This is a genomic window from Alkalibacillus flavidus (assembly GCF_040545925.1).
GTDB lineage: Bacteria > Bacillota > Bacilli > Bacillales > Alkalibacillaceae > Alkalibacillus > Alkalibacillus flavidus.
The window spans coordinates 1-115,343 of record NZ_JBEPMX010000005.1; the positions used below are offsets into that span (position 1 = coordinate 1).

Consider the following 115,343-nt stretch of genomic DNA (forward strand, 5'->3'; position numbering starts at 1 on the left):
GCTGCCCTATTCGAACAGCACGTGTTCTTCCCTAACAACAGAGTTTTACGATCCGAAGACCTTCATCACTCACGCGGCGTTGCACCGTCAGACTTGCGTCCATTGCGGATGATTCCCTACTGCTGCCTCCCGTAGGAGTCTGGGCCGTGTCTCAGTCCCAGTGTGGCCGATCACCCTCTCAGGTCGGCTACGCATCGTCGCCTTGGTGAGCCGTTACCTCACCAACTAACTAATGCGCCGCGGGCCCATCTGTTAGTGATAGCTAGAAGCCATCTTTCATCATTGAACCATGCGGTTCAATGCATCATCCGGTATTAGCCCCGGTTTCCCGGAGTTATCCCCGTCTAACAGGTAGGTTGCCCACGTGTTACTCACCCGTCCGCCGCTCGTTCCACTGACGTCACTCCCGAAGGAGATCTGTCAGCTTCCCGCGCTCGACTTGCATGTATTAGGCACGCCGCCAGCGTTCGTCCTGAGCCAGGATCAAACTCTCCATAAAGTGTTTGATTTGGCTTATTGTTTCTTTTCGTCTCCGCTTTCTCCTCATTTCATAAAATAAGAAGAAAACCGAATTGACGACAGGCTATTTTGTTTAGTTTTCAAGGTTCGATAGAGTGCCGCGTTCGAAAGCGACAATAATTAATATACCAAGTTGAAAATGATAAGTCAATAACTTTTTTTAATTTATTTTCAACATTCGTTTCGCTTTCCAAAAAGCGACTTTATCAATATAACAAATGATTAACTCAAAAGTCAATACTTTTTTTATACCGATATAATGTTTAGTAACTTTTCGTCTGAAAGCGACTTAATAAATGTATCAACTATACAAGCAAACGTCAATACATTTTTTTAATCGAATTAACAACGGCTCACTCCCTTTATCGTTCATCGTGAACGCGTTCCGTTAATGCAACGTTTATAAATATAGCACGGTCATTTTTCACCGTCAATAACTTTATAGCACACCAATAATTATTTTTGTTTTCGCACATTTCATTGATCTTATTATATCTATGATGATGCTACTTGATAACAACGATGATACACATGCTTCCCTTTCGTTTCGATCAACTTCGTCTCAACAATGCCTCGTTCAACGAGATATTCTAACAAAATCGCTAAATCCAATGAATAGTGACTAACGTCAGGCTGTAGTTTTAAATCACCAAACGTCCACGGTTCATCTCGCTCATTCATAATATCGAGTAAATGTTCAACACTTTGTTCTGCACGTGAATGGATGGAGAAATCGCTAGCTAAGATCATAAGCTGAATCCGCTTTTCCACCGGTTCGTCCCCGTCGACAAGTTCGCGGTACAGTTTGTGTACTTCGGGGTCAATGCGTTGGACTTGGTTCCAAACCATAATTTCTGGGTGCAACCCTTTTTCAATGACGGTTAGTCGTGCTAGATAATGTAGTGAACGAATCATTAAACTGTTCGCATCAAGGTAATGTTTCGTTTCAAACAACTCCTTGCATTCCCGGTAAGAACGAACGAGCTTAGCAAATTCGATCACTTTACGCAGTTTCCGACTAGGCACAGGGAAATCGCGTAATCTCATTTTCAAATTCGAAACATATTCATTCCGATCAAAAATGATAGATCCTTTTGTTAGCCATTCGACAACTTTGCGATTGCCGCTTGTATCAATCCATTGATTGAGTTGCGATTCAGACACAATATGCATCGCGGCTTTTTGTTCATCATTAAATTCATAATGTTTCACATACCACGGGTCATCCGCTTCTTTAACAATGACGAGTAATATACAATCAAACTGATCCGTAACAGATAAATGACTATCGTTTTTTTGAAGCATTAATATACCTAATGTGTTGTTATGACTAGCACGTTCTTGATAAATCGGTCGTAGTACGTTTTCCATCATATGTTCCTCCTATACTCTGCCTGTACTTATATTTCGACAAAAGTTTCGAAATTCCTTGTTCATTCACATTTGTGTCAAAAAAATTAGGCTATACTTCTAATCGACAAGGGCTTACAATATGAATTGGACTATTTAATGTTTTATACTAGAATCAACAGTTAGATGTTATAAAGGAGTGAAAAACGTGGCTCTCAAATATAGTAATAAGATTAATAAAATTCGCTCGGTCGCTTTAGGACTCGTTTTCGCGGGCATGATCATTATGTATATCGGATTATTTTTCCGAGGGACAGAATGGGTTATGTTGAGCTTTATGATTTTAGGCGTTATTGCGATTGGGTTGAGTACGGTCATTTATTTATGGATTGGGATGTTATCAACGAAGGCCGTCCCAGTGGAATGTCCGGAGTGTGGCAAACAGACGAAAATGTTAGGACGTGTTGACGCCTGTATGTTTTGTCGTCAACCATTAACGTTAGATGCCAATCTTGAAGGCGAAGAATTCGATGAGAAATACAATTCAAAACAGTATCAAAAAGAACAAGAGAGCTAACTTGGGCGTTGGCTCTCTTTTTTTGATCACAAAAAAAGCCGGCCACCGATGACCAGCTTAAAACGTCTATTAATGACTTTCTTCCTTTTGGCAATCCTCACATGTCCCGTACACTTCCATGCGGTGATCGGTCACATTAAAGCCTGTCACTTGTTCGGCTAATTGCTCGACTTCGTCTAAGGCCGGATAATGAAAGTCTTCAATTTTCCCGCATGAGTTGCAAATAATATGATAATGATCAGACATATTACAATCAAATCGGCTTGAGGAGTCACCGTACGGTAGCTCGCGTACTAAACCGATATCTAAAAAGACGCGTAAATTATTATACACCGTCGCAACACTCATATTAGGAAATTTACTCTCGAGTGCTTTATAAATCTCATCCGCGGTTGGATGCTCCATAGAATGCATGAGATATTCCAGCACTGCATGACGTTGCGGTGTAATTCGAACACCTGACGATTTCAATGTCGTTAACGCTTCCTGCATTCTTTCTTCAGACACCGTCATGCACCTCTCTTTCAACTAAATAATATTATTACATTAGAATTCTTATAATTAGTTTAAAACGCGACGAAACCGTTTGTCAATTTTACCGTCTTACCAATCGTTTACACATCGGTCTTTAATGGCAATTCTTCCCCACCTAATTTTTGATTGACATAACGGGCAGCCACAAATAAGAAATCGGATAATCGGTTTAAATATTGGACAGCGAGTTGATTGTCTAATTCATCTTCCAATGAAACCGCCACTCGCTCGGCGCGTCTGGCAATCGTTCGTGCCGTATGAAGCGTCGCTGCGCTCGGATGTCCTGACGGTAAGATAAAGTTATTGAGTGGTTCAAGCGCCTGATCCCACTCGTCAATTTGTTGTTCAAGCGTATCAATATGTTCCTGCTTCAATTGCCACATGACATCCTTACCTTTTGGCGTTGCTAACTCTGCTCCGACATGGAATAAAATCGTTTGAACTTGATGTAGCGCATCAATCACACCGTCTCGCCCTTCAAATGATTCATCCGTTAAGTGACTTCGCGCCATACCAATCATCGAATTCACTTCATCGCATGTTCCGTATGCTTCAACACGCAAATCGTACTTTTTCACGCGCTTACCGTAAATTAATGACGTTTCACCTTTATCGCCTGATCGTGTATAAATACGCATATTAATACCCCCTGTTTGGATCAATCACATTTTCAATAAGCTCGCCGTTTTTTAAATACGGTCGTAAGTTTGTTTCGAAAATATCAAATGCTCGTGGTTGATAATGTCTTGATATGCCAGACAAATGTGGTGTCACGGTGCAATTATCTATATCCCAAAGCGACGAATCACTCGATAACGGCTCTTCTTCAAAAACATCTAACACCGCATGATCAATCATACCATCCTGTAACGCATCAATGATATCCGCTTCATTCACCGTTTGACCACGACCGATATTGACGAAAATCGCACTGTCTTTCATCGCTCGGAAAGCCTTACCGTCAAAATAATGATGCGTCTCATCCGTTGCTGGTAAAATCCCAACGACATAATCCGCTTCGCCTAACACATCATACAACGATTCATTCGGATAACACTCATCAAAATGGTCTTTAGCACTTCCACTTTGCGATACCCCAATCGTTTTCATTTGAAACGCTTTGGCTAAGCGTGCGACTTCTTGTCCGATCGCTCCAGTTCCAACGATTAACATGACACCGCCTGTAATCTCCGTCATTTTCACAGAACGATCCCAATCATGGCTTCGCTCTTTTTCAATTAACGTTTTCGCCTGCCGACTCACTTGCAGAATCATCGCAATCACATATTCCGCCATCGGAATCGCATGAATCCCTCGGGCGTTCGTCACGGTAATGTTTTGCTTTTCAATTTGGTCGAACGGCATTTTATCAAGACCTGCTGAAATGACCATAATCCATGATAACCGCTTCGCCTTCTCGATATCATCAGCCGCTAAATCTTCACCGTATGTGATCAGAACATCTGCCTCATGTAAATACGGCGTCGCCTCACCAATCGACTCTTGCCAGTTAAAATGCACATCCGGAAATTGCGTTTCAAAATGCTCTTTTATACTCGATTTTACTTTGCATGTCGTTAGTACGTTCACTGTCGTCGCTCCTTATGTAGAAGAGAAGGAACAACTCCATGAAGCTGTCCCTTCTTCTCGTCAGTTAAGTTAAATTGTTTTCAATATAGTCTAAAACTTCGTCTACGTGGTTTTTCACCCGTACTTTGTGCCATTCTTCAGCGATCTGGCCTTCCGGGTTAATTAAAAATGTAGAACGTTCAATGCCGTAGTATTCTTTACCAAAGTTTTTCTTCAATTTATAGACATCAAATTGTTTCGCCACGCCATGATTTTCGTCTGATAGTAAAATAAACGGTAAATCATGTTTGTCGATGAATTTTTCATGTCGGTTAAGTGGGTCAGGACTCACACCTAAAATGACTGTATTTAATTCCTGAAAGCGCTCATAACGATCACGGAAATCGCACGCTTCTGTCGTGCACCCCGGCGTCATGTCTTTCGGATAAAAATACAAGACAACATTCTTCCCTTTAAAATCTGATAATGAAATACGTGTGCCATCGCTGGCGGGTAAGGTGAAATCAGGTGCTGACTGACCAACCTCTGGTGACATCTGTTCATTCCTCCTAATAAATCTTTTACTTTTAGATTACCGAAGATTTGCGCTCATGACAAATCAAAACCACGATTTTCTCGCAATTTCTCAAAAAACACACCACTTACCGAAATAATTTGTACAAAAACGCTGCCGGAAGCAAAAAACCAATAAATGCTTCAACTAAAGCGATCGCACGCCCAATACCCACTGGCGTAATATCACCATACCCAATCGTCATTAACGTCACCCCGCTAAAATAAATCGCATGATAAAACCGTTCAAGCGCATTCCCGATTTGCAACAATTCCCCTTGCAAAAGCCCATAACCCATTTCCGCTAAAATAAAATAAACCAACGCAAAGCCGAGCATCAAAATGACATATAACGCCACAAACGCCGTAAATAACTCGCGCGAAAATGACCCGCGCATATCATGATAATAGCGTGTAAACGTATATAAACTCGTCGACACGACACCCATCACTACCACTAACGTGACTAGAGGCATAAGCGACCCCTCTCTTTACGAATCCTCTATTTATTCATATGATACTAATGGAAGTGCCATAACCGGTTTATGAGTTATGGTAAAATGAACAGAAAACCAATAAACATGGAGGCTAAACGATGAACCGATCCACATCAGAACAACTTTATCAAGAAGCTGAAGATTTAATTGTTGGCGGGGTTAATTCACCTTCACGTGCATTTAAAGGTGTCGGCGGAGGAACGCCTGTCTTTATGGAAAAAGGCGAAGGCGCACATTTCACAGACGTCGACGGCAACACTTACATCGATTATTTAGGAGCATACGGACCGATTATTACAGGCCACGCCCACCCACATATTACAAAAGCGATTAAACACGCAGCCGAAACAGGTGTGTTATACGGGACACCGACGAAACTCGAAAATCAATTCGCTCGCATGTTAACAGATGCCATTCCGTCACTCGACAAGGTCCGTTTCGTGAATTCAGGTACAGAAGCGGTCATGACGACGATTCGGGTGGCACGTGCTTACACGAACCGCCGGAAAATCATTAAATTCTCCGGTTGTTACCACGGCCACTCAGACCTTGTGCTCGTCGCAGCAGGCTCAGGCCCTTCTACATTAGGCAGCCCTGATTCAGCTGGCGTGACACGAAACATTGCTGAAGAAGTGATCACAGTACCATTTAACGAAACAGAGTCGTTAAAACAAGCGCTCGAAACGTATGGTTATGACGTCGCCGCTGTTCTAGTCGAGCCAATCGTCGGTAACTTCGGCTTAGTCGAACCGAAGCCAGGCTTTTTAGAGTCGGTTAAATCTCTAACGCATGATAATGGTAGTTTACTTATTTTTGATGAAGTCATCAGCGCTTTCCGTTTCCATTACGGTAGTGCCCAAGAGATTACAGGTGTCGAAGCTGACATGACAGCGATGGGCAAAATTATCGGCGGTGGTTTACCGATCGGCGCATACGGCGGTCGCGTCGATATTATGGAACAAGTCGCCCCGCTCGGCCCAGCGTATCAAGCAGGGACGATGTCAGGTAACCCGGCATCGATGGCGGCCGGAATTGCGTGTTTAGAAGTACTCAAACAAGATGGCGTGTATGACGAAATGGATCGCCTCGGTCAAAGGTTAGAAGAAGGTATCCTTCATTACGCCAATCAATACCAACTGCCTGTTAAAATTAACCGACTAAAAGGCATGCTGACCGTTTATTTTTCTGAGCATGACGTGACGAATTACGATGAGGCAGACCGTACAGATGGTGATCGTTTCGCCGAGTTTTTCCACCTTATGCTTGATGAAGGGATTAACCTTGCCCCGTCTAAATTCGAAGCGTGGTTTTTAACGATCGCACACACTGATGATGATATAGATCAAACCCTTCAAGCTGTCGATCGCGTCTTTCAAAAAATGAGCGAATAATCGCTGGTTTACTCGGAGTCTCCAACATGAGGCTCCGAGTTTTTTCAGAGCGAATATTTTTCAAAAAATATTCAAAAAAACGGTTGTCATTCATTTATAATGTGCTAAAATATAGATAATTCAGAATTTTTGGATTACCCCTTATCGTAGGAACATGATGTTATGAAACTCCCTTCCTTTCTGGTTTTACCAGAACTTGGCTCCCGACGAATATCGCGGGAGCTCTTTTTTTGTTATGATAGATTTATCTTCATTATAAATTCGCTATATTTTACGATTTCACACAAAACGATCAAGCATTTATGTAGAAAGGAAGATGCAGTTATGCGCGTAGGTGCAAGGGCGTTTAAAACCGGTGTCGCAACAGCGGTCGCCTTTTACGTCTCATTAGCTTTCGGGTTAGAAGAAGGTTTATTCGCTGCGGCCATTGCAGCCGTTTCATCGATCCAACCGTCCATTTACCGGTCCGTCCAAACCATCGTTGAGCAAATCCAAGCCAATATCATTGGTGTCGCATTAGGTATTATTCTCGTCTTAACAGTTGGTAATGAACCGTTTATTATTGGTTTTGCGATCGTCACTGTCATCGCGATTTGTATTCAACTGCGAATGAAAGAAGATACGACGTTTATCGCGATTATCGCTGTTATTGCGATTATGGACACAACGCAGATGCCGTTCTTTGAATTCGCCGGCATCCGTTTCAGTTCGATCTCGGTCGGGATTGTTTCAGCATTCTTAGTCAATTTAGCATTTTTACCACCGAAATACGAAACGAAACTGTTTGAAGACATAAATCATACGACATCCGATATTTTGCAGTGGATTCGTGTAACGACACGACACTTATCAGATCAACCTTCGCTCAAAAAGGAAATCGACCGGTTAGGTAGCGATTTGTCACATGTTGAACAAACGTACAATTTATTTTCTGAGGAACGAACGTATTCGCGTAAGCGTGGCTACGAACGCGCACGAAAGCTTGTTTTGTTTAGACAGTTAATTCATACATCAAACAAGTCATTTCAAGTGTTAACGACATTACACAAAATGGACGACGATATCGAAAACATTCCGCAGGAAATGAACAAACAGATCATTGCAGAAGTCGATAAAACGTTACACACACATGAAAAATTGATTTTAATGTACCTCGGACGTATTCGCAAAAAAGAAACCGATCCATTGGAGAAAATTTCCGAACCAGACATTCCTATTTTAGTCGACCAGCTCTTGCATGCTTATGAAGAAGACAATGATGACCGTTTAAAATTACTTCCTCTCGCATCAACCTTAATGGATTATCACCATGAATTGTTAAGACTAAAACGTTTGCTTCGGAGTTATCAAAATAGTTCGCATAACTAAAGCCACCCCTCAAAAAGGGATGGCTTTTCTTATGTCTCATACTTCTCTTTCAAACGCGTCTTGACATGTTCTAACGTGTTAAAGTAATGATTGACATTACCTTTTATGTCGGATTGATCATAGTATCTGACTTGTTCGTAAACTGCCAGTGTTTCGCTATCAACTTCTTGATCGACACCTAATCGATGTAACCAATCCAAAATCGTCTCATATTGATAACGGCCGAGTTCGTGTGCAGCAGCCCATCTCTCCAATTCAAAGTAAGCTTTGCGCACTTCATGAGTTGGTGGCGTTACTTTTTCACGACGTTTAAACCATTTACGGTCGCGTAGTTTTTCTTTTTGCACGTTATCATCCATTTGCTCCCGCACTTCGTCGCGTTGGGCGAACAGTTTTCGGCGGTAAATGGTATAACCAATAATCGCTACAACAACAACAGCGGCGAGACCTGTATAGATGATGATGTCGATAATATTGTCGACAATCGGACTCCCTGTATTGCCTTCCATGTCTTCAAACTGATTCGGTGGCTCACCTGATCCATCGTTTTCTACTTCAGGTGGGTCGACTTGAATGGCGCCTAACAAATCAAAAATTGGACTAACAAGCCACGCAAATGCATATAAAGCCCAGTATAATACCGTGTTTATAGCGAATTTTACATATGGGAATAGAACGTAAACAAGCCACGTGAGAACGCCTAATACGCCAACACTTGTTAAAATCGTGAACACTTTTTTCTGAGACGTATCGCGCCACGTTTGATCGTCACGCAAATAGAAATAAATAAGTCGTCCCGCTAACCAAACGAACACTTGGACGACAAACAACCCAAGATAATAAGCCGCAAAACCATCCGTACTCGCAGCCTGAACGATGTAGGCCATAATTGCCAGTAAGAAAGTAATCATGAGTAACGCTGATTCATTGTCTTGATCTGGTTTGATATAACGGTTTTCCATACGAATCGTTATAAATGTCGCTAAAACAGCTGCTGGGGCAACATTAAAACCGACTAATAAACTAGCTCCTAATATTATTGGCAGTGCGACATAAACCGCACGATGCCCGCCTAATTTATTGAGTACAACCCCAGTCAGAGGGCCTAAAACAAGCGCTATGAGTAAGAATTCCATCAATGGTGGCCAAATTTGTTGGGCGACATAAGCGTATGATAGCACTAACCAAAGTGGGAATATCTCTAGAACATACTGATACCAGCGTAAATATCTAACCGAGTAATCAACCATGCTGAGCCACCTCCTTAGGTGCTGAGTGACTCAATCCGTTTTCATTTAAGAAACAAATCGCTGAGCCTTTTCGTTCAAGTCGTTTTAAATAAGCTAGTTGTGAGGCACTCACATCGCCAACTTGAATAATGTAGGCAGGTGGTGATTCATGTTTTTGCACAAAGTACAGTAAACGTTCATATTTCATCGTAAAGGTCAATAATTTTAACCGGGCTAAGATTTCTAACGACCGCTTATAATGACTGTTACCCTCACCTTCCAGCAAGTGCATGAATGGGATTTGGTCGACCGACGAAACGTTTATAAAGAAACGGTACGGAATTTGATGCTTCGTCGCGTAATGCATCATATAGGCTGTTTTTTCTAATAACAATTCCATATTCTCGTTAACGCCTCTTCCGTATTCATCATGAATATTGATTAAAAAGCACCACGAAATTTGACTCGCCTTCTCGAACACCTTCGTCTGCAGTTCGCCTTCTTTTGCTGATGCTTTCCAATGAATACGATTGAACGCGTCGCCTGGACTATACTGACGTGTTCCAACAGGTAATGTGTGATCTTCGAATAACGAATGCGTCGCACGATGATACCCCATACGCTTCGGCGATAGTAAATCAATATTGGGTACAGACGATTTCTTCGGATAAACGATCACTTCTTGTTTGAATCTTGTTTGGCTACGCAAAAATATCGAACCAAATCCAAACATATTCGGTACGACAACTTCAACGTTATGCACTCTTGCGACCCCGCGCTTAGCTGTTTCGTAAGGTATCGCTATCGTCCGCTTCTCCCAAAACATTAAATTAATCGATTGAGTGTATGACGTCATATAACGCCGTGGAATATGACGTCCGTCTTTAAATTGAACAACATTATCCATTTCGACGATGACTTTGGCATTGAGTAATGGCAATATACCGTTTTGTGCAATCGTCATGTATAACACACCGTCATCACCTTGGTAATGTTTAATGATTGGTTCGGGAAACGTTATATTTAAATAATCATCAACGTGTTTTTCATAAAACACACTCATGCCGTACAGTAATGTCACGAGTACTGAAATAAGCACGAGCATGTACATTTGGTCGAAACCGATAAAAAACGCAGCGAACAAAATAAAGGTACCGATCACAACGAACGTCGGAAACGCTCTGCTGTTTTGACTGTACTTTTGGAACGTCATGATGGGTGAACTCCATATTCAGCTGGTACTTCTACCGCTTCTAACGCTTCTTGCAACACATCATCTTGAGATTTAAGTGTCGCACCATCAAGGCTTAAAACAAGGCGGTGCGGTAACACATACGGCGCCATCGTTTTCACATCTTCTGGCGTCACGTAATCGCGCCCTTGAATCGCCGCTCGCCCTTGAGCTGCGCGCATAAATGCCAACGTCCCACGCGGGCTCACACCGACATCGACATCTTGATGCTGTCGCGTTTGTTGCACAATCGATAAAATATACGTCTCAATGACATCCGATACATAGACCGATTGAACGTCTTCTTGGAATTGCTTTAATTGATCCTTCGTTAACATCGCTTGTAACGTATCGAGTGGATTTGTTTCTCGGTGCTCACGCATCATGCGTTGTTCATCCGCAAACGACGGATAGCCTAAATCCAATTTCATGAAAAAACGATCCATTTGCGCTTCTGGCAAATCAAACGTCCCTTGCTGTGATTCAACAGGGTTTTGCGTGGCGATCACGATAAATGGTTGTGGAATACCGACCGTCTCCCCGTCTATCGTTACTTGCTTCTCTTCCATCACTTCAAGAAGTGCTGACTGCGTTCTCGGTGTCGCACGGTTAATTTCATCCGCTAACAGCACATTCGTTAACACCGGACCGACACGCATTTCGAACTCTTGATCTTTCGGGTTGAAATATTGAATCCCTGACACATCAGACGGCAAAACGTCCGGTGTGAACTGAATCCGTTGAAAATCACCTTCAACCGACTTCGCAACCGCTTTCGCTAACATCGTCTTCCCTGTCCCAGGCACACTTTCAAGTAACACATGTCCTTGATTAATAAACGCATTCATTAATAACTCGACCGTGTCATCTTTCCCCATGATAACTTGACTTATTTGCTCTTTCATTTTATGTATTTGCTCATCAATTGCCACACAAAGTCCCCCTCGACTGATTTTACATTTTAAATAGAATGAATATTATGACATCCTACTCTGATAAAATAACATAAATCATCATATGAGAATAGTTTTGACTATTGTTTCTGGAATGATTTTTGGAAGAATGTTAGTGATTGACTCAAATTATGGGAATCTTGATTCAACTTGAAAATGGCTTGAATCAAAATCTTATCGCCTTGCTTCACTTATCAAACCGCTTGATTCAACTTCGCGCTACCTTGATTCAAACTCAATTAATCTTGAACCAAAAAAAGCTGGTGACAACATATCGTTATCACTAGCCCATCTTAAACACGCTCTTTTTGGTCATCAAGTTCTTGTACGTTAAATAAGTCATAATAATGACCTCGTCGATTCATCAATTCTTGGTGCGTACCTTGTTCTTTAATTTCGCCGTTATTCATAAGGATAATCCGATCGGCGTGCGTAATCGTCGATAAACGGTGCGCGACGATGAATGTCGTGCGGTTATCGGACAGTTTCGCCATCGCTTCTTGGATTAAATGTTCGCTTTCAAGGTCTAGCGCTGACGTTGCTTCATCTAAAATGAGAAGCGGAGGATTTTTCAAGAAAACACGCGCGATTGCGACGCGCTGTTTTTGCCCGCCTGATAATTTCACGCCGCGCTCGCCGACTAACGTGTCATAACCATTTGGAAAGTCCATAATGAAATCATGCGCATTGGCTGCTTTAGCCGCTTTAATTACCTCTTCATTTGTCGCATTTGGATTACCCATCCGAATATTCATTTCGATCGAATCGCTGAACAAAATGCTGTCTTGTAACACCATTCCGATTTGACTGCGTAGTGAACGTGCTTGCACGTCGCGGACATCATGGCCGTCGATTTTAACAGCACCACTATCAACATCGTAAAACCGTGGAATGAGACTGACAAGCGTTGATTTACCACCACCACTCATACCAACAAGGGCAACAGTTTCACCTTTCGTCACTGATAAATCCACATTGTTCAAGACCATTTCGTCTTCTTCATCATATTTAAACGAGACATTGTTGAACGAGACATCGCCATCCACTGTATCCAACTGTTTTGCATTTGGTTTATCGACAATATCGTATTGTTCATCCATGAATTCAAACACACGGTCCATCGACGCATGCGCTTGTGTTAACTGCGTCATGCTGTTTACTAAACGGCGAAGCGGATTGTACACACGCTGCATGTACTGAACGAAGGCTACCATCACACCAAGTGTCACCGCACCTTCTAATACGAAATAACCACCTAATGCTAACACAACAAGTGGTGCTAAATCGGTGATCGTGTGCGTCACCGCGTACGATTTCGCGTTCCAGTTCGTAAATCGAAGCGCGCGGTCCAAGTATTTACCGTTATGCTCATCGAATTCATTTTGTGCATGATCTTCTAACGCGAACCCGCGAATCACTGGCATTCCTTGTACACGTTCATGCAAATGCCCTTGCACCTCGGCTAAAGCTTGCGACCGGTCTCGCGTTAACTCGCGCAATCTAGAATAAAAATATTTCACAGAAAAACCATAAACTGGGAATAACACAATCGCCGTTAACGTCAATAACGGATCGAGCGAGAACATGATACCGAGCGCAATTAAAATCGTCGCCATATCAAGCCAAATATTCATTAGACCTGTTACAACGAATGTTTTCGTCTGCTCAACATCATGGATCACGCGTGAAATGATTTCACCCGTTTTTGTTTTTGAGTAAAACTTTAAACTTAAGCGCTGAATATGATCGAATAAATGATCGCGAATATCGTATAAAATTTTACTACTCACATACTGTGCTAAGTATTGGCGGAAATATTCAATCGGTGGACGTAAGACTAAGAAAACGAAGAATGCAAGTCCCATAATCCAAATTAATTTATCTAATTGTTCCGCTGTTGTTAAATCCTCAGCTCGCAAAATGTCATCAATCACATACATCGTGATCAGCGGCATAATAAGTGGAATCCCGAATTTAAGAATCCCGACTAAAATCGTCAGTGCAATTTTCCATTTATACGGCTTAACAAATTGCAAATACCGTTTAATACTATCCAATGCTCTCTCACCTACTTCCGTTACCAAATAAAAGACACTTGCCAAGCGACAAGCGTTTTGACTTCGTTATGACTATCATGTCCATATATTAACTTACTGATAATGTTTCCGGTAATAATCGTACCAGCTTTTCACAAATGAAGCATCGAACGGACCTCGCCGCTCTTTCACCCATTGTTCTAAAATCCGCAATTGCTTGTACAAAATTTGCTGCAACACATCAGGATAGTTCATCTTCTTGCGATGAATATCAAACTCATCTTCATCCAAAATCTTATACGACCCGTCCGCAAACACTTTAATATCTAAGTCATAATCGATATATTTCAATGCTTCGTGATCGACCACATACGGTGAACTAATATTACAATAATAATAAATCCCATCTTGGCGCATCATCGAAATAATATTAAACCAATACTCTGTCGTAAAATACGTGATCGCTGGTTCGCGTGTGCGCCATGTTCGACCATCACTTTCGGTTACTCTGACTCGATTATTCCCGCCGATCAACGTCGTATTATCACTATGTAAAACAACCGTTTTTTCCCAAACACGATGTAGTGATCCGTTATGTTTATAGCTGCGTATTTCGATTTCATCTCCGTCTTTAGGAATAATCATCGCTAACCCTTCTTTCTCTATCCGACTTAATCTGACAACACGTCTTCAATATCGACATTGTATCATATCACTTGCGCGAATTCGATTATGTTGCTAATTTCAACGAAAAAGAAGCACCCCTTGCTCAAACGGAGTGCTTCTTTCCGAGACATGTCAGCTGTTCATGTCCTTATTGATTGTTTTGTTGGTTCTGTTGCTGTTTCTTTTGCTGAGACTGTTGGTTTTGTTTCTTCACTTCTTGTGCGTTCGTCTCAGCCGCAAATTCTTGCTGGTACTGACCTTGCTGTGATTGTTGGTTTTGCTTCTTCACTTCTTGCGCGTTAGTTTGCGCAGCTTGCTGGTTTGGTTGTTGCTGCGCTTGACGTTGGTTCTTCTTAGCCATTGATATCACCTCCGCATTGATTAATCTAACCATAATCGCGGTGTGTTATCCAAAAAATCATTAACAAAAATATCTAATTAACCGAAAGCTTCTCAAGCACCTTTTGTTGCACATTCGGCAAAGGATATGTCGACAACGTGTTTAAATCAATCCATTCACCTTCATAATCGAGGGGTTTCGCTTCATTTAATTCAGCCACAATAATATCAACATGCCAAATGACGTGCGAATAGACATGTTTCACACGCCCAGGACGTGATGTTATCGTAATGGATGCGCCGTATTGTGTTTCAAAGTGATTGATCAAACTTGTTTCATCGAATTCCGACTGCGAAAATAACGGGAATTGCCATAAATTAGCTAATAATCCGTTGTCAGGGCGTTTTTCAATTAAATATCGACCATCTGCGCCACGCAATACTAAAGCAACATACGTTTCTTCCTTTTGCTTTTTCGCTTTTGATTTGACTGGTAAATCTGTTTGAACACCTTGAGCATAAGCCTCACAATGGGTTTGTACAGGGCATTCATCGCACTTCGGATTTTTCGGCTGACAAATTAACGCACCTAGTTCCATCAATCCTTGATTGTATGATGACGGATTGTCTTGGGACATGATGTCGCGAATAACGTCCTCAAAAACCGTTTTCGTTTTCGGCTTGGCAATATCTTCGTCAATCATTAGTACGCGAGACATCACGCGCATGACATTCCCGTCGACAGCCGGCTCTGCTTGGTCAAAGGCAATGCTTAAAATCGCACCTTGTGTATACGAGCCGACGCCCTTTAATTTTTTCAGTTCTTTTTTGTCACCTGGAACTTCGCCGCCATACGTTGCGACAACTTCTTTTACGGCTTCGTGCAAGTTTCGTGCGCGGGAATAGTAACCAAGTCCTTCCCACGCTTTTAACACGTCTTGCTCATCGGCTTGTGCCAAGTCGTAAACGGTCGGATAGCGATTCATGAAATGTTTAAAATAAGGAATAACCGTATCGACTTGCGTTTGTTGTAGCATAATCTCTGACACCCAAATGCGATATGGATCTTGGTTGTCTCGCCACGGTAAATTACGCTTTTGCTTTTCATACCATACGATTAAATCGCGAGAGAATGCTTGATGATCGAATAAAACGGGTATTGATATAGAAGATGTTTTTGACACATTTATCACCTAACTTAACTCGAGGAGGTATAAACCATTGGATACGGCAACCCACATTACTATGGGCATCGCGATAGGCGGACTAGCAACCATTGATCCTGCCGTTGAACAAAACCCTGACCTGTTTCAAGCCGTGTTTATCGGGGCTGTCGTTGGTTCACACGCTCCTGATTTTGATACATTTTTTAAATTCAAAGATAACGCGACATACATTCGGCATCATCGTGGATCGTCACACTCTCCATTAGCCGTATTGCTATGGAGTATCCTTATTACGCTTTCATTGGCTATCTTTTTTCCGGACGTTGCTCTCATGCACTTATGGGCGTGGACTTTATTATCCGTGATGTTGCACGTGTTTGTCGACATTTTTAACGCCTATGGGACACAAGCGTTAAGACCGTTTGTGAATCAATGGATTGCGCTCGGTTGGATTAATACGTTTGATCCGTACATGTTTGGCCTGTATTTAGCGGGGGCGTTTGCTTGGTTGCTTGGCGCTGACCCAGTCATTACGTACGGTACGATTTTCTTTGTCATATTCCTTTATTATATTAAACGATTTTTCGACAAAAAAGAAATCATCGATATTTTGAACAAACATTTTCCGAGCGCGACGAAGATTATTACACAGCCTACCATAAAACACAATACGTGGCGTGTAGTGATTGAAACGCCAAAATACTATTTCGTCGCTGATTGTGATCACGGCCATATTGATATTAAAGATACGTTTAAAAAGCGTGATTTTCCTGATTCAGCTGAAATGAACGCGGCATTTCAAGATGAAAATGTAAAATCGTTTCGCAATTTCTCGCCGGCGTATCGCTATGAAATCGAACGTCACGACGATTATATCGAAATTCGGTTCATTGACTTGCGTTACCGTACAGATGGACATTACCCATTCGTTGCAGTCGTGACGATGGATAAATTCTACAACATTTTAACCTCATACACCGGCTGGATCTATTCCGAAGAAAAATTACAAAAGAAACTCGAGTCCTTGTCGTGAATCTTTGCGTTCAATCGAATCGGTCGCTAATCATCAATCAATGGATATAAAAAACCGATGACCTGCAACAGGCCATCAGTTTGGTTATCCGTCTAATCGTTCAATTAAAAGTGCAATCGGCAAGGCTTCTTCTGCATTCACGATCTCATCTTGTTTCGTTTTGCGCGTGCCCCAAGCGAACACGCCGTTCATGTAATCAATTTCGAATTTTTCAGTAGGCGATCCATCAATCTCATACACATGACCACGACGGTATTCGCGCGGATTCATCATATAAGATTTTGCCATCACAATTTTGCGCTGGTGAACCGCATATTCGTTCACCATACCTAATTGCTCTGCTTTTTGCGCTTTCTCTGTAAGGTCGGCAATTTCTTCTCGTAATTGCTCGACCGTATATTGGCTATATCGACGTTGCATGACCATTCTCCTTTCGAGTCCATTTACATCTTATCAAATTCAAGGCATAATAAAAATACTTATGTCATGAAGGAGACAAAAACATGAAAAAAGCTTTAATTACAGGTGGTGGCTCTGGTCTTGGCCAAGCTTTAGCGTTACGTTACGCTAACTTAGGCTACAGCATTTACTTAGTCGGCCGCCACGAAGATAAATTATTAGATACAAAGCAACAGATCGAAAAACAAGGCGGACAAGCAGAATCGATCACAACGGATATTACGGACTGGGATTCGGTGCAATCATTAGCCAAACAAGTTGGCCCAATTGACTTACTCATTAATAATGCTGGTGTCGGTTTCTTCAATACGATCGACAAGCTCGAGAAAAACGAAATCGACACGATGGTCAACGTTAACGTCAACGGTTTAATTTACACGACAAAACATTTATTAGACCATGTATTACAAGCAAATGGTCGTATTTTAAACATCATTTCAACGGCTGGCCTTTACGGCAAAGTGCAGGAATCTGCTTATTGTGCGAGTAAATTTGCTCAGCGCGGCTTTACCGAAAGTCTCCAAAAAGAACTCGCCGACGAAAACATCGCGATTTCTGCTGTGTACATGGGTGGCATGAACACGCCATTCTGGGATGGTAGCGACTATATCGATGATCCGTCTGCGTTACCGTCACCTGATGATTACGCGAAACAAATCGTCGAAAAAGACGACGGGAGAGCCGAGATTCACGTCGACTAATCATAAAGCTGGAAGCGAGGTTACGTCTCACCTTCCAGCTTTTTTTCATCGATAAATTGTTGGACTAATTCTCCGGAAAACCCTTTTTGAAACAAGGCTGCTTTCACCTTTTGCTCGAGTTGGAATCCGTCGTGCTTGCGTGCGTGTTTTCGCCACGCTTTCTCGCCTTGATACTGAACCGCTTCTCGCTCTGCTTCTTCGTCGACTGTCGTATCAATCGATTGCATCGCCACATCAATGGCATCACGATTAAAGCCCTTTTGCATCATCGACTGTTTGATTTGGTTTACTTGTTCTTGAAATGATTTCTTTTGACTCGAGCGCATTTTTTTCTCGATAAGGCTGACTAATTTGTCGACTTCTGCTTCATGTGTATATTGTGATAACCCGTGCGCAATTTGGTCTTCGCTTAATTTCTTTTGATACAATTCTTGCTTCAATTTATTTGGACCGTTCGATGACGTGTTCATTTTCGATCGGACGAATGCTTCAGCAAACGCATGATCATCCAATAATCCTTCTCGTTCGAGCCTTTCCACAACGTAGTCAATATCTTGCTGGCTCGCTTCTTTTTTCGTCAAATAATCGATAATTTCTGATTTTGCCCGCATTCGGTAGCTTAAATAATTAATAGAAAGGGTATAGTACCTATACATGGCATCTTGCTTTTGGATATCGTTCATGTCGTCATCAGTTAGTTCCATCCCTTTTCGTAAGGCATAGCGCACTAATAGATCTTCATGAACACCAAACGCAAAGGATTCTTCTCCTTGTCGTTCAATAAAAATATTGAATCGATCTTGATGCTTTTTTTGTTTCGTAATTTTACTAATCGTAACCATCAAGACACTCCTAAAATAGTAATCCTTATTATTATAATACATGTTCTAAAGGAGGTACATCCGTTTGAAAATTGTCATAGCAGGTGGAACAGGTTTTGTCGGCCAGCATCTCGTCGACTATTTCAGTTCAAAAGACGATGAAATCATGATTTTAACGCGAAACCCGCACAAATATCAATCTGATCAAAACATCCATTACATCGAATGGCTAACCCCAGAAGGCCAACCAGAATTAGAAATCGGGTCTGCTGATGTGTTTATTAATTTAGCAGGTGAATCGCTAAATAGCGGCCGGTGGACAGAGGAACGAAAAAAACGCATTATCGAAAGTCGCATGACGACAACGCGAGAAATGATTCGGATTATGGGTTCGATGCAGCACCCACCTCACACCTTTATTAACGCATCAGCAGTCGGGTTTTACGGTACGTCGAAAACCGATATGTTCACCGAAGAAACGAAACAGCCAGGTAACGATTTCTTAGCTGATGTATGTGATATGTGGGAAAAAGAAGCTGACGAAGCACGAACATTAGGGATCCGGACTGTCAAAACACGTTTTGGCATCATTTTAGACGGGCACGACGGTGCATTACCGAAGATGGCTCTTCCTTACCAACTCTTTGCTGGTGGACCCCTAGGTGATGGTGAACAATGGATGTCTTGGATTCATATTTATGACATCGTCAAAGGCTACGACTGGATTATGGAGCATAGTGCTATCGAAGGACCAGTTAATTTCACTGCCCCTAACCCGAAACGCAACAAAGAGTTCGGCAAAGTACTGGGTAAAACACTTAGCCGACCACACTGGATACCCGCTCCATCATTTGCGATTCGAACAGCGTTAGGCGACATGAGCACCTTATTATTAGACGGACAATATGTGTACCCAAGTGTCTTAATCGACTCAGGATACACGTTCCAATTCCCGACGTTACGTGAGGCACTTGACGATATTTATAAATCGGAATAGAATAGCTTAATTTTTTTATAAAAAATGATCAAAACCTATATGCAAATGCAGTAGAATAGTGTAAACTTTGCTTAGTCAAAGTAAAGGGAAGGCAAATGGTGCGCCACTGCTCGACTATGGGCAGTTCTAGTGGGTTCGATTCCCACCCCGGATTTTTGTTTATGTGCATTGAATGCAACTCTTTTTAAGATGTGCAATTAATAAAAATTCGAGGGTGATCGTGCCCACTGCCTACGCCTGCCGTAAGCATCACCCTCGTAAACTATGTTGTTTAGGGGGTATTTTTTATGCTTAAAAAACGTGATTTACATGATGTACCGACACTTTTTCCGCTATTAGATGATGCTGCTGTAAAGCCATTTGTGCGGGAAGTTGCGAACTCCGCCGAAGAGTATTATTTCTTCATCAACCAGATGAACCAACGCGAAGAAAACGGCGAACTGATTTCGCGAACGATTGTCGATGAGTTCGAATCCCCTGTCGGTGCGATTACCCTTTATGATATCGATGATCACAAAGGGTTTTTAGCAACATGGTTGGGCAAACCGTATTTCGGGCTTGGCTACAATCAATATGCAAAAGAATTATTTTTATCCGAATTATTTTCACAACACGACATTGAAGTCGTTTTCTTAAAAGTGAATCGAGTGAATAAACGTTCGCTTAGAGCCGTCCACAAATTAGGGTACGCTGTTGAAGCGAACGACACGTATCCGCATATTTTTGAACAAATTAATGCCGGTGTGAAAGATTACGATTTATTCGCCATATACAAAGACGCGTTCATGTTCTCGATGTACGATCAAGAGCAGGCTGACGTCGATGAATTAGAAGCCTAAAATTGTCTCCTAGCGTTATCGTTAGGAGATTTTTTGTTTCATTGCAAAAATAATTGAAAATAGTCCGGCAATTTCGGTTATACTAAGTATAAAAGGGGAGATGAATATGGAAGGCATGATATGGCAACTCATTGTACCACTTGTTGTCTTACAGCTAATTTTAATTATCGTGGCACTAATTGATCTGCGACGAGTTGACGCCACAAACGGCCCGAAATGGCTGTGGGTACTCATTATTATTTTCGGCAATCTCGCAGGACCGATTCTGTATTTTATCGTGGGAAGGAAGGTGTAACATATGAGTCTTATGTCTGTTGAACAATTAACGAAACGCTATCAATCAGCAACGGTCGTTGATCATATTTCATTTCAGCTTGAACCAGGCAAATGTGTCGCCCTATTAGGACCGAATGGCGCGGGAAAAACGACGACACTCCGAATGTTGGCAGGCTTTATATCGCCGACTGAGGGTGAGATTCATTTTAATGAAGATCAATTCACGTACGATAACCGCCATCACGTTGGTTACTTACCACAATACCCTGTGTTCCACAATTGGATGACTGGGGAAGAATTTTTAATGTACGTCGGGCAACTAGCTTATTTATCGAAAGATGAGGCGAAATCGAAAGCACACGAACTGCTCGACCTCGTTCGTTTAAGCGATGATAAACAGAAACGTATCGGCAAGTTTTCGGGCGGCATGAAACAACGACTCGGAATCGCTCAAGCGCTCATGCACGACCCGAAGCTCGTCATTTTAGATGAACCCGTTTCATCTCTTGACCCGATTGGGCGTCGTGAAGTGTTGAACTTAATTCGCGAACTGAAAAAAGACGCGACGATTTTATTTTCGACGCATATTTTAAACGATGCTGAAGAAGTGAGTGATGATATTTTATTGCTCAATCAAGGTAAATTATTGAAACAAGGATCGATCGAGGACATACATAATCAACAAGACACAAAAACGATCTATCTTGCGTTTCAAGACGAGCCGAAGTTCATCGAAGAACGGTTAAAAGAAATCGACACCGTCTTTAACGTGACGCGTGAACATCGCGATTTTGTCGTCGCCGTTCATGACGTAAATGACGCAAGAGCACAATTGTTAACGATGATACAATCAGAAGGTTGGGCGTTAACGAAGTTCGAAATCGCTAAGTCGTCTCTCGAAGATATTTTCATAAAGGCGGTGAGTGAATAATGCAATGGCAAACGATTTTCAAAAAAGAAGTCCTCGAACATTGGCGCCATTTCAAGTGGATTTGGGTTCCGATTGTTTTTATTTTATTTGCCGTCATGGATCCGTTGACGTCTTATTTCATGCCGATTATTTTAGAATCAGTCGGTAACGTACCTGAAGGCGCGACGATCGATATTCCAACACCGTCTGCAGAACAAGCGATGATGATGAGTTTTAACCAAATGAATGTACTCGGCGTTTTAATCGCGGTCGTTATTTCGATGGGGCTCATTTCGCGTGAAGTGAGTAGTGGTGTGTACGAACTCGTTTTATCGAAACCAGTCCGATTCAGCTCTTATATTACAGCGAAGTTTACAGCTATGATGGTACTGATCAGTATTTCTATTGTTGTTGGCCTTGTGACTGGCTGGTATTATGTCACTGTTTTATTCGGTGATATCGCCTTCACCCAAATATTAGCAAGTGCTCTATTCTATTTACTGTACTTTATGCTAATTTTGAGTATTGTGATGTTGTTTAATAGTTTCTTAACATCACCCGGACTCGTCGCATTTTTATCAATTATTACGGTAATAGTGCTTAACGCAGTGACGACGATTTTCGACCACGTCTTAACGTGGAGCCCTGCGCTCATTTCGAATTATATTTCGGTCTATTTCTACTCAGGACGAATCGAAACCGAACTCTGGTTCAGCTCCCTAACAGCAGTTATGTTGAGTATCATTTGCCTCATCGCATCCGTTTTCTTGCTCAAACGCCAAGAAATGCACTAGTTTTTAAATAACTAAGCCTACTTATGAGATAAGTCGCTCGAGTTATGAAATAAGTAGTCGCAGTTATGAGATAAATCCGCGGATTTATTTCATAACTTTAGGTATCACACGACAAAAAGAAGGTTTTCGCCAAAACCACGGGCGAAAACCTTCTTTTTAATTATTCATCGGATACGCAAAAACAGACATCGTCAACTGGAATGTCACACTTGCCTCAGATTGTTGAAACTGCAGACCACTAATCTCAGCGAGTCGCGGATCCCGTTCGATTCGGTCGATAAATTGTTCAAACAATCGATACGATCCAGACTCACCGCTCAATTCCATCGTTAAGACATGTAAATTTTCATCAGAATCCATCGACGCAAAATGCTCGCTTGCGGGCATCGTCGCTTCTTCTGTGAAATTAATCGTCTGTACCGTTGTGCTCGTCGTATTACTCGCATCATTCAACAATTGAACGACATCATCTTCTGCTAGCGTTTCAGGTAACGCGTCACGCAACTGCTCAACGTCGGTTACATCTTGTTGTTCCTCGTTCTCAATCGAATCACGGAAAGCCGCTTCACGTCGCTCTTCAAATGCTAGATCGTCTTCCAACGTTTGATTCGACTGTTGCAAATCAAATATCACAAAATAATAAAACGCACCAACAGCCAATAACAAGACCAACAGCCATAACACTACTAAACGCTTACTCTGCTTCGTCATCGTTACCCTCCTCTTCAGCCTGGAGGTTCACGGTTATAGTCGTTAAATAATGCTCCTCCGATTCAATATAATCAATCGTGCGAATCATGACGCGTGGAAAACGTTCGACCTCTTCTAAGTCTTGATAAAAAGCGACCGCATCTGTATTCGAACTCGTCTCCACTGTTATTTCAATGACATCCTCTTGTTCCGCCAATGCGATCAACTGTCCATCAGCCGGGACGTTCCCCGCAATGTTTTGCATAATCGGTTGCATTTCGATGATCGCTTCTCGCACACGCGTTACGACTTGTTCTAACTGTTCTGCCTCTTGCTCCGTCGCGTCGCCTTCTATCTCAGACTGGAGCGCCGCATTTTGTTGACGTTGCTGCTGCATGTCTTGTTCTAAAGACGCTTCTTCACCTTGTAACAACCACATCCAGTAACCCAGTCCACCCGCAACCAACAGGGTTATGACAGTCATGATTATCGTCGTGTACAAGCCAGAACGATTTTTCTTCTCTTTTTTCGGGAGTAAATTAATATCAGCTAACATTATTGACCACCCTTTAACGCCAAGCCATACACATTATGAAAGCGCGACTCTACCGTCATGCCTTTAGGCCCTTGAATGAGCCCTTCTTTAATCGAATAAACAGGTGTTTCATAACGTTCTTCAAGCGTCGTCACAATCTCGGATAAATACGGGTGATCACCAGTGACGGCGATTTTCGTAAACTGTTGCTCATAGTTATTAATCATATATTGATAGAAACGCTCGACACGTTCGACCTCAATATTCAAATCTTCCAGCTCATCCATCACCGTCTCTTCATTGAAATCTTCTTTAGATAACGTTGGGCCGAGCTGATCGATAATCTCTTCACTCGATTCTAAATCAAACTCCTGCAAAAAGATCGGCGTATGAAAACGAAATGCACTGAACGTCACTTGATCCACGTCATAACCGATTAACAACAAATGGTCCTCGATTGTGACAATATCATGAGTATATAACGCACGGTAAAAACTTAACGGCGAAATATCAATCGCTTCGACACGCATCCCGAGGTCTTGAATAATATTGACATACTGATTGGCAATCCCTCGGTCCGTCGAGATCAAACTAATTTCATGCCCATCTTCAAGTTCTTGAATATAAACCGTTTCAAACACCGTCTGTTCAAACGGTAAATGAATTGTTTCCCCTAGGTGAAACTGAATATGTTGCCTGATTTCGTTTTTCGCGACATCATGTGGCAACACTTCACGACGAATAAACACGAGCGAATCCGGCATAAGCAAACGAACCATTTTACGCTTTAAACGCCATTTCTTCACACACGATTTCAAAATCCGCTCAAATTGTTCGCGGTCTTCAATGACACCACCTCGAACAATACCCGGAGGCAAAAAGTGCTCACCCATACGTTCAATTTGTGCCTTTCCTCGTCTGCTTTCTGTATATCGAATCACATAATCTTTTATTTCGAGATTCACGATCTGTTTTTTCTTCATAACTTCATCCACCTAAGCGATTAATGATAAATACCACGTGATTAAAGCGTCACCGTAAAAATACGCCACAAGCGCGCCAAACGCAATGAACGGACCAAACGGAATCGGCACACCTCGTTTTACACGTCCTACGACCATGAAACTAACACCAATGAATGCTCCAACAATCGACGCCACCATTAACGTCACGAGTATTTTTTCGACACCTAAAAACAAGCCGAGTACGGCAAACAACTTAATATCGCCACCACCCATGCCACCACGACTTACCATCGCGATAACGAGTAGTAGCATAAAACCGACGATCGCACCGAGAAAACTATCATACCAGGGATCCGTCGGTAGCCATATACGGAGTGCGATGGCTATAACCGCAAACACGATTAAAACACGATCAGGGATAATTTGATAATGCCAATCGCTAATCGTAATGATCACGAGTAAACTAACAAACACCCACGCGACAAACAATTCTAGTTGAAAGCCGATTTGTGTGAACGCGAACACGAAAAGCGTTGCTGTTAACGCTTCAAACAATGGATACGCAGTCGATATTGTCGTTTGGCATTGTCGACATCGCCCACGTTGCATGATATAGGAGAACACCGGAATCAATTCATACCATTTCAAGCGGCGATCACACGTCGGACAATGCGACGGCGGCTTCACAATCGATTCCCCATTCGGCACACGCAAACCGACAACATTATAAAACGAGCCTAATACAAGGCCTAACACAATTATGTAAAGATAGATTAATAACACCGATTATCAGTCCTGTTTTACTTTTGTTTCTGTTAAAGTCCGTTGTTGAAATTGTGATCCGCTAACGGTGGACGCTTTCCGCGGGCACGGCTCGAGCCTCCTCGGCCGAAAAGCGTGGCCTGCGGGGTCTCGAGACTCGTGCTGTTCCCGCAGGAGTCGCCACCTTCGCTCCTCACAAGTTCAACAACTAAGTGCTTAGCCAATGTGAAAAGCAACTATACCTTTAACAGAACCTTACTAAAAAATAGATTGTGGTAAAAAAGCGCGGGTAGCCCGCGCTTTGAGTGAGATCATAAATATTTATCCTTGATCACCGTCATTTTATCCTTCAGAAATAGTTGCTGGATCTTTTTCTTGTCCTCTTAAATCAGAGCCACTAGCACTATTAATTGTTTCAACAGAAGCATTTGTAAAATTAATAGATACATTTCCATCACTTAATGTACCACTTATTGTATATGGTGTTCCAGAAACATTTACAGATATATCATCATCATCATCATCATCCCCTTCAGAATATCCTGACATATCAATATAACCATTACTCTCTAATGTACTTAAGTCTACAGAGTCAGTCTCATCATTCGTAGTCGCATACAACTCAGCCGCTTCAATGACGTTAATCGCTGTTGACTTCACGGAGTCGTAACGTGAGTCTTCGATGACGCCCGCAATTGTTGGCACGGCAATTAACGCGATAATACCTAAAATAACAACAACAGCTAGTAATTCAATTAGTGTAATACCCCTCTGATTTTTTAAGATGTGTTTGAACATCGGTGAATCTCTCCTTTTTTCTTAATTAATTTGGTTAAATAAATCGAACATTGGAATGATAATCGCGAGGACGATCGTTCCAACGATTAGTGACAACGAAACGATGAGTAACGGTTCAAGTAATGATTTGAACTGTTCGGTTGCTGTATCGACATCTTCTTCGTAAAAATCGGCAACTTGTTCTAGCATTTCGGGTAGTGCGTTTGTTTGTTCCCCAACTTCTATCATTTGTGTCACTAAGTAAGGATACGCCCAATGATCACGCATGGGCTTGACCATTGACTGTCCTTTTTTCAAGGCCACTTGCGCCTCGTCAAGCGTTTCGCTAATAATCCGGTTGTTAATCGTTTGACCGGTTAACTTTAACGCTTCAATGACTGGAACATTATTATAAAGTAATGAACTAAGTGTCCGTGACAATTGTGCCATATTTGACTTCAAAACTAAAGTCCCAAAACCGGGCGTTTTCAACAAATAATAATCAATCCTATATCGACTACTTTCCCTTTTAAACGCCATAATAAACATTAAAACGACTAAAATCGAAATAAATAGTAATAGGAGCCAGTAACTAGTGAAAAGGTCACTTAAGCCTAACACAAATTGCGTGATAACCGGCAACTCCGCATCAAACTGTGCAAACATACTCACAAACTCAGGAACAACATACATCATGAGAAAGATCACAACGCCAATCGCGACCACTGATACCGTCGCAGGGTAAGCGAAGGTTGATTGAATCTTTTGTTTCGTCTTATATTGTTTTTGATAATAGTCTGCTAGTTTATCGAGCGTCTCTTGTAAAGCGCCGCTACTTTCACCGCTGTGCACCATATTGATAAAAATATTCGAGAAGATATGCGGTTGTTTTTTGAGCGCATTGGTTAACGAACTCCCTTGCCGCATATCAATCTCAATATAATAGAGCGCTTCTTTTAAATATTTTTGCTTCGTTTGTTCGCGTAAAATGCTGAGTGATTGTACGATCGTAAGACCCGCTTTTAAAAGAGCGGCGAATTGTTGTAAAAAGACGACGAAATCGCGATTTTTCACAGGACTGCCGAAGTAGATCTCTTTATTCCAAATCGTTTGGGGCACTTCTTCGATCGTTTCAACACGCAACCCTTCATCACGTAGACGCGCTTTCGCTAAGTCGAGGTTATACGCATCGAATTTGCCTTTTTGATAGTTGCCGTTGTAGTCTACTGCTTCGTATTTAAAAGAAGTCATGGCGATACCTCCACTTGCTAGTTATTCCGATGCGACGCGGTAAACTTCTTCTAGCGTCGTCTCTCCGCGCTCAACTTTACGCAACCCATCTTCAAACAGTCGCGTAAACCCTTGTTCCTTTGCGACCCGTTCGATTTCGACTTTGTTTTTGCCGTCTAAAATCGCTTCACGAACACGTTCATCGATTAGCAACACTTCATGGATCGCGGTACGCCCGCGGTAGCCTGTGTTATTACATGTTGCACAGCCGCTACCTTTTTTCACGTGATCAAGGTCCATGCCATATCGTTTGAACACGTCTCGTTCTAATTCGGTCACTTGCCGGGATGTCATACAGTCACGACAAATCGTTCGCACGAGTCGTTGTGCAACGATTCCATTCACCGACGTCCCGACTAAAAACATTTCAACGTCCATATTCACAAGACGATTAATCGCACCAGTCGAATCGTTCGTGTGGAGCGTACTTAAGACGAGGTGACCGGTGATCGACGCACGCACCGCCATATTCGCCGTCTCACCGTCACGAATTTCCCCGACCATGATAATATCTGGGTCCTGACGCAAAATCGACCGCAAACCGGATGCAAACGTCAAACCGACATTTGGATTCACTTGAATTTGGTTAACCCCTTCTAATTCGTACTCGACTGGGTCTTCCACCGTAATGAGATTCGATTGTTCTTCGTTCAAATGCGTCAACGCGGCGTACATCGTCGACGTCTTACCTGAACCAGTCGGCCCGGTTAAGAGCACAATGCCGTACGGTTTTTCGATCATCTCACGGAATTTATTTAAGTTTTCAGGTTCAAACCCAATCTGATCAAGACGATTCGACACCGACATCGTATCGAGCACACGAATGACGATTTTTTCGCCAAAAATCGTCGGCAATGTACTAACACGTAAATCAATGTCACGCCCTTCCACGAGACGTTTGATCCGCCCGTCTTGTGGCACTTTTTGTTGCGTAATATCTAAATTTGCCATGATTTTAATACGCGTTGTAAGTGACGATTGCACGTTTTTCGCTAAAATTTGTTCATGGCGCAGTGCTCCGTCGACACGAAGCCTGACAAGAACTTGTTCTTCTTGCGGGTCGACGTGGATATCACTCGCCCCTTCAACGACCGCTTGTTGAATGAGTTGGTTCATCAATTTAACGACTGGCGATGACTCTTCTTCTAACGATAGATCTTGGCGTTGCTCTGTCGGGTTTTCTTGTTCGAACTCATCGGCAAAATCTTCACGCTCGTACATTTTCATAATGCTTTGGCGAATCTCATCTTTAAGCGCGATCACTGGTTCAACTTTGAAACCCGTTTGTAGACGCAAGTTGTTGATGACGAAATAATCAAGTGGGTCTGCCGTTGCGACATAAAGGCGGTTGCCATCACGTTTCAGCGGGATGACATTGTTATCAATCGCAAACTGCTTTGGCACTAGATTCAAAATCGACCGGTCAAACGGATAATCATTTAACCGCTCATGTGTAATCCCGAGCTGCTGTTGTAGCACTTCGATTAATTGAAGCTCTGTAATATAGCCTTCTTGTATTAACTTGTCCCCGAGCTTTTGGTCAGGTGACTTTTCTTCTAACGCTTGGCTTAGCTGCTCGTCATTAATAAACCCTTCTTGCTTTAACAACTCACCAATCCGTAATCGTATTCTACGTGGCACAGACAACGTCCTTTCTATCGATCTAGGAAGTTCGTAATATATCAAAATGATTGTCATTTTACATTAAAATCGTTTATCATTCTAATTATATTATTAATCACGACAAAAATCGAGGAATGACGTCACATGATTCAAAAAATAATTAAAAATGAAGAGGGTGTTTCCTTAGTTGAGGTATTAGGAGCGCTCGTCATTCTATCCATCATTTTAATTGGTTTCTTCACGATGTTCACCCAAACATCCTCCATGCAAAATGTCACAGAAGATGATATTAAAGCAACCAATTTAATGAATATTGTCATAAATGACGTGAAAGACCTTTCGCTATCAACAGACGATATCGGTAACTACAATTCGTTTGATAACTTACCATCAGTACAATCAGATGGCACATTAACGAGTAATGACCAGTTTTACGTCGAAATTATGATTACTGAAGAACCCCAATCTACCAACTTGTTAAAAGCGACTATTAAACTGTTTAACGAAAATGACCAACAATTAACAAAAACCTATGCCTATGTTGAGGTGGACAACAATGACTAATCAACGTGGCTTTACTTTAATCGAACTTCTAGCCGTTTTTGTCCTTACGTTTGTTGTCGGTAGCTTAGTTTTTTCTATTTTAACACAATCTCTAAATAACTATGAGCAATCCGAGCTACGATCACAAGCGCAAACTGATGTAAATCGACTCATTTTTCAAATTAGAAACGTCCATCAATCTGGATCACCATACACAATCGATCAATTAAACCCATCAACTATTGCAATCACACCAGAGGACGACAGTGTATCGCCGGTCCAATTTAACGGTGAACCATTTCAATATGATATGGCAGTAAACGGTAGCAATATTAATGGATCAAAAACTATGAACCCACAAGACGTGTCAGCTTATTCAATAACCGTCACGGTGCGTCAACCGAGTAACGACCGATTCAATCCTATCGAACTAGAATCATCCATATCACGACTCCAACCGTCTGGAGGTGACGACTCTCAATGAGATATATCCAAGAAGAGCGCGGCGCTATTTTAGTCGTCGTCCTTTTGACTATCGTCTTTATGATGTTTTTCGCGACCGTCATGATGAACAGCGTCTTAACGACAGCAAAACAAAATAATGTCATTGAAGAAAACTACCGCGCGACCCATGTTGCTGAAATGGGTGCGATATTCGTAGAAGATCAAATCCAACAATACGTTGAACAAAATGATTTATCGACAGATTCAAGTTCATTAAATGATTTAGAAACTTATCTCAATCAACAAATTGCGAACGTCACCATCGATGAAGATCAACCTGAAGTTGAATACTTCATTGAAGAAGGCTTTACTGTAACATCTGATGGCGATAGTCAGATGTTATCTTTAAAGGTGAATGGACAGGATGAAAACGCGAATCAAATTATAACACTAACCTTTGCTTTATCTAGCGGTAGTGGAGCAGATAGTCTTGAAAGTTGGAATGAAGAAAGTAACACGGTACCCAATAGACCTGAAAACCCAGACGAAACCTACCCCAGACCAGTCGACTTAAAGAAAAAAAACTGTATTCAAAACAGTCAAACTGTTGTGTTAGAAAGCGGTGGCAACATTAAATGTAGCCCTAGCTTCAACGAACTTTATGTGAACGATGATTTATCGTTTGGAAACAACGATACATTAACAGTGGAACAGAATGCCAAGTTCGAATCATTAGATATGACTGGGTTATCGAAAGTACTTATTAAAGGTCACGCCCATTTTGAAGGTGAATTAACTAGTGGTAACAATCCGAATAGTAATTTTATAGCTTGCGGCAACGTCCGGTTAAAGGGCGGTGCTGACTACCAAGGTGGGTACCAAGTTAACCATTACACAGTAGCGGATGAGCTATTTTATAACAAACAGGGGCCGGTCATTTTCGGCGATGACACGTTGCTCAAAAGTGGTCTTAGTTTAGACAACACGTCAGCTACAGCCAACGGAGATTTAACAATTCAGCATGACGGAACTCAAAGCGCGAGCACTTATTTAAACACTATTGGTGGTAACATCAAAATGGCAGGTGGCACGTTGACCATCGAAAATGCCAATGGCGACCAAGTCACTCAACCTAATAGCAATAATGTTAATTATGACGTCCAACCAGCATCGATCCCTGATTGTGAAGGAGTTGAACCGCCAACGTCAGGTGGTGGACAAGGCGATTCAAACACATCAGTCTCTTTAGATGATATTGACTATTAACAATAAAACGAGGTTGGGACAGAAGGGTATTAAATTGTGCAAAAGGCGAATGTTTGGATATTATAACAGGTAAGCAATGATGAAGCGGAATCAAAACACGTAGACGCCTGCGGGAACAGCACGCGTCTCGAGACACCGCAAGCCCCGCTTTTGGGCTGAGGGATGCACCTGCGTCTTCTAGCAGCGCTTCGAAGCTTGCTTTCTCGGTGCAAGTTGCAAGGAAGCATTTTCGATGAGGTTGCCTGGCTCGAGCCGTGCCCCGGTAAAGGAAACACGGCGATTGCGCCAGCAGAGCCGGTGTTGAGCTTATGTCACGTAGAACCAAGCGAAGTGTTTTGATGGAGCGTCATTCAAGCAGAAAACCCGGACGATCTATTTTTTATAATTAAATCGTCCGGGTTTTACTTTACTGAATTAGGTTTTGTCCCAGGCTCGTTTTGTTATTATTACTCAATACTCCGCCAAAGCGTCAGGGTAGCATAACTACGATACGGGGACCATTCTTTTGCAGCTTCTTCAATTTCATCTTTTTTCGGTTTTTCTTCGCGTTTCCATGCGTGTTTCAGCGCATTCTGAATGCCGACATCGGCTGCTGGGAATAAATCTTCACGACCGAGTGCGAATAATAGCCAGTTTTGTACAGTCCACGGCCCAATGCCTCGTACTTTGCCTAATGATTTCATGACTTCTTGATTCGTCTTTTTCGCCATTGATTTCAGATCAAGGTCACCATTTACGATCGCACGTGACGTGTCGATGACATATTCCGCTTTACGTTGACTGAACTGTAAATCTTTCAAATCTTGATAATCGAGTTCAGCAACTTTCTCCGGCGTCGGGTAAAACCACGCGCCATCAATTTGTTCACCGAACGTATGAACAAAACGAGTTGAGAGCGTGAAAGCGAATGACATATTCAACTGCTGATGGATAATCACTTTCATAAGTGAATCGTATAAGTTAAAATCGCGCACAATTGGCGTCCCTGGATAAATTAAAAATAAACGAGCTAATCTCGTCTTGCCGAAGAAATCGACGACATCTTGAAGATCGCGGTCCCATTGGAATAAGTTGCGAATATGTTCAAAAATAACGTCTTGTTCTTCGTCTAAGTCGGACATAACAGAAAATACCGGTTTTTCTGTTGTACCTTCCCCTTTAACACGTACAACACATTGTTTACCACTTTCTAAACGGAGTGGCACGTCAACCCAACGCTCACGCAAATTCACATTAATGAGTGGGTCCATATCTAAACGTTCGAGTGAATAATCAAAATCATATAATCCTGCTGCATGGTAATACTCTTTCCACATCATGACCTCTCCCTTAGTTATGTCTCTAGTTCAATACTTACAGTTTACAACTTTCCATCCCGATTTCGCAAAAAATTGTGTTCACCCAAATGGAATATGTTTATTCCACACGAGTTGTTCGAGTGACTTGAATTCGTAGCCTTGATCACGCAATTCGTCAATAAGGTGACTCAGTGCTTCAGCATTATCTTCCGTCACGGTATGCATGAGCACGACAGCGCCAGGGTGCATTTGCTCGATTAGATCATCTACCGCCTGCTGCCAGCTCGTTTGTTGACTTTCTTCCCAATCGACGAGCGCAACACTCCAAAAGACATTCGTATAGCCTAATTCGTCCGTTAATTTTAACGTGCGTTCGCTAAAAATTCCTTTCGCTGGACGGAAAAATTCAACGACGTCTTGATCGGTCGTTTGTTTGATCTTATCATCGAGCCGTTTTAAGTCGCGTTTAATCTCATCGTCACTAGCCTTCGTGTAATCGAGATGATCGTCGGAATGGTTCCCGATGATGTGACCGTCATCGACCATTCGCTTCACGAGTTTCGGCTGATCGTCAATATAATGACCTGACAAAAAGAATGTCGCAGGCACTTGTTTGTCTTCTAATACATCAAGCATCTGCGTCATATAGCCTTGTTCATAACCGCTGTCAAAGGTGAGATAGACGTTTTTATTTGATTGATCACCGATATAGATGCCGTTGTATTGTTCAATTAACGGCGCGTAAAACCCTAAATCTGGCGGCTGTTCGTTGTATTGTTTTTTATAACCATAGCCGTACGATTCATTCGACACATCATCAGCATGTATCGTAAGCGGAATCAGTAGCACACTGAGTAACATGAGTATTATTTTTTTCATCAAAAGCCTCCCAATCGTCCTGTTATATACTTAATTTGCCATGATTTGACGCAAATTATGATTGGAAGGTTTCCCCGTTTTTATAAGGCGCACTCGAGTTATTCGATAATTCCTCTTACTTATTTCAAAACTTCGCGAAGTTTTGAAATAAGTACAGGCAGTTATTCGATAAATCCATGGATTTATCGAATAACTAAAAAACCTCTCCTTTGATCAAAAGGAGAGGTTGAACCATTTATAACAAGACGGCACCGATTAGACCGAAAATGAAAATCGGAATGTTAAAGTGCAAGAAGGTTGGCACACACGTATCCCAAATGTGGTCGTGCTTACCGTCCATATTCAGTCCTGCTGTTGGACCGAGTGTACTATCTGAAGCTGGACTACCTGCGTCACCTAACGCACCAGCCGTACCGATCAACACAGCAATCGCAAGTGGTGAAAAGCCGGCTGCTGTTGCGATTGGGACATATAAAACGGCTAAAATTGGAATCGTACCGAATGACGTCCCAATCCCCATCGTAATGAATAAACCGACGACTAATAAGATAGTCGCAATCATCCACGGATTACCTTCTAACATGCCAGATGACGCGTCTACTAACGCTTCAACTGATCCTGTCTCTTCTAACACGCCTGCAAAACCAGACGCTGCAAGCATAATAAAAGCAATCATGCCCATCATGCTAATACCGCGACTCATGACATCTTCAATTTGACGATACGGCACTGCAACAAGTAAGAACATGAGCACTAAACCGGTTAAGGCACCTAATACCATTTCTTCTGTGATAACCTGTACAGTTAATGCCGCTAAAATCGCGACAATCGTCATCGCGTGTTTGAGTTCAAACTTAAACGGCGAATCATCTTCCGTGATGTCACTCGGTTGCCCTTTTGGCTCAATTTGACTGTAGTCACGTTTCTTCCGGTACGTAAGACCAAGCGCAATCACTAAACCGATTAGCATACCTGCACCTGGTACAATCATCGCTTGCGTCACACTACCGAACGCAATGTCGACACCATTTTCAACCATATTATCGTGAACAATCCCTTGGAAAATAAGTCCAAATCCAACAGGTAACGTAATATACGGTGCTTTCAACCCGAACGTTAACGCTGTCGCCACACCACGACGGTCGATTTGCATACGATCAAATAATCCGAGCAATGGTGGAATTAAAATAGGAATAAAGGCAATATGCACAGGGACGGCGTTTTGTGATAACGATGCGATTAAAGCAATCAACACCATTAACGCAACGCGCTGACCAGACATCACGCTCCGAACCCCTTGGACGAGTCCTTTCGTAATCCCTGTCAATGAAATGGCAACCGCAAATCCACCTAGTAACACGTAACTTAATGCCGTATTCGCGCTACCACCCATGTTCGATGTAAAAATCGACACAATTTCTGTGAATGGTAATCCAGCAATCAGTCCGGCTGACATGGCAGAAATAACAATCGCCAACAACACATTTACTTTTAATAAACTTAATGTCGTCATTAAAATAACAGATATAATAACTGCAATAGCCATTGTTTCGTTCTCCCTTTCTTTCATCTCATTATCGCATTAACACTTTACCAGAATAAAATACACAATTAAAAAAATCAACCCCCTCACCAAAAAAATTTCTGAGGGAGTTGAAGGCTTATTGATTTAACTTTTCTTCCATCTCATTTAACAAATTCAAATAACGATCAACATCAGCCACCGTTAGTTGTTCTGGGTCAGCTGTTTCAATTTGATCGAGTAATTGTTGCAACCGGGCTTTCACCGATTCTAAATGGTTCTCATCTGTCATGTTACGACTCCTTTTCAATCGCTTCAACTGTCTCTGTTACATCGATTGTCGGAACAACAGATTGTACCATCGAGCAGTTTTTCGACGCTGTTTCTAAACTTTTTTGTAACTTCGCTTCGTTCAAATCACGACCCGAGACTTTGAAGTGTAGGTGGACTTTTTCGATTTTATTAACCGCGTCTTCACTACGTTGAACGTCCGCTTCAATCGTCATCTCATCGTAATCGACTTTCTGTTTGCCTAAAATCCGTTTATACACGAGTGCACTGCAACCAGCTAGTGATGAAACCATTAATTGAAATGGGCGGAAACCTTCATCTTCATCACCTGAAATCGTAAGTTGATCGTACGCTAAATCGGATGTAATATGTTGGTCTGTCACGTTAAATTTCATGTTTTCGCACTCCTTTTCCTTCAATATCTGCTTTTATTTTAACACGACTTTGCGGTACAATAACACCATCTTGACTCAAGTAAGGAGACCCTAGTATGTCAACACGTCAGCGATTTGCCGTTTTGGTCGCGTTAGTCGGGATTTCCGGCTTTTCACAAGGGATGCTACTGCCTCTTATTTCCGTTTTATTAGAGAGCGAAGGTGTATCATCGACGATTAATGGCTTGCACGCAACAGCTTTATATATCGGTATTTTAATTATTTCACCATTTCTCGAACCGCCTTTACGACGGTATGGGTATAAACCGATGATCCTAGTCGGCGGAGCGCTCGTCTTTTCGTCTATTTTCTTGTTCACCATTTGGGAATCAATTTGGTTTTGGTTCGTCTTACGTTTGCTCGTTGGGGTTGGCGATAATATTTTACACTTCGGCACACAAACGTGGATTACGACGACGACGCCTGAGTTCAAACGCGGGCGCTCGATTGCGATATATGGCTTGTCCTTTGGTTTCGGCTTTACGATTGGACCACTGATGACACCACTCGTTGAGATTAACCCAGCTTTACCATTTATCGCTAGTTCACTATTATGTATCATCGTGTGGTCACTTATGTATTGGGTGAAGAATGAATGGCCTGAGACAGACCCTGACGTTCAACTCACAACGACGAAAACAACGAAACGATTCCAAGGGGCGATGAAATACGCTTGGATTGCGTTACTAGCCCCGTTTACGTACGGTTTTTTAGAAACGACGTTACATAGTAATTTTCCCGTATACGCTCTAAGGCTTGGACACGACGTCACAACAATTTCGTATATCATCCCGTTTTTCGCAGCTGGGAGCCTCATATCACAAATTCCACTCGGGATGTTAAGCGACCGAATTGGCCGACCAATTGTCCTTAAAATCGTCCTAGTTGGTGGCAGTATCTCATTTTTCGCAGCAACGTTTTTCGAACAATCCGTGCTCGGCCTTATCCTATGCTTTGCAGTCGCAGGCATGCTCGTCGGTTCACTTTATTCGTTAGGCGTCTCTTATATGACCGACTTATTACCGAATGCGTTACTTCCGGCGGGTAATATTTTGTGCGGTGTGATGTTTAGTTTCGGTAGTATTGCTGGCCCACTACTCGGCGGTAGTTATATCGACCTTTTCCCTGAGCTAAGCTTTTTCTATATTATCGTTGCCTTCATCGGCTTAATCTTTATTTTAATGCTGACACATAGCTTATTGCGACGTGAAGCGACATCATAAAAATAATGCCCGGTCAGAACCTCTCACGTTCTAACCGGGCATTGTCACGTTCGAAATAATATTCGTTTTTGATGCTTATGCAATATCGCGTTGATCTCGCCACCGATTAAAATCATCATCCCTGATAAAAATAACCAAATCATAAGTACGATAACACCTGCTAAACTACCATACGTCGCTGAATAAGCGCCAAAATTAGTGACGTAAAATGAGAATCCGAGTGATACAAGCTGCCAGCCCACCGTCGCAACGACTGCTCCAGGGATTGCATGACGCAACCGCACGCGTAAATTCGGCGCCAGCATATAAAGTAACGATAATACAAAAATCATCATCAACGCTGACACAGCAAACCGCAATGCTTCCCACGTGGCTAAAAAGGCATCAGACACACCGAAAAATGAAAAGATATACTCCCCGATGACGCGACCAAATATCGGTAACGCTAAAGCAACGGCGATCGCCAATACGAGCAAAACCGTCAACAAGACCGACAATCCTCTCGCTACAATAAACGACCGCTCTTCATCAATTTCATACGCTTGGTTAAACGCACGCATTAATCCGTTCACACCAATTGAAGCTGACCAGACCGTCCCGATTAAACCAATCGATAACAAACTGCCATTTTGATCTTCCATTAATCGATCAATGTTATTGTAAACGAGCGATAAAGAATCCGGCGGTAAATAAGCATCAACAATCCGGAAGATTTGCTCCTCATTAACTGGCATAAAACCGATTAACGTTAATAAGAAAATTAAAAACGGTAATAAAGATAATAAGAAAAAGTAAGCCAAACTCGCTGCTAACGTCGGCACTTCATCATCCATAAAACGTTGAAACAATTCTTTCCAAAACGTTTTTTGAAAGATCAATTACTTCACCTACTGACTGTTTTTGTCATCCGTTTTTTGGTCAAGCTTCTGTTGCACCTGATCGAGTTGTTGTACGAATTGATCGACATTTGTCATAACGTCATTTAATTTTAGACGCAACTGTCTAACCGATTCAGAAGGATTTTGGTAAATATGTTTCACTTGTCCTGCTGCTCGTTTCGACTGACCCAATACGTGTTGACGCTCATCTCGTTGAATTAAACTTAATACAAATCCTGATAATGCTCCAATCACAAGTCCTTTTTGCCATAATCGCATGTTAATGCCCTCCTCTAATTTGATACATCATGTTCTGTCAGTATATCATCTAATAAATGCTTACAAGCTCGTTTCACCAAATCATACGTATAATCAAACCCACCTTCAAAGTACGGGTCCGGGACATCGGATACGTCCTCTTCCGGTAAATAATCGAGCAATTTCTTAATCACTGGTTGGTGGTCCCCGGTTTGCCGACTAATCACGTCTCGCAAATTCTTCTCATCCATGACCATGATATAATCAAAATACTTGTAATCATCCGACTTGATTTGTCGACCAACCATGCCATTTGAATTAATATGATGCTGCTTTAATTGGGTAATCGTTCCTTCGTGGGGCGACTCACCAATATGGTAATCACTCGTACCAGCTGAATCAACGACAAATTGATCATCAAGCCCTTTACGACTAACCATATCAGCAAAGACCGCTTCAGCCATCGGCGACCGACAAATATTACCGAGGCAGACAAATAACACTTTTATCACGCTTCATCACCTACACTTATGATTCATTTCATATTTTTATACAATTACCGATTTGCCACTAAATTAAACTTATCCTATGGCCTCTACCTTTCATTTTACCGAAAAAATGACCAAATGAGTAGTTTTATGCGTTAATATATTAAGTGAACCTTATAATCTATGATAAAATAATGACAAACGATGCTAAGAGGTGACGATATGAACCGCGAATTTTTAGAACAACACAATTTAATGATTTTTGATCTCGACGGTACTTTATATGAAGGGCGAGAGCATTTCCGTCTACATACAAACAACTTAAAAGCTAACCTCGATGAGTCAGAGCAAGAACAATTTGAAAATCTTTATACAGACGTCTTAAACGGCAACCATCCACTGCAAATCGGTAAAGTCTATGACGGCAAACGTGACTTAATTTGGACGTGGGATCCGTTTACTGCTCAACTAACAGAAGCACATGATTGGAATGGCGAGAAAATCAACGTCACGGATGCACCGAACGCTATACCCGCAAGCGACTTTGATTTCATGAACTGGGTTCCAATTGGCGACGGTTGGTGGACGCCTTATGCGATTGCTAGACATTTCGGCATTTCACCTGAGGTCATTCAAGCGTCCTATGTTCAAACAAAAGATCAAATGTCGAACGAAAAAGGATTTTTACAACGCACGCCTGGCTTAAAAGAGTATTTAGAATCGATCGTGAATGATTATACGCTGATCGTTTGCACAAATAGTGACGAAGTTGATGCGCAACGTTTATTAGACTTTTTAGGTTTGGAACAATATTTCACCGAACTCATTCCGAGTGCGCAAAAACCGGTTTATACGAAGACGATCTTCGAAGACGTCTTACATCGCTTCCAAGTCAAGCCAGAAAATGCTGTTTCAATCGGCGATAATTTCATGAACGAAATCGCACCTGCTTTGCAACTCGGCATGTCCGCTATGTGGTTAACGGATGCGCAAATAAAACCAGTCGATGATGACCGTCTCGTCTTAGTCGACACACTAGCCCAATCTTAATTTTAACGCTCATCCATCCAACGTTTTAAAAAGACAGGTAATAGGTTATATTCAAATAGATCGTCAGGATAATCTATAACATCGTCGTTCGCCGTAGCGACTTCTTGCGCGATCTCATTTAAATTACCCATATAATCTTGATATAAAAATTCAAAACTAACGGTCTCCTCAGGTACCAACTGATTCTCGCAAAGTTTAGGATCCATGTAATTCACATATGTTCGGCACGGAAGCGGTCGCGATTCGTACGCCATACACGTATTCGTTTCCGTGTCTAACAATGGACACGGAAGCCATTCTTTGCGGTAATCATATTTCATTGACTCATCATCAAAATCAAGCGACTCCACTTTTTCCAACTTATCTTGATAATCATGAAAATACTGTTTCAAATGCTGCTTAATTCGGTCACGTCTTTCTTCATCCATTCGGTTAATCGCCGTGATAAGAATATCTGCTTCAAGCTTCATAACGATAATCGGGAAGTAACAACAAAACGCACAGCCCATAAAACACGTCGGCGTCATACCCATATGCTCATCCATCTGGTTCATTTGTTCTGACACTTCACCTAACAATTTGTGATAACCTGCAATTAACTGATCTTCTGGTTCACTCTTATCTAAAGCTTCATCCCGTCTTTCCTCAAATTCACTTTCATCTAATTCAAATGTTTGTAATGTTTCAAGCCGTTTTTGCACGTCTTCAAGTGTACGATGTGACATAATCTAAAACCTTTCGTATTTTTTTATTTTCAACTCGGGCGAATCATGTTATAGTTTAATTTGGTGTTTGATTCTTTCATTATAACGAATCAGACGACACAATTTCTAATAAATTCTACGGTTTAGTCTTTTGTCTGTAAAGATTTGATGGTAGAATAATTTCAGCATACTTTTAACGTGAAAAAAGGAGGGCTTGATCATGTACGTAGGCACAAAAGGTTGGTACGTATCTGAGCTTAAGAAATTAGGCATTAGCAATTATGAAGGTCGTAAAATAGAGAAATATAACGCATCTACACTTGCGAACGTATTACAAAGCAAACAAAAATAACAATGTTACAGAGGTTAGAGCCTCTGTAATTTTTTTGTCAAAATTTCTTAAACGCACAGGCTCATAAATCATGATACACTTACGAAATGTATAGAGAGAACATAAATAGAGAGATGGAGGCATCATCATGTTTGCTAACGCAGAAATAGGCATCGATTTAGGGACTGCTAACCTATTAATATATAGTAAAAGTAAAGGCGTCGTCTTCAACGAACCATCTGTCGTCGCCGTTGATTCGAAATCCGGAAACGTCCTCGCTGTCGGACACGAAGCGAAAGATATGATCGGTAAAACACCGGCGAATATCACATCCATCCGCCCGCTTCAAGACGGTGTGATTGCTGATTATGAAGTGACAGCTCAAATGTTAAGTGAAATGCTCAAAAAAGTAAGTAAAAAGCTCGGCATGTCCATGCGCAAACCTAACGTCATTGTTTGTGCCCCAACAGGCTCAACATCTGTCGAGCGTCGAGCGATTGAAAACGCGATTAAAGAATATGGCGCAAAAAACGTCCATATTATTGAAGAACCACTCGCTGCCGCAATCGGCGCTGGCCTCCCTGTAGACGAGCCATTATCAAGTGTCGTTGTTGATATTGGTGGAGGTACGAGCGAAGTGGCGATCATTTCATTCGGTGGCGTCGTATCCGCACAATCAATCCGTACAGGTGGCGATGATATCGATTCAGCTATCATTCAATATGTCCGCAAACAATACAATGTATTAATCGGTGAACGGACTGCCGAAACCATAAAAATGGAGATCGGCTACGCGCTAGTCGACCATGAGCCGATCATTATTGAAGTTCGGGGCCGTGACCTTGTAGCAGGACTACCGAAGACGATCACGCTCGATTCGAAAGAAATTCAATCAGCGATCCGCGAACCACTTGAACACATTTTAGAAGCGATTAAAACAACATTAGAGAACTGCCCGCCAGAATTAAGTGGTGACATTGTCGACCAAGGTATTACGGTTACAGGTGGTGGCGCACTACTTAACGGCATGTCTGAATGGCTAACAGGCGAAGTCGATGTTCCCGTTCATATCGCCGAAAATCCATTAGAATGCGTCGCAATCGGGACAGGTAAGTCGCTACAAATGATCGACAAATTACAAAAAGCGAGTAAATAGTGGCATTTACCGTCGTTTTTGCACCAAACTACAGTCTGCTTAAATCAACTAATTAACGTTTTGAACCAAACTAAGTATCGCTTGACTCACATGACATTTTTCTTAAATCAAACTAACATGCCCGCAATCTTCCTTTGAGGATTGCGGGCATGTTTTATCATCAATCTCAAATCACCTGTTTAAAATGCTTTTATGATAAAATAATAAGTAATATAAGAGACAGGGGGTAGGCGATGTTTTTTTATTCTTTTGGAAATGACGGCGTTATATTTCTCGCCGCATTTTTACTGCTTAGTGGCATAGTTGCAGCTAAATTTTCTAGTCGTTTAGGCCTGCCATCACTCGTTCTTTTCATTGCAGTCGGTATGATGATCGGCAGGGACGGTTTAGGACTTATTTATTTCGATAACGTTGAATTAGCTCAGCTCATTGGTATCTTTGCACTTATTATTATCCTTTTCGAAGGTGGTCTTCAAACGAAATGGGAGACCGTTCGATCTGTTGCTTTCCCTTCCATATCGCTTGCAACATTAGGGGTTTTAACAACTGCCTTATTAACGGGCGTTTCCGTTTATCTTGTTCTTGATGTTAGTTGGCTTGAAGCATTTCTATTTGGCGCAATCGTCGGTTCTACAGATGCCGCAGCCGTTTTCGCGACACTTAAAGAACGGAATATTAAAGCGAAAATGGGCGCCACTCTTGAAGCTGAATCGGGTACGAACGATCCGATGGCTATTTTTCTAACCCTCATGTTTATCGAATTGATCGCGAATGAATCCGTCAGTATTTGGCTCATGATCCCTTCTTTTTTCTGGCAAATGGGTCTCGGCTTAGCGCTCGGACTCATGTTAGGCAAAATCGCCTTGTTTGCTATTAACCGGATTAATTTAGAGTCAGGCGGTCTCTATCCTGTCTTAGCAATAGCCTTCGCGCTTATTACGTACAGCACCGCTTCAGCCATTGATGCTAGTGGTTTTCTCGCTGTGTATGTGGCTGCACTCGTTATCGGAAATTCTGAGCTCACCTATCGTTATTCCATTTTCCAATTTAATGAAGGAATCGCTTGGACAGCACAAATTATGATGTTCATCATTCTTGGATTATTGTCATTTCCTGAACAAGTATTCCAACCGTCGAATATTTTTGCCGGATTGGTCATTTCATTTGTCTTAATTTTTCTCGCACGACCGTTTGCCGTGTTCGTTTCCACCGTATGGCTTAAGTATTCATTTAAAGAACGATTATTTTTATCATGGGCAGGTTTACGCGGGGCTGTTCCGATTGTTTTAGCGACCTTCCCGATCGTCGCAGGGATAGAAGGTGCTGAAGAATTTTTCAATATCGTTTTCTTCGTCGTCTTAACATCCGCTCTTGTACAAGGGTCAACGATTTCAAATGTGGCACAAAAGCTAGGGCTTATGGGACCTAAAAAAGACACACCACACCATTCCATCGAGCTCGTGTCAATTGCTAAAGCAAACGCCGAAATGGTCCAATTCCAAACGAACCGTCACAACGCTATCGTTGGCTATAAATTACACGAAATTGATTTTCCACAAAAAGCTTCCATAGCCGCGATCGTTCGAGGCGACGATCTCGTCACACCTTATGGCGATACAGAGATTAAAGCGGGGGATTTCCTCTATATTCTCGTCTCCAAACGAAAGCACGATGAGCTCATGAAATTATTAAACGAAAAGAATAAAACCAAAAACAAAAAATAAGCAAGTGACCGTCACAATTGGTCACTTGCTTATTTTATCTTATAGGGAGATAGTTACGAACTCTATAACTAATATAACACGTTCCATAAGCTGCTGTGGTTACACACCCATTAATTGTTTATGACAAATGTTACAATTTACACAATAATCAAAATGGTTATGATGAATGCCGCTACTATAATAAATAAGCCGATGTAAATTTTAATCAAGTTCGGAATATTACGTGCTAGCGATTCAGATTCATAGTCGTGTGAGCGTTGTATTTCATCTTCCGCCGTCACACCACGTTGTTCACGTGCTACAATTTCGTCGTTCTGTTCTTTCCCAATACGTAATGTCATGACGAGCGCCACTACGAATACGACAGCTAACATAACTAATGATATCGATAACAATGTATTAACTCCCTTCAGCTACTCAAACAAAAAAAGACGGTATCAAACGCTATGCTTTACGTGATCACAGTAAATTGATACGTGTCTTTTCCTAATGCTTTCGCATCGTATAAAGCATTATCAGCTAATTTAATTAACTCTTCATCTGTAACGGTTTCATCATCTGGAAGAACGATCCCTACGCTCGTCGTCAAACTAATGTGCCGATCAGCGATTTCCCACTCTTTTTCGAGTACTTTTTGAATCCGTTGAACCACTTCTAACGCGTCTTTTTCTGTTTGAATCCCTGTTAATAACGCAATAAACTCATCGCCACCCATACGAGCGACTAAATCGTGGTCTCTTAAACTTGATTCAATTCGTCTACCGAACTCTTTAATCACTTCATCGCCGATGTCATGTCCGTACGTATCATTGACAGCTTTAAAATCGTCAATATCAAACATTAAAACGGCGTACTGGCCAACGTCTTCACTTTTATTGACATGATCAAGTAATTTTTGTTTAAACTTGCGACGGTTCGGTAAGCCTGTTAATGGATCGTGAAAGGCAAACGATTTCAATTCATTTTCATAAGCTTTTCGATCTGAAATATTACGTGTTACGACGACCATTTGGTGGAACTCATGATTTTCATCATAAATTGGTTTCGCTTGCAACTCAAACCATAACCAGTCACCATTTTGATGCCGTTGACGAAATTCAATCGCAACCGGTTCACCAGTTCGTTTCGCATGTTCAAAGGCACTTAAAATATCAGCACCGTCTTCTTCGTGTAATTTATGCAACAACGATTCACCAATAAATTGTTCTGGGGCAAAACCTAGAATCGTCTTATATGATGGTGAAGCATACTGAATAATCCCATTGTCATCCACTAACGTAATCAGATCGTGCGAGCTTTCAGCAATCATACGGAACCGTTCTTGGTTTTTCATTAACGTCCGTTCAGCATTTCGTTGGTCGGTGATGTCTTTTAAGATTACATAGACGCCAATCACGTTATCTTCAACAATAATCGGTGTCATCGTAATATCAACATCAACGTTGTAACCATTAAAATGTGTGTTAAGTTCAAAGGCCTGCGCATCACCATCTAATACTTTCGCAAACGCTTCACGACCATATTGTGTCTGCTCATCATCAGTAATCGAACTTGCCGATTTACCTAACAAATCGCCTTTGCGGAAGCCAGTTAACTGTTCAAATGCTCGGTTCACCTCGACCATCATGCCGTCCCGATCTATTGATACAATGGCATCTGTATTATCTGAAAACAATGATTTATAACGTTGTTCACTTAATTGGATATGTTGTTTTGATTGTTCTTTTGCTAGTTCTGCACGTCGATAATCTGTAATATCGCGTACAGATGCTAGAATATGCGTACAAACACCTTGTTCATCTATAAGTGGCATTAATGTTGATTCACTAATGAGTTCACGGTCTTTCATGGAATGGAAATAATCTTCATATACAACTTTGTCTTTCGTCTCGACAACCTTCACGTACTCAGGATATAAAACGTGATAATGATCTTGAGGCATCACATCATGCAATTCTTTTCCGATATCGTCATCCGTTATGCCTGTCCGTTCTTTCGCTAAATCATTAACCATTTCATAATAAAACTTTGTATTCCCTTCAACGCGCATTAAAAAGACCATGCAATCAAAACCACTCTGAACAATTTGTGCTAATAGCTGTTTATCAACCATATAAATCCTCCAGCCTTATGACGAAATTAAACATCTCTCCTCGAACTGATACTCTATTCTATTAGTTAATACTACCTATTGTAAAATAAAAATTATGAATTCGCTACCATTTAATCTAATGCCTATTCAAACCATTCAACAACTTTCGACAGCGATTTACAATTTGTATAAAATAACCCTTTTTCGTCAAAGATAGTAGGTATATAGAATTAGAAAGGACTGACATGATGACACCTTTATCCGAAAATCGCAACCACCCCATTTGGACAAGCTCACGCACGACGAAACATTTCCCTTCCTTAGAACGTGACGAAACAACCGATATCGCGATCGTTGGCGCAGGTATTACAGGGATTACAGCTGCCTACCTATTGCAACAAGCTGGTAAAAACGTCACATTAATCGATGCTCATTCATTTTTAACTGGGACAACTTTGCATACAACCGGAAAGGTAACCGCCCAACACGGCCTCATCTACGACCAACTGTTAAACGATATTGGCTATCAAGCAACGGATCACTATTTAAAATCAAACCAAGAAGCGATCAACCTCATAAAGACGATCATTGATAAAGAGCACATCAACTGCCAATGGGAGCAACAAGACGCCTATTTATTCGCCACATCAGACAAAGGTCGAAGCCAACTTGAACGCGAATACCAAGCATACGATCGGTTAAATATTGATAGCGCATTAACCGATTCCATCCCTTTTCAAGTCGATGTCACCGGCGCACTTGCCATGAAAGACCAGTACCAATTCAACCCAATTACGTATTTAAGCCAGTTACTATTAGCACTTGATAACGGCACGACGAAGCTATACGAGAACACGCCAGCTATCGATATTGATGCCTCAGAAAATAACCCTGTTGTCACCTGCCAAAATGGGTACCATATTAAAGCTCAACACGTTCTCATTTGCACCCATTACCCATTTCACACGGGACCAACACGTTTCGCTACGAAACTTCACGCTGAACGGTCTTATGTCCTAGCCTTTCAAGATCCCAACCCTTACCCAGGTGGCATGTATTTAAGTATCGATCAGCCGACTCGTTCTATTCGAGAGGCCACCATTGATGACCAATCGTACATATTATTCGGTGGCGATGGTCATAAAACAGGACAAGGCGAGTCAACAGAGAAACATTACGACAATTTAAAACGGGATGCCTACACGTATTTTTCACATCAACCGATCACGCATCATTGGTCGACTCAAGATTTAGTGACACTCGATGACCTACCTTACATCGGCCCGATCGAAAAAGACGAACCATCAATATTACTAGCGACAGGTTATCGTAAATGGGGCATGACGAATGGAACAGCAGCCGCTAAACTGCTAGCCGATTATGTTTTGCAGAGAATGAGCCCACATCAACAGATCTTTCTTCCTACTCGACCTGCAACGAGTCAAGGTGTCGCGACTTTTCTTAAAGAAAACACAGACACAGCTAAACACTTAACCAAAGGAAAAGTATCAGCAGAAAGTCGCGAACTCAATCAACTCAAACCAGGTGAAGCGACAACATTCAAGCAAGATGGGCAACGAAAAGGCGCATACCAATCGCATGACGACACGTTATATATTGTCGATACAACATGCACTCATGCCGGCTGTGAAGTTAATTGGAACGGCGCCGAAAAAACGTGGGATTGCCCATGTCACGGGTCTCGATTTTCTTACACTGGTGAAGTCATCGAAGGCCCCGCTCAAGAGAACTTACACCGTGAGAAGTTTACGATGGGACAGGCGTTGAGAAAAAATAAAGGTGATAGCTAAAAAAACGCTTTTCATTTTAAAACGTTTATGTACAATAGCAATTAACTTCATACAAAACGCACGGATTTTTGGATAATCATTAAAAATTATCGATAAAGTTATCACAAACCATTTGAAAGTAAACCGTCCAAATAGTATAGTATTTAATTAGATGAGTGATATTGATTAAAAAGAGGGATGATGCTATGGGGAAAAACTCTAGAAAAATTGACATTTTGAACGCGGCTTCTCGGATCGTTGAAGATAAAGGAATCTTTAACTTAACACTTGAATCGGTTGCTAAAGAAGCAGGTATTAGTAAAGGTGGCCTCCTTTATCATTTCCCCACGAAAGAGGCTTTAGTTCAAGGAATGGTTGACCATTTAGCCCACAATTATCGTACTAAAATTGCCCAAAACGTCGAAGAAGATCCACTAGATAAAGGCAAATGGACACGCGCATTTTTGAATGTCACGTTCAATCAAGGTTACCCAAACAAAGAAATGCATTCAGGATTACTAGCCGCTAAGGCCGTCAAACCAGAATTGCTTGAGCCACTACACAAAGCGTATGAGGAGTGGCAAACGAATATTGAAAATGACGGTCTTGATCCTATCGATGCTACTATTATCCGATTAGCTACGGACGGCATCTGGTTATCAGAGCTATTTGAAACGTATCAAATTGAACCAGACCAAAAGAAAGAGGTCTATAAACGCCTTCACAAATGGATACAAGATATGTACATTTCGACTGAACATAATCCATAGTCTGACTGTAAAGGAATGAGCCACTGCATAATTGCAGTGGTTTTTTTAGTTATTTTATCCCTTCTCAAATCCCTTGCAGTACAACGCTTCACGCAACATTTTATTCGACAATATTCCCGAAAAATCCAAAACAGCTGTTGATTAAAAACCGTCCAGATGGTAAAGTACATAACAGAGTTACAAACCGTCTGGGCGGTAAAGTAAAATAAACGTTTATCCATCAACACGCATAGGAGGAATCATTATGGCTAAAAAAGTGATGTTAACAGCTGCTGTCACTGGGGCAGGCGATACAACAGAGAAAAACCCTCATGTCCCTGTCACCCCAAAAGAAATTGCAGAGTCAGCGATTGAATCAGCGAAAGCCGGGGCTACTGTTGCTCACGTTCACGCTCGCGACCCCAAAACAGGCGGGATTAGTCACGATATCGAGCATTATCGTGAGATTGTTGACCGTATTCGCGAATCCGAAACTGATGTCATTATCAATATAACGTCTGGTGGTGGTGGCGATTTTATCCCGAGTTTAGATACCCCTGCTGCTGGTGGCGACGGAACAGATATTCAAACACCACAAGAACGCCACGAACCTGTTGGCGAGTTACTACCAGAAATGTGCACACTCGATTGTGGCAGTACGAATTTCGGCAACATGATTTACATGAGTCCAACTGATTGGTTACGAGAACAAGCGCAACTTGTCAAAGATAGTGGTGTGAAACCTGAACTTGAATGTTTTGACACAGGACATATTCGTTTTGCTAATCAACTCGTCGATGAAGGATTAATCGATGGCGACCCAATGTATCAATTTTGCCTAGGTATTCCTTGGGGTGCGGCATCAGATGTTGAAACGATGAGTTACATGAAGAGTCGCATTCCAGAGAACGCACATTGGTCCGCGTTCGGAATCGGTCGCATGCAATTACCAATGGTGACACAAACGGCTTTACTTGGTGGTAATGTCCGAGTTGGTTTAGAAGATAATATGTATTTGAAAAAAGGTGTCTTAGCCACTAACGAACAACTTGTCGATCAAGCCGTTCAACAATTACAAACCAATAGCATTGACATTATGACACCACAAGAAGCGCGGGAGTTATACAACTTAAGACAACCTAATGGAGGCAAGTAATATGACGAACGAACAGACATCTAGAACAGTCGCGATTGTCGGTACTGGTGTTATCGGCAACGGCTGGATTACACGTTTTCTCGCAAACGGCTTTGACGTCGTAGCATTCGACCCTGCCGAAGGAGCAGAAGAGCGCGCTCGTCAATCTATCGATAATGCATGGGAATCAGTCGAACAATTAGGCCTTCATGAAAGTGCAAGTCGTGAGCGATTAACGTTTGTATCGACTTTAGAAGAAGCTGTACAAGGTGCAGACTTAATACAAGAAAACGTGCCAGAACGAACGGAGCTAAAACAAAATGTATTAGCCGAGATTGATCATCACGCCGACCCAACTGCGATTATCGGCTCAAGCACGTCAGGGATTAAACCGACTGAGTTGCAACAGAAATTAAATCACCCTGAACGATTTGTCGTTGCACACCCGTTTAACCCTGTTTACTTATTACCACTTGTCGAAATCGTTGGTGGCGAGCACACATCACAAGAATTCGAACAAAAAGCGTACGCATTTTATGAGTCCGCTAGTATGAAACCAATGATCATCGAAAAAGAGATTGAAGGATTTGTCGCAGATCGTCTCATGGAGGCATTGTGGCGCGAAGCCTTACACTTAGTAAACGATGGTATCGCAACGACTGAAGAAGTCGACAAAGCCATTACGTATGGAGCTGGTTTACGTTGGGCTCAAATGGGACCTTTCATGACGTTCCATTTAGCTGGTGGCGAAGAAGGCATGCGCCATATGTTAAAACAATTCGGTCCAGCTCTAAAATTGCCATGGACTAAGTTAGAAGCACCTGAACTCACCGAAGAACTACAAGAACGTGTGATTACTGGTTGCGAAACACACGCAGGCGACCGTTCTGTAGCTGAATTAGAACGAAAACGAAACGAATTTCTCGTTAAACTAATTGATTTAGTCGAAGATTATTGGCCATAAAGTGAGGTGAAACGATGCAACCATTTCAATATACGGATCACGTTCACACGGAATGGGTTGATTACAACGGTCATATGAATGATGCGGAATACGCTCGAATGTTCAGTCATGCTGTCGATGCTTTCATGGCCTACATCGGTTTAGATCAAACCGTCATTGAACAAGAAGCGTATACCATTTTCACGCTTGAAACGCATCTATGTTATTTAAAGGAAGCCCATGAAGGTGAACCTTTGAACCTGACCGTGCAATTAATCGATTATGACGCTAAAAGGTTACACGTATTATTTTCGATGTTAAACAAACACGGAGAACTCATTGCAACGAGTGAGCAAATGCTGATGGGCATTGACCAATCGAGCGGAAAACCTGCTCCGTTTATCGACTCAGTCCAAGCAAATATCGAATCAATTTGGCATGAGCATGAACATTTAGACAAACCGAAACAAATAGGAAGAACCATCGGGATTAAACGCCAATCTTAATCCCCTCTTCCCTTTCGAAAAAGGAGAATGTTTATGAGTAAAATTTCAGTAAGTGACATTACAAAAGTATTCGGTCCTAATCCTAAACAAGGATTGGAACGCTTAAATCAAGGTTATTCAAAAGATGACATATTAGCTGATACTGGTAATACAGTGGGCGTTAACCGCGCTTCCTTCGATGTAGAAGAAGGTGAGATTTTCGTCATTATGGGCTTATCAGGTAGTGGTAAGTCGACATTAATCAGACTCGTTAATCGTCTGATCGAACCAACGTCTGGTCACGTTTATATCGATGATGAAGAAATTACAAACATGAACAAAGATGAGCTTATCGAAGCACGACGCCAAAAATTAGGAATGGTGTTCCAAAACTTTGGCCTCTTCCCACACCGCACTGTAATCGGAAATGTGGCGTATGGTTTGGAAATTCAAGGCGTAGAAAAAGAAGAACAAATTGAAAAAGCTAAACAATCGATCGCTGACGTTGGTCTTAATGGTTACGAAAACAGTTATCCTAGCGAATTAAGCGGTGGCATGCAACAGCGTGTTGGTCTCGCCCGCGCCCTTGCTAATGACACCGATATATTACTAATGGACGAAGCCTTCAGTGCACTTGATCCACTGATACGTAAAGACATGCAAGACGAACTGCTGCGCTTGCAAAAAAGACTCGGCAAAACCGTGTTATTTATTACACATGATTTAGACGAGGCACTTAAACTAGGAGATCGAATTGCCATTATGAAAGACGGCCAAATCGTACAAATCGGTTCTTCTGAAGAAATTTTAGAGAATCCAGCAAACGATTACGTCAGTAACTTCGTTAAAGACGTCGACCGTTCTAAAGTATTAGATGCATCACAGGTCATGAGACGTCCAGAAGTTCTAACAACATATAAAAACGGGCCGCGTACAGCCGTCCGTAAAATGGAAGAGTTCGGTGCATCGAGTATTTTCGTTGTCGACCGCGACGAGCGATTCCAAGGTTTATTAACGATCGATGATGCAATCCGCTCTTACAAAGAAGACATACCTATGGAAGACGTATTAAAGCGAGATGTTCATACTACTACGCCAGATACGGCATTGAATGATTTAATTGGAATTGCCGTTGACACGAAATACCCTATTGTTGTCCTCAGTGAAGATAACAAATTACTAGGCATTATTTCACGTGTCTCGATTCTTTCTGGACTCGTTCTAGGTAAAGAGCATGACGAGGAGGTGACTGAAGCATGAATTATTTCTACTTTCCATTAGAACAATGGACGAATACCTTTGTGAATGAATGGTTCTTACCTACATTCAGTAGTGCCTTTGAATCAATCAGTGTGGTATTAAATAGTTTCGTTGATTTCGTAACTAATACACTGTTATTCATCCCTGCTGAGCTGTTTACGTTAATTCTTGTCCTTATTGCTTGGCGTTTAGGTGGAAAAGGCCTAGCCTTCTTCACCTTGATCGGGATGCTTTATCTCGGTTCTGTCGACATTTGGGAAGAATCGATGAATACACTTTCAATTGTGATTGTTTCCACCTTTGTTTCACTAGTGATTGGAATTCCAGTCGGTATTTTTAGTGCTATGAACAATAAAGTTCAAGCCATTGTAAGACCGACATTGGATTTCATGCAGACATTGCCAAGTTTCGTTTACTTAATTCCCGCGGTCTTACTATTCGGCTTAGGTGGCGTGTCAGCTGTCATCGCGACATTTATTTTCGCAGCACCACCAGCGGTACGTATGACAAACTTAGGAATTCGTCACGTGCCGAAAGAAGTAATTGAAGCATCTAAAGCATTCGGTTCTACATCGAAACAGCTTTTATTTAAAGTTCAATTACCACTTGCTGTCCCAAGTATTATGGCCGGCGTTAACCAAACAATTATGCTATCACTATCGATGGCCGTTATCGCTTCGATGATTGGTGCGCCAGGACTTGGAGCGACTGTATTAACGTCGATTTCACGCGTTAATATCGGTCTTGGTCTAGTCGGTGGTTTAGGAATTGTTGTCTTAGCGATTATTTTAGACCGAATCACTCAAGGTATCGGTCAAAATACTAAATAAAACTTAAAAACTATTAAGGAGAGAATTTTCATGAAAAAACTACTTATGACATTAACAGCTTTTGCTTTAATCGCTCTTGCTGCATGTGGCGGTTCTGACGATAACAACGGAGAAGGAAATAGCGAAGATGGTTCTTCAGAAGAAAAAGGTACAGTAACAATGGGTGTGACACCTTGGACAAGTACAGTCCCTCCTACAAAAATCGCAAAATTAATCATTGAAGACATGGGTTACACAGTTGAAGAAACACAAGCAGATGTGAGTTCTATTTTCATGGGTCTGTCACGCGGTGATATCGATGTATTTATGGATTCTTGGATGCCTGTACACCAAAACTACTTTGATGAATATGAAGATTCGATCGAAAGTACATCTATCAGTTATGAAGATGCATCATCAGGTCTAGTCGTTCCAACGTATGTTGACGGTATTGAAACAACTGCTGATCTTGAAGGTAATGAAGACATGTTTGGTAACGAAATCTATGGTATTGAAGAAGGCGCAAGTGCAACAGAAGAAATTGATAACTTTATTGAAGCGAATAACCTTGACTTCGAACAAGTCAATTCATCTGAAGGCGGTATGATTGCACAAGCCCAGCGTAAAATCAGTAACGAAGAACCCGTTATTTTCTATGGCTGGAGACCACACACGATGTTTAATGAATTTGACTTAAAAGTTGTTGAAGACGAGTCAGGCGAATTTTTCGAATCATCAACAATTCATGTTGTCACAAACAACCAAGTATCTGAAGATAAAGAAGACGTTTATGATTTCCTTTCTAACTGGAGCATTGCCATTGAAGATGTAGAAGAAATGATTGTTAAGATTGAAGATGGCCAAGACGAGGAAGAAGTAGCACAAGAATGGATCGACAATAACCAAGATAAAGTCGATGAAATGTTAGGTAACTAACCCCCCCTTATTATATATTGGTCTGCCTTTTAAATATGAAGGCAGACCTTTTACTATACATAGATTGAGGAGTGATAGTATGTCCGAGCAAGTGATCATTGAACGTGATGTGCCGTGCGAATTACGTGATGGCACAACCTTATACGCCAATGTTTATCGACCAAATCAAACAGGGTACTACCCCATTCTTTTAACGCGGTTACCTTATAACAAAAACTTACCAAACTTTTCACATCGTTATATTGACCCTATTCGTATGGCCTTAGCAGGCTATGTCATCATCATTCAAGATGTACGAGGTCGTTTTTCATCGGAAGGTGAGTTTAAGCCATTTCAACAAGAATTAAATGATGGTTACGACAGCGTTGAATGGGCTGCTTCATTACCCTATAGCAATGGGGATGTTGGCATGTTTGGTTTATCGTATTACGGATTCACGCAAATGTTTGCCGCTATGACGCAACCACCATCTTTAAAAGCAATATTTCCAGCGTTCACTGGACATAACATCAACGAAGAATTTTCTACTCGGCAAGGCGCCGTGGAATTAGGGAAATTACAAACTTGGATATTAGATTCGATTGCGCCAGATTATTTGAAACGCAAACAATCAACGGATGCGTTTAAACAGACGGAACAAGAATTGGTTCATGATCTGGATCATATTTTAAATTGGCATCAGTTCGCACCATACAGCGAATGGCCTCCCATTATGAAACATCCAGAGTTGCAACAGCTATATACAGATTATATGAATCACGATTTGATCGATGAAACGGAAAATAAGATTGATATACGACATGTCCATGTTCCAGGGTTTCATATGGCGGGTTGGTATGATTGCTTTTTGAATGCGACGATTAATAACTACACAGAGACGGTCAAAAATAATTCAGACCAAAAACTCATTATCGGACCATGGGGGCACGGCGTATTCACACCGTACTTTGGAGAGCGTTATTTCGGATTAAAGGCATCTGGAGACAATATTGCAGGCGTTGACGACGTCACCTCTCTACATTTGAAGTGGTTTGACTATTGGTTGAAAGGTAAATCATCGGATGCATTCGATGATAACGCCCCTATTCACTTGTTTACGATGGGACGAAATGAATGGCGGAAAGAATATGAATGGCCGTTAGCTAGAACGCAGTATCAGCCATTATATTTAAACGCTGATCAAACATTAGCGTTTGAACAACCGAAAGAATCTGAAGGGTATTCGGCATACACATATGACCCGAATCATCCCGTCCCAACAAAAGGCGGCCCATCATTATTGATTCACGGCATTAATACGGGACCACTCGACCAAAGAGAAATCGAACAACGAGATGACGTGTTAATCTATACGACTCAACCACTTGATAAACCTATCGAAATAACCGGTCCTATTAAAGCTTATATATATGCGTCAACAGATGCTGACGACACAGATTTTACAGTTAAGTTAACTGACGTTTTACCCGATGGTACGTCCATCAATATTACAGAGGGCATTGTCCGCGCAAAACATCAATATCCCGATTTAAAGCCGGGCGATGTGACTCTTTTTGAGATTGACCTGTGGGCAACAAGCATTGAAATGTTAGAAGGTCACCAAATACGCATACAAATATCCTCAAGCAACTTCCCAATGTATGATGTGAATCCAAATACTGGGGAAAGCTTAAAAAATACAACAGAAACAATTAAAGCTCAACAAACTATTTTCCATAGTGAAACTTCCCCATCTTACGTATTGTTACCTATTATTGAGTAATAAAACCGAACTGATTCATCATGTTGCGTGGTGAAGCAGTTCGGGCATTACTTTAATCTATTATTTATCGTTATTGTTTTTTAACATAAACACGTCTTTTTCAATTTCATTCACTTTGTTTTGCAAAAAACTCATGTCATCGATTCTAAATTTATTAGTCTGCTCGAATTGAGCACCTACACCATCTAGCTTCGCATCGACTTCATCAAAACGTCTATTCATATCGTCATTCATATTCGTTATCGCCATTCTATTAAACTCAATACTCTCTTGCATATCCTGAATCGCCACTGTGTTTGAACGGATATCCGTCTTCACGGACTCTATATCACTCTTAATAGAACCTACTTCTGTTTTCAGCGAACCTACATCACTTTTGACAGAACTCATTTCTTCTTTCAGTGATCCTATGTCACTTTTAACAGAACCCATTTCTTCTTTTAGTGATCCTATGTCATTTTTTACAGAACCCATTTCCTCTTTTAGTGATCCTATGTCACTTTTAACAGAACCCATTTCCTCTTTTAGTGACCCTATGTCACTTTTAACAGAACCCATTTCCTCTTTTAGTGATCCTATGTCACTTTTAACAGAACCCATTTCCTCTTTTAGTGACCCTATGTCATTTTTTACAGAACCCATCTCTGTTTTCATATCCGACATATCGTCACTAATTTTAGAAAGTAATTCATAAACATGACCATCCATTTAAATCACCTCGTAAATTTAATTACCTTTAAGGTCAAAGAGTACTACGAAAATAATACAGTCATCATATTACGTGGCATTATCAACATATAACAAGTTCTCTCACCACCTTGTTCAACGGTGTATTAGAAGTAAATATATATTACAACGAGAACGCACGTTCGTCAATTGATTTGCACATTGAGAATGTAGTGTTATTTTCCTATAAACATTTGCGTCCAGTACGTCTGATGACTGTCTTTTACATAACCGATACCGATCTCTGTGAAACCATCGTGCAAAATATTTTTTCGATGGCCTTCACTATTCATCCACCCTTCCATCACTTCTTCTGCTGTTCGTTGACCTTTGGCTAAATTTTCGCCTGCTTGCCGGTACGTTAAGCCAAACTGGTCCATCATCTCAAAAGGCGTGCCGTAAGTTGGTGATTCATGAGCGAAATAGTCGTTTATCGCCATATCACGCGACTTTTCTCGCGCTACAACACTCACTTCTTCGGAAAAAGTTAAAGGGTCCAAGCCATGTTCTTCACGTCGTTGATTAACAAGTTGATGCACTTCAGTCTCTAAATCTTGAGCCTCAAAATCACTCGTGTCTATCTCTGTCGTCCGTCCTTCGTCTTCTAATTCACTCGGATTGTACGTTGGTGATGCTTCGCGGTCATCTAGATTTAGTAAAGACTGAGCCATGTAATCCACCGCATCAATAACATGCACGGCCATCGCTTCAAAATCGATTGACGACACACGTTCTGTCACATCATCAACGACATCATTAAACGAAAATTCTCCTTTCTCATCCGTTACGAGTTGTTGGACTGGTACAAAATACAATATACCAAATATAATCGCTCCAACTAAGAGTAATCTGACCATCATTCTGGCTCCCTTATGATTTCATTATTAGTTTCATTATACGCTAAAATCACTTTTATTTAACATAGGCAATCGTAGCCAGGTTTTTTGATGTTGGTTTATCGGCGATTTCTCTACTAGTATCAGCGAATTTCGTTGCGTTATCGGCGAATTCCGCTCAATTATCGGCGAAATGCTGAATCGATCAAAAAAATCACAAACTGACCTTTCAGTTTGTGATCAATATGGAGCATATCGGGCTCGAACCGATGACCTTCGCGCTGCCAGCACGACGCTCTCCCTACTGAGCTAATGCCCCTTCTATTTAAATACCAGCCATATTATAGCATATAGATTAACCTATCTAAAAGACGTGCGCCCACTTTATTTTTTAAATAATTCCCTCTACTTATCTCAAAAATCGCTCATGTTTTGAAATAACTTAAACGACTTATTTCAAAACTAGCAGCACTTATTTAATAAATTGAAATGATGTCTATAGTCCGTGTTATGATAAAGGTATCGAAGTAAAGGAGTGACCATTGATGTTTAAAACATTTCACGTTAAAACAGACCATCATGATCAAATGATCGATGTAACGGATCAAGTCCAAAGTTGGATCAAGGAACTCGGGGTGCGTGATGGCATCGTCGTTGTTAGTTCGATGCATACCACAGCTGGATTGACCGTGAATGAAAACGCCGACCCTGATGTCAAAACGGATATGCTCAGACGTTTTCGCAACGTTTACCCGTGGGATGATCCGCAAGACCGTCATATGGAAGGCAGCACAGCATCACATATGAAAACGAGTACGGTTGGTCATGCACAGACGTTAATTATTGAGCAAGGTCAACTCGTCTTAGGGACTTGGCAAGGCTTATATTTTTGTGAATTCGACGGACCGAGAAGCCGGAAATTCGTTGCAAAAGTCATACAGTAATACAACAAGCGTAGCTGATTGACTACGCTTGCTCCACTTCTTTTTTCGCTTCTGCTTCAACACGGTTCATGAATTTCGTCAACACTTTATCATTACTTTTACGAGACATCATTTTCATCATCAATTTGCCGAACCAATTCGTCCCTTCATTTTTACCTTTATAAATGAATAACGTTTCCGAATCATTTTGCTTTTTTAACGTATATTCGGTTTCGATCTGAAACGCGCGACCAATCGCAAACTTCATCTTCCAATGCTTCTCATTTGGTTGATCATCATGCTCGAGCGTTTCAACAATATACGTCTCGACACGTTTGCCTTGTTGGTACGATTGTTCGTATTTAGCACCAGGTTCACCGTGATTCCCTTCAACCAATTCGTGTTTCACGACATTCGGCATAATTCGATGCAGTTGATCTGGTTGAAATAGCGTCCATACATGGTCGATATGTACAGGTATAACTTGTTCTTCATGCCATGTTAGCATAAACATCCGCCTTTCTCGTTTTGATAAATTTATTGTTACATAATTGTTATGACATCACAACGTTTATCAATTGACTAGCAAGGGAACATACAAGCTTAACGAGGTGATTATATGACACAGTCTATTTATATTATTCGTCACGCGCAAGCGATGGGCCAGGAACCAGAGGCACCACTTACGACGGTTGGAAAACAACAAGCCGAAAATCTCGCCGCATTTCTTAACGAATACCCGATTGACCGGCTCATCGCAAGCCCATTTATCCGAGCGGTAGGAACGGTTGAACCGTACGCCAAACAGTATGGTAAGCAGATTGAGGTTGAAAGGCGTATCGGCGAAGGTTTGATCAAATCCGAACAATATCCTGCATGGCTCACCCATTTGGGCGATTTGTTTCCGAACATTTCGTTAAATGCGATCGAATCTTCATCACCGACTGACAAACGCGATCGTGCGATAAACGCCATAAACGATATCATCGAACATCCGAGCCAACATACGGCCATTGTCTCACACGGCGGCATCATCCCAATATTGTTTCATCACTTCGGTTACGGCGCCGCATTCACACGACTAACGAATCCAGACGTCCACTTATTAACAATTGATGAACAAAACAATTCGACAATCGAACGGATTTGGCAACCACAATGACCTCTACCCACCTCAGGTAGAGGTCATTTTCACGTAAAAGACGAACATTTTTGAACAAATGTATAAAAAAGTTCATTTTTAACTCTTGCGCTTTTCATCAAAATTCGTTACAGTTTTATGTGGAACGAACAAATTTATTAAATCATTCGAAAACATTCGTTTTTTAGGAGAGATTAGTATGACTTTACAATTTGATTATGAAGATGTGCAACTCATTCCGAATAAATGTGTCGTCGAAAGCCGTAAAGAATGTGACCCGTCGATTCAGTTTGGCCCACATTGGTTTCGCCTTCCAGTGGTCCCAGCCAATATGCAGACGATTATTGACGAAGAGCTTGCTGTCACACTAGCAGAAAACAACTATTTTTACGTGATGCACCGCTTCAATCCTGAACGTCGCTTTGAGTTCGTCCAAACAATGCACGAGCGCGACTTAATCTCATCGATTAGCGTCGGGGTTAAACAAGATGACATCACGTTAATCCATGACTTAAAAGAAGCATCACTAACACCCGATTATATCACGATCGACATCGCGCACGGCCATTCAGACGCTGTGATTGATATGATCCGAACAATCAAACAAGCGCTTCCGACATCCTTTGTCATCGCTGGTAACGTCGGAACCCCTCAAGGTGTGACTGAACTAGAACAAGCAGGCGCAGATGCGACCAAAGTTGGGATCGGACCGGGCAAAGCATGTATTACGAAACTCAAAACCGGCTTCGGTACTGGCGGCTGGCAACTAAGTGCGATCGAATGGTGCGCACAAGTCGCAACAAAACCCATCGTCGCAGATGGCGGCATACGCACACATGGCGATATCGCGAAATCGATTCGGTTCGGCGCCTCTATGGTCATGGTCGGTTCCCTGTTCGCAGGCCATGACGAATCGCCAGGCGAACTCATCACCGTTGACGGAGAACCTTACAAAACATACTTCGGCTCGGCTTCTGAATTTCAAAAAGGCGAACGAAAAAATGTCGAAGGCAAAAAGCTTCACGTTCCTTACAAAGGGGCATTACAAGACACGCTCACAAGCATGACTGAAGATCTGCAATCAGCGATTTCTTATGCAGGTGGCACTGACCTTGAATCATTAAAAACAGTAGATTACTGCCTTGTTAAAAATACGATTCGAAACGGTGACTAATGCTTTGACAACATCGAAGTCGTATCGGTTATACTAATAAGACATAGTGTTAACCGAGAAGGAGTGACTTCATTGTCCAAACAATCGATCCATACACAAATCGTCCATCAAAAAATTGACCAAACCGAAGCAACGACGTCTAAAACGACACCCATTTATCAGACGTCCGCTTTTACATTCCGCGACCTCGATCATATTGAACAATACTATGCCGGTGAGGTTCCGTATTTATATACACGCGAAAACAATCCGAACACTGCCGAATTAGGCCAAACGATTGCAGAGCTAGAACAAGCACCAGCCGGCGTCGCGTCGTCATCCGGGATTTCTGCAATTATGGCAGGCATTCTTGCCGTCGCTCAAGCTGGCGATCATATTGTGGCAGCTGAAGACTTATATGGTGGAACACAACAACTTATTACAAAACAACTCGCTAGTTTAGGCATCGATTATACGTTAGTCGATTTCAGCTCGAACGATGCCATTACTGACGCGATCCAACCAAACACCAAACTGTTGTACACTGAATCCATAACAAACCCTTTTTTACGCGTTGAGGCGATCGAAAGCTTAGTCCAAATCGCTCGTGATCATCAAATTAAAACAATGGTCGACAACACATTTGCAACACCGTACTTATTACAACCTTACACACTTGGTGTGGACCTTGTAGCTCATAGTGCTACCAAATATTTAGGCGGTCATAGTGACGTCACATCGGGCGTTATCGTTGGTGATCCAGACTTAATTGCTAAAGCGAATCAGAAAGTTGTCGGACTCGGCATGAACTTAAGCCCTTATGAAGCATGGTTGACAGTCCGAGGGGTTAAAACGCTCGCTTTACGGATGCGCGAACAATCCGCCAATGCGAAACAAGTCGCAACGCATTTAAGCGAAAACAACGGCGTTAAACACGTTTACTACCCTGAATTCGTTTCACATCATGGTAACGGCGCCATTGTCACGATCGAATTGGCGCACAACCTTGATGTTACGACATTTTTTAAGTCACTTGGCTGGATAAAAATCGCACCGACATTAGCGGGGGTTGAAACGACAGTCTCATACCCTAGCAAAACGTCGCACCGCGCCCTTACAGATGAGGAGCGAAATAAGCTTGGCATCAATGATTACGTCGTCCGAATTTCAATTGGCATCGAAGAAGGCGATGATATCGTCGACCAACTCAACCAAGCCATCACTGCGGCTAAAACAGTATAAAAATAAAGCGAAGGCTATTAAATCAGCCTTCGCTTTATTTTATATTAACCCTAATCGCTCTAACCCCTGTTTAATTCCATCATGATCAGCTTCTGCTGTGACATAATTGGCCGCTTCTTTTGCACGATCATGACCATTTCCCATCGCCACACTTTGGTCGAATGACGATAACATTTCTAAATCATTAATCGAATCGCCAAACACAACAACTCGATCACGCGGCAAGCCAACGTCTTCTAACACATAGCCAATCCCTTCAGCTTTCGAACCACCTGACGGAATGACATCAACTGAATAAGCATGCCAACGCATAAAATCAAAATCCGGATAGCGTTCAACGTATTCTTTTTCCTCACCATCTTCACAAAACAATAACGCTTGATAAATGTCACGGTCTTTGTAGGCTGGATCATAATCAGCTGTTTGCCCAAGCTTAAGGGTCGCCATACTCTCAGACACAAACACACTTGATTGAACATTCGCTTTCATATTTTCATGATCTAAATACACAACAGGATGATCATTTCCAACGGCATGCTCAACCAAATGATGTAGACTATCCGGATTTAACGCATGACGATACACCGCTTCACCATTTGAGACGGCATATTGCCCGTTAAAACTAACATACGTCTCAATACCTAATTGTTTTCGAATATGTTCATACATAAACGGCGCGCGCCCTGTTGCAATCGCGACGATATGACCGTTATCTTTTAATGTTTGCACAGCTTTGACCGCTGATTCAGGTACTTGTTTTGATGAATTAAGTAATGTTCCATCTAAATCAAAAAAGATAATATGTTGTTCCATGTTGTCTCCTCCATTTTCGTAATCATGACGTTTCCAATCAAATTTTAACATAGGAAAGCAAACCACAGGTGGCCGGTGCAAAAAAGTTAGTCATTCCTAGCAAATAACTTGTTATTCGTGCGTAATTTTGGTACAGTAAAGTTACAATTAAAACAGTTCTTATTTTAAACTTTTAAAGTAAGGATAGAGGCGCAAACACCATGAGTACTTATGTTGAGGAGAGTGAGCTCTTGCGACGCATAAGGAAAGGGGGATTTGCCGAAGCTTTATGGTTCTCACAACCGTAAAGCTGGTTCTGTGTTAAATAAATACAGAGCTGTCATATAGGCGACTATATGGAGGGCTATCTCTGACTTAGAACAAATTGACGTTCTAAAGCAACAACGAGCCCCGTCGCTTCGTTGTTGCTTTTTTGGTCCTCCACACCTAGAAGGACACAATAAATAATTTAAAAGGTGTGTGATTAGATGAATTTCGGTCAAGTGATTACAGCGATGGTAACGCCATTCGATCAACAAGGCAATGTTGATTTTGAAGCAACACGAACGCTGATTAACTACTTATTAAACAACAGAACAGATGGGTTAGTGGTTGCTGGAACAACAGGCGAATCCCCGACGTTAACACATGAAGAAAAATTACAACTATTCCGCTTTGTCACAGAAGAAGTCAACGGGCGGGTGCCAGTGATTGCGAACACAGGATCAAACAACACCCGCGCATCGATCCAACTGTCACAAGAAGCAGAAGCAATCGGTGTCGACGCCATCATGCTTGTTACACCTTATTACAACAAACCGTCACAGGAAGGCATGTATCAGCATTTTAGTACGATCGCAAATAGCGTCGAACTTCCAGTCATGCTTTATAATATTCCTGGACGTAGCGCTGTTGGAATGAGCGCAGATACGATCATTCGCTTATCACAAGTCGACAATATCGTATCTATCAAAGAAGCAAGCGGCGATCTAGATCAAGTCACAACAATTATTAATCAAACAGATGATGCCTTCACACTGTACACAGGTGAAGATAGCCAGACGTTACCGACGTTTGCTGTCGGCGGTGCAGGTGTTGTGTCTGTATCATCGCATATCATCGGTAATGAAATGCAAGACATGCTCAATGCTCATCGCAACGGCGACACAGCCTATGCTGCTAAAATGCACGGCTATGTCATGCCATTTATGAATGCGATGTTCTCAGCACCAAGCCCGACACCAGTTAAAGAAGCTCTTAATCAAATTGGTATCCCAGTCGGAAATGTGCGCCTGCCACTCATACCATTAAATGATACAGAGCGTGCATCCTTAACACCACTCATTCAAAACTACACGACGAGTCAAGACGTCGGTTAAATACAAAAAATGAGCCAAAGTTAGTGTCTTTGGCTCATTTTTTGTATTTATATGATTAATTAATAAACTGGAGGTAGTCTATGCTCATGTTTTATATCATTCTATTTATAATGACATTTGTCTTGTTGACTGAATTCGTCAAATGGTCGGTTCGCCGTGCATTAAACGTTCAAAACATCAAACGTAAACCGTTCTCGTTTGAACCATATAAAATCAATGACTTACACTATAAAATCAAAACGTGGATGCGAATAGGTTATGCATTCTGTCTATTCTTCATCCTCCCAGCCACCATGGCTATGGCACAAGACTCATTACTACATATATGGTTAGTATTTATTATCGGCATCAGTTTAGCTGGACCTTTGAGAGATGCCCACTTTGAATATTGGCATTCCGATACACCAATGCGTGCTTTCGTGACACTAAGTGAAGGTGGCATGATTCTATTAGCTGGTATATTCATATTTGTGTTTAATGTACCTGAGATTGTTATGTCTGTTTAGCTACCATTCCTACGTGTTTTTTGTCGTCATATTTCATCTGGTACATTGCAGCGTCAGCACGTTGTAATAACACATCACCATCATGGCCATCATTAGGATAAAAACTCATGCCGATACTCGGTTTCATTCGCAATGTTGCGCCTAATATATTGAACGAATGTTGAAATTGTTCTTCAACCCGGTCGGCAATCCAATCAGCATCAACTTGTGTTGCTCGAGGGATCAACGTGACAAATTCATCACCGCCTAATCGGTAAAGAAACGCTTCTTCACTCAAACTATTTTTAAGCCGGTTAGCGACTTGTTTTAACAATTCATCGCCAACGTGATGTCCATAACCATCATTCACTGACTTAAAATCGTCTAAGTCCATCATAATTAAAGCTAAGGATTCATCATGTGCTGTCGCTTTTGTAACATATAACGATAAATCGTCGTTAAACTTCGAACGATTGTACAACCCTGTTAACACATCATGGTAAGCCAAATATTGATATTGCTTCACGAGATGCATGTTGCGTCTTATTAAATATACATTTCTAATCATCATCATGATCATAATAAACGATAAACCCAAGCTTAAACTATTTAACTCCCAGCCATAACTGTTGATCACAAACAATACAAGTAATATACCCACCACATACGAAAACACTTCTTGTCGTAAAGAAAACTGGTGGCCGTATCGTGACAACTTAATATCATCATGATTTTTCGCGAACGTCCCCGCATGCCCAATCAATAAAACACCCAACAACCACAACGAATGAAGATAACTACCAATTTCAATGCCTTCTATCACCGACAAATAAAAATACAATGAATCTGTTAATATTAACGTCAAAAAGCCTAACACGATATACCATTTCACCTGCACCGTTTGCCACGTCAAATTCATTAACACTACAGCCACTACAACAATGATTAAGTCAAGAATGGGATACACTAGCTCAACACTTGCGCCCCCTGCAGAACGTCGGCTTAAATTGAGCATTGGCATTAAAATATAATGCAGGCTAAGGGACGTTACAAATGTAATCAATATAATTATATTGAAAATTAATTGCTGACTCGCCCTGTAATTCGTTAGGATCAGCATTTTATATATTAACGCGATAAAAAAGATTAAGTAACTGAGCACCCACAACCAATTAGTAGCTGACGTAAATTGATCGACAGGAAGAATGAATTTCTCAATGAAATAATAAATATTCGTCAAACTAAACAACATCATACCTAAGCTTAGTAGCAACCAGAAATATTTATTCTGTGTATCTAACATCCAATATTGGCGGAATAACCAAAACGATACAGCGACAGAGCCCATTGCTAAGACACCAGGTCCCACAATAGATCGTATTTGCGGAGCATTATATAATGCCATCATAACTATAAAACTCAACAACACGACGGAAGCAATTTTAACGATTCCGTGATTCTGTAGCTGCATCATCATCCCTGCCATTCATCACATATTTAATCCTAAGGAAATGGTTCTATTTTACTATAACAACTTTCATATCATTCGTCTACGCACTCTGACAAATGTTCACAAATGATTTTGAAAATTAACACATGCCCGTTTGGAACAATCCACAAAAACGGACCTAAATATGATAAAATAAATAGATATGCGAATTTAAACGGTTAAAGGATGAACGACAATGATTACGACCCCTCAAATAAAAGACACATTTAAGCCAAAAACCTATTCTCGCGGGTTAGGCTATTATATCAACGGAAACGTGATCGACCTTGAATATGACTTTACTAACTCAATATATCACGCCAATGTAGCTGGTTCAGACATATATCACGTACGCATTCAAATCGACAATCGTGTATGGCGTTGCGGCTGTAATTGCCCAGCATTTGCGGATCATTCGGAATGCAAACATATCGTAGCAACGCTCATTTTAATTGCACAAGACGATTCCGAACTAATAAGACGAGGCGGTAAGTTAATACGAAAGCAAGATCAACGCGATTATTCGGGCGAATTAATTCATGCATTGTCCAACGTTAATCATCAAACGAAACATGCCTATACAAAAGAAACGTTAAACGTCGAATTCACACTACGCCACTTCCAACGAGGCGTTGACAACCACTTAGCAGTTGAAATGAAAGTAGGAACGAATAGACTATATGTCGTTAAAAACATGCGTCAATTTCTTAAAAACTTAGACAACGGAGAAGAGCATGAATTCACTCCAAAATTTCAATATAAACCGGAAGACCACGCGTTTTCTGAAGCAGATCAACGTGTCATCGATTTATTGTTGGATTTATACCGTAATGATGTGTTTTATGATGGGCATTTCCAATCACCACCGACCCCAAAAGGCATTACCATTACACCAGTCGTCGCTCATTCATTACTCAAAGCATTATCACAATGTCGTTGTCGTTTAGAAACGACGGTCAGTTCATTCGATCAAATGTATTGGGAAAATGATAAGGTCCCATTTCAATATCATATTTACGAAGAGAATGATGATTACGTTTTTAATTTCGATCATTTTAAAAACATGACTCTGTTTCAAGACCATTACTTAATTCAATATGATGAACAATTTTATCCTGTCGATCGTTCACAAATGGCTATTTTATCAGAAATGCATAGATTATTACGATTTAACCCACAACCGTCATTTACGGTGCCAGAAGATCAAATGACGTCCTTTATGTCCGGTGTCGTCCCACAATTAAACCAAGTCGGAGAGGTTAATTTATCGGAAGAAGTTAAATCTAAATCGAACCAACCGCCACTCGAGGCTAGCATGCACATGGATTTAGATGACGAACGATTAACGGCCACTCTCACATATGATTATGACGGGCAAACTTTTGACCCGTTAACGAGTAGTGGACCGAGCGAAACCGATCAAATTTTAATTCGTGATACCGTAAAAGAAAATGAGATCATGTCGATGATCGAAGGGTCTGCTTTTAAATTCAACGGCGAGGATTTATATTTAGATGAAGAAGATGAGATTTTCACTTTTTTATATGACCAATTGCCGTATCTGCAAGAAGAGATTAATGTCTATTCGACACAACGAGTGAAAGGATTGCTGAAAGACGACTTACAAACACCAACGGTCCAAGTCGATCTTGACTCCGGAGAAAATTTATTAGATGTACAATTTGATTTCGGTGATATTAACCCTGATGACGTTCGGCAGATGATTCAATCTGTTCAAGAGAAAAAACGGTATTACCGCTTATCTGATGGGGCTTTCGTGCCACTCGATGATGACCAATTATCGCAAATGTCATCGATTGTGAATGAATTAGAACTGAATCAATCCGATTTAGAGAAGGAATCGATCCAATTACCCGCTTATCGCGGACTCCAAATTAACGAGATTTCACAAGGCTTGAAAACGCGATACAACGAAGCGTTCCAACAATTAATTGAAGATATTAAACATCCAGAAACATTTGAAGCGCCGATTCCTGAATCGATCCAAGCTGACTTGCGCGATTATCAGCGATTCGGCTTTCAATGGATGAAATCGCTCAGCCGCTATCACTTCGGCGGCATTTTAGCAGATGATATGGGCTTAGGTAAAACATTACAAAGCATTACCTTCTTAGCATCAGAGCAAGATGAGCGGAAAGGCGAGCATAAACCAGCACTGATTATCGCACCCGCTTCACTCGTCTATAACTGGCAAGCAGAGTTTGAAAAGTTCGCACCACATATGCATGTCGCCGTCGCACACGGCCCTGCTCATGAACGGGAGAAAGTGTTAAATGATGTGGCTAGCTATGATGTGATCGTGACATCCTATCCATCTGTTAGACAAGACGAACCTTTATACCGCGACATCACGTTTTCAACGATGTTTTTAGACGAAGCACAAGCGATTAAAAACCATCTAACGAAACAAGCGAAAGCCGTTCGAACGGTTCGTGCACATCAACGGTTTGCGCTAAGCGGGACACCTATCGAAAACTCACTCGATGAATTATGGTCGATTTTTGATGTGTTATTACCGGGATTATTCCCTGCAAAAAAAGCCTTTCGCCAATTACCAGAAAAACAAATCGCCCGGATGAGCCGACCGTTCATCATGCGCCGCTTAAAAGAGGACGTATTAAGCGAGCTACCGGATAAAATCGAATCTGTGCAACATTCCGAGCTAACAACGGAACAGAAACAACTATATTTAGGGTACTTAGAACAAATTCAAAGCGAAGCAGCTAACGTCTTATCGGCAGAAGGATTTCAACAAAACCGGATGAAAATTTTAGCCGGATTAACACGCCTGCGTCAATTATGTTGTCATCCGTCATTATTTATTGACGGCTATGAAGGCGAATCAGGTAAATTAAATCAGTTGCTTGAGATGATTGAAACTGCACGAGCTAATAATCAACGAATGCTTATTTTCTCGCAATTTTCGAGTATGTTACAGATCATCCAAAACAAATTAGTCGAATCAGGAATTGATGCATTTTATTTAGACGGCCAAACACCTTCTAAAGAACGCATCGATATGGCGAACCGATTTAATGATGGAGAGAAAGATATTTTCTTAATTTCGTTAAAAGCAGGCGGCACTGGACTTAATTTAACCGGCGCGGACACGGTCATTTTGTATGACCTGTGGTGGAATCCAGCTGTGGAAGAACAAGCAACGGGCCGCGCTCACCGAATGGGCCAGCAAAACGTCGTTCAAGTTTTCAGGTTAATCACAAAAGGAACAATCGAAGAAAAAATTCACAATCTGCAACAACGAAAACGCGAACTCATCGAAAATGTCATCCAACCAGGCGAATCATCGTTCCAAAACTTAACCGAAGACGACATCCGCGAACTTCTAAACGTTTAAGTTATTTAATAACTCCGCGGATTTATTAAATAACTGCTCTCATTTATGAGATAACTTCGCCAATTTTTGAAATAATTGCGATTAGTCGTTAAAGTTATTCGATAAATCCGCTAACTTTTGAGATAAGTTAGGGAACTTATGAAATAACTCGGTCGAGTTATTTCATAAATCCAATTTTACATGCAAAAAGGGTGAGCTGAAGATTACACTTCAGCTCACCCTTTTTCTCATCTATCATGTTCCACAATACGTCACAAAATCATCGTCTGATTCATCAGGTGGCTCGGTGTAAGCCTCTTGCTCGTCGGAATACGCATAAGGATTCGATAACACCCGCAGTAAGTCATCCATCGCCGACAAATCACCTTCTTCTTCAGCCGCACGGATCGCTGCTTCAACATGATTGTTTCGCGGAATGATGGCCGGGTTAGATTGACGCATCAATTCCGCCACATCATCACTCTTAGCCTCTTGACGCGTTAACCTCTCTTCCCATCGACTCTTCCACTCTTTAAAACCATCCATTTGAAATAGAGCCATCCCTTCATATTCACTTAACGTCAGGCCACGGAACGTATTGGTGAAATCCGCTTCATGCTCTTTCATCAACGTTAATAAATCATCAATTAACGTCTCATCAGCGTCTTCTTCATTGACTAAACCGAGCTTCCGCCTCATACCTCGCATCCATTCATCACGGTAATAATCAATAAACCGGTGCACCACTTCTTCTGCACGCTTTAACGTCTCATCATCATCACCAATCAACGGCAGTAAACTTTCCGCAAATCGCGCTAAATTCCAAGCGGCGATTTTCGGTTGATTACCATACTTATATCGCCCGTAAAAGTCGATCGAGCTAAACACCGTTTCCTGATCATACGTATTCATAAACGCACACGGCCCGTAGTCAATCGACTCACCACTGATCGTCATATTATCTGTATTCATCACCCCGTGAACGAATCCGATTAGTTGCCACTGACTAACCGTTTTTGCCTGACGTTTCACAACTTCTTCAAGCAAAAACAAATACCGATTGTCTGCTTCTTCATACCCTTCAAAATGTCGTTCAAGCGCATAATCAGCAAGTGCTTTTAAATCGTCAACACTTCCCCACTGCCTTGCATATTGAAACGTTCCGACACGTAAATGACTAGCTGACACGCGCATTAACACCGCACCGATTTCTGTCTGTTCACGTCGGACAGGCTCTCCTGTCACCGACACAGCTAAACTGCGATTCGTCGGTACACCTAAAGCATGCAACGCTTCACTGATGACATATTCGCGTAACATCGGTCCTAACACCGCACGCCCGTCACCTCCGCGTGAATATGGCGTTTGACCAGATCCTTTTAACTGAATATCAAATCGTCTACCATCTGATGTAACGTGTTCACCCAGTAAATGGGCTCGGCCATCGCCTAACATTGTAAAACTGCCAAACTGATGCCCTGCATATGCTTGCGAGATCGGTCGAGCACCATGTGGCAATTGATTACCGACTAACTGCTGCACACCTTCTTCTGATTGCAATTTATAAGGATCTAACTCAAGCGATTGCGCTAAATTTCCATTTAGAAAAACAAGCTGTGGATCCCGAACAGGCTCAGGTTCAATCTCTTCATAAAACTTATCTGGTAACTGCATATATGGCTGTTGCAAACGCCAACCGATTTCACTCATATTATCCCTACTTTATATTAATGATTACTTTCATATAAACACATTGCTGACGATTCTGTCTAAAATATAGCTTATGCGCATTTCGACAAAAACTATACAAAATTCGACTAAAATCACCACAAAAATAATTCGAAATTCAATAATTATTAACAATTTGTTGGATTTAAATAAAATTATTTAAACTTTCGTTGAAAACGCTGGACTTTTTTAAATCATCGTGTATACTAATGAAATGAATCACGATTCATCAACACGACAATCCCATCATTGTAAGCAGGAGGATTAAACGTGTACGAACTAAATGATACGACATTAATCGAAGCCTACCGTGAAGCTATTAGGTTAAAGTTAGATAACGATTTTATTCAATTAATCGAACGCGAACTCACCTTAAGAGGATACAAGCCTCATGACCTTAAATCTTGATGCACGAACGTTTAATTTGTGACAAAAGGGGTATACTATTACGGCGAAAACGCTTGAAAAAAGTTCCCCCTTTTTTCTTAAATGAAGCCTTGGTTATGTGTTGATACGCACATACCAAGGCTTCTTTACTTATGAAAAAAGCTATGTTAAAGTCCGTTGTTGATATTGTGATCCGCTACCGGTGGACGCTTTCCGCGGGCACGGCTCAAGCCTCCTCGGCCCAAAAGCGTGGCCTGCGGGGTCTTGAGACTCGTGCTGTTCCCGCAGGAGTCGCCACCTTCGCTCCTCACAATTCAACAACTCAGTGCTATATCATTTAAAATCAACATTAGACTTTAACAGATCCTGAGAAAAAAACAAAACGAGATGGACTTTATATCCATCTCGTTTTGTTTATACATCATTACTTTAATTTAAATTCGCGCACAAGACCGTTTAAGTCCTCAGCTAGTTGCGCTAGCTGATCAGAACTTGCGGCTACTTCTTCCATCGTCGCTGCTGATTCTTCAGCTGATGACGACGTTTGCTGAATACCTGCTGCCGATTCTTCAGAAACTGATGCAATTTCTTGAACACTTGAGTTCATCTCTTGCGTCTTCGATGCAATGTCAGATAAATTTTCTGTTACTTGTTGGATCTGATTTGACATTTCGCCTACAGCACCGGAAATCTGATCGAATGTTTCTCCAGTTGTCTTAATTTGTTCCGTTCCTTTTTCAACTTCACTGTAACCAGACTGCAAGGAGTTCACAACATTCGATGATTCATTTTGGATCGAATCGACAATGCCTGTAATCTCACCAACCGAATTGGACACTTGCTCAGCCAATTTACGAACCTCATCCGCTACGACCGCGAAACCTTGACCATGCTCTCCAGCACGCGCCGCTTCGATTGCTGCGTTTAATGCTAATAAATTCGTTTGTTCAGCAATATCTTGAATAACGGATACGAGTTTCGAAATTTGTTGTGATTGCTGATCTAAGCTATCGACTTTCTCAACCGCATCTTTAACAATTTGATCCACTGTCGCCATCTGTTGAACAGATTGCGTCATCATGTCTTGTCCATCGCCAGTCAATTCTAGCACTTCTTTCGACGATTCATGAATCATTTGGCCACTCTCATTCGATTCTTGCACTTGTTGGTCAAACTGCGTCATATTCTTAGATAAATCACTCGCATTATTCGCTTGTGATTCAGCACCAGATGACAGCTCTTCCATCGTCGATGAAATTTGTTCTGCGCCTTCTTTGACTTCATTAGACGACTGATTCAACTCTTCACTTTGACTACTAACTGTCTCAGAAATCTCTGAAATACGTCCAACCATTTCTTTCAAGTTATCAACCATCGCGTTCGTTGCTTCAGCCATTTGACCAATTTCATCATTACCATCGTAGTCAATTTTCTCTACGGCTAAGTTATTTTGCGCAACTTGATTGCTAACATCGACAACTTTCGTTAAATTCGTCTTCACAACACGGCTTATCGCTATAACGATAACCGCTCCAATCACAATGGCAACGACGATCGCTGCAATCAAAACAATCATCGTTGTCGTCTGACTTTGCTTAGCGTCAGCAATGGCCTCTTGGCGATCTTCGTTAACCGTGGTTTCTAATTGGCTGATTAAATCTATTGTAGTAGACCTAACTTCTCCAGCTTCATTTGCCACCGAAACTTGTTGTGCATTACTAGATGCATTTACAAGTTCATTAAATAATTGATCCATTTGTTGCTTATTATCCATAATTTGCGTAAATAAATTTTGTTGTTTCTCAGTGTCTAATCTTGCTTCCATCCCATTCGCAATGTCGTTAAATTGGCTGGCACGATCTTCATACTCAGTGACGAATTCATCATTTTCCTCACGTGCATAAGCCTCAATTCTTATACCTTGCGAACGTGTTAAGGATCCCATTTTCTGTATATTTATCGCACGATCGCCTCGGCGTTCTAATGCATCAACATCTTGACCAATACCTTGTACTTGCCAAGCTACAGCTGCGGTCGCTATTCCAAATAATAAAAACACGATAATTAATGCAGAACCGTACTTCCAACCTATGTTCATATTTTTCAATCTCAACTTCTTCATAAGACGTCCTCCTCATTAAGCCATACGCCTAAAATACTATGAAATTATTATAAGCTTATTAGTCATAAAAGTAAATAAATTTAGACAAAATATGTCGATAATTGTCGTCATTATGGTTTATAGCAATAGTTGTTTAAAATAATGTTTAAGTCTAGAACGGATGGGTATATAGTTTTAAAAGGACACTTTGGAGGGATTAACGTGCATCAATTGGATGACTTAAGCCTCATCAATGCGTATTTAGAAGCGATTAACTTAAACATATCAGCTGATTTCATCTTCTTAATCGAAAAAGAGTTATCTTACCGGGGCTTTATCCCGAAGAACTTGTTACACAACCACATTGTTTAGTGATGCCTTAGTTAAACACGTTTTTCAAGTCATCCTTTTAGCACTTGGGCATGATTTACTGTTGTGTTTTTAGATGCAAATAACAATGTTACATCGCCATGATTTAACTGTTCGCTCAAATGACGAACCGCTTCATCAACGTGATCGTCCTGTTCTAGTTCATCGCGATATGCTTTTTTAAATGACTCCCAGTCAAGTTCGTCGTTATGTAACGACTGTCGCAATGACTTGCTTGGCGTTAATTCTTTGGGCCAGTAATCAACTTGCGCTTTTTCCTTAGACACACCACGAGGCCACAAGCGATCGACTAGCACGCGGTAGCCATCTGTTTCAGCATAGTCATCATAAATTCGTTTCAAATGAATAGAACCCATATCACCATCTCCGTTATGCTTATTTATTCAACGCATCTAATTCGTTTACTAACTCATCAACAGACTTCGGCTTATCTAAGAAAAAGCCTTAAAAATACGTCCCACCTAATTCTTTTGCCTGACCCAACTGCTTAGCGGTCTCGATACCTTCAAAACTACGACTGGTGTGACACGTTTACAATAGGCTATTAATCTTTCAAGTTGTTTCATATTCCCCATTGTGCGATCTGCTAACGTATAAGTTAATTCTTTATCAAATTTAATTAAATCAGATTCTAGTCTCAAAACCCGTTGGAATGACGAAGCATCTTTTCCAAAATCGTCAATGGCTATTCGAACACCAATTGATTTGATGTCTTGTACAACATCCTGAAATTCAAAAAGATTCGGAATAACCTCTGCCTCATTAATTTCAACTACGATCTGTTCCGGTTTAATTGCCGATTTTGCAATTAATTGATGAAAAAATGATTGAAACGCATTGGGTAACAAAGTCGAAGGATAGATATTCACAAATAACGACGCGTTATCGGCTAAAGACGACCCCCGAAAAGGATGTTATCGCTAACTCAATCGATTTCCAATCTAAATCGATTAAACGATCAGTTTCTTGAGCCATATCGAAGACTGTCTTCGGGCTATCACACAACGTTGTACGCAACAATGCCTCATATCCTATAGCCGTTTCACCATCTTCATGATATATGGGTTGAAATGATGAACAAACTCACCTTCATCAATCACACGACTGATTAAATCTTGCATTTGCGCCCACTCCTTTACTTTGACAAGTTCACTTGTCACATATCTTCACACAATTGTCTTGTCTTAAGGACGCATCATAGAGGCCCCTAACAATGAAATCTCATGTTTAGGAAGACTCAGTTATTACATGCCTTTACATCGGAAATTTAGCCATCATAGCTTATGTGCCTTAGTTCTGAAGCTTTGCGTCCTAACTTTTCAGTAAGTTTGCCGTTTGTCGTTAAAGGTATGACGAATTAACTAAATATTCAGATATATTGTAACGCAAAATTTTACATTTTTCTATACTTTTTTGAAAGAACGATGTTATCTTTGGCCAAAACGATCATGCACATCCGCCTATGACAGCCTTCAAGTAACATTAATTTTTTGATCGACTAGCAGGATATTCACAATCGTTGTCGAATATTAATAACGGAGTAATCCCATATTTCATAAAGGAGCTGTACCAATGAAAGAAAACAACATCTTATCTTTCACCCAATCACTCGAAAACACGAAAACGTATCGGCATGAGTATTCAATGTCAGACAACTTAAGACAAGAATTATTGAGCCATGTCTACCTAAAATTCGTCCATAACATCATAGCTCAATTCCATGATGCAAACGGCGATGCTTTAGACAATTTTATTAACGAACACAATGTCACAAAGGAAAAAGAATTGACCGTTAGAGGGCTCGGATTCTGGACCCAAATCTTATACAACATTCAACACGATCCCGATCATACGATCTTATCCGATTTCGAACGTGACAACGCCGACTATTTTAATAAGTGGCCGATTCTAAGGTCCTGGTTACAAGAATGGCGAAACGTTCAGCCTAGTTTTTATTACATTTACGAACCGTTCGGTGGTAACGCGCATGTCGCAATCGATATCCTCACCGAAACACCTCTCGAAATCTTCTATCCCGTCCCTTCGTTTACAATGCCTCAAGAAAAATCGATCGTCACCGGTATACTTCTCCCCTTCTGCGACGGCTTATACTTCCCATTAACTGATTTATACCCATTTGATATGGACGTCAGAGACGATATTATTAGACATGCACGCCCAATCTATGACCAATTAAATCACGAACCAAATCATCTCGAACGTTTTTTATTAACGTTTTCCTCCTTGTTGCGTTTAGAGCATTTAATACGACACAATCACGCAACATAAAAAAGTCTTTTCCCGACTACGAGAAAAGACCTCATCATACGCTACCACTTATTATATACTTTTTCAGCAAAACCAAAGACATCATTCACGGCTATTGTAACGCCTTTATAAACCAGTTCTCTTCAGCCAAGTTTATTGTTCATTTGGTCGATCTTATTCTTCCAATAAAGATAATGACCAAGCCAAATCGCAATGAATATCACCGTATAAATTAACGAAACGCTTAAAATGGCTCCTCCATCAAACGGAAACCATTCAGCCCATATGCCTAAGAGTATAAACGTCGTGATCGCCAACAAGAAGTGTAAACCGACGATAACAAATGGACTGACATCCTTAGAATAAAACCACCCAAACACTGTATTCACGCCCACAATTACAATAGCTGAAACCATATTTCTAAACAAGTAAAGCGGACTAATCAACTCGTAACCCATGGCGTCTGTAATAAACCAGGTGACAATCACCATGGCATTAGCTGATAAAGACATAACGAGTATAAGCGTTAGCAATCTCTGTTTCATCATAATAAAAAACCTCACTTTCTAAATAAAATATTTTTTATTTTCTTTGTGTAAGATCTCGTTGTATAAAGTGTTTCATCATTTTTAAGGTGAAGAATAATCCGACCACCAAACGTATATTCAAACCGTTTAACCCATTGTAAATTGACAATTTCAAATCGTGATATCCTTACGAAATGACTAGGAAGACGGGATTCAATTTCATAGAGCCTTTCCTGAACCTTTTGTTTACCAGATTCAGTGTTGGCATATACTGCTTTGTTTTCTGTAAAAAAGAAATGAATTTGATTTAATTCGATCGGCGAAAAACTTGATCCTTCCTGGGTAATAATCATATTCGACGGAAATGGATCCTCAAATAACTGACTGACTTTATCCACATACGAATGATGGGATTTAGTCCGTAAAATCGTTAAGTCATCAGGTAACGAATCATCGTACTCAACTTTTAATTCCATCAACTCATCCTTTCTGTGAAACATGTTTAATAATGTATTTAATTTAATTCACATTATATAAAAGGCATTAATATAACGGAAGGCAATTCAGATGAAACGTCCATGTGAAGTGACGAAATGCAAAGTGATTCTGATGAAGATACCTCTATCACAATTAAATGATCCAATCAGTTATTTAAATCAGTTTCACCTTGCGTTTAGTACCAGTTAATGGAATAATTTTATGTACACGCTGGCGTTCAAAAGTGTCTCTCATAGATGATAGGAGGAACGAGATGGATCACGAAGCTTTGTCCCAACGGTTCGAACGATTTGCTGAAGAATGCAATGGATCAAGTGAATTAGTGGAGGATTAGATTAGCTGTCATAAACAGGTGCTATTTCAAAATAGGCGACCCAGGCTTTGAAATCTATTAACAAAAACTTATCGTAAGAAGGAGTTTAAATGTGATTATAAAGGAGACTTTTTTTGATTGCAGACATGTATAAGCGCAGAGAAAAATTAGGTTATATTTTGTTAGCAGTTTTGTTACTTATTATAATAGGGTGGTCTCTTTTTCACCCACCTAAAACGACAACGCAATGGCTGGAGATGTTATTCTTTCTTTTTCCCATCGGCTTCATCTTCTCGGTCATTTTTATAAGTCGTTCACAGTACAATAAGGTGAAACACTTCGAGTTGCCAAATTCTGATCAAGAGCTTTTAAATCTCGATCACATCGTTATAAAAAAGGATGCAACTTTTATTCCTAGATTGTTGTTGTTTGAGAAAAATGGTAGGTATATTGGTATGATTAAACCAATAAAAATACCGTCATGGCTTTACCCATTAATCTTTTATCGGGATTCGTTTATTGAATTCATTCCATTATCATTTTCGTTTGTAACCCATGACGGAAAAACCCAATTCACCTTCCATAAAAAAGGTTGGCTTAAGCAAGTTAACCTGAATATCACAAACCAAGAACAGAATGATATCGGTACATATATACAGAAGGAATTAAATGCCCTATTCCATATAAAGGGACAATTATTTAACGAAAAAGAAGAACCCATTCTCTCAATTAAGGCATCAGGATTTTCTGGGAATTTTAGTTGGAAAGATGAAGATGGGAATCAGTGGGCTTACTTTTATAACGGAAAGTTTCCTCACGAATACACAAATGTATTTAGAGATATACAAAATGACATCGTGGAATTGTCGGATAAGTTGAACGAAGATGATAAGACTCGACTACTTGCAGTGATTGGCTATTTATTTATAGCGCGAGTGAAGCAATAAAGCTGGGGCCTTTTTTGAGATTCTAAAATATAAATTAACCGCTCAGATAATTTCTGAGCGGTTAATTTGATAATTGATTAAAACAAATCAAATTGAGATTTCCTTTTTGAACATAAAGTCACTTTATAATGGCCGTACTCTAGCCACGACTATTTCGTATTCGTAAATCCACCATCAATACGAATCACATCGCCATTCACATAACCAGCATTAGACGTCAGTAAAAACGTCACAAGTTCTGCGACTTCTTCTGGTGTGCCTAATCGTTTTTGTAGAATACCTTGTTCAGCGTTCTCCTTCATTTGTGGATTATTGTCGAAATACTGCTTAACCATCGGTGTTTCAGTTGGACCTGGTGCAATCGCATTCACACACAGACCATCTTTTGCATATTCAGCAACCATGCTCTTCGTCATACCCACAATGCCATGCTTTGTAGCGGAATAAGTAACGACTGTATCTTGTCCGATCACACCTGCGCTTGATGATGTATTCACAATCGATCCACCACCATTTTTCACCATGACATCTGCTACGTAATGCATGCCATAAAGGGCACCTAATAGGTTAATGCCGACGATCTTATCAATTTCTTCAATGTCTGTATCTAAGAAATACTGTCCACTTCCGGAAATCCCGGCGTTATTAAAGAAATAATCGATTGAACCAAATTGTTCAACGGTTTGATCGACATAGTTTTTGACCTCTTTTTCTTTCGACACGTCCGCTTTAATAAAGGTTGCATCAGCTCCCGCTTGTTTGACGATTTCAACAGTTTCCTGTCCACCTTCTTCATCAATATCGACGACCGCAATATTAATACCTTGTTCTGCTAGCTTTTTCGCAGTTGATTGACCTAAACCACTGCCGCCACCAGTAATAATAGCTGTTTGACTCATGATTATACCTCCTCTAAATGACTAATTTAGTATTCCATTATTTTGAAGAACTAAAACAAAGTGAGTCAGTTTGTTGTGACGAATATATGAAGCGTTTAGTTATTTCTTTCCCAAAATTATAACTACTTGAGATTCCTTTAATATGGTACAATGACATAAAATAAATATCCATTTTTTTCACAGTGAGTATGTCGATGATGACATAATCATGATTGGTCCATTGGAAGGAAGATTGATTTGAAGTTATTATCAAAGGGATTGTTTAGAGGGCTAATACCGCTTGTTTTATTATTCATCATTTCTTTATGGAATAGATTACAAGGGCAAGTAGAGGAATCAAATGTCTTCTTCTTTTACGGAGTCATTGCTTTTTTCTTAGGACTCAGCAGTGTCATATATGAAATCCCTCAATGGACATTTTCAAAACAAATCCTGGCTCATTATGGGGTCATGCTGTTTACGGTTTTCCCAACTATACTTCTTAGTGGTTTTTACCCTCTGAATTCCGTTACGAATTTTGTAAAAGTTTTTATTGAGTTTAATATGGTAGGAATTATTTTGTTTATCGCAACATACTTCGCTTCTAAGCTGATTAGGAAATTTAATCATGTGAAAACAGAATGAGTTTGTTATTGAACAATCGAGAATAGCATTTTTAATTGTGAAATAATGTTTAAGTAAGGAGGGATTTTGATGATGGTTGCAGCGCCTTTCTTAATGGCATTAATACCAGGGATTATTATTATGACACTTTCGTGGTGGTTCAATAAAAAAGATTTTCACCAATTTATAAGGATGTTACCTGGAATCTTACTAATTATAGCTGCTGTCGTTCTCTTCTATATCGGTTTTGTTACCATTAGAGGTTTCGAAGGGGCAGCTTATGGTTTACTTAGTTTCTTGTTAATTATTTTTGCATTTTTTTCTTTTGCAATCGGTAATAAGGACACTGATAAACAGTAGTTAAGCAGTTCATGCGTTAACAAGTGAGCTAATTGAAAAAAGTGAACATTTTCCGCTAAGAAAGTTGCCCTCTTTTTAGTTCAAATCGCATTAGATTATGATGAATTTTTCCAAAAGACTATGTCATCAAAAAAGAGGAAAGCACTCAGCTTCCCTCTTTAAGTAAAATCTATTCAATTTGACACCGAAAACGCCTGGTCTTCTTTGATACCTTGCGTTTCTTGAAATTCATCTAGTAATGCTCTGACTTCATCAGTCGATTCCGTCTCCATCAACTTGTTTCGAAGCGCACTTGCTCCGTGAAAGCCTTTGACATAGATTTTGAAGAAGCGACGTAACGGCTTAAAAATGCGTGGCTCAAGCTCTTCTGAATACTTGTCATGCAAATCAAGTTGCAATCTCAGTAAATCCAGTAATTCTTCACTCGTATGCTCTTGCTTTTCTGTTTCAAATGCGAATGGATTATGGAATACACCACGTCCAATCATAACCCCATCAACGCCGTATTTTTCAACAAGCTCTAAGCCTTTTTGTCGATCAGGAATATCTCCATTAATCGTTAGCAATGTATGCGGTGCTACTTCATCACGAAGTTTCTTAATCTCAGGAATGAGCTCCCAATGCGCATCATAGTTACTCATTTCTTTTTTCGTGCGTAGATGAATTGATAGGTTCGTAATGTCTTGCTCAAACAAATGCTTTAACCAATCATACCATTCATCTACGTACGTATAGCCTAAACGCGTCTTAACGCTAACAGGAAGACCACCTGCTTTGGCTGCTTCAATAAGGTCAGCCGCTAACTCAGGACGTTTGATGAGGCCACACCCTTTGCCTTTCGTCGCGACATTTGGCGCAGGGCACCCCATATTAATATCAATACCACGATAACCCATCTCAGCCATACCAATACTCATTTGGCGGAAATATTCCGGTTTATCGCCCCAAATATGCGCCACGATCGGCTGCTCGTCTTCGGTAAACGTCAAACGACCGCGCACACTATCACGTCCGTCTGGGTGACAATAGCTCTCTGAATTCGTAAACTCCGTAAAAAACACATCCGGCCGGGCCGCTTCACTAATCACGTGACGAAACACGACGTCCGTCACTGCTTCCATCGGCGCCAACACGAAAAACGGCTTCGGCAACTCATGCCAAAAATTATCTGTCATCATGCTTCGAACCCTTTCCTTGCGATTTCATTTATAAAATAAAGTCATTTATAATCTCTTTACTAAAACCATTATATACTTTAATAGGTTCAGGCTCAAAGTGCAAGGGAAATGCGACTGGAAAATATAAATAGCATATAATTGGTTTAATCATCTGACCTACTATTCGTTCTCTGCTTTAATATGCGATCGATTAACCAATAAAAAAATGTAGCTAAGGTCGTCGTAATGATGATGTCTAATAAAGTTTGATAAGATGAAGAAGAAATCAAAAAGTTATAAATCCAAAGACCCATTAACATAACTATAAAGAACGTCAAATAAAATAACACTTACTTTAAATCCCCCAAGTCTAGTTAGTCTAATTCAACAACTCGAGCAACATCATTGCCACATGCTTGACATTTACCTAGCAATACAATGCCGAGATCATGACCTTCTACCTTGAAGTCCGTGATCGTTGCATTACCTCTACATTTTGAACAAAAGACATTCGTCATCAACTTCTCTCGAATATCTTCTGGTATTGATAACCATTTTTTATTTACTTCCATCATTAACCCTTCTTTTCTAATAACGTAACCGACTCGACATGACTCGCCTGCGGGAACATGTCAACGGGTTGGATTTCTTTCGTCTCATAGCCTCCCTCAGCTAAATAACTCAAATCGCGTGCTAACGTCGATGGGTTACATGACACATAGACGATGCGCTTTGGTTCCATGTCGATCATCGCTTGTAGTAAGTTTTCATCACAGCCTTTGCGTGGTGGATCAACGACGACGACATCAGGATTGAGGCCTTGCGCTTTCCACCATGGCATCACTTTTTCTGCTTCGCCGACGTAAAATTCCGCATTATCAATATGGTTGCGTTTCGCATTCGCCTTCGCATCATCAACGGCTTGCGGGACGACTTCAACGCCGTACACTTTTTTCGCATGTTGCGCTAAGAAAAGCGAAATCGATCCAATGCCGCAATAAGCGTCAATAACCGATTCCTTCCCTGATAACTGAGCGTATTCTAACGCTTTATCGTACAGTTTCTCCGTTTGTTCAGGGTTTACTTGATAAAATGATTGCGCTGATATCGCAAATTCTAAATCGTGAATCTTATCGACTATCACGTCTTCTCCCCATAACGTATGGGAGGTTTCACCCATAATAACATTCGTTTCATCAGCATTAATATTTTGAATGATACCCTTAATATTCGGATTGAGCGCTTTGATCCGTTCAACAAAAGCATCCTGGTAAGGTAAATCTTTCGTTTTCGTCACGATCACGACCATCATCTCATCAGAATGGTACCCCGTCCGTAAAACAATATGGCGAATCACACCATCATGCGTTTCTTCGTCGTACGGTTCAATACCTAACTCAGCAATGATATCACGAATGCCGCGCACGACCTTATCATTATCATCGCTCTGGACAGGACACGTATCCATGTCGATAATGTTATGCGTTCGTTTTTGATAAAAGCCGGTCATCACTTTTCCGTATCGCTTACCGACTGGTATTTGAACTTTATTACGATAGTTCCACGGTTCTGTCATACCAATCGTTGGGTGGACTGGCACATCTGGCATTTGAGCGATTTTCTTCATCACATCTTGGACTTGTTTTTGTTTCATCGTTAATTGACGGTCGTAAGTCATATGTTGCAACTGACAACCACCACATTTGTAAAACACGTCACACGGCGGTTCTATACGATCGTCACTCGACTCATAGCGTTCAATCAGTTTGCCGAACGCTAAGTTTTTCTTCACTTTAATTACTTTGACCTTCGCTGACTCGCCTGGCAATCCGTACGGCACGAATATTGGATAGCCATCAATTTTCCCGACACCTTCTCCTTCGTGAGTCAGATCGCTAAACGTTAAATCAATATAGTCGTTTTTCTTTACTGGTGCATTCGCTTTTCCCATGGTCACCCGTCCTTCATGTTATCTCTTACCCATTATAGCTAAAACAAGGTAAGCTTTAAAGCTAAAATCCTTATCAATTTTTTGAAAATTTAATATATTCCGCTTTTCACTCCTAATGCCTAAAAAAAGAGACCTACAAAGAGGCCTCTATTATTCTTCTGGTAAAAAGAATTCAATATGTCGATATAAATTAGTAAACGTCCCAGGCAATTGCCCACCGTGTTCACCGTCCAAATTCAACTGGACGTCTTCATCTGATTCCACTGTAATCGATTGAGCGCGTGTGAAAATAATATGGTCATCATGAATATGATTACCCCGCAACGCTTTGTTAGCAATCATGACGAGTTCAGCTATATTCGTCGCTTTCATAATGAGTAAATCAAAATAACCATCATCCATCTCAGCTTCCGGGGCTAGTTTTTCAAAACCACCAATCGAATTTGTGTTGGCAATTAAAAATAACATCGTATCGCCTTCATACACTTGACCATCATAGTCTATTTTCATATGCGTCGGACGGATTGACGGTAACATTTCTATTCCTTTTAAGTAATAAGCGAGTTGTCCGATTGCGGTTTTGAGCTTGCTAGGCACTTCATACGTCAGTTCAGTCAGCTTGCCACCACCAGCAATATTCATGAAATGTTTATCGTTCGCTTGGCCGATATCGAGCTTTTTCGTAAAACCATTTAAAATAATATCTAGTGCAGCATGGACATCACGCGGGACACCAATTGCTCTAGCAAAGTCGTTCGTCGTCCCCATCGGAATGACGCCTAAAGCAGGTCGATACGATTGTCTCGCCATACCATCAACGACTTCATTGACTGTGCCGTCACCGCCAGCTGCAATAATCACATCAAACTCACGCTGACACGCGACAACAGCAGCGTCCTTTGCACAACCTTCTCCTGTTGTCGCATGAGCAGATGTTTCAAACCCAGCTTGCTCTAACCGTTCTAATACATCAGGAAGTGCTTTGCGCATCGCTTCACGCCCGGATGTTGGATTGTAAATCAATCGTGCTCGTTTTACTGTCATACCTTCACCTTCGTTTCTATTAACCGACGTCATAGCATCGTTTAATCGAGCCATTCCAACACTTCTAAACGATTGCCGAACGGATCGTGTACATAAATCCGTTTCGCACCAGGCAACTTCTGATCTTCTGTATACGTGACGAGGTTATCATCCAAGTGCTGTTTAAACGCATCCAAACCTGTTATCTCAAAAGCTGGATGCGCCTTTTCCGCAGGGTAAAATGACTCCTCGACACCAACGTGCAATTGCTGATCACCAAAAGCAAACCAGACACCACCGTTCGCTTTTAAAGCGTCTGGTTTCTCGATTTCGTCAAATCCTAATACACCAGCAAAAAACTGACGTGCTTCAGCTTCTGACTGTCTTGGGGCTGCTAATTGTACGTGGTCAATCCGTTTAAAGGTAAACGACATGTGACCACCTCCTCTCGCCTCAATCGCGTGTTATCGTTTGTCCATTTCTTCTAAAATAATCTTATTCACCATTGGCGGGTTCGCTTGACCTTTTGTTTCTTTCATCACTTGACCGACTAAGAAACCGAGCGCTTTATCTTTACCGTTCTTATAATCCTCAATTGACTGTTCGTTGTTATCTAAAATTCCTGTAATGATCTCGCGTAATTGATTTTCATCGGAAATTTGCACTAAGCCTTTATCCTTCACAATTTGTTCTGGATCGCCACCGTTTTGGACGAGCTCAGTCACGACTTTCTTCGCAAGTTTTGATGACAATGTACCTTCTTCGATTAAATCAACCATTTTGGCGAGGGCTTCAGGTGTGATCGGTAATTCATTTAACTCCAATTGCTGTTTGTTCATATAAGCCGAAATATCACCCATCAGCCAGTTCGTTGCTTGCTTCGCGTCAGCTCCGTGTTCAATGGTTGCCTCGAAGAAATCGGACATTTCTTTCGTATTCGTCAACACACTTGCGTCATACTCATCTAATCCGAGGTCATTCACGTAGCGATGGCGACGAGAGTCAGGCAACTCTGGGATTGCTTCACGAACACGCGTTTTCCAATCGTCATCAATATAAAGCGGAATTAAGTCAGGCTCTGGGAAATAACGATAGTCATCTGACCCTTCCTTCACACGCATTAAGACCGTTTCTTTCGTCTTCTCGTCATAACGGCGCGTTTCTTGAAGCATTTCGCCACCTTGACGTAATACTTTTTCCTGACGCTTCTCTTCAAACTCTAACCCTTTTTGCACGAAGTTAAACGAGTTTAAGTTTTTAAGCTCTGTCTTAACCCCGAACTCGTCTTGCCCGTATGGACGTAATGAAATATTCGCGTCACAACGGAGCGACCCTTCTTGCATTTTTACGTCAGATACGCCCGTGAACTGAATGATATTACGCAGCTTCTCTAAATAAGCATATGCTTCTTCAGGTGTACGAATGTCTGGTTCTGACACAATCTCAACCAGTGGGGTACCCTGACGGTTATAGTCAACGAGTGAGTAACCGTCATCACCGTGCGTTAATTTACCCGCATCTTCTTCTAAGTGAAGGCGCGTAATGCCAATTCGCTTCGTTTCACCGTTCACTTCTATTTCAATATAACCATTTTCACCGATCGGCTGATCAAATTGTGAAATTTGGTACGCTTTCGGGTTATCTGGGTAGAAATAGTTTTTCCGGTCGAACTTCGTGTTCGTAGCAATGTCGCAGTTCAATGCCATCGCCGCGGTCATCGCGTAATTGACTGCTTCTTCATTTAAAACAGGTAACACACCAGGGTAACCAAGGTCGATTGGGTTGACGTTACTGTTTGGTTCATCGCCAAATGCGTTCGGACTCGGGCTGAAAATTTTTGATTTCGTTTTTAATTCAACGTGGACTTCTAAACCAATCACTGTTTCGAAATTCATGACTTGGCACCTCCTAGTTGTGGTTGTTGTTTGTGATGATCAGTCGCTTGCTCATACGCATGCGCCACGCGGTACACGGTCGATTCATCGAAATGTTTACCGATAATTTGTAACCCGACAGGCATTTGATTCTCTGGATGGAAACCACAAGGCACTGAAATACCCGGAACACCTGCTAAGTTAACTGGGATCGTCATAATATCGTTCGCATACATGGTCAGTGGATCATCAATTTGATCACCAATCTTAAATGCTGTCGTCGGTGCTGTTGGGCCAATAACAACATCGTAGTTTTCGAAGATTTGGTCAAAGTCTTGTTTAATTAAAGTACGTACTTGTTGCGCTTTTTTATAATAGGCATCGTAATACCCTGAACTTAACGCAAACGTTCCGAGCATGATACGACGTTTGACTTCATCACCGAAGCCTTCGCTACGAGATTTCATAAACATATCCATCATATCTTCTGCATTCTCAGCACGGTTGCCGTAACGTACACCGTCGAAACGCGCCAAGTTGGCAGATGCTTCTGATGAGGCGATCATATAGTACGTTGCCACAGCATATTGAGAATGTGGAAGTGAGACTTCTTCCCACGTCGCGCCTTGTTGTTCTAGAACATTTAACGCTTCACGGACGCTCGCTTTCACGTTTTCATCAACGCCATCAGCAAAGTATTCTTTCGGTACCGCAATTTTCAAACCGTTCACGTCACCTGTTAACGCATCACTGTACGAAGGAACGTCAACGTTTGCACTCGTTGAATCCATTTTGTCTTGACCCGCGATCACTTCTAAAATACGCGCGTTGTCTTCAACAGTACGCGTTAATGGACCGATTTGATCAAGTGATGATGCGAAGGCAACCAGTCCGAAACGTGACACACGGCCGTATGTAGGCTTCATGCCGACAACACCACAATACGACGCTGGCTGACGAACCGAACCACCTGTATCAGACCCTAAGGCAAACGGTACTTGTCCAGCTGCAACGGCTGCGGCCGAACCACCGCTCGAACCACCTGGTACATAATCAGTGTTCCACGGATTACGCGTCACTTGCATACTCGAATTCTCTGTTGATGATCCCATCGCGAATTCGTCCATATTTAATTTACCAACATTAATCGCTTTAGCATCTGATAAATGTTGAACGACCGTTGCATCGTATAACGGATCGTCCAAATTCGATAGCAATTGGCTGGAACATGTCGTGCGCAATCCTTTCGTTACGATATTATCTTTAATTCCGATCGGCATACCGAAAAGCGGTAAGTGTTGTTCATCTTCGACCGCTTCATCTAATGCTTTCGCTTCCTGTAAAGCATTCTCTTCATTTAACGTCACAAACGCTTGAACGTCATCGTCCGTTTCACGAATTCGATCATAAACAGCTTGAACGAGTTCCGTTACAGTTAAATCTTTTTGATTTAGTTTCGTTTGTAACTCTTTTATAGATAAGTCTAAAACAGACATCGCAATTGTCCCTCCTTATTAGTCTAAAATTGATGGCACACGGAATTGACCATCTTGTTGATCCGGCGCATTTTTAAGTGCGTCTTCTTTAGAAATCCACTCTTTTGGTTCATCTTGACGCATCACATTTTTCATATCTAACACATGTGTCGTTGGCTCAACATCTGTTGTATCGAGCTCGTTTAGTTGTTCGGAAAAATCGATAATCGCACTCAATTGCTCACTATATTTCTCAGATTCTTCCTCAGAAATGGCGAGACGAGCAAGATTAGCGACGTGTTTTACTTGATCTTTTGATATTTTCGACATCCATGACACCTCCGTCCATATTTCACTTCACAATACTATTCATCATAGCAAATTTTCCATCACAATGGCAATATTTTCACCACGCTTATTATATCATTTATTGCCCGGGAAATATGAATGATTTTGCAGGAAATGATCGAAAATGTGCGATAAATTTCTAAAGATAAATTGTCAGATTTATATGACAAGGCAGACAATATCATATATAATATTATTTAGACTTACGAAATATTTTATTGGAGGTTTTTGAATCATGGCGAATCGATTAACGAGACAGGAAGTCCCAACAGAACAAACGTGGGCATTAGACGATTTATTTCAATCAAATGAAGAATGGGAACAAGCGTTAAGTGAATTAGACCAATTAACACCTAACGTGACTCAATATAAAGGACGCCTTAACGAAGGGGCCGATGTGTTAAAGGCATGTCTTGACGCCCAAGCCGAATTGCAAAAGAAAATGATTCGCGTTGGAACGTATGCGAACTTGCGCTCATCTGAAGACGGCACGAACCCAGACAACCAAGCAATGTCAGCGAAAGTGTCTTCTGCATTTGCGAAAATCCAATCAGAGCTTGCTTTCTTCGACTCAGAAGTATTGACTTTACCAGATGGGACGATCGAACAATATTTAAACGAACACGATGAACTGAAAATCTATCAAAACACATTAGAAGACTTGCTGAAACGTAAACCTTATACGCTAGCACCTGAAACAGAAGAAGTCCTCGCATCATTAGGTGAGATCCACTCGGCACCTTATATGATTTATCAACGCAGCAAATCATCCGATATGGATTTCGAATCGTTCACGACAAGTGACGGCACCGAATATACGAATTCATTTGCGTTGTACGAAGACGAATACGAAATGTCAGCCGACACTGAAGTTCGTCATAAAGCCTACGAATCGTTTGTGAACACATTAAAGCAATACGAAAACACATACGCTGCGACCTATGCGACGCAAGTAAAAAAGGAAGTCGCATTATCTCGAGCACGCGGTTATGAATCAGTTACACAAATGTTACTGCAACCACAAAAAGTAACAGAAGAGATGTATCACAACCAACTTAACGTCATTCAAGAAGAACTCGCGCCCGTGATGCGTCGTTTTGCGAAACTCAAACAAGAAGCATATGGATTAGACAAACTCCATTTTGCTGATCTAAAAGCACCTTTAGATCCCGAATTCAATCCTGAATCATCTTATGAAGACGTCTCCGAGACAATCTTAGAAGCGCTAAAAGTAATGGGACCTGAGTATACAAGTATTATTGAGCGTGGTCTAAATGAGCGTTGGGTAGATTATGCTGATAACGTCGGTAAATCAACAGGTGCATTCTGCGCAAGCCCTTACGGTGTTCACCCGTATATTTTATTAACCTTTACTGGTCAAATGCGTGGTGCCTTTACATTAGCACATGAACTCGGTCATGCAGGTCATTTATATTTAGCTAATGAAAATCAACACCTCTTCAACACCCGTCCATCGACTTACTTTATCGAAGCACCATCGACGATGAACGAATTATTATTGGCTGATCATTTGCTAGAGAACACTGATGACCCGCGCAAACGTCGTTGGATTGTCCTACAACTATTAGGGACGTACTATCATAACTTTGTCACACACTTGCTTGAGGGCGAATTCCAACGCCGTGTTTACGCTCTAGCAGAACAAGGCGATCCGCTAACAGCGAGTACGTTAAAACAACAAAAAGGAGAAACACTTCGCAACTTCTGGGGCGATGATGTCGAAATCGATGAAGGCGCTGAGCTCACATGGATGCGTCAACCGCACTATTACATGGGCTTATACCCATACACTTATTCAGCCGGCTTAACCGCTTCAACTGCTGTTTCACAGTTATTCAAAGAAGAAGGCCAACCTGCGATTGATCGTTGGTTAGAAGTATTGAAACTTGGCGGATCAAAAACGCCACAGGAACTTATGAAATATGCAGGCGTTGATATGACGACACCTGAACCAATTAAGAAGGCTGTTTCATACGTCGATTCACTTGTGACAGAAGTCGAAAAGAGTTATCAAACACAATAAAACCGTTCTATCCCCGTTTGACTTAAGATCAAACGGGGATTGTTTGTTTATAAAGGTTTCAATTATGTTATAGTATGGCTAAACTATGACATATAGGGAGTTGTCTTAATGAAACGCGTAGCAATATCGCATAGTGGCGGCAAAGATTCAATGCTAGCTTTGCACTATATGTTAAAACGAGATGATGTTATAGTCGATCGTTTAATGACAACAGTCGACGAAAACGACCATCGTGCAAGCGTTCACGAAACCGACGAAGCATTACTCGACCTACAAGCTGAAGCACTGGGGCTCCCACTACAAAAAATATACTTACCTACATCACCTTCAAATGAAGAGTATCACGCCCGCATGCGTGAAGGGTTAACACAAGCTGAGCAAGATGGTATCACACATATCGTATTTGGCGACATTAATCTATCCGATGTACGCACCTTTCGCGAAAATCAGTTAGAAGGGTTAACACTCGAAGCAATCTTTCCACTTTGGCAACAATCAACTGCTCACTTAATCGACGACTTTTTAACGTTAGGCTACGACACATGGATCACGACGATTGATCCGAATCGTGTTCCTAAACCATTTTTAGGGAGGTCATTAAATCGTCAGACGTTACAAGCATTGCCGGATACAGTCGATCCATGTGGCGAAAACGGCGAATTTCATACATTTGTCGTCAGTGGCCCTTTACTCAAACGAGCATTACCGGTTCAATTAAGCGATTTTATGTCAGAAGGGCCTTTTTATCATTATCGTGATGTGTATATTAAAGATTGATTATGGCAGGAATTGATGTGGTTAATAGCGAATGACTAAAGACAAAGGAAAAAAGAGGAGTGATTCAAGTATGGGAAGCATTGAGCTTGATATGGTAGTCAGTAGTAGTTTAGACGCTTTGAAAGTATATGAAAACGTGTTTGACCTCGAAGACGTGAAGGCAACCGATTTACCTGAAGGGCAAAATGAAGTACTATTTACTTTATATGGTATGCAATTTCATTTATTAGACGAAAATCGTGAGGCCTTTTTAGTAGCGCCATCTTCAGAAAACCCCAACACTAGTTGGGTAAATATAACCGTTGATGATATTAACAAAACTTATCAACTAGCTATGGATCAAGGTTGCATCGAGATTCAACCTGTTACTGAGATGACTGATTTTGGCTTATCCAACGCCATTTTCATGGATCCATTTGGGTACATGTGGATGTTACATGAAGTGCATGAATAAACGACATTCGAAGAACGCGCTGCGATGTGGGAAGAATCACAGAAATAGTAATATTTTATTTTAAAAAAGCCTTAAGATTGTCCGGACAATCTTAAGGCTTTTATAAATCACTTCAACGCTTCGCTCACATCATACTGTGTTAAATCTAAATCAATCTCTTCCCCTAATGCCAAATCAGCTAACACAGACCCAAGAAACGGCCCTGCGGTTAAACCCGTTGCGCCAAGTCCATTAGCGACGAATAAGCCTTCGTAGCCAGGCATCGGTCCAATGATCGGCAAGAACCCTGGTGTGTACGGACGAAAGCCTACACGCGTTTCTAAAATCGAGGCGTCTTCTAAGCCAGGCGCAATCGTTAAGGCTTGGTCAAGAATATCGCGAATCCCACTTGCGGTCGTACGGTAATCAAATCCAGCATAATCCGTCCGTGTCGCTCCTGCGACGATTCGACCGCCTGCAAATGTTAATAAATAGCCGTTGCTTGGTGGCATAACGACAGGCCAATCACCCGTATCTTCACCGACTAAATCTAAGTGAACGATTTGTGCGCGTTGTGGTGTGACGTCGTAATCAATACCGACGGGTTTCACAAGCTGTTTCGACCAGGCACCGGCTGTATCGATCACTTGGTCCGCATCAATGATGTCACTTTGTACGCCAACTTGTGTGATTCTATCCCCGTCCGCAATTAAACTCGCCTCACCGGTGCGAACCGTTGCGCCATAATGAATCGCACCTGATAACAGAGCATCGCGCATCGCACGACCATCGACGCGTGCACCGCCGCTCACATAAACGCCACCGTAAGCATCTGAAATCGGCGGAAACATGTCGCGTACTTCTTCTGGAGATAGTCGCTTAATCTCACCAATTTCCGGGGCACCTTCACGTCGTTTTTCAGCACGTTCAACCATTTGATCAAGCTTATGACCATCCGTATGTAAACTAATCGTGCCCACTTGTTTATAACCTGTTTTCCGCATACCTTTTGCCTTTAGTTGTTCGACAAGGTCTGGATAATAACGTGCCCCTCGTTTGACTAATTCGTACCATGCTTTATTTCTACGTTGTGATAACCACGGGCAAACGATACCTGCTGCTGCATCCGTTGCTTGACCTTCATCTTTTCGATCTATAATGGTGACGTCTTCACCTTTTTTCGCTAAATGATAGGCAGTAGAAGCACCTAATATGCCACCGCCGACAACGACCGTCGTCATATGCTCAATCCTTTCTCCTGGCTACTAAAATGGTTTCGTAATCATTAATATTATAATAACAATAAACAGTGTGTTTTCGAAATATTCCACGCGATATAATTTGTTCGCTAAACGGTGGTATTCTTCAGTAATTTGCTCGCCTGTTGCCTGTTCAAGTAACTGTTTAACCGGCTTCGAATACCATTTTAAAACAGTCGGCCCCATGGCTAAAGCAATCAAATATAAACTAAGGCTTATGACATACCAACCTTGTTGAAACAACGGTGGATTAATCGCTCCCATCCAAAGGCCTGTGATTAAGAGTAATGTGCCACCAGCCATCACAAAATAGTGGAGTTGCCGTTTAATCGTGTAACCATGCCTGAGTTCTGGTAGAGTTGTAGCAGATTTCGTTACTCGTGTTAAAACAAACCCCGGCCCCATTCCGATAATAGCTGATACAATATGGGTTAAGACAAGCCATTCATACAACGACATGGTAACACCTCCACCCTCATTATAGCGCAAATATATTTGAACCGCCCGTGACAAATCGTGACAACAAGCGTACAATTTAAAGTCATAGGAGTGATTAACATGCAACGACTCATGTTCGAACCTAAATGGGATAAAACCATTGCCGACCAAGACCGAAAATGGATTAAAGCCCAATTCAATCAACTTATATTTGCCGATGATTCAAGTATTCAATTCACTATCTTGAAACATGCTTATAATCATCGCAACCATTTACTCGTCACGGTTTTAATTCATAACCTAAGTGATCAACCTGTCAGATTAGATAGCACAATCATTGATTGGGCAAACCAAGCAACAGGCACGTTCACCGTCCCCATCGACATCCAAGCTAAACATTCAATGCCTTGGACGTTCATCTTCACCGATTATAAAACGCCGATTGATGAAGACGATGAGCTAGTTATTCGCGGTTGGTGCAAGAAATCCTGATTTTGAATCAAGGCTCAAAGAGTTTGAGTCAAGGCATAATAAAAATGATGCAAGCCAATAAAAAGTTGATGCAAGATTCTCAAATTATGATGCAACACTGTAGATAAAAGTAAAACCTCTCGAGAGACATCAGTCTTCCGAGAGGTTTTTTTGTTGATTTATAGCATTTCAGACACTGTCTTACCTTGCATAAAGTTGTAAAGGTAATCAGGTCCGCCTGCTTTTGAATCCGTACCAGACATGTCAAAACCACCGAATGGGTGATAACCGACGATTGCTGCTGTACAACCACGGTTGAAGTAAAGGTTACCTACGTGGAAGTCTTCGCGAGCAATTTCTAAATGGTTACGGTTGTTCGAAATTACCGCACCTGTTAGACCGTAGTCTGTATTGTTCGCAATGTCGATTGCTTCGTTAAAGTCTTTCGCTTTCGTGAAGCCAACGACTGGTCCGAAGATTTCTTCTTGTTGCATACGTGATTGTGGATCTAAATCAGCGAAAATGGTTGGATTCACGTAATAACCATTTGTATCGTCGCCGTCACCACCGACAACTAAGCGGCCTTCTTCTTTGCCAACGTCCATGTATCCCATAATTTTGTCGTAAGCGCTTTGATCAATGACAGCACCCATGTAATAGTTCTCTTTCGACGTATCACCAATCGATAGACCTTTTGTGATTTCAGCGACACGTTCAAGCACTTGGTCATAGACATCTTGATGCACCACTGCGCGCGAACCAGATGAACATTTTTGACCAGAGAAATCAAAAGCTGATTGTGCGATCGATTGAGCAGCTAATTCTAAATCAGCTTCACTGTCAACGACGATCGTGTCTTTACCGCCCATTTCAGCGACAACACGTTTCAACCATTTTTGACCTGGTTGAATCTTCGCTGCTTTCTCATGGATACCAACACCTACATCGCGAGATCCTGTAAAGCTTACAAAACGTGTTCTAGGATGCTCAACTAAGTAGTCACCCACTTCACTACCGCTACCTGGGATGTAGTTGATAACACCTGATGGCATGCCCGCTTCTTCTAACACTTCCATGAACTTATACGCAATAACAGGCGAGTTCGATGCAGGTTTTAATAAGACGGTATTACCTGTTACCATCGGCGACACAGCTGTACCACACATGATCGCGAACAATAAGTTCCATGGTGAAATCACAAGACCAACACCTAGAGGAATATAAGTAAAACGGTTGTTTTCGATTGGGCGACTGTTTACTTCGCCGCCTTTTGCGATTTCTAACATTTGACGACCGTAATATTCTAAGAAGTCAATGCCTTCTGCGACGTCACCATCTGCTTCTTTCCACGCTTTACCAGACTCTTTAATGGCCCATGCGTTGAATTCATATTTACGTCGACGAACAATCGCTGCCGCGCGGAATAAAATGTCTGCGCGCATTTCAGCCGTCGATTTGCGCCACCATTCGAACGTTTCATCTGCTACGTTCATCGATTTTTCAGCTAGCTCTTGGTCTGCTTTTGATACGGTTCCGACCACTTCTTGTTTATTGTTTGGATTAATCGATGTGATCTTTTTCTCTGTATAAATACGTTCTCCACCAATAATAAGTGGATAATCTTGACCGAGTTCTTGTTCCACTTGGCGAAGAGCAGCTTCTTGCTTTTTAGCGTTTTCTTCAATTGAAAAATCTGTGAATGGTTCGTGCTTGTAAGGTTGTACCATGAGAAATGCCTCCTATTAACGATTTTACGCCATGTAATAGCGCTTCCATAAACCATTTTAAACGAACACGTCACGCTAATCAAATAAAATTGCAGTTTTTTCAGATAAAAAAAGCAACGTTCCTTGCCATATGTTGCAGGAACGTTGCATTCGCTTTGAAATAACTTGCAATACTTTAATCATGATAAATGTGATAAGTGATATCTTCTTCACCAGCTTGTCTGAACAGCACAGCTTCCTGACGCGATGGAGATTCAACAGCCACTTCGACATCAAAGTATGACGGGAAGTGCTCCATCATAAGCGAAGCCGCATGTTGGGTGAATCCGTTAATTTCTTGTTTGCCGTGAAATTCAACCGGGATATTAATCGATAACTCTTGCAATTCACCGTCTTTGTAAAAGCCTCGGCCGATGACCCCAATATAGTTCGGAAAGAAATCGGATACGTCACGTCTAAAGCCCGTAAACATCTCAGAATCTTCGTAGTAATCACTTTCAGCTTCACTTGACGGGAATAAAACCGTCTTTTCATCAAGCGATTGCCAATCACTTACGAGCATATCATTCGGTTCTACGACCGCTTTCGATACATAAGACCCTGGAACTGACGCGTTAGGGCTGTTTTCACGATATAACGCGACCATAATCGGGATGTCTTGTAATTCTTCATAGTCTTCCCGAATACGTTGGACAATTGTATCGGCTGTTTCCTTTCCAATCGTCAGCATTTCTTCTTCACTAATCTGAACGTCATTTGTCGGGCCATAGTCCACACTAAATTGATATTTTGATTTAAGCGCAATCCCAATTGACATACCTGCAATCTCAACGCGGTTTTCTTCTTCGCGCGTTAAAAAGTTTTGCTCTAATATATGCGACACCACACGCGGGTTTTTTTCTTGATACGTTTCTAATTCATCCCTAATGGCTTCTATGTCATCTTCAGCTTCAGCATTGTCTAATTCGTCTCTTAAATCATTCGGTTTATCGGGATTGACGTCATCAATCCAATCATAAACCGTATTCTCAGCTAAATATTGACCTTCTTGAAACAAATAATCGTCAGGGGAAAATGTGTCCTTCGATAAACGAGTTAACCCTTGTTCGAACTCATCAATATCATAACGATTCGAAATTTGATTTGTCACTGTTCCTCTTGCTGCACTCAGTTGATACGGCAAGACCATGCGATAATCGTTTGTATCTAATTGATCAGGAGAGACAATCATTTGTTGTTCTTCTTCCGTTTGCGTTTGCTGTTCGTCATTATTGTCTTGCACCACTTCTTCTTCGGAATTAAAGTTTGGCGTACAAGCTGATAGTATAATGACGAACATAAGCAGGGCAAACCCTTTCTTTAATAATGCCAATTCTTACGCCTCCAATGTCTCTAACAATTGCGCTTCATCCCAAATGGACACATTTAAGTCAACGGCTTTGTCATATTTTGACCCAGCATCGTCACCTGCGATTAGAATATCCGTTTTCTTACTGACACTCCCTGTCACTTGACCGCCTAATGCTTCAATTTGAGCTTTAATGTCTTGTCGGTTCATATCAGTGAATTTGCCTGTAATGACCACTGTTTTATCATAAAACGGCGAATCCTCACTTGCCTCAACGATTTCACCTAAATAGGTCATGTTTAAGCCGAGCGATTTCAATTCGTCAATCAATTGTTTAACTTGGTCTTGTTCAAAATACGTCGCAATCGAAGCTGCCATTTTGTCACCAATATCAGGTACCGCTTCGAAATCATCCTTATCCGCTTCCATAAGAGCATCCATCGTACCAAATTGTGCAGCTAATGTGTCCGCGGCTTTACTACCGACAAAGCGAATGCCGAGACCGAATAATAATCGTTCGAGCGAGTTATCTTTCGACGTTTCAATCGCTTTCAGTAAATTATCAACCGATTTCTGTCCCATACGTTCTAGTGGTAATAAATCATCTGGCGTGAGCTTATATAAGTCAGCAATCGTTTGGATTAATTCATGATCAAACAGTTGCTCGATGACTTTTTCACCTAAGCCGTCAATATTCATCGCATTGCGTGACACAAAGTGAATCAATCCTTCTTTCAGTTGAGCCGGGCAGTTTGGGTTCACACAACGCCAGGCGACTTCACCCCCCGGTTGCTCAAGTGGCTCACCGCATTCAGGACAGTTTTCAGGCATGCGGAACACTTGTTCATTGCCTGTTCGTTCATCTGTCACGACTCTGACGACTTCTGGGATAATGTCACCCGCTTTTTTAATAATGACGGTATCATGCAAGCGAATGTCTTTTTCAATAATTAAATCTTCATTATGAAGCGACGCACGTTGTACAGTTGTACCCGCAACTTGTACTGGTTCTAAAATAGCAGTCGGTGTCACAGCACCTGTACGTCCGACGCTTAACTCAATATCGTGTAACGTCGTGACCGCTTCCTCGGCAGGGAACTTATAAGCGATCGCCCAGCGCGGACTTTTCGCGGTGAAACCGAGCCGTTCTTGTAAATCAATCGAATCAACTTTAATCACAATCCCGTCGATCTCATAATCAAGCTCGTGTCGTTTCACTGTCCAATCTTCCGTAAATTGAATGACGTCTTCGATCGATTCGAACGTCTCGGTTTCCGGGTTTGTTTTAAAGCCGAGTTCTTTCATATACTTTAGCCGTTCACTATGCGAAGCGGTCGTTGCGGCTTCCCATTCACCAACACTGTATAAAAAGATATCTAAATTACGGCGTGCTGCAATTTTCGGATCGAGTTGTCTTAAGGAACCAGCGGCCGCATTACGCGGGTTGGCAAACGGTTCTTCGCTATTCGATTCCCGCGCTTCATTCAATGCTAAAAACGACCGTTTCGGCATAAAGACTTCCCCTCGCACTTCGATCGTTTCTTCTTCACGAATCTTAAGCGGGATACTTTTGACCGTCTTTAAGTTTTGCGTAATATCTTCGCCCGTTTTGCCGTCACCACGCGTGGCCCCGCGGACGAATTGGCCATTTTCATACAATAATGAAACCGCTAAACCGTCAATTTTAAGCTCACAAACATAACGTACTTGATCGCCGACACGTTCTTTGACGCGGCGGTCGAAGTCTCGTAGTTCTTGTGCGTTAAACGCATTTCCGAGGCTTAACATCGGCACGTTATGATCGACTTTCACGAATTGATCAAGCGGCTCCGCGCCTACACGTTGAGTCGGCGAATCAGCCGTTTGAAATTCCGGGTACTCGTCTTCTAAATTGATCAGCTCGCGGAATGTCTTATCGTAATAGTCGTCTGAGACCGTTGGGTTATCGAGTACATGATATTCGTAATTATATTGATGTAGTTCGTCTTGTAACGCTTGAATGCGTTGTTTTGCTTCGTCACGTGTCATATCCACGCCACTCCTCGTTATAATTTTTCGACTGGGGCAAATTGGGCTAACAAACGCTTAATGCCAACAGGAGCAGGGAATGCGATATCGACTTCGGCATTGCCGCCTGTCCCTTCAACTTTCACAATCGTTCCTTCTCCCCACTTTTTATGCTTCACTTTATCGCCGATTTGGAACGTTTCAGGGTCGTTTGGTTGCTCCTTAATCGTCTTCGCACGACGCTTCGGCTGCGGTTGTTTCGGTTCATTTTTCGAATCAGCTAACGCCTGGATCGCGTCTTCAAATGATTCATTCTGTTGTCCAGACGCTTGCTTAATTTCGCCTTCCACTTGGCGTAGTTCATCCGGCACTTCGTCAATAAAGCGACTGCGCTGGTTAAATTGCGTTCTGCCAAATAGCGTTCGCATCGAGGAATACGTTAAAAATAACCGCTGCTCAGCCCGCGTTATACCAACATACGCAAGACGGCGTTCTTCTTCCATTTCTTCTTCATCGAACAACGACCTGCTGTGCGGGAAAATATTTTCTTCGAGTCCTATTAAGAACACAACCGGGAATTCAAGCCCTTTCGCCGCATGGAGCGTCATTAGTGTCACTTGTTCTTGCGCGTCATCGTCTGATTGATCGAGATCACTCACGAGCGCTAAATCGGTTAAAAAGGCAAGTAAACTTGTATCGTCATTCGCTTCTTCAAACTGACGCGTTACCGTTTTGAATTCTTCTAAGTTTTCTAGGCGACTTTGCGATTCGAGCGATTTGTCTTGCTGTAACATATCTTCATAGCCTGATTTTGATAGTACTTCATCAACGATTTCCGTTACACTTAGAAACTGTTGTTGCGACTGCCAATTTTCAATTAAGTGGCGGAATGATTGTAGTTGCTGACCAGCTTTTTTGCTAACGCCGACTAAGGCAATATCTTGAACCGCTTCAAACAGCGATAAATCATGCATTTCGGCATGCATTTGCAGTTTATCGATCGACGTTTTTCCTACCCCGCGCTTTGGCACGTTCACGACGCGTAGAAAACTGATATCATCATTCGGGTTCGTAATTAAACGCAAGTACGCGAGCAAATCTTTAATTTCTTTACGGTCGTAGAATTTCGTACCGCCGATGATTTGGTACGGGATGTCAGATTTCACGAACACATCCTCCATCGCACGCGACTGGGCATTCGTACGGTATAAAATGGCAATATCGTCATAACTAAAGCTGTGCTCTTGCGTCAATTCTTGAATTTGATCAAGTACATAACGCGCCTCTTGCTTCTCGTCACGCGCTTCATATAAGCGAATACGCTCGCCACCATCATTCTCCGTCCACAATTCTTTCGGCTTGCGCGACGTATTGCGCTCAATCACATCATTCGCCGCCTGCAAAATCGTCTTCGTCGAACGGTAGTTTTGTTCTAAGAAAATCGTTTTCGCATTCGGATAATCATTTTCAAACGACAAAATATTATAAATATCCGCTCCGCGCCACTTATAAATCGATTGGTCGGAATCGCCGACGACGCATAAGTTTTCGAAACGATCGGCTAATTTTTTGACGAGCTGATACTGCGCTTTGTTCGTATCTTGGTACTCATCAACGTGAATATATTGAAAACGGTTCTGATAATATTGCAGCACGTCAGGTACACGGTCAAATAAGAAAAACGTTTCCATAATTAAACTATCAAAATCGAGTGCACTATTTTTACGCAAAATGGTTTCATACGTATCATAGACTGATGCAACCTGCTCTTCATAGTAATTATTCGCTTGTTGCTTCATCTGTTTTGGCGTGATGAGCTGGTTTTTCGCCTGGCTAATCGCCCCTTGCATCGCGCGTGGTTCATACTGCTTCGGGTCCAAGTTTTGAATGCGTAGCGCTTCTTTGATCGCTGTCTTCTGGTCGGTCGCATCGTAAATCGCAAAGTTACGATCAATGCCAATACGGTCACCATCTCGGCGTAAAATCCGCACACATAACGAGTGGAACGTTGACATAATGATATCTTTCGCTTCTTCGCCGACAAGTTTCTCGACACGATCCTTCATTTCGCGCGCTGCTTTATTCGTAAACGTAATCGCTAAAATATTGTAAGGCTGAATTCCTTTTTCCGCGAGTAAATACGCAATACGGTGCGTTAATACTCGTGTTTTACCACTGCCTGCACCTGCCATAATGAGAAGTGGTCCTTCTGTATGTTTAACCGCCTTCTGTTGTTCGGGGTTCATCGCGTTTAATATATCGTTCATCGTCATACTCATGACATTCCCACCTTTTATCGTTCTACTTGCTTGACGGCTTCTACCGTTTCAATCGCTCGGTCAATATCGCGGTAAATCACATCACCGACGACGACAATTTGCGCATGTTCAGCCATGGCCTGAGCTTCTGCTTTCGTCTCGATGCCGCCCCCGTAAATAAGCGTCGTTCGGTTAAGTTCATGACTAACACGTTCGACCAAATCCACGTCGCCATAGGTCCCGCTGTACTCCAAATACATAATTGGCAGCGGCATTAAATGCTCAATTAACCGTGCATAAGCGACGACATCATCTGTCGTCACAGGCTTTGCGTTTGTATATTGATACGCTTTAGAAGCTGGATTTAACATGACGTAACCTTCCATATACAGCTCGTCCCACTCAATCCAGTCGCCGTATGTTTTGACCGCTTCGTGGTGTAAATCAATCATCCACTGTTTATCGCCACTGTTTAACACAGTCGGAATCACATAATAATCAAACCCAGGGGTAATCGAATCAAGGTTTGACACCTCTAATAAACATGGCAACTTAAATCGTCTGACGCGTGCTAATAAATTAACTACATCGTCTAGCGTCACGCCATCCGTCCCGCCAATCATAATCGCATCTGTCCCTGATTGGCACACGTGATGTAAATCGCTATCTGTTATGTATTTGTTCGGATCTAACTTAAACACGTGACGCCACGCGTTAAACGGATCAGTCACACTTATTCCTCCATCATCGTTCTAACCTTATCTATTATACCAAAAAACACCCTCACCTTTCATCGACCAGCCTAAGAAAAGTGATAATCTGTTAACGAAAACGTTGAGAAAAGATGCATGGTATGCTACTATATATGAGAATAAATGAATAAACGTATGATGACGATGAAGGATTAATAGTAGCATAACCCGCTACCAACGAGCGATTCAGGGATGGTGTGAGCCTGGAGTAAGGTGATGTGAAACGGCAATCTGGAGTGATCGCCTGAAAGTGGATGCAAATGCATCAATCAGGGTGGAACCGCGGGAAATACACTCTCGTCCCTGAGCTATTCGATTAGCTCAAGGGGCGGGAGTTTTTTAATGGATTAGCAACAACTATAGGAGGTTTTTCTAATGGCACAAGACATGGAACATATCGTGAATCACTGTAAACATCGTGGTTTTATTTTCCAAGGCTCCGAAATCTACGGTGGCCTAGCAAACACATGGGATTATGGCCCACTCGGTGTTGAACTGAAGAAAAATTTAAAAGACGCATGGTGGAAAAAGTTCGTCCAAGAATCGCCGTACAATGTCGGACTTGATTCAGCAATTTTAATGAACCCGAAAACGTGGGAAGCGAGCGGTCATTTAGGGAACTTCAACGACCCGATGATCGACTGTAAAGAGTGTAAATCACGCCACCGCGCCGACCATTTAATCGAAAACCATTTCGAAGCAAAAGGTGAAGAACGTGTCGTCGACGGCTTACCATTCGACGAACTCGTGAAAATTATTGAAGAAGAAGGCATTACGTGCCCTGATTGTGGTTCGAGTGACTTCACGGACATCCGCCAGTTCAACTTAATGTTTAAAACGTATCAAGGCGTAACGGATGATTCATCTGACGAAATTTACATGCGACCAGAAACAGCACAAGGTATCTTCGTCAATTTCAAAAACGTTCAGCGTACGATGCGTAAGAAGCTACCATTCGGCATCGCTCAGATCGGTAAAAGTTTCCGTAACGAAATTACACCAGGTAACTTCATTTTCCGTACACGTGAATTCGAACAAATGGAAATGGAATTCTTCTGCAAACCAGGCGAAGAACATAATTGGTTCGATTATTGGCTCGACTTTTGCCATAACTGGTTACTCAACTTAGGTCTAGATCAAGAGAAAGTTCGTCGCCGCGAACACGATGAAGACGAGCTGTCCCACTACAGTAACGCAACGACTGATTTAGAATACGAATTCCCATTCGGTTGGGGCGAATTATGGGGCGTCGCTTCCCGTACAGATTACGACCTAAAACAACATGCTGAACATTCTGGTGAAGACATGGAATATATCGACCAAGAAACAAATGAACGTTATATCCCATATGTCATCGAACCAGCCTTAGGTGCGGATCGTCTAGCACTGTCATTTTTAACAGACGCTTATGAGGAAGAAGAACTTGAAGATGGTTCATCACGTACAGTGATGCATTTCCATCCAGCTGTTGCACCCTTTAAAGCAGCGGTCTTCCCATTATCGAAAAAACTAGCTGACGAAGCACAAGAGGTTTTCCAGGATTTAGCTCAAGACTTCATGGTCGACTATGACGACGCTGGCTCAATCGGTAAACGCTACCGCCGTCACGACGAAATCGGTACACCTTATTGCATCACCTATGATTTCGATTCCAAAGAAGACGGCCAAGTCACTGTCCGTAACCGTGACACCATGGAACAAACCCGCATGCCAATCGCGGATTTGAAAGACTTTTTGCAAGATAAAATTCAATACTAATAGGGAAGGACCGCATGCGAGCATGCGGTCCTTTTTATAACATTCGGTTTTCGCCGATAAAATCACTTATTTCGCCGATAACCTATTCAATTTCGCTGTAAAAACTAAGAATTTCGCTGATAGATTTGCAAATTTCGCCGATAAACCTCTGAATTTCGCCGATAATTGCATTAACCACAAACTTCAACCCTTCGATAACAAGCATTTCTCTACTCACTCACATCAAATACTCAATCATCGATGTCGCAATCGTAAAGTAAATCAACAGTCCAAATATATCATTCAATGTGGTAATAAACGGTCCTGATGCGACGGCTGGATCAATTTTTAGTCGATTAATAATCAGTGGAATAATTGAACCCGTCAAAGTCGACACGCTCAAAGTCAGCATAATGGAAATCCCCACGATAGCAGCAATGACGTAGTTTTGTTCGTAAAATAAAATAATTAATAATGCAATTGTGACGCCACTCCCGGCCCCAATCATGATACCCGTCAACAATTCACGTCGTAATACTTGCCAGACGTTACGTTTATCGAACGTGCCTAGTGCAATATTACGCACCATGACAGCTAGTGATTGTGTTCCCGTATTACCTGCAGCATCCATTAATAACGGAATGAACGCAGCTAAGATCACAATCGTTTGCAGTGTATCTTCAAAATAACCAATCACTTCAGCTGTGATCAGCCCTAAAAACATGAGCATAATAATCCACGGGGCGCGTTTTTTCGTTGATTCCCAAGCGGTAATATCTGTCCCTGTCGCACCACGTACAGCTGACATCTCCCCGAAGTCTTCCGTTGTCTCATCTTCAATAACATCGATAATATCGTCAACTGTAATGATCCCAACGAGTTGATGCTCGTCATTTACAACTGGAGTTGCGAGAAAATCGTATTTTTGGATAAGTCGGGCGACGTCTTCTTGGTCTTGATTCGTTTGAACCGACACAACGCGACGACTCATCACCTGTTCAATCACTTCACTCGGGTCACTCGTAATCAAATCACGGAGCGATACGACACCAACTAAGTACCCGTCTTGATCTATAACATAAATATAATAAATCGTTTCCGCTTCAGGCGCTTCATCTCGCAGACGCGACATTACTTGTTGTACGGTGTCCGTCGTTTTAATCGCGATATATTCTGTCGCCATTAATGCGCCGGCGGTTTCATCGTCATACTCCATAATCTGTTGCACTTTTTCGGCCGTTTCATCGTCCATTTCTTGTAAAGCCGTCGATACGTCGTCATCTTCTAATTCTTCTAAATAATCAACGACATCATCTGAAGCCATTTCATTCAGCGTGGAGATCCATTTCTCGCGCTCCATTTCTTCCATGACGCTTTGTTGTTCTTCAGTCTCTAGTTCTTCTAACATATCCGCCATTTCTTCGGGTGTCAGAGCCTCATACACTTGTTTGCGCAACGTGATATCATCTAGTTGTTCAAACCACTCGACCTGATCCTGAATATGTAATGCTAATAACGACTCACGAAAAAGTTCGGTTTCACCTTTTTTTAGTAAGTCTGATAATTGCTCAAATAAGTTCAATTTCGTTTGGCGACGCATCATCATGTTAACGACCTCCTTTAGTAGCATGTACCCGCAATGCGTTCATATATAACGCAACCTTAATAATATATCTAAAAAACAAACTCGCCTCTCTCAAACAAGGAGAAAGGCGAGTGATGATAACAAATCTTAATCAAAGCGTCCTCCATTCGTTTGAGCTTTAGCACTGTACGGCATAGGATGTACCAGCTACGTTAAAAACGACCTTATGTCGACCGTTTTTGTTGACCCATTGGCGTCTTTGGACATTTTTGGGCAGTAGCATATCTCCGCACAGGAGCCTCACCTAACGAGGGTTTTATCATTTTGTCTTTTATAGAATAAATGATGCGAAGCGACACGTCAATTGTTCGAATCGACACGAAATTCAAACGACGTATATGCTATAATATACCAATATGATACAAAGTGAGGGGTATTGATGTGGCTTAATGCTTTATTTGTTGCACTTGGTGGTGCCATTGGAACGTTTTTTCGCTATTCAATCGATGTAGCGTTTGCCAATACGTCGACGATCATGGTTAATTTAATCGGAAGCTTTTTGTTAGGGTGCCTGACAGCCTACACCCAATCAAACACAATGCCGCAGTGGCTAAAAGTCGGAGTTGGCGTTGGCCTATTAGGCGGTTTTACGACGATGTCGACATTTGCTCAAAACATCCATAGAATGACGCTAAATGGTGCGTGGTTGTTGTCGACCAGCTACAGTTTCGCCTCTGTCATTGGCGGTATAGGACTCGCTTTTATAGGATTTAATGTGATGAAACGGGGGCAAGACACATGACGTTCACCTTCGTTATGATTGGCGGTGCGTTCGGAGCTGCTTGCCGTTACATCATCGGTGAGCTCATCATGCGTCTCCGCTCTACACAAGACTTTCCAATTGCCATGATTATCGTTAATTTACTAGGATCTATCGGGTTAGCGGTCGTTAGTTATTTAATAACCGAAGCAGAGTCGCTTTATCTATTAGTTGGCACCGGGTTTTTCGGTGCGTTCACCACATTTTCGACGTTTAGTGTCGAAGCGATGCAACTGTGGCAGGCCCGAGCTTACCGAGCGTTTGCCACCTACTGTCTCGTAACCATCATCGGTTCCATCGCACTCTTTATGATAACAGCCGAAATATTACAAAACGTGCACTAATGTCGATTAAGTGCACGTTTTTTATTGAGACTTGTTTGATTCACTTTTGGGCTGTCTTGCACCACATTTTACGGTGCTTGACTCATTGTCATTATGCCTTGATTCAAAATCTAAAACGCTTGATTCAAACGTACGCGATCTTGATGCAAACTCATGTCACATCCACACCAACGGAACCAATACCAGCAAAATCAACCTCATATCGACCGCGTTCTAACGGTTTCGGCAACATAAACGTGCCCGATGACACAATCATGCCTGCTTCTAACCGCTTATCTCGTTTTGCTAAAGCATCCACTAACCACATCATCGCATGCAATGGGTTTTCCATCACGTCTTGAGAATGGCCTGTCACAAGGTGCTCACCATTCAACGTCACGCGTGCTTCAACGTTGGCTAAATCAGCTTTTTGCAAATCATAAACCGGATCGCCGACGATAACTTTTTCTGCGACAGCTCGGTCCATCACAATTTGATTAAGCGATAAGTTCGGAAACCAGTCTTCAAAACGTGAATCTGGAATCTCGATACCCGGAGCTATGCGCGTTTTTTGCAACACATCAGACTCGTCGTCACCTGGTTCGATCGTTTCATCGACTAAAAACATTAGTTCCACTTCAATTAATGGTTCGTTTAGATCAGTTAACGCAACACTCTCAGCAACAACGGAATCTTCAAGCAAAGCACCATAGAGCGGTTCATCAGCCTCAAACAGTTGCTGCGTCTCCTCACTCGTTAAACTGATTTTATAACCTTTCAGAGGATTACCTTGTGCAGCAAAATCATCTACTAATTGTTCTTGCAACGTATAAGACTTTCCTAAATCAGCATCATCGGTCACATCACGCGCTAACCGCGGACCTCCACGTTGCGCATCAGTTAACTGTGCTAACACACTCATGTCATAACCTCCTTAGTTTGCGTTCGAATGCGCGACACTTGGGTGCGTTTGACGCTTTTCTTGATACACTTGCCAAGCGAACCATCCGATCACAACAAGCCAAATGATCGACCCTAAAATCATCGACAAACCATAATCTAGCCCAAATCCTTCTGGCGCATAAAAGATATACGTTGAGACGACGCCTGTCATAAACGTAGCAGGGACACTACAAATCCAGTGGAATTTCGCCTGTTTCAACAAATACATCGCACCTGTCCATAACATCACCGTCGCGACGAGCTGATTCGTCCAACCGACGTAACGCCATAAGAATGAGTAATCAATTTGTGACAACAGAAAAGCTGGCAGTGCTACTGGTACAATTAACAACAGTTTCGATTTTCGCCCATCGAACGATTTTTTCGTCACTTGACGAAGCACATCTCCTAACATCATTCGTGACGACCGAAGCGCTGTGTCGCCAGTTGTAATCGGCAAAATAATCACACCTAAAATCGCCAATATACCCCCCAAAGTCCCAAGCGTTGTCTGGCTAATTTCGTTAACGACTCCTGCAGCGCCACCTGCCGCAACGGCTTCTTGTAAACCACCTGTATTGCCGAAGAACGTCATACCTGCCGCAGCCCAAATAAGCGCGATTACACCTTCACCAATCATCGCACCGTAAAACACTTTGCGACCTTCAGATTCCTTTTTTATTGTCCTTGCTAAAATTGGGCTCTGAGTACTATGAAAACCAGAAATCGCACCACACGAAATCGTCACCATCATCAGTGGCCAAAGCGGTAATTCCTCTGGATGCATACTCGTAAACGTTAAATTCGGTATCGGATGTTCAAATAAAAACAACATGCCGAATCCAATGGCGACTGCCATAAAAATTAATATACCACCAAATACAGGATAAACTTTGCCGATAATTTTATTGATCGGAAGGACAGCTGCGACAAGCAAATAAACAAAAACGAGTACAATGGCAACTGTAAACGTCAGTGGCGTCAACTGAGCGATCAACTCTGCTGGCCCCGCTGTAAACGCCGCAGCCACTAACACCATTAAAGCAATCGAAACAATATTAATCGATGATTGCGCATATTTTCCTAAGTATTTTCCGACAAGCGCCGGATATTGTTCACCATTATGTCTTAAGGACATCATCCCTGCAAAATAATCATGGACAGCCCCTGCAAAAATCGAACCTAACACAATCCATACAAAAGCAATCGGACCATAAAGGGCTCCCATAACCGCACCGAAGATCGGACCAAGCCCAGCAATGTTTAACAGCTGGATCAAACTTCCTTTCCACCAACTCATCGGACTGTAATCAAAACCATCTTGCTTAGCATAGGCAGGCGTTCGTCGCGAATCGTCTGCTCCAAAAATTCGTTCAACCACCTTTCCGTACGTTATGTAACCCACAATTAAAAATAAGATGGATGCTAGAAATGTAAGCATCACTGGACCTCCTCTCGATTCTTTTATTTTGCAAAGCTAAAAAGCATCACCGTATTCCAGCTTTGCGTTAGAAAATTTAACCTGTATTCTACTCCCATATCCAACCCGTTGCAACCCCTTATATCGCAATTTTTTAAATTTTCTAATAAAAACGCTTACATATTGAAAAGGGGTTGAAACCTGCTTCAACGTGTATTATGATTATTATTAAAATTTTCAGAAAATAAAGGGGATGACAACATGGCTGAACAATCACTATCTGTTTTTAAAACCACTTCCTATCAAGAAAAACCTTTCGATCATGAACTTTCATTTGGTCGAACATTCACTGATCACATGTTTCTCATGGATTACTCCGAGGAATCAGGGTGGCATGATGCGCGAATCACACCGTATCAACCGCTTCAAATCGACCCTGCCGCGATGGTATTCCATTACGCCCAATCTGTATTCGAAGGACTCAAAGCATACCGCAGTCCTGAAGGCGATCCACTCCTGTTTCGTCCAAAACAAAACCTTGCCCGGTTAAATCAGTCCAACGACCGTTTATGCATTCCACAAGTTGACGAAGACTTTTTACTCGAAGCCTTAAAACAATTAATCCACATTGAACAAGACTGGATTCCGCATACTGAAGGCATGTCGCTTTACATTCGGCCGACGATTATTTCAACACAATCTTTCTTAGGTGTTGCACCGTCAACGAATTACAAATTGATCATTATTTTGTCACCTGTTGGCGCTTACTATAAGGAAGGCATTAACCCAGTTAAAATCGCCGTCGAAAATGAATATGTCCGTGCTGTTCGCGGTGGTACGGGTGAAGCGAAAACGGGGGGTAACTACGCGGCGAGTTTGAAAGCGCAAGAAACGGCAGGCAAAGACGGCTATGCTCAAGTTCTTTGGTTAGATGGTGTTGAAAAGCGTTACATCGAAGAAGTGGGAAGCATGAACGTCTTCTTCAAAATCGGTAACGAAGTCGTCACGCCACGGTTAAACGGGAGTATTTTAAACGGGATTACACGCGATTCAGCCATGCAGTTGTTGCGTCATTGGGGGTATGATGTCGTCGAACGCGATATCACCATTGATGAGTTGTATGACCACTATCAACAAGGGGATGTCAAGGAAGCATTCGGTTCAGGAACAGCCGCGGCGATTTCGCCAATCGGACAACTCGACTGGGGCGAAAATAAAATGGTCTTTAACAATGGGGAGACAGGCTATCTTGCCCGGAACTTATACGACACCTTAATGGGCATCCAATACGGCCAACAATATGACCCATTCAACTGGGTCGTAAACGTGAACCAACCCGTGCAATCACATGTGTCATAATAGTAAAAGCCGACCGTCACGATATAAAATCGTGACGGTCGGCTTTTTAATGGATGCATTTACATGTCGAGTTGAATCAAAACTGTATGTTCTTGATTCAAACGCTTCATGGATTGATTCACTTTTAAAACGACTTGAATCAAACGCTCAGCTGCTTGATTCAACTTTCGAACGTCTTGAACCAAACGCTCATTTATTGTGATTTTTCTTCGTGCACGCGGTCGAGAACGAGTTCATATGCATCGTTTCCGTAGTTTAGGCAACGTTTAACACGTGAGATCGTTGCTGTTGAAGCACTTGTTTCTTCTTCGATTCGTTGATACGTATGCCCTTCACGTAACATGCGTGCGACATCTAGGCGTTGAGCTAGCGCTTGTATTTCGTTCACTGTCGCGACATCGTCAAAAAATCGATAACACTCTTCGACATCTTTTAACTGCAAAATCGCTTCAAATAATTGGTCTAACTCACGACCGCGTAATTTATCAATTTGCATGATTTGCCTCCTTCATTACTCGTATGTAACCGCTTCTATTAGGCCAGGTGATTCTGGGACGACATTCACCCATGTTTGACCAGGGATTAACGATAGCGGTTCTCCGTCTACCATTGGGGTCATGACATCATTCACCGCCTCCCATTGGATTTCTTTCAACTTGCCACCTTGTAAGGCGTAACCTTGACCACCAGATTGAATATCAATCTCGCGTCTTCCGACATCATCAATCACTTGATGCCCTGTTTCGTATATTAACACATTTTGAAGAACGACAGGGTCGCCGGAACCTTTTTCCATCGTTTGTTCACCGTCATTGTAACGTAAATAACCATCGTGCTCAGCGCTATATTTGTATGACACTTCACGGTTAGACGAATAGACAATCTTAGCGGATTCTGCCGTTTCACCTTCAATCGGCTCGTCGTTATTCACCGAACGGAAATTTAACTCATCGTGTGATTGTTCGACGTCAATGCCTTTATCTTGCGCTACATTATGGGCATTATCTAAAAATACGTATGAATTGTGTGGTGCACGTCGGTCAGATGAACGTTCGAACAACACACCATCATTATCATGAAAAGCACCGTTTAAATTATCAATCCAACCTGCTTGAATGTCATTTTCAATAAACTGCGCCGCGCCATGGTACACATAAATCGCATCATGCGCATTCGCTGTATCAATATAGTACGAGCGAGCACTGCGAACAGGACCAACACGTTCAGGGATTTCGCTATGGTAAAGTGCAACTAAACGTGTAATATACCCTTCAGCCAAAAACTCATAGACGATATCCGCTTCCGTTAAACCCGTTTGTGGGCGCGCTTTCGGATGGTTATTAATCATCACAGCAAACGCACGACGATCAAGCTGTTCATCCGCTTCTTCGCCGGTTAACGGATATGTAAAGGCAGGTTCTTCTGGTTCTTGTTCTTCCTCATCTTGATTTTGCTCGTTATCATCATTTTGTTGCTCATCATCCGTCGTTTCTTCTTCTGTCGACTCTTCTTCCGGTTGAGTTTGTTCTGATTCGTTTTCACCGTCACTACAAGCGACAAGCAAGACGGCTAACACAATCCCCCAAAGCCAAATCGATTTTTTCATCCTATACACCCTTTTTGCAATTAGTCTATCTCTATTTTAACGCATAACAGAAGGAAAGAGTATCTCTTTTTTCTTAATATCAATTATTCCTTTCGGCGTAATCCGTACATAAGGTAAGTGCGTCGATGATAAAAATAACAACGTATACACCGGATCATTAAATGGATAACCGTGTTCCTTTAAAATCGTCTTGAGTTCACGTTCTTTCACCATTAAGTCATCCATTGATAAATCAGACATCACACCTTGCAGCGGCAGTGGCAATTCATAAATAATCTCACCTTGGTTCACAATGACGATCGCACCACCGAGTTCTTTCATTCGTTCGAACGCTTGATTCATATCGTCTGTGTTTTTCCCGATTAATACAATGTCACCTGTGTTCGAATACGAACTCACTAAACCGCCGATTGACTTCGTAAACCCTCTTAAAAATGACGAAATACGCCAATGCCCGTCACGATCGAGCAGCATGACGTTCGCTGTCTCATCTGCTGTCGATAAAGACTGACTTTGCGATTCAGATTGGACGAGGTATGGCTTCATGATGACATCATTTAACATCGTCATACCAATCGGTGATGAAAAAATGAGATCATCTTCGCGCAACGACCAGTCAATGGTTAATTCGCTCAAGCCGTAGCGTGGCCATTCAATATTCGGTGTTAACCGCTGAAAGGCATACCCTTCAAACGTAATCCATTCGCCTTTCGCCAGTACAGCTGTCGGTGTTGGCGCGTCTTTTGCATCTAAAAAATTGATGTGCGCGATGCGTCCGGGCGCAATGCTACCGATTCTGTGATCAATACCAAAGTAACGCGCCGCATTGATCGTCGCCATGGCATATGCCTCTTCAGTTGAAACGCCACTTTCAATCGCAATCTCGATACAACGGTCCATCACACCTTGTTCGTAAAATGAAGGCGTCGATCCGTCTGTTGTGAAAAATAAATAATCGTAAAATTGTCCGCCGTAAGACGATAAGCCAGCTAATATACCAGGTAAGTCAGGTCGAATCGATGAGTAACGCAAACCGGTGTAATAACCAAGACTGACGCGGTTATATACTTCCTCGGCCGAGATCGACTCATGATCACCGTCTGCTCCGAGCAATTTCAGCTTCGTTAATGTTTTCGGTGAGGCGCCTGGAAAATGGCCTTCGACGACTTTTCGCCTCTGTTTTGCCTCTTGCATCCAGTACAACCCACGATCATCTTCGGATAAAATCTCCGGCCAATTCGTCAGCTCACCGCCTTGTATGACCGCATTATGCGACAACCAATCCAGCACAACGTCATCGTCAATAAAACTTTCTTCATCACGCAATTCGGATTGCGAATCAAACCGCGCCCACCAAAACATCGAAACAGGCAAGGTTTGCGAATCATCCAATAAAGAAAACGCTTTCTTTTTTTGCAATAATAAAAGAAGCATCAAGTTATCATTCACGAATGTCGTTGTCCCACGCTTCGATGCATATTCGACGAATGAGTGGGGATTATATAACTGAAATGGGTGTACATGCGGCTCGACATAACCAGGCACTAAATATTGTCCAGCACAGTCAACAATATCTGTTTCATCCGATACATGCTCTGGCATTTCCTCACCAATATAAACGATACGATCATCATAAATCCAAATATGCGCTTTCACCCATTGTTTCAGAAAAACATTGAGGTACGTCGCATTTTTTAACACGAGTGACGGAGCAATCTCACCATCTATAACGGCAGTATGTTGTCTGATTTGTTTATTACGCCATCTGTACAATTGTTCTTTCATCATGCATGCCTCCTATAGTCAGTGAGTAATGTCCACTTATGGTAAATTTTAATACATTAAACTTCTGAAGGGAAGGGTAAAATGGGAAAACAAAACATTGGAACGATTAATGCGCTCATTCGAATTACATTAGGGTTCTTTTTGATGAGTTATGGGTCTGTACGAGCAGTGAAACGCCCGTGGAATCAACGCTATTGGTTACTCATTTTAATCGCAGCGATGAAAGTGGCTGAAGGAATTGTACGCTATTGTCCGATGACAGACTTCGCCAAACGACAAATCAATGCCAATTTACCGTTTAATTTATTCACAGATCCCGATAATCTTGAGGGGACAACGAGTGACGACAATCATGACACATCCACTCAACCTTAAAAGACATTAACGCCAAACAGTTAAGCTGTTTGGCGTTATTCTTGCTTAATGGCCTGAAACACAATGTCTTGTTCCACAGGCTCAGGGTCACCGTTTTGCTGTTCTTGAAAAACAGGCTTTTCAATCCGACGCACCGGACGATAACCTTCTTGCTGCATTTGATTTAAACAATCGTCAATCGATTGATAGTCACTCACTTTGAATTTTTTCTTCTTCACGCTTCAATCGACTCCCTCTGACTTTCTTCACCCAGAAACCGCCATGAATTTGACGCGGTTCATACGCGATAATAAACGCTTTCGGGTCAATTTCTTTAATCGATTTATATAACATGAGTTCATACTTACGTGGTGTTAACACTTGGATTGCTAATCGGTCACCTTCCATACCGTATGCGTACCAACTCGTTACACCATAACCGCGATTCCGTAACGACTCGGTAAACGGAATGCTTGGGTCAGACGATATCACATTTACCGTAATATAGCCAACCGCTAATTTCTCTTCAACTTTCATACCACTAATAACACCAACACCGAAACCGAGTGCATAAGCAACTAAGTTTTGGATCTCACCTAAGTTATCTAACACGAGACCTAAACCAACTGTGTAAAAGGTAATCTCAAACACACCGACAGACGCGGCGATATATTTTTGACCTTTCAACGTAAAAATCGTTCGAACTGTTAATAACGACACGTACACGATATTAACCGTAAAAATAATGGCAAGCATTACAAGACCTGATTCTAACATGATGGCCCTCCTCTTCCTAACATGACTCATACGATTTTAACTGAGATGATCATCCATATCGTAAATGATGTTCCAAACAGATTACACGGGAATCACCTGGATGTCAATACACTTTTATCCTGAGCACAATTCCTATTATATCACGTGTTTCTACTTCTAATGAAAGACGAATTTCAGCACGATGTCAACGAATTCGATGCTACTGAAATAGTAAATGTAGATTTGATCTATTTGTCGATTTTAAGATTTTATCGTCGTTATCACTATTATATTGTCGAACTTCAAATTTTATCGCCGAATTTCACTTTTTATCGCCGATCCTCAAAATATATCGCCGAACTTCCTTAATGACGGCAAAACAAAACCCATGCTCGCTCGGAACATGGGTATCCAATAGTTTTTATTCAGGTAAGAAAATAAAATACAGCAGGAAGATCACAAACAGGACATACATCACGGGGTGAATTTCCTTAGCGCGACCTTTCACAAGCATCGTAATTGGGTAAAAGATAAACCCGATCGCAATACCTGTTGCAATACTATACGTTAGCGGCATCGAAATTAACGTTAAAAATGCAGGAACAGCAATTTCGAATTGATCCCATTCAACGTGACGTAAATTCGCTGCCATTAAAATGCCGACAATAATCAACGCAGGGGCTGTCACTTCAGCGGTCACAATACCGAGCAGTGGTGAGAAGAACAAAGCGAGTAAAAACAATATCGCTGTGACGACCGATGCAAAACCTGTTCTTGCGCCAGCACCGACCCCTGTTGTCGATTCGATAAACGAAGTCGTTGTCGACGTTCCTAAAATCGAACCAGCGACTG

118 protein-coding genes, 1 tRNA gene, 1 rRNA gene, 1 pseudogene and 3 riboswitches (1 of these 124 running past the window's edge) are annotated in these 115,343 nt (G+C 41.6%); of the genes and pseudogenes, 49 read left to right on the forward strand and 72 right to left on the reverse strand.

Annotated features, from left to right (window positions below):
* Both ABID56_RS05840 and ABID56_RS05845 read right to left on the reverse strand, forming a co-directional pair.
* Positions 1–499, reverse strand: a 16S ribosomal RNA gene (locus tag ABID56_RS05840); the annotation flags it as partial.
* Positions 500–1,014: 515 nt separating this feature from the next.
* On the reverse strand, positions 1,015–1,890 hold the full coding sequence (locus tag ABID56_RS05845) for a nucleotidyltransferase-like protein (RefSeq protein ID WP_354219688.1): 876 nt from the start codon (positions 1,888–1,890) through the stop codon (positions 1,015–1,017).
* 187 nt (positions 1,891–2,077) lie between these two features.
* Here ABID56_RS05845 and ABID56_RS05850 point away from each other — a divergent pair, with 187 nt between their 5' ends.
* Positions 2,078–2,446 carry a YgzB family protein gene (locus ABID56_RS05850; RefSeq protein ID WP_354219689.1) on the forward strand — a complete coding sequence of 123 codons (369 nt, stop codon included), beginning with the start codon at positions 2,078–2,080 and terminating at the stop codon, positions 2,444–2,446.
* 69 nt (positions 2,447–2,515) lie between these two features.
* Here ABID56_RS05850 and perR read toward each other — a convergent pair whose 3' ends face one another.
* The 5 genes from perR to ABID56_RS05875 all read right to left on the reverse strand — a co-directional run bounded on the left by perR (position 2,516) and on the right by ABID56_RS05875 (position 5,598).
* Entirely contained in the window at positions 2,516–2,959 is a 444-nt protein-coding gene (perR, locus tag ABID56_RS05855; RefSeq protein WP_377946376.1) for a peroxide-responsive transcriptional repressor PerR, read from the reverse strand.
* Positions 2,960–3,060: 101 nt separating this feature from the next.
* Entirely contained in the window at positions 3,061–3,618 is a 558-nt protein-coding gene (locus ABID56_RS05860) for a cob(I)yrinic acid a,c-diamide adenosyltransferase (protein ID WP_354219691.1), read from the reverse strand.
* A gap of 1 nt (position 3,619) precedes the next feature.
* Entirely contained in the window at positions 3,620–4,570 is a 951-nt protein-coding gene (locus ABID56_RS05865) for a D-2-hydroxyacid dehydrogenase (RefSeq protein ID WP_354219692.1), read from the reverse strand.
* 64 nt (positions 4,571–4,634) lie between these two features.
* Complete coding sequence (gene bcp / locus ABID56_RS05870) at positions 4,635–5,105, reverse strand: thioredoxin-dependent thiol peroxidase (protein ID WP_354219693.1); 471 nt, start codon at positions 5,103–5,105, stop codon at positions 4,635–4,637.
* Positions 5,106–5,211: 106 nt separating this feature from the next.
* Positions 5,212–5,598, reverse strand: a complete 387-nt coding sequence (locus ABID56_RS05875; protein WP_354219694.1) for an ion channel — start codon at positions 5,596–5,598, stop codon at positions 5,212–5,214.
* A 119-nt stretch (positions 5,599–5,717) separates the two neighbouring features.
* On the opposite strand from ABID56_RS05875, the gene ABID56_RS05880 reads away from it, so the two are divergent.
* Both ABID56_RS05880 and ABID56_RS05885 read left to right on the forward strand, forming a co-directional pair.
* Positions 5,718–7,010 carry a glutamate-1-semialdehyde 2,1-aminomutase gene (locus ABID56_RS05880; RefSeq protein WP_354219695.1) on the forward strand — a complete coding sequence of 431 codons (1,293 nt, stop codon included), beginning with the start codon at positions 5,718–5,720 and terminating at the stop codon, positions 7,008–7,010.
* Positions 7,011–7,334: 324 nt separating this feature from the next.
* Positions 7,335–8,378 carry an FUSC family protein gene (locus ABID56_RS05885; RefSeq protein WP_354219696.1) on the forward strand — a complete coding sequence of 348 codons (1,044 nt, stop codon included), beginning with the start codon at positions 7,335–7,337 and terminating at the stop codon, positions 8,376–8,378.
* Positions 8,379–8,407: 29 nt separating this feature from the next.
* On the opposite strand, the gene ABID56_RS05890 is transcribed toward ABID56_RS05885, so the two are convergent.
* From ABID56_RS05890 to mutY, 7 genes are all read right to left on the reverse strand, one after another.
* The gene (locus ABID56_RS05890) at positions 8,408–9,628 is read right to left on the reverse strand and encodes a DUF4018 domain-containing protein (protein WP_354219697.1); all 1,221 of its coding nucleotides are present in this window, start codon (positions 9,626–9,628) and stop codon (positions 8,408–8,410) included.
* Positions 9,621–10,820, reverse strand: a complete 1,200-nt coding sequence (locus ABID56_RS05895) for a DUF58 domain-containing protein (protein ID WP_354219698.1) — start codon at positions 10,818–10,820, stop codon at positions 9,621–9,623. Before ABID56_RS05895 ends, ABID56_RS05890 begins: the two co-directional genes overlap by 8 nt.
* Entirely contained in the window at positions 10,817–11,743 is a 927-nt protein-coding gene (locus ABID56_RS05900) for an AAA family ATPase (RefSeq protein ID WP_377946388.1), read from the reverse strand. The genes ABID56_RS05895 and ABID56_RS05900 overlap by 4 nt, the downstream gene beginning before the upstream one ends.
* A gap of 341 nt (positions 11,744–12,084) precedes the next feature.
* Positions 12,085–13,848 (reverse strand): ABC transporter ATP-binding protein, encoded by a 1,764-nt coding sequence (locus tag ABID56_RS05905; protein WP_354219845.1) that lies wholly within the window; start codon positions 13,846–13,848, stop codon positions 12,085–12,087.
* A gap of 93 nt (positions 13,849–13,941) precedes the next feature.
* Positions 13,942–14,472, reverse strand: a complete 531-nt coding sequence (gene ntdP / locus ABID56_RS05910) for a nucleoside tri-diphosphate phosphatase (protein ID WP_354219700.1) — start codon at positions 14,470–14,472, stop codon at positions 13,942–13,944.
* A gap of 169 nt (positions 14,473–14,641) precedes the next feature.
* A complete protein-coding gene (locus ABID56_RS05915) occupies positions 14,642–14,854 on the reverse strand; it encodes a gamma-type small acid-soluble spore protein (RefSeq protein WP_354219701.1) in 213 nt (70 codons plus the stop codon).
* A gap of 73 nt (positions 14,855–14,927) precedes the next feature.
* Positions 14,928–16,016: an A/G-specific adenine glycosylase gene (gene mutY, locus ABID56_RS05920; protein WP_354219702.1), complete on the reverse strand. Its 1,089-nt coding sequence runs from the start codon at positions 16,014–16,016 to the stop codon at positions 14,928–14,930.
* Positions 16,017–16,053: 37 nt separating this feature from the next.
* Between mutY and ABID56_RS05925 the strand changes: the two genes are divergently transcribed.
* The gene (locus ABID56_RS05925) at positions 16,054–17,031 is read left to right on the forward strand and encodes a metal-dependent hydrolase (RefSeq protein ID WP_354219703.1); all 978 of its coding nucleotides are present in this window, start codon (positions 16,054–16,056) and stop codon (positions 17,029–17,031) included.
* 84 nt (positions 17,032–17,115) lie between these two features.
* Here the strand turns inward: ABID56_RS05925 and ABID56_RS05930 are convergent, their stop codons facing one another.
* A complete protein-coding gene (locus tag ABID56_RS05930) occupies positions 17,116–17,451 on the reverse strand; it encodes a YfhH family protein (RefSeq protein WP_354219704.1) in 336 nt (111 codons plus the stop codon).
* A gap of 83 nt (positions 17,452–17,534) precedes the next feature.
* Here ABID56_RS05930 and ABID56_RS05935 point away from each other — a divergent pair, with 83 nt between their 5' ends.
* Entirely contained in the window at positions 17,535–18,191 is a 657-nt protein-coding gene (locus ABID56_RS05935; protein ID WP_354219705.1) for an SDR family NAD(P)-dependent oxidoreductase, read from the forward strand.
* A 20-nt stretch (positions 18,192–18,211) separates the two neighbouring features.
* On the opposite strand, the gene recX is transcribed toward ABID56_RS05935, so the two are convergent.
* Positions 18,212–19,033, reverse strand: a complete 822-nt coding sequence (gene recX / locus ABID56_RS05940; RefSeq protein ID WP_354219706.1) for a recombination regulator RecX — start codon at positions 19,031–19,033, stop codon at positions 18,212–18,214.
* Positions 19,034–19,097: 64 nt separating this feature from the next.
* Between recX and ABID56_RS05945 the strand changes: the two genes are divergently transcribed.
* From ABID56_RS05945 to ABID56_RS05965, 5 genes are all read left to right on the forward strand, one after another.
* The gene (locus tag ABID56_RS05945) at positions 19,098–20,009 is read left to right on the forward strand and encodes a TIGR01777 family oxidoreductase (protein ID WP_354219707.1); all 912 of its coding nucleotides are present in this window, start codon (positions 19,098–19,100) and stop codon (positions 20,007–20,009) included.
* Between the two features lie 287 nt (positions 20,010–20,296).
* Complete coding sequence (locus ABID56_RS05950; protein WP_354219708.1) at positions 20,297–20,848, forward strand: GNAT family N-acetyltransferase; 552 nt, start codon at positions 20,297–20,299, stop codon at positions 20,846–20,848.
* A gap of 106 nt (positions 20,849–20,954) precedes the next feature.
* Positions 20,955–21,143: a PLDc N-terminal domain-containing protein gene (locus ABID56_RS05955; protein WP_354219709.1), complete on the forward strand. Its 189-nt coding sequence runs from the start codon at positions 20,955–20,957 to the stop codon at positions 21,141–21,143.
* Positions 21,144–21,146: 3 nt separating this feature from the next.
* The gene (locus ABID56_RS05960; protein WP_354219710.1) at positions 21,147–22,055 is read left to right on the forward strand and encodes an ABC transporter ATP-binding protein; all 909 of its coding nucleotides are present in this window, start codon (positions 21,147–21,149) and stop codon (positions 22,053–22,055) included.
* The gene (locus ABID56_RS05965; protein ID WP_354219711.1) at positions 22,055–22,828 is read left to right on the forward strand and encodes an ABC transporter permease; all 774 of its coding nucleotides are present in this window, start codon (positions 22,055–22,057) and stop codon (positions 22,826–22,828) included. The genes ABID56_RS05960 and ABID56_RS05965 overlap by 1 nt, the downstream gene beginning before the upstream one ends.
* A 156-nt stretch (positions 22,829–22,984) precedes the next feature.
* On the opposite strand, the gene ABID56_RS05970 is transcribed toward ABID56_RS05965, so the two are convergent.
* The 7 genes from ABID56_RS05970 to ABID56_RS06000 form a co-directional block, all read right to left on the reverse strand.
* Entirely contained in the window at positions 22,985–23,539 is a 555-nt protein-coding gene (locus ABID56_RS05970; protein WP_354219712.1) for a hypothetical protein, read from the reverse strand.
* The gene (locus ABID56_RS05975) at positions 23,523–24,074 is read right to left on the reverse strand and encodes a PilN domain-containing protein (protein ID WP_354219713.1); all 552 of its coding nucleotides are present in this window, start codon (positions 24,072–24,074) and stop codon (positions 23,523–23,525) included. Before ABID56_RS05975 ends, ABID56_RS05970 begins: the two co-directional genes overlap by 17 nt.
* Entirely contained in the window at positions 24,074–25,036 is a 963-nt protein-coding gene (gene pilM / locus ABID56_RS05980; protein ID WP_354219714.1) for a type IV pilus biogenesis protein PilM, read from the reverse strand. Before pilM ends, ABID56_RS05975 begins: the two co-directional genes overlap by 1 nt.
* A gap of 12 nt (positions 25,037–25,048) precedes the next feature.
* Positions 25,049–25,801, reverse strand: a complete 753-nt coding sequence (locus ABID56_RS05985) for a prepilin peptidase (protein ID WP_354219715.1) — start codon at positions 25,799–25,801, stop codon at positions 25,049–25,051.
* Positions 25,802–26,122: 321 nt separating this feature from the next.
* Positions 26,123–26,578, reverse strand: a complete 456-nt coding sequence (locus tag ABID56_RS05990) for a type IV pilin protein (protein ID WP_354219716.1) — start codon at positions 26,576–26,578, stop codon at positions 26,123–26,125.
* A 21-nt stretch (positions 26,579–26,599) separates the two neighbouring features.
* Positions 26,600–27,808 carry a type II secretion system F family protein gene (locus tag ABID56_RS05995; protein ID WP_354219717.1) on the reverse strand — a complete coding sequence of 403 codons (1,209 nt, stop codon included), beginning with the start codon at positions 27,806–27,808 and terminating at the stop codon, positions 26,600–26,602.
* A 21-nt stretch (positions 27,809–27,829) separates the two neighbouring features.
* A complete protein-coding gene (locus ABID56_RS06000) occupies positions 27,830–29,488 on the reverse strand; it encodes a GspE/PulE family protein (RefSeq protein ID WP_354219718.1) in 1,659 nt (552 codons plus the stop codon).
* A gap of 126 nt (positions 29,489–29,614) precedes the next feature.
* Between ABID56_RS06000 and ABID56_RS06005 the strand changes: the two genes are divergently transcribed.
* From ABID56_RS06005 to ABID56_RS06015, 3 genes are read left to right on the forward strand one after another with little or no spacing between them, the layout of a single operon-like run.
* Positions 29,615–30,034, forward strand: coding sequence for a type IV pilus modification PilV family protein (locus ABID56_RS06005; RefSeq protein WP_354219719.1), 420 nt, complete (start codon positions 29,615–29,617; stop codon positions 30,032–30,034).
* Entirely contained in the window at positions 30,027–30,497 is a 471-nt protein-coding gene (locus ABID56_RS06010) for a PulJ/GspJ family protein (protein WP_354219720.1), read from the forward strand. The genes ABID56_RS06005 and ABID56_RS06010 overlap by 8 nt, the downstream gene beginning before the upstream one ends.
* Positions 30,494–31,723 (forward strand): hypothetical protein, encoded by a 1,230-nt coding sequence (locus ABID56_RS06015; RefSeq protein WP_354219721.1) that lies wholly within the window; start codon positions 30,494–30,496, stop codon positions 31,721–31,723. The genes ABID56_RS06010 and ABID56_RS06015 overlap by 4 nt, the downstream gene beginning before the upstream one ends.
* Positions 31,724–32,169: 446 nt before the next feature.
* Here ABID56_RS06015 and ABID56_RS06020 read toward each other — a convergent pair whose 3' ends face one another.
* From ABID56_RS06020 to ABID56_RS06040, 5 genes are all read right to left on the reverse strand, one after another.
* Entirely contained in the window at positions 32,170–33,039 is an 870-nt protein-coding gene (locus ABID56_RS06020) for a DNA-3-methyladenine glycosylase family protein (protein WP_354219722.1), read from the reverse strand.
* A gap of 81 nt (positions 33,040–33,120) precedes the next feature.
* Entirely contained in the window at positions 33,121–33,900 is a 780-nt protein-coding gene (locus tag ABID56_RS06025) for a polysaccharide deacetylase family protein (protein ID WP_354219723.1), read from the reverse strand.
* 235 nt (positions 33,901–34,135) lie between these two features.
* Positions 34,136–35,446, reverse strand: coding sequence for a Na+/H+ antiporter family protein (locus ABID56_RS06030; protein ID WP_354219724.1), 1,311 nt, complete (start codon positions 35,444–35,446; stop codon positions 34,136–34,138).
* A gap of 115 nt (positions 35,447–35,561) precedes the next feature.
* Positions 35,562–35,714, reverse strand: a complete 153-nt coding sequence (locus tag ABID56_RS06035; RefSeq protein WP_354219725.1) for an SE1561 family protein — start codon at positions 35,712–35,714, stop codon at positions 35,562–35,564.
* A gap of 1 nt (position 35,715) precedes the next feature.
* Positions 35,716–36,108, reverse strand: a complete 393-nt coding sequence (locus ABID56_RS06040) for an OsmC family protein (RefSeq protein ID WP_354219726.1) — start codon at positions 36,106–36,108, stop codon at positions 35,716–35,718.
* 95 nt (positions 36,109–36,203) lie between these two features.
* Here ABID56_RS06040 and ABID56_RS06045 point away from each other — a divergent pair, with 95 nt between their 5' ends.
* Positions 36,204–37,370 (forward strand): MFS transporter, encoded by a 1,167-nt coding sequence (locus ABID56_RS06045; RefSeq protein WP_354219727.1) that lies wholly within the window; start codon positions 36,204–36,206, stop codon positions 37,368–37,370.
* Between the two features lie 44 nt (positions 37,371–37,414).
* Here the strand turns inward: ABID56_RS06045 and ABID56_RS06050 are convergent, their stop codons facing one another.
* The 3 genes from ABID56_RS06050 to ABID56_RS06060 are packed head-to-tail and all read right to left on the reverse strand — an operon-like array spanning position 37,415 to position 39,018.
* Entirely contained in the window at positions 37,415–38,248 is an 834-nt protein-coding gene (locus ABID56_RS06050) for a YihY/virulence factor BrkB family protein (RefSeq protein WP_354219728.1), read from the reverse strand.
* A gap of 9 nt (positions 38,249–38,257) precedes the next feature.
* Complete coding sequence (locus ABID56_RS06055) at positions 38,258–38,527, reverse strand: hypothetical protein (protein ID WP_354219729.1); 270 nt, start codon at positions 38,525–38,527, stop codon at positions 38,258–38,260.
* Positions 38,528–38,541: 14 nt separating this feature from the next.
* Complete coding sequence (locus ABID56_RS06060) at positions 38,542–39,018, reverse strand: low molecular weight protein-tyrosine-phosphatase (protein ID WP_354219730.1); 477 nt, start codon at positions 39,016–39,018, stop codon at positions 38,542–38,544.
* A gap of 198 nt (positions 39,019–39,216) precedes the next feature.
* On the opposite strand from ABID56_RS06060, the gene ABID56_RS06065 reads away from it, so the two are divergent.
* The gene (locus ABID56_RS06065) at positions 39,217–40,044 is read left to right on the forward strand and encodes an HAD family hydrolase (RefSeq protein ID WP_354219731.1); all 828 of its coding nucleotides are present in this window, start codon (positions 39,217–39,219) and stop codon (positions 40,042–40,044) included.
* Positions 40,045–40,046: 2 nt separating this feature from the next.
* Here the strand turns inward: ABID56_RS06065 and ABID56_RS06070 are convergent, their stop codons facing one another.
* Complete coding sequence (locus tag ABID56_RS06070; RefSeq protein ID WP_354219732.1) at positions 40,047–40,769, reverse strand: YkgJ family cysteine cluster protein; 723 nt, start codon at positions 40,767–40,769, stop codon at positions 40,047–40,049.
* Between the two features lie 199 nt (positions 40,770–40,968).
* Here ABID56_RS06070 and ABID56_RS06075 point away from each other — a divergent pair, with 199 nt between their 5' ends.
* The 3 genes from ABID56_RS06075 to ABID56_RS06085 all read left to right on the forward strand — a co-directional run bounded on the left by ABID56_RS06075 (position 40,969) and on the right by ABID56_RS06085 (position 43,959).
* Complete coding sequence (locus ABID56_RS06075) at positions 40,969–41,100, forward strand: DUF2639 domain-containing protein (protein ID WP_354219733.1); 132 nt, start codon at positions 40,969–40,971, stop codon at positions 41,098–41,100.
* A gap of 127 nt (positions 41,101–41,227) precedes the next feature.
* Positions 41,228–42,235 (forward strand): rod-share determining protein MreBH, encoded by a 1,008-nt coding sequence (gene mreBH / locus ABID56_RS06080; RefSeq protein ID WP_354219734.1) that lies wholly within the window; start codon positions 41,228–41,230, stop codon positions 42,233–42,235.
* Between the two features lie 233 nt (positions 42,236–42,468).
* Positions 42,469–43,959 carry a potassium/proton antiporter gene (locus ABID56_RS06085; RefSeq protein WP_354219735.1) on the forward strand — a complete coding sequence of 497 codons (1,491 nt, stop codon included), beginning with the start codon at positions 42,469–42,471 and terminating at the stop codon, positions 43,957–43,959.
* Positions 43,960–44,096: 137 nt separating this feature from the next.
* Here ABID56_RS06085 and ABID56_RS06090 read toward each other — a convergent pair whose 3' ends face one another.
* Together ABID56_RS06090 and ABID56_RS06095 are read right to left on the reverse strand one after the other, a co-directional pair.
* A complete protein-coding gene (locus tag ABID56_RS06090; protein WP_354219736.1) occupies positions 44,097–44,354 on the reverse strand; it encodes a hypothetical protein in 258 nt (85 codons plus the stop codon).
* A gap of 56 nt (positions 44,355–44,410) precedes the next feature.
* Positions 44,411–46,072 (reverse strand): sensor domain-containing protein, encoded by a 1,662-nt coding sequence (locus tag ABID56_RS06095; RefSeq protein WP_354219737.1) that lies wholly within the window; start codon positions 46,070–46,072, stop codon positions 44,411–44,413.
* 227 nt (positions 46,073–46,299) lie between these two features.
* Here ABID56_RS06095 and ABID56_RS06100 point away from each other — a divergent pair, with 227 nt between their 5' ends.
* The 9 genes from ABID56_RS06100 (at position 46,300) to ABID56_RS06140 (ending at position 55,920) form a co-directional block, all read left to right on the forward strand.
* Positions 46,300–47,862: an FAD-dependent oxidoreductase gene (locus tag ABID56_RS06100; RefSeq protein ID WP_354219738.1), complete on the forward strand. Its 1,563-nt coding sequence runs from the start codon at positions 46,300–46,302 to the stop codon at positions 47,860–47,862.
* 185 nt (positions 47,863–48,047) lie between these two features.
* A complete protein-coding gene (locus ABID56_RS06105) occupies positions 48,048–48,611 on the forward strand; it encodes a TetR/AcrR family transcriptional regulator (protein ID WP_354219739.1) in 564 nt (187 codons plus the stop codon).
* A gap of 244 nt (positions 48,612–48,855) precedes the next feature.
* The gene (locus tag ABID56_RS06110; protein ID WP_354219740.1) at positions 48,856–49,746 is read left to right on the forward strand and encodes a beta-keto acid cleavage family enzyme; all 891 of its coding nucleotides are present in this window, start codon (positions 48,856–48,858) and stop codon (positions 49,744–49,746) included.
* Position 49,747: 1 nt separating this feature from the next.
* Positions 49,748–50,689 carry an L-carnitine dehydrogenase gene (locus ABID56_RS06115; protein WP_354219741.1) on the forward strand — a complete coding sequence of 314 codons (942 nt, stop codon included), beginning with the start codon at positions 49,748–49,750 and terminating at the stop codon, positions 50,687–50,689.
* Positions 50,690–50,703: 14 nt separating this feature from the next.
* Positions 50,704–51,174: a thioesterase family protein gene (locus tag ABID56_RS06120; protein ID WP_354219742.1), complete on the forward strand. Its 471-nt coding sequence runs from the start codon at positions 50,704–50,706 to the stop codon at positions 51,172–51,174.
* Positions 51,175–51,207: 33 nt separating this feature from the next.
* Positions 51,208–52,413 (forward strand): quaternary amine ABC transporter ATP-binding protein, encoded by a 1,206-nt coding sequence (locus ABID56_RS06125; RefSeq protein ID WP_354219743.1) that lies wholly within the window; start codon positions 51,208–51,210, stop codon positions 52,411–52,413.
* Entirely contained in the window at positions 52,410–53,243 is an 834-nt protein-coding gene (locus ABID56_RS06130) for an ABC transporter permease (protein WP_354219744.1), read from the forward strand. The genes ABID56_RS06125 and ABID56_RS06130 overlap by 4 nt, the downstream gene beginning before the upstream one ends.
* Positions 53,244–53,273: 30 nt before the next feature.
* A complete protein-coding gene (locus tag ABID56_RS06135) occupies positions 53,274–54,158 on the forward strand; it encodes a glycine betaine ABC transporter substrate-binding protein (protein ID WP_354219745.1) in 885 nt (294 codons plus the stop codon).
* A gap of 79 nt (positions 54,159–54,237) precedes the next feature.
* Positions 54,238–55,920: a CocE/NonD family hydrolase gene (locus ABID56_RS06140; RefSeq protein WP_354219746.1), complete on the forward strand. Its 1,683-nt coding sequence runs from the start codon at positions 54,238–54,240 to the stop codon at positions 55,918–55,920.
* A gap of 60 nt (positions 55,921–55,980) precedes the next feature.
* Here ABID56_RS06140 and ABID56_RS06145 read toward each other — a convergent pair whose 3' ends face one another.
* The 3 genes from ABID56_RS06145 to ABID56_RS06155 all read right to left on the reverse strand — a co-directional run bounded on the left by ABID56_RS06145 (position 55,981) and on the right by ABID56_RS06155 (position 57,801).
* The gene (locus ABID56_RS06145) at positions 55,981–56,628 is read right to left on the reverse strand and encodes a hypothetical protein (RefSeq protein WP_354219747.1); all 648 of its coding nucleotides are present in this window, start codon (positions 56,626–56,628) and stop codon (positions 55,981–55,983) included.
* Between the two features lie 194 nt (positions 56,629–56,822).
* Complete coding sequence (locus tag ABID56_RS06150; RefSeq protein WP_354219748.1) at positions 56,823–57,503, reverse strand: CAP domain-containing protein; 681 nt, start codon at positions 57,501–57,503, stop codon at positions 56,823–56,825.
* A 225-nt stretch (positions 57,504–57,728) separates the two neighbouring features.
* A tRNA-Ala gene (locus ABID56_RS06155) sits at positions 57,729–57,801 on the reverse strand.
* 226 nt (positions 57,802–58,027) lie between these two features.
* Here ABID56_RS06155 and ABID56_RS06160 point away from each other — a divergent pair.
* Positions 58,028–58,426: a secondary thiamine-phosphate synthase enzyme YjbQ gene (locus ABID56_RS06160; RefSeq protein ID WP_354219749.1), complete on the forward strand. Its 399-nt coding sequence runs from the start codon at positions 58,028–58,030 to the stop codon at positions 58,424–58,426.
* A gap of 22 nt (positions 58,427–58,448) precedes the next feature.
* Here ABID56_RS06160 and ABID56_RS06165 read toward each other — a convergent pair whose 3' ends face one another.
* Positions 58,449–58,913: an SRPBCC family protein gene (locus ABID56_RS06165; protein WP_354219750.1), complete on the reverse strand. Its 465-nt coding sequence runs from the start codon at positions 58,911–58,913 to the stop codon at positions 58,449–58,451.
* 111 nt (positions 58,914–59,024) lie between these two features.
* Here ABID56_RS06165 and ABID56_RS06170 point away from each other — a divergent pair, with 111 nt between their 5' ends.
* The 3 genes from ABID56_RS06170 to ABID56_RS06180 all read left to right on the forward strand — a co-directional run bounded on the left by ABID56_RS06170 (position 59,025) and on the right by ABID56_RS06180 (position 61,941).
* Positions 59,025–59,567: a histidine phosphatase family protein gene (locus ABID56_RS06170; protein ID WP_354219751.1), complete on the forward strand. Its 543-nt coding sequence runs from the start codon at positions 59,025–59,027 to the stop codon at positions 59,565–59,567.
* A gap of 178 nt (positions 59,568–59,745) precedes the next feature.
* Positions 59,746–60,720, forward strand: coding sequence for a GMP reductase (locus tag ABID56_RS06175; protein ID WP_354219752.1), 975 nt, complete (start codon positions 59,746–59,748; stop codon positions 60,718–60,720).
* Positions 60,721–60,792: 72 nt separating this feature from the next.
* Positions 60,793–61,941: a trans-sulfuration enzyme family protein gene (locus ABID56_RS06180; RefSeq protein ID WP_354219753.1), complete on the forward strand. Its 1,149-nt coding sequence runs from the start codon at positions 60,793–60,795 to the stop codon at positions 61,939–61,941.
* A gap of 39 nt (positions 61,942–61,980) precedes the next feature.
* On the opposite strand, the gene ABID56_RS06185 is transcribed toward ABID56_RS06180, so the two are convergent.
* Positions 61,981–62,754 carry a Cof-type HAD-IIB family hydrolase gene (locus ABID56_RS06185; protein ID WP_354219754.1) on the reverse strand — a complete coding sequence of 258 codons (774 nt, stop codon included), beginning with the start codon at positions 62,752–62,754 and terminating at the stop codon, positions 61,981–61,983.
* Positions 62,755–62,930: 176 nt separating this feature from the next.
* Positions 62,931–63,108: riboswitch (Lysine riboswitch) on the forward strand.
* Between the two features lie 113 nt (positions 63,109–63,221).
* Here ABID56_RS06185 and dapA point away from each other — a divergent pair.
* Both dapA and ABID56_RS06195 read left to right on the forward strand, forming a co-directional pair.
* The gene (dapA, locus tag ABID56_RS06190; protein ID WP_354219755.1) at positions 63,222–64,112 is read left to right on the forward strand and encodes a 4-hydroxy-tetrahydrodipicolinate synthase; all 891 of its coding nucleotides are present in this window, start codon (positions 63,222–63,224) and stop codon (positions 64,110–64,112) included.
* Positions 64,113–64,192: 80 nt separating this feature from the next.
* Positions 64,193–64,618 (forward strand): hypothetical protein, encoded by a 426-nt coding sequence (locus tag ABID56_RS06195; protein WP_354219756.1) that lies wholly within the window; start codon positions 64,193–64,195, stop codon positions 64,616–64,618.
* On the opposite strand, the gene ABID56_RS06200 is transcribed toward ABID56_RS06195, so the two are convergent.
* Positions 64,605–66,068 carry a GGDEF domain-containing protein gene (locus ABID56_RS06200; protein ID WP_354219757.1) on the reverse strand — a complete coding sequence of 488 codons (1,464 nt, stop codon included), beginning with the start codon at positions 66,066–66,068 and terminating at the stop codon, positions 64,605–64,607. The two genes, ABID56_RS06195 and ABID56_RS06200, sit on opposite strands and share 14 nt — an antisense overlap.
* A gap of 214 nt (positions 66,069–66,282) precedes the next feature.
* On the opposite strand from ABID56_RS06200, the gene ABID56_RS06205 reads away from it, so the two are divergent.
* Positions 66,283–69,462: a DEAD/DEAH box helicase gene (locus ABID56_RS06205; protein WP_354219758.1), complete on the forward strand. Its 3,180-nt coding sequence runs from the start codon at positions 66,283–66,285 to the stop codon at positions 69,460–69,462.
* A gap of 234 nt (positions 69,463–69,696) precedes the next feature.
* On the opposite strand, the gene ABID56_RS06210 is transcribed toward ABID56_RS06205, so the two are convergent.
* Positions 69,697–71,151, reverse strand: a complete 1,455-nt coding sequence (locus ABID56_RS06210; protein ID WP_354219759.1) for a protein adenylyltransferase SelO — start codon at positions 71,149–71,151, stop codon at positions 69,697–69,699.
* 288 nt (positions 71,152–71,439) lie between these two features.
* Between ABID56_RS06210 and sda (ABID56_RS06215) the strand changes: the two genes are divergently transcribed.
* Positions 71,440–71,577, forward strand: coding sequence for a sporulation histidine kinase inhibitor Sda (gene sda / locus ABID56_RS06215; protein WP_354219760.1), 138 nt, complete (start codon positions 71,440–71,442; stop codon positions 71,575–71,577).
* A 403-nt stretch (positions 71,578–71,980) separates the two neighbouring features.
* Here sda (ABID56_RS06215) and ABID56_RS06220 read toward each other — a convergent pair whose 3' ends face one another.
* On the reverse strand, positions 71,981–73,678 hold the full coding sequence (locus ABID56_RS06220; protein ID WP_354219761.1) for a methyl-accepting chemotaxis protein: 1,698 nt from the start codon (positions 73,676–73,678) through the stop codon (positions 71,981–71,983).
* Positions 73,679–73,879: 201 nt separating this feature from the next.
* Between ABID56_RS06220 and sda (ABID56_RS06225) the strand changes: the two genes are divergently transcribed.
* A complete protein-coding gene (sda, locus tag ABID56_RS06225; RefSeq protein WP_354219762.1) occupies positions 73,880–74,029 on the forward strand; it encodes a sporulation histidine kinase inhibitor Sda in 150 nt (49 codons plus the stop codon).
* A gap of 29 nt (positions 74,030–74,058) precedes the next feature.
* Here the strand turns inward: sda (ABID56_RS06225) and ABID56_RS06230 are convergent, their stop codons facing one another.
* The 3 genes and pseudogenes from ABID56_RS06230 to ABID56_RS06240 form a co-directional block, all read right to left on the reverse strand.
* Positions 74,059–74,403, reverse strand: coding sequence for a DUF488 domain-containing protein (locus tag ABID56_RS06230; RefSeq protein WP_354219763.1), 345 nt, complete (start codon positions 74,401–74,403; stop codon positions 74,059–74,061).
* 105 nt (positions 74,404–74,508) lie between these two features.
* Positions 74,509–74,919 (reverse strand): annotated as a pseudogene (locus ABID56_RS06235) (EAL domain-containing protein); the annotation flags it as partial.
* Between the two features lie 10 nt (positions 74,920–74,929).
* A complete protein-coding gene (locus ABID56_RS06240; protein WP_354219764.1) occupies positions 74,930–75,064 on the reverse strand; it encodes a hypothetical protein in 135 nt (44 codons plus the stop codon).
* Between the two features lie 241 nt (positions 75,065–75,305).
* Positions 75,306–75,390: riboswitch (cyclic di-GMP riboswitch) on the reverse strand.
* 229 nt (positions 75,391–75,619) lie between these two features.
* Between ABID56_RS06240 and ABID56_RS06245 the strand changes: the two genes are divergently transcribed.
* Positions 75,620–76,336: a hypothetical protein gene (locus ABID56_RS06245; RefSeq protein WP_354219765.1), complete on the forward strand. Its 717-nt coding sequence runs from the start codon at positions 75,620–75,622 to the stop codon at positions 76,334–76,336.
* Positions 76,337–76,458: 122 nt separating this feature from the next.
* Here ABID56_RS06245 and ABID56_RS06250 read toward each other — a convergent pair whose 3' ends face one another.
* Complete coding sequence (locus tag ABID56_RS06250; protein ID WP_354219766.1) at positions 76,459–76,863, reverse strand: DUF3021 domain-containing protein; 405 nt, start codon at positions 76,861–76,863, stop codon at positions 76,459–76,461.
* Between the two features lie 11 nt (positions 76,864–76,874).
* The gene (locus ABID56_RS06255; protein ID WP_354219767.1) at positions 76,875–77,318 is read right to left on the reverse strand and encodes a LytTR family DNA-binding domain-containing protein; all 444 of its coding nucleotides are present in this window, start codon (positions 77,316–77,318) and stop codon (positions 76,875–76,877) included.
* A gap of 469 nt (positions 77,319–77,787) precedes the next feature.
* On the opposite strand from ABID56_RS06255, the gene ABID56_RS06260 reads away from it, so the two are divergent.
* Positions 77,788–78,600 carry a hypothetical protein gene (locus ABID56_RS06260; protein ID WP_354219768.1) on the forward strand — a complete coding sequence of 271 codons (813 nt, stop codon included), beginning with the start codon at positions 77,788–77,790 and terminating at the stop codon, positions 78,598–78,600.
* A gap of 149 nt (positions 78,601–78,749) precedes the next feature.
* Here ABID56_RS06260 and ABID56_RS06265 read toward each other — a convergent pair whose 3' ends face one another.
* Positions 78,750–79,499, reverse strand: a complete 750-nt coding sequence (locus tag ABID56_RS06265) for an SDR family NAD(P)-dependent oxidoreductase (RefSeq protein ID WP_354219769.1) — start codon at positions 79,497–79,499, stop codon at positions 78,750–78,752.
* Positions 79,500–79,736: 237 nt separating this feature from the next.
* Here ABID56_RS06265 and ABID56_RS06270 point away from each other — a divergent pair, with 237 nt between their 5' ends.
* The gene (locus tag ABID56_RS06270; protein ID WP_354219770.1) at positions 79,737–80,123 is read left to right on the forward strand and encodes a DUF3021 family protein; all 387 of its coding nucleotides are present in this window, start codon (positions 79,737–79,739) and stop codon (positions 80,121–80,123) included.
* A gap of 69 nt (positions 80,124–80,192) precedes the next feature.
* The gene (locus ABID56_RS06275) at positions 80,193–80,462 is read left to right on the forward strand and encodes a YesK family protein (RefSeq protein WP_354219771.1); all 270 of its coding nucleotides are present in this window, start codon (positions 80,193–80,195) and stop codon (positions 80,460–80,462) included.
* A gap of 173 nt (positions 80,463–80,635) precedes the next feature.
* Here the strand turns inward: ABID56_RS06275 and ABID56_RS06280 are convergent, their stop codons facing one another.
* From ABID56_RS06280 to gatC, 8 genes are all read right to left on the reverse strand, one after another.
* A complete protein-coding gene (locus ABID56_RS06280) occupies positions 80,636–81,637 on the reverse strand; it encodes a tRNA dihydrouridine synthase (protein ID WP_354219846.1) in 1,002 nt (333 codons plus the stop codon).
* A 356-nt stretch (positions 81,638–81,993) separates the two neighbouring features.
* A complete protein-coding gene (locus ABID56_RS06285; RefSeq protein ID WP_354219772.1) occupies positions 81,994–82,191 on the reverse strand; it encodes a hypothetical protein in 198 nt (65 codons plus the stop codon).
* Positions 82,192–82,193: 2 nt separating this feature from the next.
* Positions 82,194–83,570 carry a 23S rRNA (uracil(1939)-C(5))-methyltransferase RlmD gene (rlmD, locus tag ABID56_RS06290; protein ID WP_354219773.1) on the reverse strand — a complete coding sequence of 459 codons (1,377 nt, stop codon included), beginning with the start codon at positions 83,568–83,570 and terminating at the stop codon, positions 82,194–82,196.
* A 150-nt stretch (positions 83,571–83,720) separates the two neighbouring features.
* On the reverse strand, positions 83,721–84,668 hold the full coding sequence (locus ABID56_RS06295; RefSeq protein WP_354219774.1) for a diacylglycerol kinase: 948 nt from the start codon (positions 84,666–84,668) through the stop codon (positions 83,721–83,723).
* On the reverse strand, positions 84,656–85,027 hold the full coding sequence (locus ABID56_RS06300) for a VOC family protein (RefSeq protein WP_354219775.1): 372 nt from the start codon (positions 85,025–85,027) through the stop codon (positions 84,656–84,658). The genes ABID56_RS06295 and ABID56_RS06300 overlap by 13 nt, the downstream gene beginning before the upstream one ends.
* 30 nt (positions 85,028–85,057) lie before the next feature.
* Positions 85,058–86,488 (reverse strand): Asp-tRNA(Asn)/Glu-tRNA(Gln) amidotransferase subunit GatB, encoded by a 1,431-nt coding sequence (gatB, locus tag ABID56_RS06305; protein ID WP_354219776.1) that lies wholly within the window; start codon positions 86,486–86,488, stop codon positions 85,058–85,060.
* A complete protein-coding gene (gene gatA / locus ABID56_RS06310) occupies positions 86,485–87,963 on the reverse strand; it encodes an Asp-tRNA(Asn)/Glu-tRNA(Gln) amidotransferase subunit GatA (protein WP_354219777.1) in 1,479 nt (492 codons plus the stop codon). Before gatA ends, gatB begins: the two co-directional genes overlap by 4 nt.
* Positions 87,964–87,981: 18 nt before the next feature.
* The gene (gene gatC / locus ABID56_RS06315; RefSeq protein WP_354219778.1) at positions 87,982–88,272 is read right to left on the reverse strand and encodes an Asp-tRNA(Asn)/Glu-tRNA(Gln) amidotransferase subunit GatC; all 291 of its coding nucleotides are present in this window, start codon (positions 88,270–88,272) and stop codon (positions 87,982–87,984) included.
* 253 nt (positions 88,273–88,525) lie between these two features.
* Between gatC and pepF the strand changes: the two genes are divergently transcribed.
* The 3 genes from pepF (at position 88,526) to ABID56_RS06330 (ending at position 91,565) form a co-directional block, all read left to right on the forward strand.
* The gene (pepF, locus tag ABID56_RS06320; protein ID WP_354219779.1) at positions 88,526–90,334 is read left to right on the forward strand and encodes an oligoendopeptidase F; all 1,809 of its coding nucleotides are present in this window, start codon (positions 88,526–88,528) and stop codon (positions 90,332–90,334) included.
* Between the two features lie 108 nt (positions 90,335–90,442).
* Positions 90,443–91,111 carry a Dph6-related ATP pyrophosphatase gene (locus ABID56_RS06325; protein ID WP_354219780.1) on the forward strand — a complete coding sequence of 223 codons (669 nt, stop codon included), beginning with the start codon at positions 90,443–90,445 and terminating at the stop codon, positions 91,109–91,111.
* Positions 91,112–91,181: 70 nt separating this feature from the next.
* The gene (locus ABID56_RS06330) at positions 91,182–91,565 is read left to right on the forward strand and encodes a VOC family protein (RefSeq protein ID WP_354219781.1); all 384 of its coding nucleotides are present in this window, start codon (positions 91,182–91,184) and stop codon (positions 91,563–91,565) included.
* Positions 91,566–91,672: 107 nt separating this feature from the next.
* Here the strand turns inward: ABID56_RS06330 and ABID56_RS06335 are convergent, their stop codons facing one another.
* Complete coding sequence (locus ABID56_RS06335; RefSeq protein WP_354219782.1) at positions 91,673–92,785, reverse strand: NAD(P)/FAD-dependent oxidoreductase; 1,113 nt, start codon at positions 92,783–92,785, stop codon at positions 91,673–91,675.
* A 24-nt stretch (positions 92,786–92,809) separates the two neighbouring features.
* Positions 92,810–93,262 carry a DUF2269 family protein gene (locus ABID56_RS06340; protein ID WP_354219783.1) on the reverse strand — a complete coding sequence of 151 codons (453 nt, stop codon included), beginning with the start codon at positions 93,260–93,262 and terminating at the stop codon, positions 92,810–92,812.
* Between the two features lie 99 nt (positions 93,263–93,361).
* Here ABID56_RS06340 and ABID56_RS06345 point away from each other — a divergent pair, with 99 nt between their 5' ends.
* On the forward strand, positions 93,362–93,733 hold the full coding sequence (locus ABID56_RS06345) for an SLAP domain-containing protein (RefSeq protein WP_354219784.1): 372 nt from the start codon (positions 93,362–93,364) through the stop codon (positions 93,731–93,733).
* A gap of 158 nt (positions 93,734–93,891) precedes the next feature.
* Here ABID56_RS06345 and pruA read toward each other — a convergent pair whose 3' ends face one another.
* From pruA to pcrB, 5 genes are all read right to left on the reverse strand, one after another.
* Positions 93,892–95,439, reverse strand: a complete 1,548-nt coding sequence (gene pruA / locus ABID56_RS06350; RefSeq protein ID WP_354219785.1) for an L-glutamate gamma-semialdehyde dehydrogenase — start codon at positions 95,437–95,439, stop codon at positions 93,892–93,894.
* A 175-nt stretch (positions 95,440–95,614) separates the two neighbouring features.
* A complete protein-coding gene (locus ABID56_RS06355) occupies positions 95,615–96,811 on the reverse strand; it encodes a CamS family sex pheromone protein (RefSeq protein ID WP_354219786.1) in 1,197 nt (398 codons plus the stop codon).
* 3 nt (positions 96,812–96,814) lie between these two features.
* Positions 96,815–98,815 (reverse strand): NAD-dependent DNA ligase LigA, encoded by a 2,001-nt coding sequence (ligA, locus tag ABID56_RS06360; protein ID WP_354219787.1) that lies wholly within the window; start codon positions 98,813–98,815, stop codon positions 96,815–96,817.
* A gap of 17 nt (positions 98,816–98,832) precedes the next feature.
* Positions 98,833–101,073, reverse strand: a complete 2,241-nt coding sequence (pcrA, locus tag ABID56_RS06365) for a DNA helicase PcrA (protein ID WP_354219788.1) — start codon at positions 101,071–101,073, stop codon at positions 98,833–98,835.
* 14 nt (positions 101,074–101,087) lie between these two features.
* Positions 101,088–101,783, reverse strand: a complete 696-nt coding sequence (pcrB, locus tag ABID56_RS06370) for a heptaprenylglyceryl phosphate synthase (RefSeq protein ID WP_354219789.1) — start codon at positions 101,781–101,783, stop codon at positions 101,088–101,090.
* 396 nt (positions 101,784–102,179) lie between these two features.
* Here pcrB and ABID56_RS06375 point away from each other — a divergent pair, with 396 nt between their 5' ends.
* On the forward strand, positions 102,180–103,562 hold the full coding sequence (locus ABID56_RS06375; protein WP_354219790.1) for a glycine--tRNA ligase: 1,383 nt from the start codon (positions 102,180–102,182) through the stop codon (positions 103,560–103,562).
* Between the two features lie 217 nt (positions 103,563–103,779).
* Here the strand turns inward: ABID56_RS06375 and mgtE are convergent, their stop codons facing one another.
* Positions 103,780–105,147, reverse strand: a complete 1,368-nt coding sequence (mgtE, locus tag ABID56_RS06380) for a magnesium transporter (protein WP_354219791.1) — start codon at positions 105,145–105,147, stop codon at positions 103,780–103,782.
* Between the two features lie 134 nt (positions 105,148–105,281).
* A riboswitch (M-box (ykoK) riboswitch) is annotated at positions 105,282–105,445 on the reverse strand.
* Positions 105,446–105,565: 120 nt separating this feature from the next.
* Here mgtE and ABID56_RS06385 point away from each other — a divergent pair.
* Positions 105,566–105,928, forward strand: a complete 363-nt coding sequence (locus ABID56_RS06385) for a fluoride efflux transporter FluC (protein WP_354219792.1) — start codon at positions 105,566–105,568, stop codon at positions 105,926–105,928.
* On the forward strand, positions 105,925–106,290 hold the full coding sequence (gene crcB, locus ABID56_RS06390; protein ID WP_354219793.1) for a fluoride efflux transporter CrcB: 366 nt from the start codon (positions 105,925–105,927) through the stop codon (positions 106,288–106,290). The genes ABID56_RS06385 and crcB overlap by 4 nt, the downstream gene beginning before the upstream one ends.
* Positions 106,291–106,441: 151 nt before the next feature.
* Here crcB and ABID56_RS06395 read toward each other — a convergent pair whose 3' ends face one another.
* Positions 106,442–107,191: a 2-keto-4-pentenoate hydratase gene (locus ABID56_RS06395; RefSeq protein WP_354219794.1), complete on the reverse strand. Its 750-nt coding sequence runs from the start codon at positions 107,189–107,191 to the stop codon at positions 106,442–106,444.
* A 12-nt stretch (positions 107,192–107,203) separates the two neighbouring features.
* Positions 107,204–108,652, reverse strand: a complete 1,449-nt coding sequence (locus ABID56_RS06400; protein WP_354219795.1) for a carbon starvation CstA family protein — start codon at positions 108,650–108,652, stop codon at positions 107,204–107,206.
* Positions 108,653–108,892: 240 nt separating this feature from the next.
* On the opposite strand from ABID56_RS06400, the gene ABID56_RS06405 reads away from it, so the two are divergent.
* Positions 108,893–109,990: a branched-chain amino acid aminotransferase gene (locus ABID56_RS06405; RefSeq protein ID WP_354219796.1), complete on the forward strand. Its 1,098-nt coding sequence runs from the start codon at positions 108,893–108,895 to the stop codon at positions 109,988–109,990.
* Positions 109,991–110,183: 193 nt separating this feature from the next.
* On the opposite strand, the gene ABID56_RS06410 is transcribed toward ABID56_RS06405, so the two are convergent.
* Genes ABID56_RS06410 through ABID56_RS06420 form a run of 3 tightly spaced genes read right to left on the reverse strand, consistent with a single transcriptional unit; the run spans position 110,184 to position 113,381 of the window.
* Positions 110,184–110,486: a YerC/YecD family TrpR-related protein gene (locus tag ABID56_RS06410; protein ID WP_354219797.1), complete on the reverse strand. Its 303-nt coding sequence runs from the start codon at positions 110,484–110,486 to the stop codon at positions 110,184–110,186.
* Positions 110,487–110,501: 15 nt separating this feature from the next.
* Positions 110,502–111,596, reverse strand: a complete 1,095-nt coding sequence (locus ABID56_RS06415) for a DUF3048 domain-containing protein (RefSeq protein ID WP_354219798.1) — start codon at positions 111,594–111,596, stop codon at positions 110,502–110,504.
* Positions 111,597–111,632: 36 nt separating this feature from the next.
* Entirely contained in the window at positions 111,633–113,381 is a 1,749-nt protein-coding gene (locus ABID56_RS06420; RefSeq protein ID WP_354219799.1) for an adenine deaminase C-terminal domain-containing protein, read from the reverse strand.
* A gap of 81 nt (positions 113,382–113,462) precedes the next feature.
* Between ABID56_RS06420 and ABID56_RS06425 the strand changes: the two genes are divergently transcribed.
* Complete coding sequence (locus ABID56_RS06425; RefSeq protein WP_354219800.1) at positions 113,463–113,756, forward strand: YgaP family membrane protein; 294 nt, start codon at positions 113,463–113,465, stop codon at positions 113,754–113,756.
* 35 nt (positions 113,757–113,791) lie between these two features.
* Here ABID56_RS06425 and ABID56_RS06430 read toward each other — a convergent pair whose 3' ends face one another.
* The 3 genes from ABID56_RS06430 to ABID56_RS06440 all read right to left on the reverse strand — a co-directional run.
* Positions 113,792–113,974, reverse strand: coding sequence for an NETI motif-containing protein (locus tag ABID56_RS06430; protein ID WP_354219801.1), 183 nt, complete (start codon positions 113,972–113,974; stop codon positions 113,792–113,794).
* Complete coding sequence (locus tag ABID56_RS06435) at positions 113,946–114,512, reverse strand: DUF2179 domain-containing protein (RefSeq protein ID WP_354219802.1); 567 nt, start codon at positions 114,510–114,512, stop codon at positions 113,946–113,948. The genes ABID56_RS06430 and ABID56_RS06435 overlap by 29 nt, the downstream gene beginning before the upstream one ends.
* Positions 114,513–114,912: 400 nt before the next feature.
* On the reverse strand, positions 114,913–115,343 hold the 3' end of the coding sequence (locus tag ABID56_RS06440; RefSeq protein ID WP_354219803.1) for an NCS2 family permease. 907 nt of this gene lie beyond the right edge of the window; the window shows 431 of its 1,338 coding nt (coding positions 908–1,338); its start codon lies beyond the right edge, outside the window; it ends in the stop codon at positions 114,913–114,915.

What these genes read in the sequence shown, in the direction of transcription:
- ABID56_RS06070 (WP_354219732.1), bottom strand. Translation starts at nt 40,769, where the DNA reads ATGTCACATCGTACACTTGAAGACGTGCAAAAACGGCTTGAAACATTA.
- ABID56_RS06175 (WP_354219752.1), top strand. Translation starts at nt 59,746, where the DNA reads ATGACTTTACAATTTGATTATGAAGATGTGCAACTCATTCCGAATAAA.
- ABID56_RS06105 (WP_354219739.1), top strand. Translation starts at nt 48,048, where the DNA reads ATGGGGAAAAACTCTAGAAAAATTGACATTTTGAACGCGGCTTCTCGG.
- ABID56_RS06435 (WP_354219802.1), bottom strand. Translation starts at nt 114,512, where the DNA reads ATGTTAGAATCAGGTCTTGTAATGCTTGCCATTATTTTTACGGTTAAT.
- ABID56_RS06285 (WP_354219772.1), bottom strand. Translation starts at nt 82,191, where the DNA reads ATGGAAGTAAATAAAAAATGGTTATCAATACCAGAAGATATTCGAGAG.
- ABID56_RS05960 (WP_354219710.1), top strand. Translation starts at nt 21,147, where the DNA reads ATGAGTCTTATGTCTGTTGAACAATTAACGAAACGCTATCAATCAGCA.
- mgtE (WP_354219791.1), bottom strand. Translation starts at nt 105,147, where the DNA reads ATGATGATGCGTCGCCAAACGAAATTGAACTTATTTGAGCAATTATCA.
- ligA (WP_354219787.1), bottom strand. Translation starts at nt 98,815, where the DNA reads ATGACACGTGACGAAGCAAAACAACGCATTCAAGCGTTACAAGACGAA.
- ABID56_RS05900 (WP_377946388.1), bottom strand. Translation starts at nt 11,743, where the DNA reads ATGAAAGAGCAAATAAGTCAAGTTATCATGGGGAAAGATGACACGGTC.
- perR (WP_377946376.1), bottom strand. Translation starts at nt 2,959, where the DNA reads ATGACGGTGTCTGAAGAAAGAATGCAGGAAGCGTTAACGACATTGAAA.
- ABID56_RS06120 (WP_354219742.1), top strand. Translation starts at nt 50,704, where the DNA reads ATGCAACCATTTCAATATACGGATCACGTTCACACGGAATGGGTTGAT.
- ABID56_RS05875 (WP_354219694.1), bottom strand. Translation starts at nt 5,598, where the DNA reads ATGCCTCTAGTCACGTTAGTGGTAGTGATGGGTGTCGTGTCGACGAGT.
- ABID56_RS05990 (WP_354219716.1), bottom strand. Translation starts at nt 26,578, where the DNA reads ATGTTCAAACACATCTTAAAAAATCAGAGGGGTATTACACTAATTGAA.
- pepF (WP_354219779.1), top strand. Translation starts at nt 88,526, where the DNA reads ATGGCGAATCGATTAACGAGACAGGAAGTCCCAACAGAACAAACGTGG.
- ABID56_RS06385 (WP_354219792.1), top strand. Translation starts at nt 105,566, where the DNA reads ATGTGGCTTAATGCTTTATTTGTTGCACTTGGTGGTGCCATTGGAACG.
- ABID56_RS06095 (WP_354219737.1), bottom strand. Translation starts at nt 46,072, where the DNA reads ATGGTTGATAAACAGCTATTAGCACAAATTGTTCAGAGTGGTTTTGAT.
- ABID56_RS06055 (WP_354219729.1), bottom strand. Translation starts at nt 38,527, where the DNA reads ATGCGATTATGGCAAAAAGGACTTGTGATTGGAGCATTATCAGGATTT.
- pcrA (WP_354219788.1), bottom strand. Translation starts at nt 101,073, where the DNA reads ATGAGTATGACGATGAACGATATATTAAACGCGATGAACCCCGAACAA.
- ABID56_RS06170 (WP_354219751.1), top strand. Translation starts at nt 59,025, where the DNA reads ATGACACAGTCTATTTATATTATTCGTCACGCGCAAGCGATGGGCCAG.
- ABID56_RS06085 (WP_354219735.1), top strand. Translation starts at nt 42,469, where the DNA reads ATGTTTTTTTATTCTTTTGGAAATGACGGCGTTATATTTCTCGCCGCA.
- dapA (WP_354219755.1), top strand. Translation starts at nt 63,222, where the DNA reads ATGAATTTCGGTCAAGTGATTACAGCGATGGTAACGCCATTCGATCAA.
- ABID56_RS06015 (WP_354219721.1), top strand. Translation starts at nt 30,494, where the DNA reads ATGAGATATATCCAAGAAGAGCGCGGCGCTATTTTAGTCGTCGTCCTT.
- gatC (WP_354219778.1), bottom strand. Translation starts at nt 88,272, where the DNA reads ATGTCGAAAATATCAAAAGATCAAGTAAAACACGTCGCTAATCTTGCT.
- ABID56_RS06220 (WP_354219761.1), bottom strand. Translation starts at nt 73,678, where the DNA reads ATGAAGAAGTTGAGATTGAAAAATATGAACATAGGTTGGAAGTACGGT.
- mreBH (WP_354219734.1), top strand. Translation starts at nt 41,228, where the DNA reads ATGTTTGCTAACGCAGAAATAGGCATCGATTTAGGGACTGCTAACCTA.
- ABID56_RS05950 (WP_354219708.1), top strand. Translation starts at nt 20,297, where the DNA reads ATGCTTAAAAAACGTGATTTACATGATGTACCGACACTTTTTCCGCTA.
- ABID56_RS06400 (WP_354219795.1), bottom strand. Translation starts at nt 108,652, where the DNA reads ATGCTTACATTTCTAGCATCCATCTTATTTTTAATTGTGGGTTACATA.
- ABID56_RS06200 (WP_354219757.1), bottom strand. Translation starts at nt 66,068, where the DNA reads ATGCAGCTACAGAATCACGGAATCGTTAAAATTGCTTCCGTCGTGTTG.
- ABID56_RS06280 (WP_354219846.1), bottom strand. Translation starts at nt 81,637, where the DNA reads ATGACAGATAATTTTTGGCATGAGTTGCCGAAGCCGTTTTTCGTGTTG.
- ABID56_RS06130 (WP_354219744.1), top strand. Translation starts at nt 52,410, where the DNA reads ATGAATTATTTCTACTTTCCATTAGAACAATGGACGAATACCTTTGTG.
- ABID56_RS05895 (WP_354219698.1), bottom strand. Translation starts at nt 10,820, where the DNA reads ATGACGTTCCAAAAGTACAGTCAAAACAGCAGAGCGTTTCCGACGTTC.
- ABID56_RS06145 (WP_354219747.1), bottom strand. Translation starts at nt 56,628, where the DNA reads ATGGATGGTCATGTTTATGAATTACTTTCTAAAATTAGTGACGATATG.
- ABID56_RS06265 (WP_354219769.1), bottom strand. Translation starts at nt 79,499, where the DNA reads ATGAGTCAAACAGCTATTATTACTGGTGGCGGCAGTGGTTTAGGTCAA.
- ABID56_RS06410 (WP_354219797.1), bottom strand. Translation starts at nt 110,486, where the DNA reads ATGCAAATTGATAAATTACGCGGTCGTGAGTTAGACCAATTATTTGAA.
- ABID56_RS06195 (WP_354219756.1), top strand. Translation starts at nt 64,193, where the DNA reads ATGCTCATGTTTTATATCATTCTATTTATAATGACATTTGTCTTGTTG.
- ABID56_RS06110 (WP_354219740.1), top strand. Translation starts at nt 48,856, where the DNA reads ATGGCTAAAAAAGTGATGTTAACAGCTGCTGTCACTGGGGCAGGCGAT.
- ABID56_RS06010 (WP_354219720.1), top strand. Translation starts at nt 30,027, where the DNA reads ATGACTAATCAACGTGGCTTTACTTTAATCGAACTTCTAGCCGTTTTT.
- bcp (WP_354219693.1), bottom strand. Translation starts at nt 5,105, where the DNA reads ATGTCACCAGAGGTTGGTCAGTCAGCACCTGATTTCACCTTACCCGCC.
- ABID56_RS05995 (WP_354219717.1), bottom strand. Translation starts at nt 27,808, where the DNA reads ATGACTTCTTTTAAATACGAAGCAGTAGACTACAACGGCAACTATCAA.
- ABID56_RS06005 (WP_354219719.1), top strand. Translation starts at nt 29,615, where the DNA reads ATGATTCAAAAAATAATTAAAAATGAAGAGGGTGTTTCCTTAGTTGAG.
- ABID56_RS06205 (WP_354219758.1), top strand. Translation starts at nt 66,283, where the DNA reads ATGATTACGACCCCTCAAATAAAAGACACATTTAAGCCAAAAACCTAT.
- ABID56_RS05880 (WP_354219695.1), top strand. Translation starts at nt 5,718, where the DNA reads ATGAACCGATCCACATCAGAACAACTTTATCAAGAAGCTGAAGATTTA.
- ABID56_RS05930 (WP_354219704.1), bottom strand. Translation starts at nt 17,451, where the DNA reads ATGCAACGTCGATATAGCCAATATACGGTCGAGCAATTACGAGAAGAA.
- ABID56_RS06250 (WP_354219766.1), bottom strand. Translation starts at nt 76,863, where the DNA reads ATGATGAAACAGAGATTGCTAACGCTTATACTCGTTATGTCTTTATCA.
- ABID56_RS06020 (WP_354219722.1), bottom strand. Translation starts at nt 33,039, where the DNA reads ATGTGGAAAGAGTATTACCATGCAGCAGGATTATATGATTTTGATTAT.
- gatB (WP_354219776.1), bottom strand. Translation starts at nt 86,488, where the DNA reads ATGAATTTCGAAACAGTGATTGGTTTAGAAGTCCACGTTGAATTAAAA.
- ABID56_RS05860 (WP_354219691.1), bottom strand. Translation starts at nt 3,618, where the DNA reads ATGCGTATTTATACACGATCAGGCGATAAAGGTGAAACGTCATTAATT.
- ABID56_RS06340 (WP_354219783.1), bottom strand. Translation starts at nt 93,262, where the DNA reads ATGTCGTTGTATGAATGGCTTGTCTTAACCCATATTGTATCAGCTATT.
- ABID56_RS06375 (WP_354219790.1), top strand. Translation starts at nt 102,180, where the DNA reads ATGGCACAAGACATGGAACATATCGTGAATCACTGTAAACATCGTGGT.
- ABID56_RS06025 (WP_354219723.1), bottom strand. Translation starts at nt 33,900, where the DNA reads ATGAAAAAAATAATACTCATGTTACTCAGTGTGCTACTGATTCCGCTT.
- ABID56_RS06420 (WP_354219799.1), bottom strand. Translation starts at nt 113,381, where the DNA reads ATGAAAGAACAATTGTACAGATGGCGTAATAAACAAATCAGACAACAT.
- ABID56_RS06135 (WP_354219745.1), top strand. Translation starts at nt 53,274, where the DNA reads ATGAAAAAACTACTTATGACATTAACAGCTTTTGCTTTAATCGCTCTT.
- ABID56_RS06045 (WP_354219727.1), top strand. Translation starts at nt 36,204, where the DNA reads ATGTCAACACGTCAGCGATTTGCCGTTTTGGTCGCGTTAGTCGGGATT.
- ABID56_RS06230 (WP_354219763.1), bottom strand. Translation starts at nt 74,403, where the DNA reads ATGGGTTCTATTCATTTGAAACGAATTTATGATGACTATGCTGAAACA.
- ABID56_RS06165 (WP_354219750.1), bottom strand. Translation starts at nt 58,913, where the DNA reads ATGCTAACATGGCATGAAGAACAAGTTATACCTGTACATATCGACCAT.
- ABID56_RS06100 (WP_354219738.1), top strand. Translation starts at nt 46,300, where the DNA reads ATGACACCTTTATCCGAAAATCGCAACCACCCCATTTGGACAAGCTCA.
- ABID56_RS05970 (WP_354219712.1), bottom strand. Translation starts at nt 23,539, where the DNA reads ATGACGAAGCAGAGTAAGCGTTTAGTAGTGTTATGGCTGTTGGTCTTG.
- ABID56_RS06275 (WP_354219771.1), top strand. Translation starts at nt 80,193, where the DNA reads ATGATGGTTGCAGCGCCTTTCTTAATGGCATTAATACCAGGGATTATT.
- ABID56_RS06185 (WP_354219754.1), bottom strand. Translation starts at nt 62,754, where the DNA reads ATGGAACAACATATTATCTTTTTTGATTTAGATGGAACATTACTTAAT.
- ABID56_RS06065 (WP_354219731.1), top strand. Translation starts at nt 39,217, where the DNA reads ATGAACCGCGAATTTTTAGAACAACACAATTTAATGATTTTTGATCTC.
- ABID56_RS06075 (WP_354219733.1), top strand. Translation starts at nt 40,969, where the DNA reads ATGTACGTAGGCACAAAAGGTTGGTACGTATCTGAGCTTAAGAAATTA.
- pruA (WP_354219785.1), bottom strand. Translation starts at nt 95,439, where the DNA reads ATGGTACAACCTTACAAGCACGAACCATTCACAGATTTTTCAATTGAA.
- ABID56_RS05975 (WP_354219713.1), bottom strand. Translation starts at nt 24,074, where the DNA reads ATGTTAGCTGATATTAATTTACTCCCGAAAAAAGAGAAGAAAAATCGT.
- ABID56_RS06115 (WP_354219741.1), top strand. Translation starts at nt 49,748, where the DNA reads ATGACGAACGAACAGACATCTAGAACAGTCGCGATTGTCGGTACTGGT.
- ABID56_RS06405 (WP_354219796.1), top strand. Translation starts at nt 108,893, where the DNA reads ATGGCTGAACAATCACTATCTGTTTTTAAAACCACTTCCTATCAAGAA.
- ABID56_RS06030 (WP_354219724.1), bottom strand. Translation starts at nt 35,446, where the DNA reads ATGGCTATTGCAGTTATTATATCTGTTATTTTAATGACGACATTAAGT.
- ABID56_RS06415 (WP_354219798.1), bottom strand. Translation starts at nt 111,596, where the DNA reads ATGAAAAAATCGATTTGGCTTTGGGGGATTGTGTTAGCCGTCTTGCTT.
- rlmD (WP_354219773.1), bottom strand. Translation starts at nt 83,570, where the DNA reads ATGGGAAAAGCGAATGCACCAGTAAAGAAAAACGACTATATTGATTTA.
- ABID56_RS06425 (WP_354219800.1), top strand. Translation starts at nt 113,463, where the DNA reads ATGGGAAAACAAAACATTGGAACGATTAATGCGCTCATTCGAATTACA.
- ABID56_RS05955 (WP_354219709.1), top strand. Translation starts at nt 20,955, where the DNA reads ATGGAAGGCATGATATGGCAACTCATTGTACCACTTGTTGTCTTACAG.
- ABID56_RS05915 (WP_354219701.1), bottom strand. Translation starts at nt 14,854, where the DNA reads ATGGCTAAGAAGAACCAACGTCAAGCGCAGCAACAACCAAACCAGCAA.
- recX (WP_354219706.1), bottom strand. Translation starts at nt 19,033, where the DNA reads ATGGTTACGATTAGTAAAATTACGAAACAAAAAAAGCATCAAGATCGA.
- ABID56_RS06035 (WP_354219725.1), bottom strand. Translation starts at nt 35,714, where the DNA reads ATGACAGATGAGAACCATTTAGAATCGGTGAAAGCCCGGTTGCAACAA.
- ABID56_RS06395 (WP_354219794.1), bottom strand. Translation starts at nt 107,191, where the DNA reads ATGAGTGTGTTAGCACAGTTAACTGATGCGCAACGTGGAGGTCCGCGG.
- ABID56_RS06345 (WP_354219784.1), top strand. Translation starts at nt 93,362, where the DNA reads ATGCAACGACTCATGTTCGAACCTAAATGGGATAAAACCATTGCCGAC.
- ABID56_RS06125 (WP_354219743.1), top strand. Translation starts at nt 51,208, where the DNA reads ATGAGTAAAATTTCAGTAAGTGACATTACAAAAGTATTCGGTCCTAAT.
- ntdP (WP_354219700.1), bottom strand. Translation starts at nt 14,472, where the DNA reads ATGATTATTCCTAAAGACGGAGATGAAATCGAAATACGCAGCTATAAA.
- ABID56_RS05965 (WP_354219711.1), top strand. Translation starts at nt 22,055, where the DNA reads ATGCAATGGCAAACGATTTTCAAAAAAGAAGTCCTCGAACATTGGCGC.
- gatA (WP_354219777.1), bottom strand. Translation starts at nt 87,963, where the DNA reads ATGTCTGTTTTAGACTTATCTATAAAAGAGTTACAAACGAAACTAAAT.
- ABID56_RS06040 (WP_354219726.1), bottom strand. Translation starts at nt 36,108, where the DNA reads ATGAAATTTAACGTGACAGACCAACATATTACATCCGATTTAGCGTAC.
- ABID56_RS06295 (WP_354219774.1), bottom strand. Translation starts at nt 84,668, where the DNA reads ATGGCTCGATTAAACGATGCTATGACGTCGGTTAATAGAAACGAAGGT.
- crcB (WP_354219793.1), top strand. Translation starts at nt 105,925, where the DNA reads ATGACGTTCACCTTCGTTATGATTGGCGGTGCGTTCGGAGCTGCTTGC.
- ABID56_RS06150 (WP_354219748.1), bottom strand. Translation starts at nt 57,503, where the DNA reads ATGGTCAGATTACTCTTAGTTGGAGCGATTATATTTGGTATATTGTAT.
- ABID56_RS06330 (WP_354219781.1), top strand. Translation starts at nt 91,182, where the DNA reads ATGGGAAGCATTGAGCTTGATATGGTAGTCAGTAGTAGTTTAGACGCT.
- ABID56_RS06160 (WP_354219749.1), top strand. Translation starts at nt 58,028, where the DNA reads ATGTTTAAAACATTTCACGTTAAAACAGACCATCATGATCAAATGATC.
- ABID56_RS05885 (WP_354219696.1), top strand. Translation starts at nt 7,335, where the DNA reads ATGCGCGTAGGTGCAAGGGCGTTTAAAACCGGTGTCGCAACAGCGGTC.
- ABID56_RS06300 (WP_354219775.1), bottom strand. Translation starts at nt 85,027, where the DNA reads ATGTCGTTTACCTTTAAACGGATTGACCACGTACAATTAGCAGCCCCA.
- ABID56_RS06140 (WP_354219746.1), top strand. Translation starts at nt 54,238, where the DNA reads ATGTCCGAGCAAGTGATCATTGAACGTGATGTGCCGTGCGAATTACGT.
- ABID56_RS05890 (WP_354219697.1), bottom strand. Translation starts at nt 9,628, where the DNA reads ATGGTTGATTACTCGGTTAGATATTTACGCTGGTATCAGTATGTTCTA.
- ABID56_RS06245 (WP_354219765.1), top strand. Translation starts at nt 75,620, where the DNA reads ATGAAAGAAAACAACATCTTATCTTTCACCCAATCACTCGAAAACACG.
- ABID56_RS05935 (WP_354219705.1), top strand. Translation starts at nt 17,535, where the DNA reads ATGAAAAAAGCTTTAATTACAGGTGGTGGCTCTGGTCTTGGCCAAGCT.
- pilM (WP_354219714.1), bottom strand. Translation starts at nt 25,036, where the DNA reads ATGAAGAAAAAACAGATCGTGAATCTCGAAATAAAAGATTATGTGATT.
- ABID56_RS06210 (WP_354219759.1), bottom strand. Translation starts at nt 71,151, where the DNA reads ATGAGTGAAATCGGTTGGCGTTTGCAACAGCCATATATGCAGTTACCA.
- ABID56_RS06325 (WP_354219780.1), top strand. Translation starts at nt 90,443, where the DNA reads ATGAAACGCGTAGCAATATCGCATAGTGGCGGCAAAGATTCAATGCTA.
- ABID56_RS06255 (WP_354219767.1), bottom strand. Translation starts at nt 77,318, where the DNA reads ATGGAATTAAAAGTTGAGTACGATGATTCGTTACCTGATGACTTAACG.
- ABID56_RS06335 (WP_354219782.1), bottom strand. Translation starts at nt 92,785, where the DNA reads ATGACGACGGTCGTTGTCGGCGGTGGCATATTAGGTGCTTCTACTGCC.
- ABID56_RS05845 (WP_354219688.1), bottom strand. Translation starts at nt 1,890, where the DNA reads ATGGAAAACGTACTACGACCGATTTATCAAGAACGTGCTAGTCATAAC.